This is a genomic window from Mariniluteicoccus flavus (assembly GCF_054776655.1).
The window spans coordinates 1-113,646 of record NZ_BAAHBN010000004.1 but is presented as its reverse complement, the minus strand read 5'-3'; the positions used below and the strand labels follow the sequence as shown (position 1 = coordinate 113,646).

Here is a 113,646-nt window from a genome sequence, read left to right as displayed (position 1 = left end):
GTTGGGGAGAAGGTCGACCAGGGGGGTGCCGCCGGGCAGCGCGAGGTCGATGCGCCGCGTCGGAGAGATCACCGTCACGCGCGCGAGGTCTTCGCCCGTCCCCTGGTCCACACCTGTGCTCACGAGCGGTGAGCCTAGTGCCTGGGGGTGCACCCCCGGCCCCGTCGCCCAGTGGCACGCCCGCGCACTAGTGTGACCGGCCGTGGGGACCATCACCTTCAACCGGCCCAAGCGGGCGTCCGGGCCGAGCATGCCCCGGGGCGACCTGCTGCTGGAGGCGCCCCCCGAGATCCCGCCCCCGGTCAAGAGCAACGGCTTCCGCAGCATCCTGATGATGCTGCCGATGTTGGCCGGCGCCGGCGCCATGGCCATGATGATGACGTCGTCGGCCGGCACCCGTGGCCCGCTCGGCGCGGTGATGGGCGGCATGTACGGCGTCTCGATGCTCGGCATGATGATGACGCAGGTCGGCCGCGGCAACGACGACCAGGCCCAGGAGCTCGACGCGGCCCGCCGCGACTATTTCCGCTATCTCGGCCAGATGCGCCGCCGTGTGCGCGACACCGCCGACGACCAGCGGCGCGCGATGCTGTGGATCCACCCCGACCCCAAGGACCTGTGGCCCATCGCCGGCAACCGGCGCATGTGGGAGCGTCGCAGCGACAACGACGACTTCGGGTCGATCCGCGTCGGGCTCGGCCTGCAGAACTTCGCCCAGCGCATCACGCCACCGGAGTCGAAGCCCGTCGAGGACCTCGAGCCGCTCACCGTCGGCGCGCTGCGACGGTTCATGAACACCCACCGCCGCGTGGCGTCGATGCCGATCTCGGTGGACGTGCCCGCGTACCGGCTGGTGCAGATCCTCGGCGACAACGATCCCGCGCGCAGGCTGGCGTACGCGATGGTCGCGCAGATGGCGGCGTGGCACGCGCCGAGCGAGTTCCGCATCATGTTCTGCGTCGCGCCCGACCGCGTCCACCTGTGGGACTGGGCCAAGTGGCTGCCGCACGCGCAGCACCCGGGCCGCACCGACGGCGTGGGCGCGACGCGCCTGTTCGCGACCAGCGCGGTCGAGCTGGCGCAGGTGGCCGAGGGCGCGGTGGGCTCGCTGGAGAACGACACCCTCCGGCACATCGTGGTCGTGACCGACGGCGTCGACGGTGTCAGCGCCGCCCCGTTCGCGGCGCCCGGCACGACGGCGACGACACTCGAGGTGTCGCGCCTGACCGAGGCCCCGCGGCGCCTCGAGCCGGGCACGGTCGCGATGGAGGTACGCCCGCAGGCCGACGACCCCGAGGCCCCCGGGAACCTCGTGGTCCACCTGCGGCGTGGTCCCCAGGTGCAGGCCTCGGAGATCGGCCCGGCCGATGCGCTGCCGATGGTGATGGCGGAGATGCTGGCCCGGGGGATGGCGGCGTACCGCATGCCCTCCGGCGCGGGACCGGTCGAGGTCGAGGAGGCCACGGAGGCGCCGGTGTTCGAGGCGCCGAAGGACTATCCGTCGATGGTCGGCGTCGGCGACCCGACCACCATGGACACCTCGCGCGCGTGGAAGCTGCGCCCGCTCCACCAGCGCCTGCGCGTGCCCGTCGGCAACGGCACCAACGGCCAGCCCGTCGAGCTCGACATCAAGGAGTCGGCGATGGCCGGCATGGGCCCCCATGGCCTGTGCATCGGCGCGACGGGCTCCGGCAAGTCGGAGTTCCTGCGTACGCTCGTGCTCGGCCTCGCGATGACCCACGGGCCCGACCAGCTGAACTATGTGCTCGTCGACTTCAAGGGCGGCGCGACGTTCGCGGGCCTCGAAGAGCTGCCGCACGTGTCGGCCGTTATCACCAACCTCGAGGGCGAGCTCACGCTGGTCGACCGCATGCAGGACGCCATCGGCGGCGAGCTCGACCGCCGCATGGAGGTCCTTTCGGCGACCAACGCCGAGCTGAAGACGCGCGACATCAAGAACCGAGAGGAATATGAGGCGGCGCGCCAGGACGGCGCCGACATCGCCCCGATGCCGTCGCTGTTCATCGTCGTCGACGAGTTCTCTGAGCTGCTGACCGCGCGGCCGGAGTTCATCGACCTGTTCATCCAGATCGGTCGCATCGGCCGCTCGATCGGCGTCCACCTGCTGCTGGCGTCACAGCGCCTCGAGGAGGGCAAGCTCCGCGGCCTCGACACGTTCCTGTCCTATCGCATCGCCCTGCGTACGTTCTCGCCGCAGGAGTCGCGCGTGGTCATCGGCGTGCCGGACGCGTACGAGCTGCCGAGCGCGCCGGGCAATGGCTACCTGAAATACGACACGACGAACATGGTGCAGTTCAAGGCCGCGTACGTGTCGGGGCCGTGGAAGGGCTCGACCGCGCCGGTGCAGCGCAGCAACGACGGCCTGGCCGACGCCTCCGACCTCGAGGACCACACCGAGGTCTGGGTGCCGCCGGTGCTGCCCTTCGTGCCGGGGTTCGTCGCGCCCGAACTGCCGCCCGCACCCGAGCCCAAGGCGGTCGAGGCGCCGGCCCAGGACAAGCCCGCCAAGCGCGCCGTCCCTGACGACGAGGACGACGAGACGCTGCTGAACATCGTCGTCGGCCGCCTGCGCGGGCAGGGGCAGTGGCCGGCCCACAAGGTCTGGCTGCCGCCGCTCGACGTCCCCCCGACCGTGGCGGAACTGCTCGCGTCGTCGCTGGGCGACCAGGGAGCGCTGGCCGAACTGCCCGGCCGCGGCCTCACGACCAGCGATCCGCGGGCCCACGGGCGGCTGCAGGCGCCGGTCGCGCTCGTGGACCGCCCGCGCCAGCAGCGCCGCGACCCGATGTGGCTCGACTTCGCGGGCTCGGCCGGTCACCTCGGCATCGCCGGCGGACCGCAGGCCGGCAAGTCGACCGCGCTGCGCGCGACCATCATGAGCCTCGCGCTGCTGAACACGCCGGCGGAGGTCGGCTTCTACATCCTCGACTTCGGCGGCGGCGCGATGTCGTCGCTGCGCGGGCTGCCCCACGTCGGCTCGGTCTGCGGCCGCCTCGACACCGACCGGGTGAAGCGGACGATCGCCGAGCTCACCTCGCTGCTGTCGGCCCGCGAGCGCCAGTTCGCCGAGCTCGGTGTCGAGTCGATGCAGGCCTACCGGCGTGGGCGGGCGAACGGGTCGATCCCCGCCGACCGCTTCGCGGCCGACGTGTTCCTCGTCGTCGACGGCTGGATGACGCTGCGCCAGGACTTCGACGACTTCGAGGACACCCTGACCCAGCTGGCCCAGCGCGGCCTGAGCTTCGGCATCCACCTCATGGCGGCGTCGGGCAAGTGGTCGGAGTTCCGCGCGGCCATCCGCGACCTGTTCCAGTCACGCATCGAGCTCAAGCTCGGCGACCCCTATGAGTCGGAGATCAACCGCAAGGTCGCCCAGCTCGTGCCGGCCGGCCGGCCTGGCCGCGGCCTGTCGAACGACGAGCTGCAGATGTTGGTCGCGCTCCCGCGGGTCGACGCCGACAACGATCCCGAGACGCTGTCGGACGGCGTGCGCGACACCGTCGCGCGCATCGCGGCGGCGTGGAAGGGTCCGAAGGCCGCGGCCGTACGCATGCTTCCCGACGACCTCGCGCCCGACCAGTTGCCCGGCGTCACCGAGGGCCGGGGGCGCGCGTTCCCCATCGGCGTCGACGAGCTCGAGCTGGCGCCGGTGTGGTTCGACCCCGAGGTCGAGAACCACTTCTACTTCTACGGCGCCCCGGAGTCGGGCAAGTCGACGCTGATCCGCACGTTCCTCGAGGGCATCGTCGCGAACTATTCGCCCGAGGACGCGAAGATCCTGCTCATCGACTACCGCCGGTCCCACCTCGGGCTGGTGCCCGACGAATACCTGGCGGCGTACTGCGCCTCGTCGCAGGCCGCTACCGAGATGGGCCAGGGGCTGGCCGAGGCCGTCGCCACGCGCCTGCCCGGCCCCGACGTCAGCCAGGAGGAGCTGCGCAACCGGTCGTGGTGGGACGGCGCGGAGGTGTTCGTCGTGATCGACGACTACGACCTCGTGGCCACCAGCATGGAGAACCCCCTGCGCGACTTCGCGCGGCTCGTGCAGCAGGCGAGCGACATCGGCCTGCACATCATCATCGGCCGCGGCATGGGCGGCGCCGGCCGCGCCGCGTTCTCCGACCAGATCCTCGCCCGCATGAAGGACGCCCAGTCGCCCGCGCTGGTCATGTCGGGACCCAAGGACGAGGGTGCGCTCGTCGGCGACGTGAAGCCGACGGCCCTGCCGCCGGGCCGCGGCACGCTGGTGACGCGGTCGGGCAAGGTGCTGGTGCAGACGGTGCACACGCCGGAGAAGGAGTTCTAACCCTTCGACTCGGCCGCGGGGCGGCCTCGCTCAGGGAACGTGGGGCGGGGCGGCCTCGCTCAGGGAACGTGGGGGCGGGGCGGCCTCGCTCAGGGAACGTGAGGGGGGGCGGCCTCGCTCAGGGAACGTGGTTCACGGGCGCCAGTTGCGGCGCTTCCCGAACGGGTACGCCGCGTACAGCGCCGCGGCCAGGCCCATGCCGAGGACCGCGACCAGACCCACGACGAGCGCGATGTCGTCGCCCGGGCCGCTCGTCAGCGGGCGGTCGTTCGGCATCGGGGCGCGACCCGCGGGGGGCTTCGGGGTGGCCCGCGGCGTACGCGCGCTCGCGGGCAGGGAGGTGAGGGCCGCGTACGGGTTCACGATGCCGTGGCCCAGCTGCCGGTCGGGCGACCCGGCCGTGGGCGGGTCGGCCGAGTCCTCGAGGCGGCGCTTCACCTCGGCGGGCGTGAGGTCGGGCTGGAGCTCGAGCATCAGCGCGACCACGCCGGTGACCTGCGGGGCGGCGAAGCTCGTGCCGGTGTCGGTCTGCCAGGCCGGTGCGCCGGCGGTGCCCGGGTTCGGGACGAGCAACTCGACGCCCGGGGCGCCGACGCTGACCCTGAGGCGCTCGTTGGACTGGGACTTCTCGTGGGGCTTGTCGTTGATGTCGCTCATGCCGACCGCGATGACGCCGGGGTAACCCGCCGGATAGGTCAGCCGCGACACGGCGCCGGAGTTGCCGGCCGCGGCGACGACGACGATGCCGGCGTCGATGGCGTCGGCGATCGCCCGCTCGTATTCGGGGGAGCCCGTGCCGGACGACGAGATGTTGATGACCTTGACCTTCAGCTCGATCGCGCGGCGGATCGCCCGGATCGTCGGCTCGAGCGGCTCCGGCCTGTTGGCCTTCTCCTCGTCGAGGCGCACGGCGGCCTGGAGCGTACGCATGCCGATCACGTCGGCGTCGGGCGCGACCCCCGCGAAGTTCGTGCCGCCGCCCTCCGGCGCGTGGCCGGCGATGAGGGCCGCGACCTTCGTGCCGTGGGTGCAGTCGGTGCGGCGCTCGTTGTTGTTGGTGCGGATCGCGTCATAGCCCGCGAAGTTGTAGCTCGCCCGCACGACCTGGCGCCCGTCGGCGCGCTGCAGCGCCGCCACGCCGGAGGTGTCGATGCCGGTGTCGAGGACCGCCACCGTGACCCCCTTGCCGGTCGCCAGCGGCCACGCCTTCTCGGCCTTCAGCCGGTCGGTCGCCCACGCCATGATGGGCGCCTGGCGCGGGTAGTCGATGCAGGTGGTGGCGTCGAACGGCTCGCCCTCGCCGTCCACCGCGTACGCGGGGTGGGCCCACGCCTGCGTGAGCGCGACGCCGACGGCGAGCGCTGCGAGGCGGCGTACGGGGGTGGGCACGGGGTCACGATAGCGGGGGGAGGGGTGATCTCCGCCGGGCGGATGACTGTGTCCACGGCGCGCGGAGGGCGCCGGATGGTTGGGGCGTGCGGGAACAATGGACGGGGTGGGTGCCGGGGACAGGGCGTCCCACCGGGAGAGCGGGAACGGCGGCGGAAGGGCGGGCGGGACTGTGCGCGTGGTGCTCGTGGCGGTCGGCAGCAGGGGTGATCTCGACCCGTTCCTGGCCCTCGCCGAACGGCTGGTCGCCGAGGGTCACGAGGCCGTGCTGGTCTCCCACCGCTCGCTGCTGTCCCGCGACGTGGGCGGGGTGGAGGTCGAACCCGTCGACAGCGACCCGGCCACGCTGTTGAGCGGGCCGGCCGCTCGGGCCCTGAGGCGGGGGGACCTGCGGGGCCTCAACCGCGCCCGCGACGTCTTCGCCGACTTCATCTCCTCGGTCGGCGCCCCGACCGCCGCGGTGCTGGACGGGGCCGATGTCGTCGTCGCCTCGACCTTCGCCATGGCGGCCGTGACCGCCGCGCGAAAGCGGGGCGTCCCGGTCGTCCGGGCGCACCTGTGGCCGGAGGGCGCCGGGCTCGACGGACCCATGCCCGTCCTGCCGTACGCGTGGTCGCTCCCGAGCCCGGTGCGCCGGACGGCCCGGTGGGCCCTGCGCCGCGCCGAGCCCCTGCTCGCGGGCTTCGACGGATGGTGGTCGGGGGGCAGGCTGCACATCGTCGCCCACCATCGCTCGGGGTTCACGACCCACGACCTGGGGTCGCTGCACGCGTACTCCCCGGCGCTGGCCGCGCCGGCGGCGTCGCCGGCCACGCCCGGGGACGCGGTGACGGGCTGGTGGGTCGCGCCCGACCCCGGTCGGCTGTCGGCCGACACCGCGGCGTTGCTGGATCGGCCGGGCCCACCGTGGGTGTTCGTGGGATTCGGGTCGATGCCGCAGCGCCACCCGGACCGGCTGCTCGATCTCGTCGAGCGCGTCTGCCGCCGGCTCGGGGTCCGCGCGGCGGTCCAGGTCCCCGGGGCCGCCCAGACCCCACCCGGCTCGCGGGTGCACCTGCTGGGACCCGAGCCCCACGCCGCGCTGATGCCACGGATGGCGGCCGTCGTCCATCACGGCGGGGCGGGCACGACGGGCGCTGTGGTCCGCGCCGGGGTCCCGTCCGTCGTCGTCCCCCATGTGGCCGACCAGTTCTTCTGGGCCCATCGGCTCCACGAGGTCGGGGTCGCCCCGCGCGGGCTGCCGCGTCCGCTGCTGACGGCCTCGCGCCTCGAGCGGCTGCTGCACGTGGCGCTCGACCCGCACGTCGCGGCACGGGCGCGCGCCCTCGGCGAGCGTGTCCGCGAGGAGGACGGGACGGGTGCGGCGGTGCGGCGGCTCGAGTCGCTGGTGGGGCGCGGTGTCTGACGCCCGTCCGCGTCGACTCGAGTCCGGCCTTCTCGTGCTGGGCGTGCTGGCCTTCGTCGCGGGATGCGTCGGGGCCCTGGCCGGTGCGACCCCGTCGTTCTCCTGGGACCACAGCATGCTCAGCGACCTCGGGTCGGGCGCGTGCGTCGAGCGTTCCGGGCATCGGCTCTGTTCCCCGCACGCGGCACGGTTCAACGCGGGACTGGTCGTCGCGGGGGTCTGCGTCCTGGTCGCCGGCGTCCGGCTGGCGCGGAGCTGGGGCCGCGTCCTGACGGTCGCGGTGGCGTCCCTGGCCATCGGCCTCGTCCTCCTGGCGCTGGTCCCGTCGGACGCGGACGCCGCGGTGCACATGGGGGGTGCGGTCCTCGCCCTGCCCGTTCCTGCGGCCGGTCTGCTGGTCGCGGGGGTTCGATCCGCCCGGGGCGGGCCCGCCGCGGCCGCCGGCGTGGGGCGGGCCCGCGCGGTGCTGGGGGCCGCGGCGCTCGTGCCGTGTCTGGACCACCTGGCGGGCGATGAGGCCGCCCCGGTCCCGCGCGGGGTGGCGGAGCTGGTCTCCGTGGCCGTCCTCCTCGGGTTCCTGCTGTGGGAGGCGGGGCGGCACTGGCGCGTCGGCCGGCCACCCGTGCGTGCCGGGATCAGGCCCCCAGATGGCGGAAGCCGGGCCACACCTGCGCCCATCCCCCGATCGGGCCGCGGCAGCGCAGCATCGGCGATCCGGCCACGCCGAAGGGATCGCTCCGGGTGACCTCGAGCGCGCCGGCCGCGGTGCACTCGGTGAACCGGGCCCGGTGCTCCACGGCCCGTGCCCCCACCAGCAGGACGGCGTCGGTCGCGGGCGGTCCCAGGTTCCACAGGGCGTTGTGGCCCGAGGCGACCAGGCGGGGATCGATGCCGTACGCCGGCCCGTAGTGGGACGCCGCGCCGGCCAGGGCGTACGCGTCGGTGACCACGGCGGTGTCCGCCGAGCCGCGGGCGGCCGCCAACTGCTGGACGTAGCCCCGCCAGCCCGCCTGGTCGCGCTGGACCGGATTGACCGCGGAGACCGCGCGGTAGACGGCGGAGGAGGTGGGCAGGAGCGGCAGGGAGAGCACCAGCGCGACCGCCGAGTTCGCGGCCACCACCACCCGTCGGTGGCGCCAGGCCCAGGCATCGGCCTCGCGGGCGGCGCCCCACCCGATCGCCAGGGCCGGGAGCACGGCCGCCACGGGGTAGTAGGGCTGGGCGGGGAACAGGAGCGTCCACCCCGTGATGAGGGCGACGGCGACGGCCAGGACGGGCGGGGTCCGGGCGCCCGTGGGGCGCCAGCCCAGCCCGCGCCACCAGACGCCGAGGAACGGGGGCCCGACGAACGCGACCAGCAGGGGCAGGACGAGCCACCGGTTGGTGCCGCCGTTGAGGGCGATGAGGTCGCCCGACACCTGCGACATCGGGAGCCCGTGGGCGAGCTGGGCCACCACCTGGGCCCCGCCCAGGACCACGAGCGACGCGAGCCCCAGCGCCGCCCACCGCGTACGCAGGAGGCGGCGGTCGGCGACCAGCAGGCCCGCCACCAGCGCGGCCGCCAGGAACAGCACCAGCAGTTTGTTCCAGCACCCCAGCCCCACCAGTACGCCGGCCCAGGCCAGGGCGACGGGTCGCCCCCGCAGGGCCGCGAGGACCAGGACGATCACGCCCTGCCACACCACGAGGTCGATGCTCGAGGTGAGGAAGACGTGGCCGACGATCAGCGGATAGACGGTGCCCGCGTGGGCCCACGCCGCGACGCGCTGGACGCCGACGCCGTGACCCAACAGCCGCGGGGCGTACGCCGCCAGGACCACGCCGGCCGCGGCCGCGATGATCGCGGGCAGGCGTTGCACCCACGCGGCGTCGCTCACCGCGGCGGCCAACCGGCTGAGCCAGACGGTCAGGGGTGGCTGGTCCTCGTACCACCACGCGACCGGCAGCATCCGGAAATAGAGCTCGTCGCCGTGGAGGTCGTAGCGGGTGGAGGTCGCGAGCAGCAGCACCGCCATCGCCACCGCGGGCAGCGCGGCGACCCGGAACAGGGGCGGCTGGGCGGCCGGGGCCGCCTGCGGCGTGCGGGTCCGAGACACCTGGCCGCGGTTCAGTCCCGAGCGATCGGACAGCTCATGCACCGAGGCCCACCGCGGCCCGAGCCGAGCTCCGAGCCCGAGATCGCGATGACCTCGATGCCGGCGGCCTCGAGGCGCGCGTTGGTCTCGGTGTTGCGCTCGTAGGCGACGGCGACCCGCGGCGAGATCGCCAGGGTGTTGTTGCCGTCGTCCCACTGCTCGCGCTCGGCGGTCACGGGGTCGAGGCCGGTGTCGATGAGCTCGATGGGGTGGCCGATGGCGTCGGCGGCGGCCTCGAGGAACGGGCTCTGGTCGCTGACCACCAGGTCGCTGCCGTCGAGCTTCACCGAGAGGGCCATCAGGCGGTCGGCGACGTTGGGATACATGACCATCTTGTCGGTGTCGACCATGGTGCAGATGGTGTCCAGGTGCATGGTCGCGCGCTCCTGGTCGATCGGCACCGCGAGGATCGTGTGGGCCAGGTCGAGGCCGAGCACGGTGCGGGCCAACTGTTCGACGCCCGCCGGGGTGGTGCGCTCGCCGACGCCGATGGCCAGCACGCCCGGCGCCAGAGCCAGGATGTCGCCGCCCTCGATGTGCTCTGCGCCCCAGCCGTGGAGCGGCGTACGCCCGGTCTCGGCCAGGTCGCGGAACCGCGGGTGGAACGTGTAGATCAGCTCGGTCAGCTGGGTCTCGCGTTCGCGCGCCGGCATGGCGAGCGAGGTGATGGTCGGGCGGTCGCCGATCCAGACCGACGAGTCGCGGGTGAACAGGAGGTTGGGCAGGGGCGCGATGAGGAAGTCCTCGTGGGCCTTCATCGAGGTCACGAGGGTGCGCGGGCCGGTGTGCTCGTCGTTGCGCAGCCCCGACATGAGGACCTCGGCGAGGTCTGCCGGGTGGAGCTCGGGCAGTCGCGCGCTCAGCTGGCGGCGCAGCGTCTCACCCATGTGGAGGTCGTCGCAGGTGAGGTCGATCGCATGGGCGCGCGCGGTCTCGTCGGCCAGCGTCTCGACCAGCAGGTCGGCCAGGAGCAGCACCTCGACGCCGCGCGAGCGCAGGGTGTCGGCGAACGCGTCGTGCTCGTCCTGGGCGCGGTCGACCCACGGGATGCCGTCGAACAGGAGGTCGTCGTTGTTACGCGGCGTGAGGCGCCGCAGTTCGTTGCCGGGACGGTGGAGCAGCACGGTACGCAGTGCTCCGACCTCGGTGTGGACACCGGGCGCGGGGGTCTCCCTGCCCGGACGGGGGGTTTCGGTCACCATGGGCCGCACACTAGCGAGTTGGCGGGGGGACCGCCCGTTCGCCGGTTCCGGGGTCGCGACGGGCCTTCGGGAACGGGGGTCTCGCGGAAAAGGCAGTAGCCTGTCTGCGACCAACCGTCCGCGCGCGCCCGCATGTCGACCTGCACGCGCCAGATCGAGGCAGTGATGTGACCACAGTGACCGAGCCCCGCCACGACGCGCCGGGATCCGACGGCGAAGACCTGATCGTGGCGCCGGCGGGCACTCCCTGGCACCGTTCGCCGAAGGTCGCGATCGGGCTCATGGTGGTCTTCACGGCACTGAGCGTCTTCATCGGCGCCCGCGGCCCCTCGGTCATGACGCTGACGCTCGGGCCGCGTGACGGATCACTGCTGCCGCCCTACTATCTGCCGGCCGGGCTCCCTCGCCCGAACGACTGGGTCATCGCGATCCTCGGGTGGGGCCTGGTGATCATCGGCGCCCTCGCCACCTGGGTGAGCTGGCGCGCGGTGGCCGCCGGGTGGCGGCCCGACAACCGCAAACTGTTCGGCCTCGGCGCGGCCATGAACATCCTGATCGCGCTCGTCCCGCCGATGACCTCGGCCGACGTCCTCATGTACGCCGCGTACGGGCGCCTGTCCGCCCTGGGCATCGACCCCTACACCGTGACCCCGGCCGAGGTGCTCCGCGGCCAGTGGGACCCCGTCCTTCGCTGGATGGAAGACCCCTGGCAGGACACGGTGAACGTGTACGGGCCCATGCTCACCCTCGTCATGTGGCTGGCCAACGTGCTCGGCCGCGAGAACGTCCACGACATCGTCATGTGGTTCCAGCTGGTGTTCACCGGGGCGCTGCTGGCGGCCGGCGCCGCCACCGCGTGGCTCGCGCGGCACGACTCCGCCCTGCAGACGCGCGCGATCCTGATGACCGTCGCCTGCCCGGTGATGATCTGGGGCGTCACGGCGGGCGCCCACAACGAGTCGCTCGGGCTCGCGTTCGCGATCGCCGGGTTCATGTTCCTACGGAGCAACCCGCTGGTCGCCGGACTGCTCATCGGCACCGGCATGACCTCCAAGGCCACGGTCGGCATCTACGGGCTGGCGATGGCCTGGGCCTATCGGCGGGAGCTCAAGAAGTTCATCCTGGCCGGCATCGGCGGCGCGATCCCCAACATCATCGCCTACGTGCTCATCTATCCGGACGCGCTGAAGACGGCCTCGAAGAACGCCAGCTATGTCGCGTCGACCTCGTGGGCCTTCCCGATCCGGCGGTTCCTCGAGCCCTTCCTCGACGGCGACATGATCCAGTCGATGATGAGCGCGTCGGCCTGGGGCATGACCCTGGTGCTCGGCTGGATGTTGTCGCGCGTCCTGCCGTGGCGGGCCGTGCCGGGGCTGGCCCCCGGCAAGAACCCCGAGCACGACCCGCTGACGATCGCGGTGAGGTCGTCGGTGGTGATCTCGGGCGCATGGCTGGCGACCTCGGCGTACACCCTGCCCTGGTATGACCTCATGTGCTTCATGCCCATGGCGCTGCTCGGCGCGACGCGGCTCGACCTGATCGAGCTGTTCCGCGTGACCGCCCTGAACCTCGGCTATGTCCTGGGCCGCATCATCCCGATGTCACCGAGCCTGGGGGCCGTGGCCTTCCGCGGCCGCGAGATCTTCTCGTCGACGGTGGCCATCGGCATCGTGGTTGCCATCGTGTTGTGGTGGCACGAGCACGGCATCAAGGTGGGGTCGCACCGGAAGGCCCCCCGCGCGGGCGACGAGACCGACGAGCCGGCGCGGGCGGTCAGCTAGCGGCGTCGCCCGTCTTCTTGCTCCACCAGGCGGCCGAGGCCCGGGCGACGACCTCCTTGGCAGTGAGGCCGAGTGCGCGGGCCGCGGCGGCGCAGTGATCGAACTCGGGCTGGGCGTTGACCGGCTCCCCGGCGATCAGGCCGACCTTCACGTCGATGGTGTGACCGTCGACGTCGACGCGGTCGGTGCGGCGGTCGAGCACGTGCTTGGTCACGGGGCGCTCGCGCACGCCGAGGGTGGTGGTGTGGCGGGCGATGACGGCGACGAGGCGCGCCGAGTCCTCGGGCGCACACAGCACCGCGAGCGTGTGGGCCGGCCGGCCCTTCTTCATCAGGATCGGGGTGAGCCAGGCGTCGTGGGCGCCGGCGGCGAGGAGTGCGTCGAGGGCCTCGGGCCACAGTCGCGGATCGAGGTCGTCGACGTTGGCCTCGAGGATGACGGCGGGCTCGACGGGGGTGGTCGGGGTGTGGGTGGTCTTCGTGGGTTCGCCGAGGACGACCCGGACGAGGTTCGCCACACCCTGCGGGTCCCGCGTACCGGCGCCGAGGCCGACGCGGTCGATGACCATCGGCGGCAGGGGCGCGTACGCGGTGGCCCAGGCCGCGAGCAGCGCCGCGCCCGTCGGCGTGGTCATCTCCATCGCGACGGGGCCGCCGGTGATCGGCATGCGGGCGGCGCGGGCGAGATGGGTGACGGCGGGGCCGGGGATGGGGATGCGGCCGTGCTCACCGAAGGCCTGCTCGCCGTGGCCGACGGTGACGGTGGAGGCGGTGACGGCGTCGGGTTCGAGCCCGAGGTCGACGAAGGCGGCGGCGCAGCCGACCACGTCGCCGATGGCGTCGAGCGCGCCGACCTCGTGGAAGTGGACGTCGTCGGGGTCGACACCGTGGACCGCTCCCTCGGCCCGGGCGAGGGCGGCGAAGGTGGCGTGGGCGTGGGCGCGTACGCGAGGGGCGAGGTCGGCGGCGTCGAGGAGGGCGCGGACCTCGCGGTAGGAGCGGTGGTGGCTCCTCGACTCGCTGGCGCTCGCTCGGAGATCGTGGGAGTGGGGAGCGCTCGCTCGGAGATCGTGGGAGTGGGGAGCGCTCGCTCGGAGATCGTGGGAGTGGGGAGCGCTCGCTCGGAGATCGTGGGAGTGGGGAGCGCTCGCTCGGAGATCGTGGGAGTGGGCGGGGGCGTCCGCCGCGGCGCCCGTTGACGTGTCCACCACCGTCGCCTTCGCGCAGTCGAGCTGGTGGCGCTGAGTGCGCTCGACGGTGACGTCGAGGCGGTCGTCGACGGCGCGTACGGCGCTGCGTACGGCCTCGAGCGAGGCGCCCGCGTCGAGCAGCGCGCCGAGCAGCATGTCGCCCGCAATGCCTGCGGAGCAGTCGATCCAGGCGATCATCGGACGCGCCCCCGCGCGATGCGTGCGGCGTGGACGCCCGCCGAGAAGCCGTTGTCGATGTTGACGACGACGACGCCGGGGGCGCACGAGTTGAGCATGCCGAGCAGCGCGGCGACGCCCTGGAAGCTCGCGCCGTAGCCGACCGACGTCGGCACCGCGACCAGCGGGACGCCGACCAGGCCGCCGACGACCGAGGGCAGCGCGCCCTCCATGCCGGCGACGACGATCAGCGCATCGGCGTCGGCGAACTCGGCCCGCGCGTCGAGGATGCGGTGGAGGCCGGCGACGCCGACGTCGTCGATGCGGCGCACGCCGGCGCCGAACGCGCGCGCGGTGACGGCGGCCTCGGCGGCGACGGGGGCGTCGGAGGTGCCGGCGGCGATGATCGCGACGGTGCCGGCGGGCTGGGGGAGGGGGCCGAGGGTGACGGTGCGGGCGGCGTCGTCGAGGTCGGCATCGGGGAGTTCGGCGCGGACGGCGGCGACGTGGTCGGGGGAGAGGCGGGTGGCCAGGACGGCGCGGTCGGGGTGGGCGGCGTGGAGCGTACGCAGCAGCGCGACGACCTGCTCGGGTGACTTCCCGGCGGCGTACACGACCTCAGGATCGCCGGTGCGGGCGAGGCGGTCGAGGTCGGGCCGGGCCCAGGAATCGCTCACCGGGAGGACTCTACCGGGGGGAATGCCCGCTCCTCGTCTCGCTGGCGCTCGCTCGGAGAACGTCACTTGCGTGGCTTCTACTCCTTCGTCGCTCAGCCAACGTGGGTGCTGCGCTCGCTCGGAGAACGTCACTTGCGTGGCTTCGACTCCTTCGTCGCTCAGCCAACGTGGGTGCTGGCGCTCGCTCGGAGAGCGTCACTTGCGTGGCTTCGACTCCTTCGTCGCTCAGCCAACGTGGGTGCTGGCGCTCGCTCGCCGCTAACGCTTCGGCAGCATCAACCGCAGTGCCCCCGGCATGACCTCCGCCACCAGCTTCTCGCAGCGCCCCTCCGTGTCGCCGTCCAGCTGGTAGGCGTCCGACCGGTCCGCCACGATCTCGACCCGCTTCGCCCGGATCAGGTCGATGCGGTCGTCGTCGGCCGCCCCGCGGCGGGTCAGCACCTTCGTCGTCAGCCGCGCCCAGTCCACCGGCGTACGCGGGGACGCGACCAGCAGGTCGAGCTCGCCGTCGTCGGCGCGCGCGCCCGGGATGATCTGGATGCCGCCCTGGAGGATGCCGACGTTGCCGACGAGCAGCACCGCGGCCTTGCGGCGGAAGGGTTCGCCGCCGTCGACGGTGATCGTGACGGGCAGCGGTGGGTGGTTGGCGTTCTGGGCGGCCGCGACGAAGTACGCCGCCGACCCCACGACCTTCTTCAGGTCGGAGTCGGTCTTCTCCATGATCGCCGCGTCGATGCCGATGCCGGCCATGACGGCGCAGGCCTCGCCCTCGTCCTCGTCGTCGACCGTGATCTTCACGAGGTCGGTCGGCGTGGCGACGCCGTCGAACGCGACGCGGAGCGCCGAAAGCTCGTCGAGCGGGATGCCGAGGTTCCGGGCCAGCAGGTTGCCGGTGCCGGCGGGGATGATCCCGAAGGGGATGCCCGTGTCGGCCAGCCCGTCGCAGACCACGCGGATCGTCCCGTCGCCGCCCGCCCCCAGCACGAGGTCGACCTGCTTGCGGACGGCGACCTCGGTCATCTGGTGGCCAGGGTCGTGGCGGGTCGTCTCGAGCCAGATCGGCCGGTCCCAGCCGCGCGACTCCAGCTCATATTCGACATGGCGCTGGAACGTCGCCCGGTCGAGCACCTTCGTCGGGTTGTAGACGATCGCACACCGCTTCAGCTTCGCGCCGGGCTCGGGCTCGGGCGGCGGGGTGCGGCGTACGACCTGTTCGATCGCCTGCAGCGGGTCCTGCGGGAGGACGCGTACGCGGCCCACGACCAGCGCCAGCGACGTCGCGGCCGCACCCCACAGCACGCCGCCGACGATGTCGGACAGCCAGTGGGCGTTCATGATCCAGCGGTCGGCCGCGACCAGGGCGACCGCGAGCAGGCCGACGCCGCGGGCCCACCACTGCGCGGTGCGCGACTGGCGCGTCACGGTCGTCGTGGCGGCGATCATGGTCGCCGCGATGGTCGCGGCGACCAGGTGGCCGGAGGGGTACGCGTACCCGACGTGGGTGATGACGTCGAGCGGGGTGGCGGGACGTTCGCGGCGCAGGAGGATCTTCAGCAGCAGATAGCCCGCCCACCCGAACGCGATGGCCAGCGTCAGGGCGATAGCGAGGTTGCGCATGCGGCGCTGGTTGGCCCAGACGGCGATGCCGCCGAGGATCAGGAACAGGACCCACGGGTGGAACGTCAGCGCGAACGCCGACGCGAGCTGGGCCAGCGCCGAATCGGGGGCCAGCCCGGCGTACGCGGTGGCGCGGTCGACCCCGTCGAACGTCCCGACCGCCACGAGGACGGTCCACAGCACCGCGGCCCCGAGGGAGGCTGCGGTGATGCCGATCGCGTAGGTGCTGGGTCGTCGGGCCACCGTCCGATCCTAGGGCCTGCCGACCGGCCCGCTCAGCCGCTTCGGCCGACCTTCAACCAGACCGCGGTGTCCACGGGGAGCGCGCCGTCGTCGAGGTCTCCCGAGGCGAGGATGACCTCGTCGCCGGGCGGCAGTTCCGTCGGGCCGGATCCCAGGTTCACCAGACACCGGAACGACTCAACGCGCGTGAACGCCAGCACGCCGTCGGTCGCGTCGTCGTCCCACGCGAACGGGCCGTCGCCCAGCGCCGGGTTGGCGCGACGCTCGGCGAGCGCGGCGCGATAGAGCGTCAGGTGGGAGTCGGGGTCGCCGTCCTGGTCCGCGACCGTACGCCCGGCCCAGCGCGCCGGCTGCGGCAGCCACGGCTGGCCAGCCCCCGGCCCGAACCCGAATGGCGGCGCCTCGCCCGACCACGGCAGCGGCACGCGGCAGCCGTCGCGGCCGGTCAGCGCGTGGTCGGTGCGGAACCACGTCGGGTCCTGCCGCGCGTCGTCGGGCAGGTCCTCGACCTCGTCGAGGCCGAGCTCGTCGCCCTGATAGACGTAAGCGGACCCCGGCAGTGCCAGCTCGAGCAGCGCGGCGGCGCGGGCCCGTCGGCGGCCGAGCTCGAGGTCGGTCTCGAGGTGGAGCATCGCCTCCCAGCCGCCCGGCCCGACCGACGCGTCGGACACGACGCCGTCGGCGTTGAACGTGCGGCCGGTCTTCGACTTCCCATAGCGGCTTGCCACCCGGGGCGCGTCGTGGTTCGACAGGACCCAGCTGCACGGGGCGCCGACCTCGACGTACGCCCGCACGTTGTGGTCGATCACCGAGCGCAGGGACGCGTACGCCCACTCGCAGTTGAGCTGGTCGAAGTTGAACGTGCTGTGGAGCCGGCCGGGCGCGACATATTTCGCGAGGCGCGGCGCCGGCGTCAGCCAGGCCTCCGAGACGAACATGCGCGGCGGGTCGTACGCGTCGGCGACCGCGCGCCAGCGGCGGTGGAGGTGCTCGACCTCGGGCCGGTCGCGCACCGGGCCGCCGATGATCTTCTGCAGCGTCGCGACGCCGGTGTTCGGGTCGATCGGGAGGTCCGGCATGGCCGCGTCCTTGACCATCGAGTCGGCGACGTCGATGCGGAAGCCGTCGACGCCCCTGTCGAACCAGAACCGCAGGATCGCGTCGAACTCGTCGGCGACGTCGGGGTTCTCCCAGTTCCAGTCGGGCTGCTCGGGGGCGAAGAGGTGGAGATACCAGGGGCCGGGCGTGCCGTCGGGCTCGGTGATGCGGGTCCAGGCGGGCCCGCCGAACATGGCCGCCCAGTTGTTCGGCGGCTCGAAGCCGTCGCCGCGGCCCTCGCGGAAGTGGAACAGCGCGCGCTCGGGGGCGTCCGGGCCGCCGGCGACCGCCGCGGCGAAGGCGGGGTGCTCGATGCTGGTGTGGTTCGGCACGAGGTCGAGCAGGATGCGCAGGCCGGCCGCGTGGGCCTTCGCGATCAGCTCGTCGGCGTCGGCCAGCGTGCCGAAGTCGGGGTGGATGCCGCGATAGTCCGACACGTCATAGCCACCGTCGGCCAGGGGCGAGGGATACCAGGGGCTGATCCACAGGGCGTCGACGCCCAGGCCTGCGAGGTGGGGGAGGCGGTCGATGATGCCGCGGACGTCGCCCGTGCCGTCGCCGTCGGCGTCGGCGAACGAGCGGGGATAGATCTGGTAGACGACGGCGCCGCGCCACCAGTCGTGGTCGGCGTTCGGCGGGGGAGCGGTCGCGGCATCGGGCGCGGGCGTCGTGGTCATGCGGGCCTCCTCGTCGGCATCACTCCACCCAACCGCGTGGAAGGTTTCGGCGACAGTCCCGTCCCGCATGGTGGAGATCTTGTCCCGCATGATGGAGATCACAGGGACACGCCGTTGGCTCTTTGTCTACATTGAGGCTCCGTCAATTTCCCGGACGAAGGAGTCCTCACATGATCCGTGGTTCACGATCCGCACGCCTCGCCTCGGGGCTCCTCGCGACAGGACTGGTCCTGTCGCTCGCCGCCTGCGGCGGCTCGAAGCCCGCCGGTCAGGCGTCGGTGCCCGCCGAGGACGAGAACGCCCGCGGCCCCATCACCTATGTGATCGGCAAGGACACCACCGGCAACATGCAGAAGGAGCTCGACGCCTGGAACGCGGCCCACCCCAACGAGAAGGCGACCCTGATCGAGCTGCCCGACTCGGCCGACCAGCAGCGCCTGCAGATGGTCAGGAGCTTCCAGACCAAGGGCTCCGACTACACCGTGCTCGGCGCCGACATCGTCTGGACGGCCGAGTTCGCCGCGAACGGCTGGGTGCAGGAACTCAGCGCCGGCGACTACGACCTCGACAAGTTCGTGCCGGGCGCCGTCGACTCGGCGAAATATCGCAACAAGCTCTACGGCGTCCCGCAGGTGACGAACGCCGCGTTCCTCTACTATCGCAAGGACCTCCTCGAGAAGGTGGGCGCCAAGCCGCCGACCACCGTCGAGGAGATGAAGGCGGCCTGCGCGAAGATCAGGGCGCTGCCCGAGGCCGCGTCGATGTCGTGCTTCGCGCCGCAGTTCAACAAGTACGAGGGCCTGACGGTCAACTTCTCCGAGGCGATCATGTCGGCCGGCGGCCAGGTCGTCGACGCGTCCGGCGCCCCCAAGGTCAACACCCCCGAGTCCCAGAAGGGCCTGGAGTGGATGGTCGAGGCCGTCAAGGACGGCACCATCCCCAAGGAGGCGCTGACCTGGAAGGAGGAGGAGTCGCGACGCGCCTTCCAGGAGGGGAAGGCGATCTTCCACCGCAACTGGCCCCACGTCTATTCGCAGGCGTCGAAGACCGACGGCTCGTCGCAGGTCGCCGGCAAGTTCGGCATCGCCCCCATCCCCGGCGTCGGCGGCCCCGGCGTCTCGAGCCTCGGCGGCTCGAACCTCATGGTGAACAGGTTCGGCAAGAACAAGGCCACGGCCCGCGACTTCATCAAATACATGACGTCGGAGGACGTGATGCGTACGCGGACCCTCGCCACCTCGCGCGCGGCGGCGCGTACGGCGACCTACACCGACCCGAAGGTGACCGAGAAGCTCGACTACATGCCGATCCTGCTCGACGCGCTGAAGGTTGCGAAGCCGCGCCCGCAGGTCGTGAAGTACGGCGACGTGACCGCCGCCGTGCAGGACTCGACGTACGCGGCCCTGCAGGGCCAGAAGCTGCCGGCCGAGGCGCTCGCCGACCTGCAGAAGCGGCTGGAGACGATCATCAAGTGACCGTCCGCGCGGGAAACCGCGTGGGGGCCACCTGTCGGCCCCGATAGGCTGGCGGGGTGATCGATCCCAAGCTGCTGCGCACTGATCCTGACCGTGTTCGCGCCTCGCTCGAGGCCCGCGGCGAGTCGTCGGCCGTCGTCGACGACCTGCTCGCCCTCGAGGAGGCGCGGCGCGCGTCCATCGCGCGGTTCGAGGAACTGCGCGCGGAACAGAAGGGCATGGGCAAGCAGGTCGCGAAGGCCCAGGGCGAACAGAAGCAGGAGCTGTTGGCCCGCACCAAGGAGCTGTCGGCGCAGGTGAAGGAGGCCGAGGCCGCGTCGAACGAGACCGATGCGCGCTTCACCGACCAGCTGCGCGCCCTGCCCAACCTGGTGTTCGACGAGGTGCCGCGCGGTGGCGAGGACGACTTCGTCGTGCTCGAGGAGATCGGGCAGCCGCGCGACTTCGCGGCCGAGGGCTTCACTCCGCGCGACCACCTCGAGCTCGGCGAGATGCTCGCCGCGATCGACATGGAACGCGGCGCGAAGGTGTCGGGCTCGCGGTTCTATTTCCTGACCGGCCAGGGCGCCCAGCTCGAGCTGGCGCTGCTCAACCACGCGATGGCGAAGGCCACCGAGTGGGGGTTCACGCCGATCATCCCGCCGGCGCTGGTGCGGCCGTCGTCGATGGACGGCACGGGCTATCTGGGCCAGGGGTCGGGCGACGACGTCTATCACCTGCCCGCCGACGACCTCTATCTCGTCGGCACGTCGGAGGTCGCGCTCGCGGCCTACCACGCCGGCGAGATCCTCGAGGGCGAGTCGCTTCCGCGGCAATACGTGGGCTATTCGCCGTGCTTCCGCCGCGAGGCCGGGTCGTACGGCAAGGACACCCGTGGCATCTTCCGCGTCCACTGGTTCGACAAGGTCGAGATGTTCGTCCACTGCGCGCCCGAGGACGCCGAGGCGATGCACCAGAAGCTGCTCGGGTTCGAGAAGGAGTTCATCGCCTCGCTCGAGATCCCGTTCCGCGTCATCGACGTGGCCTCGGGCGACCTCGGCCTGTCGGCGGCCCGCAAGTTCGACTGCGAGGCCTGGCTGCCGACGCAGGAGAAATATCGCGAGATCACGTCGACCTCGAACACGACCGACTTCCAGGCGCGTCGGCTCGCCATCCGCGGCCGCTTCGCCGACGGTGTACGCCCGGTCGCGACCCTCAACGGCACCCTGTGCGCCATGACGCGCATGATCATCATGATCCTCGAGAACCACCAGCAGGCCGACGGGTCCGTACGCATCCCCGCGGCGTTGCGGCCCTATCTCGGCGGGCGCGAGGCGCTGGTGCCGCAGGCGCGGTGAGTCGTCGTGTTCGCGGCGCGGCCGGTGGCCCCGTGACCGCTAGGTTGGCAGCGTGACGTTCCGCCCCCGCCTCGTGGCCCTCGACATCGACGGCACTGTCGTCGACCATGCGGGGGTCCTCCCCGAAGCCATCCACGCGGCGGTCCGCAGCGTGGTCGACGCCGGCGTACCGGTGGTGCTGTCGACCGGACGCGGCTGGCACGCGACGCGGCCCATCTTCGACGCGCTCGGCCTCCCGCCCGGGTTCGGCATCTCGTCGAACGGCGCCGTCGTGGTCACCTATGACCCGGCCTCGGGGCAGCCGGCCGAGGTCGTGCGGCAGGTGACGTTCGATCCCGCGCCGGTGATCGACCGCGTCGCCGCGGAGGCGCCCCACGCGCTCATCGCGACCGAGGTCGTGGGGGAGGGCTATCGGGTGTCGGGGGCGTTCCCTGACGGCGACCTGCACGGCGACGTGTGGCACGAGACGCTCGACGAGCTGCGGTCCGAGCCCGTCACGCGCGTGATCGTGCGCGACCCGGAGTCGAGCGACGAGGACTTCATCGCCCTGGCGGAGGGGCTCGGCCTCCATGGCGTCAGCTACTTCATCGGCTATTCCGCCTGGCTCGACATCGCGCCCGAGGGCGTCCACAAGGCGACCGGGCTGGCGTACGTGTGTGAGGAGCTGGGCGTGGCGCAGGCCGACGTGCTGGCGCTCGGCGACGGCCGCAACGACATCGAGATGTTGCGATGGGCCGGGCGCGGTGTGGCGCTCGGTGATGCGCCCGAGGAGGTCAGGGCCGCGGCCGATGCGGTGACCGGCCTGTTCGCCGAAGGTGGCACGCCGGCCGAGTTGGCGCGCTGGTTCGGTCCCGCACGCTGAATCCCTGCATCGGGCGTGTTGAGACTTCAACAGCCCGCTACTGGGGCGTACGTGGCTGTGGCGCGGGGCAGTAGGACGGGTGTCCGCCTACGGCACCGATGAGCTGAGTACGCGTACCTAGATTTGCGCATGTTAATACCTACGCCAAGTCGGGTAGCGATCCCTACCTCGATGGCTGTTCTCACTTCTTTGTGTTTGCGAACCTAGGGATGTCGGAAAAAACGCCGACATCGGGGGCGGTTCAGGGGAACCACTGAGGCCCATAAGGGCGTCGGAGCAGCCAGGAACCGAGATAGAAGATGGGGGAACGACATGTTCAGCACCGCTCGTGCCGACCGCACCGAGACCACCACCGTCGTCCGCGGCTGCGTGGAGAACGCCTCGCTGTTCCAGCACCCGCTGCTGGAGGAGCCGCCGACGGCCTCCGCGCCGGCTGACGACCGCCGCGAGCACATGATGCTCGCCCGCAAGGCCGAGAACCTCTGCCTCGAGTGCCCGCTGATGCAGCAGTGCCTCTACAACGCGGTCGTGAACTACGACGTCGCCGGGTTCGTGGCCGGCACCACGGCCCGCCAGCGCCAGGAGATGCGCAACCGTCTCCGCATCACGGTCCAGGCCGAAGACCTCGACACCCTCGCCGGTGTCACCGCGCGCCACCGCCAGGTCGACCACGACGAGGTCGTGCGCCTGCGCAACGCGAACCCCCACGAGAGCCTCGAGATGTTGGCCCACCGCCTGGGGTGCTCGCTCTCGACGGTCAAGCGCCACCTGCGCAAGCACCGCAACGAGTCCCACCAGCCGAAGCCGGTGAAGAAGTTCGTGCCGTCGATGGCGCAGGTCATGCAGGCCTACGGCGACGTGCTGCGCCAGCGGCCGGTGCGCCGCGCGGCCTGAGCGGGCCCCTCCTCCAACGGTCGCTGAGCGAGCGAAGCGAGTCGAAGCCCAGGAACCACTCAGAGATACATGCCGGAGCGGCCGCCCTCGCCGTCGGGACGCTGCTGCTGGTCCGGCCCCTGAGCCTGCGGGTGGCCGGGCGGCAGCGCCCGGTGCATCTGCTCGAGCTGGGCGCGCGCGGCCATCTGCTGAGCGACGAGCGCGGTCTGGATTCCCTGGAACAGCCCCTCGAGCCAGCCGACGAGCTGGGCCTGGGCGATGCGGAGCTCGGCGTCGGACGGGGTGGCGTCCTCGGCGAACGGCTGGGCGATCCGCTCCAGTTCGGCCGCCAGCTCGGGGTCGAGCCCGTCCTTCAGCTCCGCGACCGAGGCGGCGTACACCTCGCGCAGTCGCTTGCGGGACGCGTCGTCGAGCGGCGCCGACTTGATCTCCTCGAGCAGCGTGCGGGTCATGTGGCCGATGCGCATCACTTTCGCCGGCTCCTCGACCATCGATCCGACCGGGTTGCCGCCGCGATCCTCGACCGCCATCGATCGGGGGCCGACCACGTAGGTTCGGCCGTCCTCGGCCTGGCCCACGATCGTCGGCTGGGCCTGGTTGGCGTCCTGCTCCGGCTGGGTCTGGTTCTCCTCGGTCATGCGCGCCAGTCTAGGCGGGCGCCGCGGCCACCCGCGTACGCCGCCTCCGCCGGATGAGCACCGCGCCGACCAGGGCGACCAGCGCGCCGGTGGCGCCGCCGGCGACGAAGCCGCCCTGCCAGCCGTACGCGTCGATCGCGATGCCGATCGCGGGCGAGCCGACGGCCGAGCCGACCGTCATCATCGAGCCGTGCCAGCCGAACGCCTCGCCGCGGGCGCGCGGCGGGACGAGGACCGACAGCGCCTCGGTCGCCGCAGCGATCGACGGGGCGCAGAACACGCCCGCCACTACCAGCAGGAGGGCCATGGCGACGTCGGAGCGGGCGTACGCGACCGGGATGGTGAAGGCGCCCAGGCCGAACAGGATCACCCACGGCGGGATCGACCTCTGCATCGCGCCGAACGCGAAGCCGCCGATCGCCGAGCCGAGGCCCCACAGGGCGAGTACCCAGCCGATGGACGTGGGGTGGCCGAGCGCGCGGAGGCCGGCGACGACGCCGAGGTCGGTGGCGCCCAGCACGAGCGTGGTCGCGACCGCCATGACCATCAGCCAGGCGACGCCGGGGGTGACCCACTCGCGCAGCGCGGGGCGCGCCTGGCCGGAATCTTCGGCGTCGGCGTGGGTCATGCGGGGGTTCACGAGGAAGATCACGCCGGCGGCCGCGATCGAGCACATCTCGAAGGTGAGCAGCGCCCACGACGTGTCCCAGACCGTGGCGACCCACACGGCGAGGGCCGGGCCGGCCATGAACGAGATCTCGACGAGCACCGAGTCGAACGCGATGGCGGTCTTGCGCTGCTGGTCGGAGACCGCGCTGAGGAGGGCCTGGCGGATGATCGAGAACGTCGGCACGTTGAACAGTCCGGCGACGACGACGAGCGCCATCAGCACCCAGTAGGACGAGAACGGCGCGACGGCCCAGCAGATCGGCAGCACGACGAGCGACGGCGCGATGGTGCGCCGCAGGCCCAGGCGGTCGAGCATGCGTCCGCGCCAGGGTCCGGCGGCGGCGACCGCGACGGTGCCGGCGGTGGAGACGAGGCCGGCGGCCGCGTACGACGTCCCGAGCTTGTCGACGACGTGGACGGTGAGCAGCACCATGCCGCCGAACAGGGGGGCGCGGACCAGCAGGCCGAGCAGCAGGATCGACCGTGCGGCGGGCACGGCCCACACGTCGCGATAGATCGAGAGCCTCACTGGCCCAAGCCTAGTGAGCGGGACCGACAAGAACCATTCGTTATCGGGGCGTCGGCTGTCCCCCGGGGGCGACGGCCTCGAGCGTGGCCAGCGCGCCGGCGTACGGGTCGGACGGCCGGGGCCAGTGGGTCACGACGTCGGTGAACCCCGCCTCGCCGGCGCGGCCGACCTGGTCGCGGAAGAACTCCGCCGACGCGAGGCTGAACGTGGGGGCGGTGTCGAGGCTGAGCAGGCGGCGACCGGTTCCGCCGGCGTCGGCGTACTGCTCGGCGAGATCGCGGTTGTGGCGCCACCACGCGTCGAGGTCGTGGCCCCCCGCGCCCTGGGTGATCCACCCGTCGCCCACCTCGGCCGCCAGCCGCACGCCGCGCGGCCCGCTCGCGGCGACGAGCAGGGGTACGCGGGCCACGCCGGCGGCGGCCACGTTGCGATAGCCGCGCACGGTGTAGTGGTCGCCCTCGTGGTCGAGGGTCGGCTCGTCGAGGGCGCGCCGCAGCACGCGCACGAACTCGTGGAAGCGTCGCGTACGCCCCCGCACGTCGAGGTCGTCGCCGAGGAGTTCCGCGTCGGGGGACCCGCCCGAGCCGACCCCGCACAGCAGGCGGCCGCCCGACAGTTCCTGCAGGCTGACGAGGTCGCGCGCCCACGTGACGGGGTGGCGGAAGTTCGGCGAGGACACCCACGTGCCGAGCGGGAGCGTGGAGGTGGCGAGCGCGGCGCCCGCGAGGGTGACGGTCGTCGAGTGCCACGGCGCGTCGGGCAGGCCGCGCCACACCAGGTGGTCGTAGGTCCAGCCGTGGTCGAAGCCCAGCTCCTCGACGTGGGCGAACGCGCGGGCGGTCTCGCGGAGGGGATGTTCGGGGAGTACGCAGACCCCGACCTGCACGTCGCCCGTCACCCCCGGCCCCCGACCATGTCGGTGCGGGGAGCCGGCAACGGCATGAGCGGGCGGACGGGCTCGGGACCACACAGCGAGGTGAGGGCGGGCAGGGCGACGGTGATGGGGGTCTCCCAGTGTTCGGGCGCCCGCAGGGTGACGCGCGTGGACGAGGTCGCCCCGGGGCGGACCGAAATGGGGTGGGGCACGCCGCCGGTGATCGGGCGCCTCGGCACGAGCTGGGCGAGCGGGTCGTCGACGGGCAGGGCAGCCGCCAACAGCCACCACGACCCGGGCGGGACGTCGGTGAGGACCAGCGTCGGGCCGCCGGGCTCGAGGAGGGAGCCCGCCACCGGGAGGCCGCGGGCGGCGCGGGCGGGGAACAGGCCCGCGTACACGCAGTGGTTGGTCGCGTGGCTGGCCGACGGGGCCCAGTCGACGACCGCCTCGACGCGGCCGCCGCGCAGGTCGACGCCGGGCAGGTGGCCGGTGCGGGGCGGCGCGTCGGCAAGCCGATCAGGGAGCGACCGGAACGCCGACGGGGTCACGCCGACCTCGTCGGTGAAGCGTCGCGTGAAGGTGCCGAGGGAGGAGAATCCCACCTCCATGCAGATGTCGACGACCTTCGCGTCGCACTCGACGAGCATCCGGCGTGCGGTCAGGAAGCGCCGCGCGGCCAGGTAGGCCATGGGCGCCACCCCGACGGTCGCGCTGAACGCGCGCGCGAGATGGAAGCGGCTGTAGCCGACCTCGTCGGCCACGTCGGCGAGCGTCGTCGGCTCGGCCACGCGGGTCTCGAGGAAGCGCAGGGCCGCAAGCACCTCGGGTCTGATCTCGGTCATGGTCGCGCGGGGGTGGGCGTCGCGCTCAGAACCGCAGCACGAGCTTGCCCCGGTGGTCGCCGGAGTCGAAGTAGGTGTGGGCCGCGGCCACGTCGGCGGCGTCGAACACCTTCGTGGGGGCCGTCCGGATCGTGCCGTCGGCGATCTTCGGCCAGACCCGTTCGGCGACGGCGGCGCAGATCGCGGCCTTCTGGTCGGCGGGGCGGGAGCGGAGGCTGGTCGAGATGACCGAGCCACGCTTCTGGAGCAGCACGTTCAGGTCGAGCTCGGCCTTGCGGCCGCCCATCAGGCCGATGATGAGCAGTCGGCCGTCCTCGGCGAGCGCCTGGACGTTCGGCATCAGATATTTCGCGCCCATGTTGTCGAGGATCACGTCGGCTCCGCCGAGATCGGCGATCGCCGCCTGCCAGTCGTCGTGGTAGTCGATCGCGTGGTCGGCGCCCAACTCGCGGCAGAAGTCGAGCTTCTCGGCCGACCCCGCCGTCGTGGCCACCGTGGCGCCGATCGACTTCGCGTACGGGATCGCGAACGAGCCGATGCCCCCCGCGCCGCCGTGGACGAGGAAGAGGTCGCCCTCGCCGAGCCTGGCGAGGCCGAGGTTCGAGACCACGGTGGCGGCCACCTCGAGCACGCCGGCGGCGGTGACGAGGTCGACGCCGGGCGGCGGGGGGAGGACCTGCCGGGCGTCGACGGCGACCAGCTCCGCGTACCCACCGCCCGCCAGCAGCGCCACGCACTCGTCCCCCTCGGACCAGCCGTCGCAGCCGTTGGCGTCGGCCATGGTGCCGGACACCTCCAGGCCGAGGATGTCGGACTCGCCGGGCGGCGGGGGATAGAAGCCATTGCGCTGCATCACGTCGGCGCGATTGACGCCCGCGGCGGCCACGCGGATGAGCACCTGGCCCGCAGCGGGGCGGGGGGCGTCGGCCTGACCGAGGGCGAGGACCTCCGGCCCACCGTCGCCGGAGCGTTCGACTGCGCGCATCTGTTCCATGCCTGCAGCCTAGATCGACCGACTGACACGGACGGGAGTGGGCCGGGCAGGTGGGCTAGGATGGGCTGCCGCCCGGTCCGCAGGACGGGCACGGCGAGATCGCATAGTGGACTAGTGCAGCCGCCTTGAAAGCGGCCGAGCGGGCGACCGTTCCGTGGGTTCGAATCCCACTCTCGCCGCCGACGACCGAAAGGCCCCCGATGACCGAGAGCTCCACGACCGCCGGGGCCATCACCGCCCCCGACGTCACCGTCCACCTGCTGCGTCCCGCGCCGCCGGTCCGGGCGTTCCTGATCGCCGCCGTGCTCAGCGTGCTGGGCGCCGTGGTCCTCGTCGCCTCGAGCCGCAACGGCTGGCCCCTCGTGGTGCTGGTCCTGGGCGGCGTCCTCGCCGCCGCGGGGGTCGCCCTGCTCGCGGTCGCGGTGGCCACCATGGTGCGCATGCGGGTGCGGGCCGAACTGACCCCCACCGGCTATTCCTTCCGCACGCCGGCCGGCGTACGCCAAGGCACGTGGGCCGAGACCGTGAAGGTCACCGCGTCCGACACGGGCCACCGGCTGAGCTTCGTCCACCGTGACGAGTCGGTCGACCACGTCATGACGCCGCTGGGCCACGACGACCCCGAGATGGGTGAGCTCGTCGCCGACCTCACGCGGCGGCTCGAGGCCAGTCGCCGGGGCTGAGGCTCACATCTCCCAGGGCGGGCGCGGCGGCTGCGCGGCCGCGATCTCCGGCTTGAACTCGCACGAGAAGGACAGGTCCTCGGGCGGGGGGCCGGCGGGAGGGGGAGTGGGAGCGGGGGGCGCGGTGCCGGCAGGGGCGCTGGGCGCCGGCGGCTGGCTCGTCGCCCCCCGGGTGGGGGCCGTCGTCGGAGCCTGCGAGGTCGGCGCCTGGGTCGGCTGCTGCGGGCCTTCCTTGCTCGGCTGCTGGGGCTGCGGCGCCTGGCTCGGGGCGGCCGGCGCCTTCGGCGCCACGGCCGCCAGCGAGCGGGCGCGGACGAGGTTCCAGTCGACGTTGCCGGAGAAGAAGCCGTCGACGCCGTGCTTGAACACCAGCGACTTGGACTTCCCGTTCTTCACCCGCATCGACAGGTCCACCATCGCCGGCAGGATCTCCGACGGCATGTCGGTCTTCACCAGGTCACGCGACGAGCGCGCGATCTCCTCGTAGTGGGTGAGCATCTGGGCGGGGTTCGCCTGCTTGATCACGGCGTCGATGACGCAGCGCTGGCGGTCCATGCGCTGGAAGTCGTCCGCGCCATAGCGGCCACGGGCGAACCACATCGCCTGCGAGCCGTTGAGCTTCTGGTTCGGGCCGGGGCGCAGGGCGCCGGCGGGCTTGATGCCGAGCGAGGTGTCGCCGCCGATCGCGACCCAGGTGTTGATGTTGACCGTCACACCTCCCAGCGCGTCGAGCAGCTTGTGGAACCCCTGCAGCTCCAGCAGCACGTAGTAGTCGAGCTTCAGCCCCGTCGCCTCGCCGACCGCGAGCTTCAGCGCGTCGGCACCCAGGTTGTCGGTCGGTCCCAGCACGTCGGCCGGCACGTTCTCGGGGACGCTCTCATAGACCTCGTTGAGGAGGTTCTGCTCGCTGTCGTTGAAACCGTCGGGATAGTACTGGTGCAGCGGCGAGTCGGCCGGGAACGGAACCCGGGTCGCGTTGCGGGGCAGCGAGATCAGCACGGTGTCGCCGGTCTTCGTGTCGATGCTCGCCACGATGACCGTGTCCGTACGCGTGCCCGTGCGGTCCTTGTCGTAGTCGCCGCCCAGCAGCAGGATGTTGACCCGCGCCTTGTTCTTCCAGGGGTCCCGACCGTCCATCTTCGGGGCGGTGCCCGAACGGATGTCGCTGCCGCGCCTGAAGATCGACGACAGCAGGGAGGCCTGGTCGAAGGAATAGCGCGCCGCGACCGCGAGGGGGGCGGTGATCGAGAAACACAGCAGCCCGACCAGGGCCGCCCCGATGCCGCGCTGGGCCTGGGTGATCCGCTCGGGCCGCAGCCGGAGATGGCTCACCACCACGAGCGCGGCCCAGGCCAGCGCGACCAGGGGCAGCACCACGACCAGGGCCCAGAGGAAGTCGGCGTTGACGCCGAGCTTCAGCAGCGAGTTGCGGTCCACCAGGGCCCACCCGACGAGCAGCAGCACGAGTCCGGCGAAGACCCCGAGCGGCACGGCGCCGAGCCGTCGCAGTCCGGCGCGGATCAACCCGAGGCCCGGCAGGTAGGTCCCGAGCGCGGTCCAGCCGGCAGCCTCACGGAACGTGCGCTGACGCCCGACCCGGCCGGCCACCCGGCGGGGTCGTGTTGGCTGTTGGCTCATGGGGCTCCTCTTCAGTGCTGCGCAGATCCTACCCCCGGGGTGGTCGCGCGACCGACTGCTGCGCGACCGGCGGAGCCCCGCGTACGCGGGTTGCGCGGTGGCGAGGGTCCGCCCGAATGGCTAGACTCTGCTCTCGGGCTTCGGCCCCGGGGAGGCGTCGCCTAGTCCGGTCTATGGCGCCCGCCTGCTAAGTGGGTTTGGGTTTATCGCCCATCGCGGGTTCAAATCCCGCCGCCTCCGCGGACATCGCCGGTCCAGCTCGTCTGGGCCGGCGATCGTCGTTCCCGCACCCCGTCGGGAACTTCCCCACCTCACAGGGAGATCGAAACCATGACCAACCCACCCATGCGCGCCCGCCTCTGGGCGGAGTTCCTCGGCACCTTCTGGCTGGTGTTCGGCGGCTGCGGTTCCGCCGTCCTCGCCGCCAAGGTGCTGACCGATGACGCCAACAAGACCCAACTCGGCATCGGCTTCGTCGGTGTCGCCCTCGCCTTCGGCCTGTCGGTGCTGACCGCGGCGTACGCCGTCGGCCACATCTCCGGCGGCCACTTCAACCCGGCGGTGACCCTCGGCCTGTTCGCGGCAAAGCGGGTCGAGGCGAAGGCCGTGCTGCCCTACATCGTGACCCAGCTCGTCGCCGGCGTCGCCGCCGGTGCGGTGCTCTATCTCGTGGCGTCGGGCAAGGACGGCTTCGCGATCGACGGGTCGGCCGGATCGTTCGCGACCAACGGCTACGGCACGCTGTCGCCCGGCGGTTACAGCCTCTTGGCATGCCTGGTGCTCGAGGTCGTGCTGACGGCGATCTTCCTCTACGTCATCCTCGGCTCGACCGATGACCGCGCGTGGCAGGGTTTCGCGCCGATCGCCATCGGCCTGGCGCTGACGCTGATCCACCTGGTGTCCATCCCGGTCACCAACACGTCGGTCAACCCGGCCCGCTCGCTGGGCGTCGCGGTGTTCAACCCGGCGGCGCTCGGCCAGGTCTGGCTGTTCTTCGTCGCTCCGATCGTCGGTGCTGTCCTCGCGGGGGCGTCGTACGCATGGCTCCACGCGGCTGACCCCGCCCCGGAGGGCGAGGACGAGGTGGCACTGCAGAACGCGAACGCCTGAGTTTCGCCACGCAGAAGGGGCCCGGTCGCCACGACCGGGCCCCTTTTCGTGCGCTGACCGGGTGGGTGGCGACCTGGTGCCGCGTACTCCCGCAGGCTCGGCCACGAAGGTGATGGGGCGTTCCGCGACGCTCGGCGCGAGAACGCCAACGCCGCCGACGGCCTGTTGTCCCTGCGCTATGGCTGGGTCGATTCGGTCGGCCGCGCCTGCGCGACGTCCCGACAGGTCGCGAAGGTGCTGCGTACGCGGGGCTGGGAGGGCGTACGCCTGCTCTGTCCGCGTTGCTGACCGGGCGGGTGGCGACCTGGTGCGGCGTACTCCCGGCATCTGCTCGCCATCCGCGCGGTCAGGACAGCAGAAGGGGCCCTGATCCGACGATCGGGGCCCCTTCGCGCGTCACATCAGGCCTGCAGGCCCTTCTTCAGCGTCTCGAGCTCATCGGCGAGCGAGGTCGGGAGCTTGTCGCCGAACTTCGCGAACCACTCCTCGATGAGCGGCACCTCCTGCCTCCACTCCTCCTTGTCGACCTTCGTCGCGGCCTCGTAGTCGGCCTCGGAGATCGACAGGCCGTCGAGGTCGAGCCCGCCCTCGGTCGGCACCAGGCCGGCGACGGTCTCGACGGCGTCGACCTTGCCCTCGAGGCGATCGCAGATCCATTTGAGTACGCGGCTGTTGTCGCCGAAGCCCGGCCACAGGAAGTCGCCCTCGTCGGACTTGCGGAACCAGTTCACGTAGAAGACGCCGGGCATCTTGTCGCCGCCCTTCTCGCCGACGTTGACCCAGTGCTGCAGGTAGTCACCGGCGTTGTAGCCGATGAAGGGCAGCATGGCCATCGGGTCGCGGCGTACGACGCCGACAGCACCCGTCGCGGCGGCGGTGGTCTCCGAGGAGACCGTCGCGCCCATGAACGTGCCGTGCTTCCAGTCGCGGGCCTGGGCAACCAGCGGGACCGTGGTCGCGCGACGCCCGCCGAACAGGATCGCGTCGACGGGGACGCCCTTGGGGTTGTTGAAGTCCTCCGACAGGATCGGGCACTGGTCGATCGGCGTGGTGAAACGCGAGTTCGGGTGGGCGGCCTTGGTGCCGTCCTCCGGCGTCCACGAGTTGCCGTGCCAGTCGGTGAGGTGCTTGGGCTTGACCTCGGTCATGCCCTCCCACCACACGTCGCCATGATCGGTCAGGGCGACGTTGGTGAAGATCGAGTTGCCCTTCTCGATGGTGCGCATCGCGTTGGGGTTGGTGCCGTAGCCCGTGCCGGGCGCGACGCCGAAGAAGCCGTTCTCCGGGTTCACCGCGTACAGGCGGCCGTCCTCGCCGAACCGCATCCACGAGATGTCGTCGCCGAGGGTCTCGACCTTCCAGCCGGGAATGGTCGGCTCCAGCATCGCGAGGTTCGTCTTGCCGCACGCCGAGGGGAACGCGGCGCAGATGACGAAGCTGCGGCCCTCGGGATTCGTGAGCTTGAGGATCAGCATGTGTTCGGCGAGCCAGCCCTCGTCGTGGGCCATGGCCGAGGCGATGCGCAGCGCGTAGCACTTCTTGCCGAGCAGCGCGTTGCCGCCGTAGCCGGAGCCGAAGGACCAGACCTCGCGCGTCTCGGGGAAGTGGGAGATGTACTTGGTGTCGTTGCAGGGCCACGGGACGTCCTGCTCGCCCTCGGCCAGCGGGGCGCCGACCGAGTGGAGGCACTTCACGAAGGGCTTGTCGTCACCCATCGCCGCGAGGGCGTCGGCACCCATGCGCGTCATGATCTTCATGTTGAGGACGACATATTCCGAGTCGGAGATCTCGACGCCGAACTTCGGGTCGTCGGCGTCCAGGGGTCCCATGCAGAAGGGCATGACATACATCGTCCGGCCGCGCATGCAGCCGTCGAACAGCTCGGTCATCGTCGACTTCATCTCGGCGGGGTCGCGCCAGTTGTTGGTGGGGCCAGCGCCTTCCTCGGTCTCGGTGCAGATGAAGGTCTGGTCCTCGACGCGCGCGACGTCGGACGGGGAGCTCTTGGTGTAGAAGGAGTTCGGCTTGGCGCGCTCGTCGAGGCGGACGAGGGTGCCGGCCGCCACCATCTGGTCGGTCAGCTCCTTCCACTCGGCCTCGGAGCCGTCGCTCCAGCGGACGGCCTCGGGCTTGGTCAGGGACGCGACCTCCTCCACCCAGGCCAACAGCTCCTTGTGGGTGGTGGGCGCGTTCGATGCAACGGTGGCAGTCACGACGGTGTACTCCTGCGGGTAGACCAGTGGATGAGTGGTCTGAATGTAGCCCACTGGGGGCAGTGGTATTAACCCAAACGGGATACTCAGCGAGTGATCCTCCTCACGGAACTGACCCGGGGTCACGTCCGGTCCCAGCTCGGCGGGGAAGTGATTTGGCGAGACGGGGGAGGGTGGTCTAGAGTTATCTCTCGGTCAACCCGCGGGTTCGACCAGGCGCTCGTAGCTTAACGGATAGAGCATCTGACTACGGATCAGAAGGTTGGGGGTTCGAATCCCTCCGAGCGCGCAGATCGCACCACACCAGCAGGCCCCGGTTCACGCCGGGGCCTGCTGGCGTTCCGCGCTCAGAACACAGGCGGCGTACGCGGCGTCGCCACCGCCCGGCGCGCAGTGCCATGCTGGCTCCATGCGAGCCGTCGTCTATGACGCGCCCAGGGCGATGCCCGAGGTGCGCGAGGTGCCCGAACCCCGCTGCCCCGACCACGGAGTGGTCGTCGAGGTGGCCGCCACCGGCCTGTGCCGGTCCGACTGGCACGCCTGGCAGGGCCGCGAGGACGTGCCGCTGCCGCACATCCCGGGCCACGAGTTCGCCGGGGTTGTCGTCGAGGTCGGCCCGGCCGTCACCGGTCACCGACCCGGCCAACGCGTCACCGCGCCGTTCGTGTGCGGCTGCGGCGGCTGCTCCTACTGCCGTGGGGGAGACCCGCAGGTCTGCCCCGATCAGACCCAACCCGGGTTCACCGGCCCGGGCTCGTTCGCCGAGCGGGTGGTCGTCCACCACGCCGACGCCAATCTCGTCCCCCTCCCCGACACCATCGACTTCGCCACCGCCGCGTCGCTCGGCTGCCGGTTCGCCACGGCGTACCGCGGTCTGGTGGGCCACCACCCCGTCGGCGCGGGCGACTGGGTCGCCGTCTTCGGCGCCGGCGGCGTCGGACTCTCGGCCGTGCTGATCGGCCGGGCGTTGGGCGCCCGGGCGATCGCGGTCGACGTCGCCGACGAGGCGCTGGACCGCGCCGCCGAGTTCGGCGCGATCCCCCTGCGCTGGGGCGACGACACCGTGGCCGAGATCCGCGAGCTGTCCGGCGGCGGCGTCCACCTCGGCATGGATGCCCTCGGCCGCCCCGAGCTCGCCGCCGCGTCCATCCGCAGCCTGCGCCGCCGCGGCACGCATGTGCAGGCCGGGCTGCTGCTGGCCGGGGACGCGTCGCCCGCGCTGCCGATGGACATCGTCATCGCCCACGAGTTGTCCATCCACGGCACGCACGGCCTCGCGGCCAAGGACTATCCGGCGATGCTCGCGCTCGTGGAGGAGCGGGCGATCCCCCTGGACCGCCTGGTCGGGCGGCGGATCAGGCTCGACGAGGCGCCCGCGGCCCTCGCCGCGCTGGGGGAGCAGCGGCAGGGCGGGGTGACGGTGATCGAACCGGGCTAGCCCCGACTCACTTCACGTCCGCGGGAACTGCCGCCCACGTGTTGCAGCCCTGGTAGGCCGTCGCCGAACCCGTCGAGGCCTTCGTCCAGCGTGCCTGCGCCGCGCCCGTGCCGTGCGTACGCTGCCACTCCGGCGGAATGCTGTCGTCCATCGAGTCGAGGAACTGGTTCCACTGGGCCTTCGGGATCTTCAGCGGGCTCCACGCACCGGCCAGCATGGCGCCCGACATGCAGGTGGCCTGCAGCTCGATGCGGCGCTCGAGGAGGAGGTTGGCCTCCTCGTCCCCGTCGCGCTGCTCGTAGGGGCTGACGATGCCGGCCTCGCGCTGCAGGTGATGGGAGAACTCGTGGGTCATCACGAGCTGGTGCTCCAGCGCGGAATATTTCGCGGTGTCCTTGCGGTAATAGATGGTGTTGTCGCTGGCGCAATAGAGGCCGGCCCAGCTGTCCATCTCCTCGTCCTGCCGGCACGTGCTGCGCCCGAGGTCGTCCTCCGACCGGAGTGCGGGGCGCCGCACCTCGATGCCCCTGGCCTTCAGCGGTTCGCCGTGGATCGTCATGAGGCACGTCAGCATGCCGTCCAGATAGCCGTGCAGCTCGGTGCTCTTCAGCGTCCCGGTCTTCGCCCTGAACCCGTCGCAGGTCGTCTTCGGCGGCATCGTGACGGCGTACAGGGGGTTGGTCTTGCCGAGGTCGTCCACCTCGGGTCGCGCGGCCTGCGGGGCCTGCGGGCCGGTGGGCGTGGGGGAGGGGGTCGGCGTCGGGGAGGCGGACGCGCCCGGTGCGGGGGTGGCGGGATCGGGGTCGAGGCCGAGCGCCGGCTGCTGGATGAGCGCCTGCGTCGCCACGGCCGCGGCGACGACGGTCGGCACGAGGAACCCAAGAACCGTGGCCCCGGCCCCGCCCCGTTTCGGCGCCGGACGCGGCCGGGCGTACGGGTCGGTCTCATAGGGGCGATAGGGGTCGTACGCGGGACCCTGCTGGAAGGCCGTCACAGGCGGGTACGCGACCGGAGGGGGCGCGGCATGGCCGCGCACGGGCTCCCGCGGCTCGTAGAGGCCGCGGGGTCGTTCGGAGAGGCCGCCGGGCGGCGTACGGGGGTGGTCGAACGGTGCGTGCGGATCGCTCATGGCTTCTCCTTCAACGCCAGTATTGTGCGCCTCCAGAGGTCCCGCCAAGGCGATCCCACGATTTCTCCACCCGAGGTCGAGACTCGGCCCGAGGGTGGCGCGAAGAGTGTCGGAGCGGCGCGGCAGGATGGTCCCATGAAACACGTACGCGTCGGCGCGAGCGGTCTCGAGGTCTCGGCCATCACCCTGGGCTGCATGAGCTTCGGGGTCTCCGAGCGGGGTGCCCACCCCTGGTCCATGCCGGAGGACGACGCGCGCCCCTTCTTCGAACGGGCGCTCGAGCTCGGCATCACCACCTTCGACACCGCCGACATCTATTCCGACGGCACGAGTGAGGAGTTCGTGGGCCGCGCCCTCGCCGACCTGGCCTCGCGCGACGACGTGGTCATCTGCACCAAGGTGAACGGCCGCATGTGGGCGGGCCCCAACGGTGCCGGGCTCTCGCGCCGCCACATCATGACGGCGATCGACGACTCGCTGCGACGCCTGCAGACCGACCACGTCGACCTCTATCAGATCCATCGCTTCGACCCCCACACGCCGATCGAGGAGACCATGGAGGCGCTCCATGACGTCGTGAAGGCCGGCAAGGCGCGCTACATCGGCGCCTCGTCGATGTGGACGTGGCAGTTCGCCCAGATGCAACACGCGGCCGACCTCGGCGGGTGGACCCGGTTCGTGTCGATGCAGGACCAATACTCGCTCCTGTCGCGCGAGGAGGAGCGCGAGATGCACCCCTACTGCCTCGCCACGGGCGTCGGCGTGCTCCCGTGGTCCCCGCTGGCCCGCGGCCGGCTCACCCGCGACTGGCACGAGACCACCGAGCGCCAGCACACCGACGCGTTCGGCCAGGGCCTGTTCACCCAGCGCGAGGACAGTGACCGGGCGATCGTGGAGGCGGTGCGCGACATCGCCGAGGAGCGTGGGGTGTCCCGGGCGCAGGTCGCGCTCGCGTGGGTACGCCAGGCCGAGGCGGTCACGTCGCCCATCGTGGGCGTGACGAAGATGCACCACCTGACCGACGCGGTCGACTCGCTGGCCCTCACCCTCACCGAGGCCGAGCTGTCGCGGCTCGAGGACCCCTACGTGGCCCGCGACCCCGAGGGGTTCTGATGGCGGTCAGCCGCGCGCGTGCGCCGGTTGGCGGGACAGGGCAGACTGGGGCCTCGTGCTGCCCCTCGAACTGACCCACCCGCAGTGGGACCCCGTCGCCCTGCGGCTGGGCCCCATCCAGATCCACTGGTATGCGCTGATGTATCTCGTGGGGTTCGCCCTCGGCTACTACCTGCTCGTTCGACGCCTGCGCCACCAGCCGTACGCCCGCATCACAGAGCCGGCCCGGTGGACCCGCCAGAACGTCGAGGACATCCTCCTGGCGGCCATCGTGGGCGTGATCGTCGGTGGCCGCGTGGGCTACTGCCTGTTCTACAAGCCCGGCTACTACGCCACCCACCCGCTGGAGATCCTGTTCGTCTGGCAGGGCGGCATGAGCTTCCACGGCGGCGCGATCGGCGTGGCCGTCGCCCTGCTGGTGTACGCCTGGCGCGCGAGGCGGCCGTTCCTCGAGGTCACCGACCTGCTCGTGCCGGCCGTCCCGACGGGGCTGGCCGCTGGCCGCATCGGCAACTTCATCAATGGCGAGCTGTGGGGGCGGCCGGCGCCGGCGTCGCTGCCGTGGGCCATGGTCTTCCCGCAGGCCGGCAACGAGCCGCGCCACCCCTCGCAGCTGTATCAGTTCCTGATGGAGGGCCTGCTCCTCGCGGGCCTGCTGTGGTGGTACGCCCGGCGCGAGCGTGCCCGCGGCCAGGTCAGCGGGGCCTTCGTCTTCGGCTATGGCGTGTTCCGGTTCATCGCCGAGTGGTTCCGCGAACCCGACGCCCACCTGGGCGTGCTGGGTCTGGGGCTCTCGATGGGCCAGTGGCTCTGCGTACCCATGATCATCGGTGGCGCCCTGCTGTGGTGGCTCGCGAAGCGGGCGGACAGGCACGCGCCGACGCCGGTGTCGGGCGACGACGCCATCGAGGCGGCGCTGGCCGACGACGACCCACTGGAGGCGAGGGACGAGCCGGAGCCTGTGCCGGCGGACAAGTCCGACGAGACGAAGGACGCCCCCGAGCCCGAGCCCGTGGACCCGTTGCCCGAGCCCGTGGACTCGTTGCCTGAGCGAGCGCCCGTGGACTCGTTGCCTGAGCGAGCGGAGCGAGTCGAAGGCCCCGACCCCGACCCCGACCCCGTTGTCCCCGACGCCCCGAAGCCCCGCGGCTCCACCGCCGCCGACGCCTGACCGATCCCCCTGCCCCCTGATCGCCTTCTGACACCATGGGAACCATGCATCCTGACCTTCTCGCCGGCCGCTACGAGCTGACCGAACGCCTCGCCGGGGGCGGCATGGGTCAGGTCTGGAAGGCCCGCGACCGCACGCTGGAGCGCATCGTCGCGATCAAGACGGTCGACCTGTCCAGCCCCGACGCGACCCTCAGCGAGCGGTTCCGCCGCGAGGCCGTCGCCACCGCGGGGCTGAATCACCCCAACATCGTCCACGTCTACGACGCCGGCACCGACGGGTCGATGGCCTTCCTCGTGATGGAACTGCTGTCTGGTCCGAGCCTCCACCAGTTGATCCGCGAGCAGGGGCCGCTCTCGATCGACGAGGGCCTCCGCCTTGCCCGCGAGATCACGCGCGGCCTGATGGCCGCCCACGCCATCGGTGTCGTCCACCGCGACATCAAGCCGGGCAACGTGATGTATGACCAGGACCGCATCAAGCTGGTCGACTTCGGCATCGCCCAGCTCTCGGAGCGCATGGGGGCCACCCTCACGGCCCCGGCGACCGCGCTGGGGACGGCCGCGTACATGTCTCCGGAGCAGGCCACCGGCACCGGCGCGACGCAGGCGTCGGACTGGTATGCCCTGGGCTGCCTCCTCACCACGGTGTTCACCGGCGAGCCGCCGTTCCGCGGCGACGCCGTCCACGTCGCGACCCAGCAGGTCGACGCCACGCCGCCACGGCTGAGCGAGCGCCGCCCCGACGTGCCGCCGGCGCTCGACGACCTCGTCGACCGCCTGCTGGCGAAGGCTCCTGCCGACCGGCCGTCGGGCCAGCAGGTCCTCGACCAGGTACGCGCCCTCGAGGGCGACCCGAACGCCCCGACGATGCTGATGGCCGCTGCGCCGCCCGCGGCGACCCGGGCCGCGACCGCCGTCCTCCCCGTGACGCCGACCGAGCCCCCGCTTCCCGCGGCGGCCCCGCCCTCGCGGCTCGCCGAACTCGACGACGACGAGCGGCGTCGGTCCCCGTGGCCACTCGTGCTGGTCGGGCTGCTGGTGCTCGCGGCCCTCGGCGCGGCGGCCTACTGGGCCTTCGGTCGACAGGTGCCGCCCGCAGCCCCGCCGAGCGCGATCCCGTCGGCCCCGAGCCAGCCCTCGGTGCCGCCGACGAACCGCCCGCCGGCGACGACGAAGCCGACGCAGGTGCCGACGACCTCGAAGGCCCCCACGACGGCCAGGTCGAGCGCGCCGGCCACGACCGCGCCGCCGACGTCCGCCGCGCCGAGCCAGACGAGGTCGTCCTCCGCCCCGACCTCGACCCGCAGCCCCGGCACCGGTGACCCGCTGCAGCAGGCCATCGACATGGTGGCGAACGAGGATGCCCGCGCCGAGATCCAGGCGGTCGCGCTGAAGAACCGCACCAAGGACCAGGCCAAACAACTCGACAAGACGATGGACAAGCTCCTGAAGGCGGGCTCGCTCACCGAGAGCGAGGCCGAACGGATCCGCGAGGCCACCCAGCTCGAGGAATAATCGGGGGCGCCGCGCGGTTCCATCGGCTAGCTTCGATCACGCTGGCTCGACGACGAGCGCCATCCCACCCTCGAACAGAGCCACTGGAGCCTTCCATGCACGTGCCCGAAACCGCGGCGGCCTCGTCACAGACCGTCGATCCCACCACCCCCGTCAAGATCCGCTGGGACGTGATCGGCCTGCTGCTGGGCGCCGCGTTCGTCGTCATCCTCAACGAGACCACCATGGCCGTCGCGCTGCCGGCCCTCATGTCTGACCTCCATGTCGACGCCAAGATGGCCCAGTGGCTGACGACCGGCTTCATGTTGACCATGGCCGTCGTGATCCCGGTGTCCGGCTTCATCATGGATCGGCTCACCACCCGCCAGGTGTTCCTGACCGCCATGGGCCTGTTCTCGGTCGGCACGCTCATGGCCGGCTTCGCCCCGAGCTTCTGGCCCCTGCTGCTGGCCCGCGTCGTCCAGGCCTCCGGCACCGCGATCATGATGCCGCTGTTGATGACCACGATCCTCGTCCTCGTCCCGATCGACCGCCGCGGCCAGGTCATGGGCCTGGTCTCGGTGGCCATGTCGATGGCCCCGGCCATGGGCCCGACCCTGTCGGGCGCCATCCTCCAGTTCGCCTCGTGGCGCATGATCTTCCTCGTCGTCCTGCCGATCGCGCTCGTCATGTGGGGGCTCGGATTCGCCCGCATGACCAACGTTGGCGAGACGAAGCCGACCCCGGTCGACCCCGTGTCGATCGTCCTGTCCGCCCTCGGCTTCGGCGGCCTCGTGTACGCGCTCTCCCGCATCGGCGAGGGCGGCGGACACGGCGGCCCCGCCATCCTGATCGGCGCGTTCGCGGTCTCCGCGATCGCCCTGGCGCTGTTCGTGTGGCGCCAGGTCGTGCTGCAGCGCGACGACCGCCCCCTGCTCGACCTGCGGACCTTCCGCCACCGCAGCTTCACCCTCGGTATCGCCATCATGATGATCGCCTTCATGTCGCTGATGGGTGTCGTCCTTCTGTGGCCCATCTACCTCCAGCAGGTGCGCGGGCTGTCGACGATGGTGACCGGCCTGCTGCTGCTCCCCGGCGGGCTGTCCATGGGCCTCCTCGGCCCGCTGATCGGCCGCCTGTTCGACCGCTTCGGCGCCCGCCCGCTGGTGGTCCCCGCGACCATCGTGCTGGCGCTGTCGGTGGCCTCGTTCACCCGCGTCGGCCCGACCACGCCGATCTGGATCCTCCTCGCCCAGCACATCATCCTGTCGCTGGCCCTGTCGTTCATCTTCACGCCGGTGTTCACCTCGTCGCTGAACGCCCTGCCTCCCCACCAGTACGGCCACGGGTCGGCCCTGCTCGGCACGCTGCAGCAGGTCGCGGGTGCCGCCGGAGCCGCCATGCTCATCACGGTGATGGCCGAGGGCGCCAAGGGCGCGGCGACGCGCGGGCTGCCCGCCATGGCCGCCGAGCTGGAGGGCCTGCACCTGGCCTTCGGTCTCGGCGCGCTGATGGCCTCGGCGGCCATCGTGATCGCGCTGTTCCTGCGTACGCCGAAGCCGGTGGGCGCGGAGCCCGAGCGCGAACTCGTGGGCGCGGGCGTCTGACGCCAGCGGGCTAGGCCAGGTGGAGCGCCGGGTCGTCGGCGGAGAACGTACGCACCGGTCCCGGCCCGGTCTCGGCGGTCTCGAACCGCACCGTGACCCGGCCCAGCCCCTGGCCCCACACCCAGCCGCGGCCGTGCTGGTCGTGCTCGACGTCGACACCCGGCAGCCACGTGGTCGGACGGCGCCGCTCGCGGGTGTCGGCGACGACCTCCTCGACGTCGGCGCCGTCCGGGGCGCTCGCATCCGCGCCCTCCGGGTCGAGGCTGAACAGCTCCTCCTGGGCCACCGTCGTCAGCCCGGCCACGCCCACGCCGAGCAGGCGTACGCCCTCGCGCACGTCCACCGCCGCCAGGAGTTCGCGCGCGACCCGGGCGATCACCTCGGGGGAGTCGGTCGCGCCGTCCAGCGTCCGCGAGCGCGTGTGGGTCGTGAAGTCCGGGAGCCGCACCTTCAGGGTGATGGTGCGCGCGAACAGATCGCCCGCGCGGATGCGTGAGGCCACCTCGCGTGCGTCGCGTCCCACCAGCGCCTCCAGCTTCGCCCGGTCGCGCTCGTCGTGCTCGAACGTGTCCTCGACCGAGATCGACTTCGCCTCGCGCTCGGGCTGGACCGGACGGTCGTCCTGGGCGCGCGCCAGCGCGTGCAGGTTGGCCCCCGCGGCCTTCCCGAGCTCGCGGCTGAGCTCGGCGTGGCCCATGCGCTGCAGGTCGGCGATGGTGCGTACGCCGAGGCGCTGCAGCCGCTCCATCGTGACCGGCCCGACGCCCGGGATCGCCCGCACGGACATCGGGGCGATGAGCTCCACCTCGGTGCCGGGGGCGACGACGTGGCAGCCGTCGGGCTTGCCGAGCTCGGTGGCGAGCTTGGCCATGAACTTCGACGTGCCGATGCCGACGGAGGCCGTGAGACCGCCGGTCTCCTCGGTGAGGTCCTCCTTGATGCGCGCCACGAGCGCGCGCAGCCCGGCCTCGCTGAAGTCGACGGGTGCGTGCGCGGCCTCGAGGTCGACGAAGGCCTCGTCGAGGCTCAACGGCTCGACCAGCGGTGATACCGCGCGCAGGATGGCCATCACCTGAGAGCTGGCCTCGCGATAGGCGGGAAACCGGCCGGCGAGGAACGCGGCGTGGGGGCAGCGGCGGCGGGCCTCGTGGCTCGGCATGGCGCTGCGTACGCCGAACACCCGCGCCTCATAGGAGCACGTCGAGACCACGCCGCGCTGGCCGATCCCGCCGACGACGACGGGCTTGCCGCGCAGGCTGGGCTTGTCGCGCTGCTCGACCGACGCGAAGAACGCGTCGAGGTCGAGGTGGAGGATCGAGGGCCGGGACCGCACCGCACCATTGTGCCGTCCGGAACCCGCGAGCGCGGAATGCGGCGATCCCCGCCGCGGTGCGCGACGGGGATCGACGGGGGGTACGCCGGTTCAGTCCTCGGGAGCCGGCGGCGGGGGCGGCGGGCGATGACCCTCGGGGGCGTCGGGGTGCTCCGGGGACCGCGGCCCCTCAGGGCGCTCCGGTCCACGGGCCTCGGGCCCACAGTCCTCGTGGCCCCAGCCGCCTCGCCGGCCGCGACGGCCCCGGCGCTCGGAGCCCTCGTCGGTCTCGAAGCCCTCAGGGCGAGGTCCCCGGCGTCCGCCGCGGCGGCGCCCCGGGCCGAATCCGGGACCGAAGCCCGGACCGCCCGGGCCGAACCCGGGTCCGCCGGGTCCGAAGCCGGGCCCGCCCGGACCGAAGCCCGGGCCGGTCCCGCGCCGCTGCACACGCGCGATGCGGACCATGGCGGCGTGCGTGAGCCAGGCATTGGCCGACAGTCCGTCGGCGGCGGCGAGTTCGTCGATCTTGGCCTTGACCGACTGGGGCAGGCGCAGCGACACCCGCGCCAGCTCCTCATCGGCGTCGGCGTCGAAGGCGGCCGTGACGTCGTCATCCGACTCGTCGGTGGCGGCCTCGGTGACGGTGAACCGGGGGGTGAGGCCGTCCATGCGGACCTCCACCCCTCCGGGGATGACGTCGCCGATCTCGGCGGCCGCGTCGGCGACCGCTTCGATCAGCGCGAGGCGAAGGGCGGGCTCGAGCGCGGAGCCCAGCTTCTTCGCCACCTGTTGGCTGTTGTCGTCGGCGAGAGCGGTGGCGTTGGCCAGATGCTCATCGACGGCGGTGAGGTACTTGGAAAGGTCCATGGCGTCAACGTTACGCCGCGATGGCGTCACAAACAAGAGTGGTGGCGTCATTCATGACGTCGTTCTCATCCAGAGGCCATTCCCCTGTTCCCGGGAGCCCGCGTACGCTGTGGCCAGACCCATCCGAGGAGGCGTTCCATGTTCCCCACCGACAGGCCCGGCGGCCGCCCGCAGCCCCCCGCGCCGGAGCGCGAGCAGCACACGTCCGGCGACCTCAGCCATCCCGAGGACGCCCCCGAGCCCGGCCAGCCACCGACGGCCGACACGGCCGGCCCCCAGGTCGACGAGAGCCTCCCGGCCGACGCGGCCGAGGAGTCGCGCGAGAAGTGGTGGGAGTCCGAGGCCGACGCCGACGAGGCGTGACGGACACCGGCGGTATCGTGCAGCGGTGACCTTCAACCCCGAACTCTGGGAGCCCGTCGCCGGCTTCGACCTCACCGACATCACCTACCACCGCGCCAGGCACGTGCCGGCCGTCCGCATCGCGTTCGACCGCCCCGACGTCCGCAACGCCTTCCGCCCCCACACCGTCGACGAGCTCTATCGCGTGCTCGACCACGCCCGCATGAGCTCCGACATCGGCTGCGTGCTGCTCACCGGCAACGGGCCGTCACCCCGCGACGGCGGCTGGGCGTTCTGTTCCGGCGGTGACCAGCGCATCCGCGGTCGCTCGGGCTACCAGTACGCCGACGGCGACACCGCCGACACGGTGGACCCGGCGCGGGCCGGCCGGCTGCACATCCTCGAGGTGCAGCGCCTGATCCGGTTCATGCCGAAGGTCGTCATCGCCATGGTCAACGGCTGGGCCGCCGGCGGCGGACACTCGCTCCACGTCGTCTGTGACATGACGATCGCCTCGCGCGAGCACGCCCGGTTCAAGCAGACCGATGCCGACGTGGGCTCGTTCGACGGCGGGTTCGGGTCGGCGTACCTCGCCCGGCAGGTCGGCCAGAAGGTCGCCCGCGAGATCTTCTTCCTGGGCGAGACCTACGACGCCCAGCGGGCCTACGAGATGGGGACGGTCAACCGCGTGGCCGACCACGACGCCCTCGAAGACCTCGGCCTCGAGATGGCGGCGGCGATCTGCCAGAAGTCGCCGACGGCGCAGCGCATGCTCAAATACGCGTTCAACGCCATCGACGACGGGCTGGTCGGCCAGCAGGTGTTCGCCGGTGAGACGACGCGACTGGCCTACATGACCGACGAGGCGGTCGAAGGCCGCGACAGCTTCCTGGAGAAGCGCGACCCGGACTGGTCGGCGTTCCCCTATTACTACTGAGGGCGGAGGGCGTACGCCTCAGTGCGCCAGCCCATACAGGCGGTCGCCCGCGTCGCCGAGGCCCGGGACGATGTAGCCGACCTCGTTCAGCTTCTCGTCGATGGCCGCCACCACGAGCGTGCACGGCACCTCGAGGTCCTCGAGCAGCTGCTTGACCCGCGCGATGCCCTCGGGCGCCGCCAGCAGGCAGATACAGGTGATGTGGTCGGCGCCGCGGCCGACGAGGAACTTGATGGTGCCCGCGAGCGAGCCGCCGGTGGCCAACATCGGGTCGAGCACATAGCACTGGCGGCCCGACAGGTCGGCGGGGAGCCGCTCGGCGTACGTGAACGGCTCAAGGGTCTCCTCGTCGCGCACCATGCCGACGAAGCCGACCTCGGCGCTCGGGATGAGACGCGTCATGCCTTCGAGCATGCCGAGGCCCGCGCGCAGGATCGGCACGACCAGCGGCGGCGGCGAGGTGAGGTGGACACCCTTCGCCGAGGTGACCGGCGTCTCCACGGTGTGCTCGCGGACGCGGATCTCACGCGTCGCCTCATAGCCGAGCAGCGTCACGAGCTCCTCGGTCAGCCTCCGGAACGTGGCGGAGTCGGTCCGCCTGTCCCGCAGCAGCGTGAGCTTGTGCTCCACGAGCGGGTGGGACACGTCGATGACGTCCATGGGGGCCTCCTCGGGGTCGTTGCCTCGGGCCGCGAGCCTACCGCTCCAGGTTGGCGCTTGCGTGCTCGCTCTCCTGCGGGGTCGGGCGCCCGGTGCCGTGGGCCGTGTGGTCGTGGGGGACCTCTTCGCCCGCGGCCACGGGGCCCGGGGGCGTGCCGTCGCCGAACGGGCGGCCGCCCAGTTCCTCGCGACGGTGGGGGGTCAGCCAGTCGGCCAGGTCCGGTCCCGCGGGCACGATGCGCGTGGGGTTCACGTCGCCGTGGGTCACGTAGTAGTGCTGCTTGATCTGCACGAAGTCGGTCGTGTCGCCGAAGCCGGGGGTCTGATAGAGGTCCCGCGCGTACGCCCACAGCGCGTCGAACTCCGACAGCCGCGAGCGGTTGCACTTGAAGTGGCCGTGATAGACGGGGTCGAAGCGCGCGAGCGTCGTGAACAGCCGGATGTCGGCCTCCGTGATCGTCTCGCCCATGAGGAACCGACGCGTGGTCAGTCGCTCCTCCAGCGTGTCCAGCGCCGTGAACAGCCGGTCGTACGCCGCCTCGTACGCCTTCTGCGTGCTCGCGAAGCCGCAGCGGTAGACGCCGTTGTTGACCTCGGTGAAGACCAGCTGCATGACCTCCTCCATCTCGTCCCGCACCGCGTCGGGCCACAGGTCGGGGGCGCCGTCGCGGTGCAGCGCGGTCCACTCGAGCGAGAGGTCCTGCATGATCTGCGGGTGGTCGTTGGTCACCAGTTTCCCGCTGGCGACCTCGACGATCGCCGGGACCGTGATCCCGCGCGGATAGTCCGGGATGCGGGCGTCGTACGCGTCCTTCAGCCGCGGGATGCGCAGGACGGGGTCGAGGCCGTCCGGGTCGAGGTCGAACGTCCACGACCGCGCGTCGTGGGTCGGTCCGGGCATGCCGAGGGACAGCGCGGACTCGAGACCGAGCAGGCGGCGCGCGATGACGGTGCGGTTGGCCCAGGGGCACGCGCGGGCGGCGACCAGCCGATAGCGACCGGCCTCGACGGGCCACAGGTGGCGGCCCTCGGCGTCCTGGCCGGGCGAGGCGTCGGCCACCACGCGGTCGGCCACATAGTTCATGTCGCGCGTGAAGTCCCCGCGCTCGTCGACATACACGCCCTGCTTGCGCTCGCCCTGATCGGTCATGTTGACAAGTCAACCATGTGCGCCCCGCCCTGGGGTCGTGCCCCCGCCCGGAATCTGCGACGATGAGCGTCGAGACCGACCCTGGAGGCAGCGATGACCGACTTCACCAGTGACGACGACTACGAGTCGTTCGATCTGCGCGGCCGCACGCCCGTGGGCGGCGCGCCGGCGAGCGACGCGCGGGTGACGGCGAAGCCCGCCGATCCCGTGGACGTCGACGACGACGACCTCGAGGACGACTTCGACGACGATGATGACGACGACGACCTCGAGGACGCGACCGACGAGGACATCGACCTCGTCATCGCGATCCACCGCGAGGACGGCCAGCCCGTCGGCACGGCCCTGACGAAGGACCTCGCCAACGACCTCGACGAGCTCATCGCCCAGCTCCGCCGCCTGCCGGCCGACGCCGGCGCGCTCGGCATGGTCTCGCTGGCCGACGAGGTCTTCGTGCTCTGCCGCGTCCGGGGCGCCAACGTCCAGGCGCTGCTCTCCGACGCCGCGGCGGCCAACGACTGGCCCATCGCCCGCGACGTGGCCGACTTCCTCGGCGAGGACATCCCCGACCCGGACGACGACGACACCGGCGCGATGGGTGACCTCGGCATCCTCGTCGACGTGGGCGTGAGCGAGTTCGAGATGGAGTCGCTGTGCGACGACCTCGACTCCGACACCGACGAGCTGCTCGCCACGATCGCCGACCGCATGGCGGCCGGCACCGCCTTCCGTCGGGCGCTCGACGCGTTCGACGACTGACCCGGGCGCCCACGGACCCGAGCCAGCCGTGCGCCTCCACGACGCCATGGGCCTCGCCCTCGACGAGGCCCGCACCGCCGCCGACCATGGCGACGTGCCCATCGGCGCGGTCGTCCTCGACCCCCAGGGCCTGCCCGTGGCGTACGCCGGGAACGAGCGCGAGCTGACCGGTGACCCGACCGCGCACGCCGAGGTGCTGGCGCTGCGCCGGGCGGCCGAGGCCGCGGGGGAGTGGCGGCTCGAGGGCCACACGCTCGTGGTCACGCTCGAGCCCTGCACGATGTGCGCGGGTGCCCTGGTCCTGGCCCGGGTGGCGCGGGTGGTCTTCGGCGCCTACGACCCGAAGGGCGGCGCGATCGCCTCCCTGTTCGACGTGGTCAGGGACCCGCGGCTCAACCACCGCCCCGACGTCGTGGGCGGATTCCGGGCCGACGACTGCGGGGCCCTGCTGCGAGACTTCTTCGCGGGTCATCGGAACTGATCTGCGCCCGCTCGCCGAGCGGGCGTCAGCGAGACGAGGAGCTGGTACGCGGGCCGCGGCCGCGCCGAATGATGCGAGGATTGCCCCATGAGCATCCTGAGCAGCGTCGAGCGCGCCCCTCGTGACCCGATCCTCGGCCTCACCGAGGCCTTCAACGGCGATTCCCGTCCCGACAAGGTGAACCTCGGTGTCGGCGTCTACACCGACGAGTCCGGCAAGGTCCCGCTGCTCGAGGTCGTCAAGGTCGCCCAGGAACGGCTCGCCGAGGACCGCAAGCCGTACGGCTATCTCCCCATCGACGGGCTGAAGGCGTACGACGACGCCGTCGCCGACCTCGTGTTCGGCGACTCCGTCCCGCGCGATCGCGTCGCGGTCGTGCAGGCGCTGGGCGGCACCGGTGCGCTCAAGGTCGCCGCCGACTTCCTGAAGTCGGTCAACGGCAACGCGCAGGTCTACATCTCCGACCCCAGCTGGGAGAACCACCGCGCCCTGTTCGCCCGCGCGGGCTTCGACGTCGAGACCTATCCCTACTACGACGCCGCGGCGCGCGCCATCGACGTCGACGGCCTGCTCGCCACCCTGCGCGAACTCGACGAGCGCACGGTCGTCGTCCTGCACGCCTGCTGCCACAACCCCACCGGCTATGACCTGACGCCCGACCAGTGGGGCCAGGTCCTCGAGGTCGTCCAGGAGCGCAACCTCGTGCCGATCCTCGACATGGCCTACCAGGGCTTCGCGACGGGCATCGACGAGGACGGCGCCGTCGTACGCCGGTTCGCCGAGGCCGGCGTGACCACGTTCGTGACCAACTCGTTCTCGAAGACCTTCTCGCTCTACGGCGAGCGCATCGGTGCGCTGTCGGTCGTCTGCGCCGACGCCGACGAGGCCGCCCGCGTGATGTCGCAGCTCAAGATCATCGTGCGCACCACCTACTCCAACCCGCCCACCCACGGAGCCCAGATCGTCGCGGCCGTGCTGACCGACGCGGGCCTGCGTACGCAGTGGGAGGCCGAGCTGGCCGCCATGCGCGGCCGCATCAAGGCGATGCGCCAGGGCCTCCGTGACGGGTTGAGCGCCGCGCGGCCCGACATGGACGTGGACTACATCACGACCCAGAACGGCATGTTCTCCTATTCGGGCCTGACCGCCGAGCAGATGCAGGCGCTGCGCGCCGACCACGGCGTCTACGGCCTCGACTCGGGTCGCATCTGCGTCGCCGCGCTCAACGAGGGCAACCTCGCGCGCGTGGTCGCGGCGGTGGCCGCGGTCTGAGCGCGAGCCGCCACTTCACGTTCGCTGAGCGAGCGCAGCGAGTCGAAGCGTTGGCTGAGCGAGCGCAGCGAGTCGAAGCGTTGGCTGAGCGAGCGCAGCGAGTCGAAGCGCGGATTGGCGTCGCCGACCCGAACCCGGTAATGTCTTTCGACGGTGACGTGTCTGAGCGGCCGAAGGAGCTCGCCTCGAAAGCGAGTGTAGGGAAACCTACCGCGGGTTCAAATCCCGCCGTCACCGCCAGGCGGAGGGGCCGGATCCATCAGGGTCCGGCCCCTCGTCATTTCTCCCCGCGTCACGAGATCCTTCGCGTAACCCCTTGTGGGCCCGCCGTCTGTGGGTTAGTTTCCCCAACAAGCCAGTTCGGCGGAAATGGTTAACGTATCAACCACCCGCCGGGCTTCCCCCGGACGATGGAGTCTCGCCATGGACGTCTCGCTTTCCCTCAGCCGCCGCTCCCTGCTCGCGGGGCTCGGCGCCAGCGCGCTGGTCGGCACCGGCCTCACCTGCGCCCCCCGCGCGTACGCCGGGCCGCCCGTCACCAACCCGAACGCCATCAACGGCTGGGTCAACTCGACGCTCGACCACATGACGCGCGCCCAGAAGATCGGCCAGCTGTTCGTCCAGGAGGTCTTCGGTTCCGACCCGACGACGCCCGACAGGCGCAACCTCGCGAACTTCGGCGAGGCCGTCCCGGCGAAGATCGTCGAGAAGTTCCACCTCGGCGGCGTGATCTATTTCGCCTGGACCGACAGCTTCAAGAACCCCGAGCAGGTCGCCCGCCTGTCCAACGGGCTGCAGTCGGCGGCGCTGGCCTCCGGTGGACACAAGAAGGTACGCATCCCCCTCCAGATCGCCACGGACCAGGAGCAGGGCGTCGTGACCCGCTTCGGGCCCCCCGCCACGCAGTTCCCGGGCTCGATGGCGCTCGGCGCGGGCCGCAGCGCCGCCGACGCCCGCACGGCCGCCGCGATCACCGGCAAGGAGTTGCGCGCCGTCGGCATCAACGTCGACTTCGCGCCGGTGTCCGACGTCAATGTCAACGCCCTCAACCCGGTCATCGGCGTCCGCGCCTTCGGGTCCGATCCCGCGCTGGTCGCCGAGATGGTCGCGGCCCAGGTCGACGGCTACCAGAACGACGGGCGGGTCTCCTCGTCCACCAAGCACTTCCCGGGCCACGGCGACACGGCGACCGACTCCCACACGGGCCTGCCGGTGATCACCCACACCAAGGAGGAGTGGCTCCGCATCGACGCGCCCCCCTTCAAAGCCGCCATCGCCCGCGGCGTCGACATGGTGATGACCGCCCACCTCGTCATGACCGCGTTCGACCCGTCGGGCGACCCGGCGACCCTGAGCCGGCCCGTCATCACGGGTCTGCTCCGCGAGGAGCTCGGCTATGACGGCGTCGTCATCACCGACGGCCTGATGATGAAGGGCGTCCGCGAGAAGTACGGCGACGCCGAGGTGGCCGTGAAGGCGCTCGAGGCGGGCTGTGACCAGCTGCTGATGTGCCCCGACATCCAGCCGGCGATCGCGGCGATCAACGCGGCGCTCGACTCGGGCCGCCTCACCGAGGACGACCTGAACGCCAAGGTGCGCCGCATCCTGCGGATGAAGTATCGCCGCGGCATGGTCGCCGAGCCCCTTGCCGAGGTGGCCCAGATCCCTGCCGTGGTGGGGATCCCGGCTCACCAGGCCCAGGCCGCCGCGATCTCGGACCGCACCGTGACCATCGTCAAGAACGACGCGGGGGCCCTCCCGCTGAAGCCGGCGGGGAAGAAGATCCTCGTCACCGGCTACGGACTCACGACGACCCAGCTCGTCGCCGACCAGCTCACCGCCCGCGGGGCCACCGCGACCGCGAAACAGACCGGCACGGCTCCGAACGACGCGACGATCGCGGCCACGCTGACGGCCGCGCAGGCCGTCGACACGGTCATCGTCCTCACCAACAAGGCCTGGGACACCGCGATCACCGACAAGGCGGCCGGCCAGCAGAAACTCGTCAAGGCCCTGCTCGCCACGGGGAAGCAGGTCATCGTCGTGGCGGTCCGCGATCCGTACGACATCGCGTACTTCACCGCCGCGCCGACCTACGTCGCGACCTACTCCTACAGCCCCGTCACGCCGCCGTCGCTCGTCCGGGTCCTGACCGGCGAGTCGAAGCCTCTCGGCAAGCTGCCCGTCGACATCCCGGTCGCCGGCGACCCGAAGACCGTCCTCTATCCGTTCGGCCACGGCCTCACCTACTGAGCCCCACACCTCTGATCAGCGAAGGAACACCACCATGTCTCTCGATCGTCGTCACCTCCTCGCGGCCGCCGGACTCACCGCCGCCGCCGTCCCCCTCACCCAGGCGAGCAAAGCGTTCGGCGCCCCGCCGGAGGACAAGAAGCCGAAGAAGGACAAGAAGTCGAAGGTCACCACCGCCGCCCAGCTCCAGTCGGAGCAGGGGTGGGCCGTGCTGAAGGGCCAGAAGGTCGGCGTCGTCACCAACCCGACCGGCGTGCTGCACGACCTCACCTCGATCGTCGACGACATGCACGCCAAGGGCGTGAACATCGTCGGGGTCTTCGGGCCGGAGCACGGCTTCCGCGGCACGGCCCAGGCCGGCTCGTCGGAGGGGACCTCCACCGACCCCCGCACGGGCCTGACGGTCTATGACACCTACGGCGCGAACCGGGCCAAGGTGGCCGGCATGTTCGCCACCGCGGGCGTCGAGACCGTCGTGTTCGACATCCAGGACGTGGGCGCGCGCTTCTACACCTACATCTGGACGATGTACACGACGATGCTCGCCGCCATCGACGCCAACGCCCGCTTCGTCGTGCTCGATCGCCCCAACCCCGTCGGCGGCGAGGCCAACGGTCCGATGATGACCGACGGCAACACGTCCGGTGTCGGCGCCGAGAAGATCATCCAGCAGCACGGCATGTCGGTCGGCGAGCTCGCCCGCATGTTCAACGAGCGCTACCTGCCGCTCGACGCCGACGGCAGGCGCCTGCGCGAGCTGACGGTCGTCGAGATGAAGGGTTGGAAGCGCGACATGCTGTTCGAGGACACGGGCCTCCACTGGGTGATGCCGAGCCCGAACATGCCGACGCCCGACACCGCCCTGCTCTATCCCGGGACGTGTTGGTTCGAGGCGACGAACCTGTCGGAGGGCCGCGGCACCACGCGTCCGTTCGAGATCATCGGCGCCCCCTACGTCGACCACCGGTGGGCGGAGCGCCTCAACTCCCGCGACCTGCCGGGCGTGCTGTTCCGCGAGATGTATTTCAATCCGACCATGAGCAAGAACATGGGCAAGGTCTGCGGTGGTGTCCAGGTCCACATCACCGACAGCCACGCCGTCGACGCGATCCGCACGGCCACCGAGATGATCGTCGCGCTGAAGGCGCTCTATCCCGGCTTCGCCTGGCGCGTCGGCGACACGTACGCGGGTCGCTGGATGGACCTGCTGTCCGGCTCCGCCCGCTTCCGCACCCAGGTCGACTCGGGCGCCGACGCGGCGACCATCATCGGCTCCTGGCAGGCCGAACTGGCGCAGTGGAACGCCGACCGCGCCCCGTTCCTGATCTACCGATGAGGTTGACATGACCCACCGCTCCGCGCTCATCGCCGCCGCCTCCGCACTCGTCCTCGCGCTCGGGGCCGCATACGCCCCACCGGCCGCCGCGCGCGACTTCGACCGCCCCTATGCGGGCTACGCCTCGCCCAACACCCGCCTGAAGACCGGTACGCCGGCGTCGGTGGGCCTCGAGTCCGGCCCGATCGAGGCGGCGAAGGCGAAGATCCGTGCCTACCAGTCCGCGACGCCGAACCCGCTGTTCCCCGGCGCGGTCGGCATCATGGGGCACGACGGCACCATCGTGGAGACCGACGCCAGCGGGTACGCCCGCCTGTACGCCGACGCGACCACGAAGCTGCCCGAGGCCGAGCGCGTCCCTATGCGCGAGGACACGGTCTTCGACCTGGCCTCCGTGTCGAAGCTGTTCACCTCGCTGGCCGTGGTGCAGCTGATCGAGCAGGGCAAGGTCGAACTCGACGCCCCCGTGGCGCGCTATCTGCCGGAGTTCGGCGGCCAGGGCAAGGACGCGCTCACGGTCCGCCACCTGCTCACCCACACCTCGGCGCTGCCCGCGTGGCTGCCGCTGTGGTCGCGCTATCCCGACAAGCCGGCCCGCATCGCCGCGGTCATGAACGCGACGCCGACGAACCCGCCCGACACGATCTATCGCTATTCCGACCTCAACCTGATCACGCTGGGGGTGCTGGTCGAGCGGCTCACGGGCAAGACCCTCGACCGGGCGGTCGCCGACGGCATCACCCGACCGCTCGGCATGACCGACACGGGCTACAACCCGACCGACCGGCGGCGCACGGCGGCCACGGAGTTCCAGACGGCCCCCGCCCGCGGGATGGTCTGGGGCGAGGTCCACGACGAGAACGCGTGGTCGCTGGGCGGGGTCGCCGGCCACGCCGGGGTGTTCTCCACGGCCAAGGACCTCGCCATCCTCTGCCAGACGCTGATCAACGGTGGCGCGTACGACCACCGCCGCATCCTCGCGCCCGAGTCCGTCGACCTCCTGACCCACAACTTCAACACGAAGTTCCCCGGCAACGACCACGGGCTCGGCTTCGAGTTGAACCAGCGTTGGTATGCCGAGGGTCTGTCGCACCCCACCGAGGCGGGCCACACGGGCTACACCGGCACGTCGCTCGTGATCGACTTCGCCTCGCGGTCGTTCGCGGTGCTGTTGACCAACCGCGTGCACCCGTCGCGCAACTGGGGATCGATCAACCCCGCCCGCCGCGACTGGGCCCAGGGTCTCGCCCTCGCCATCCCCGTGCGCCCCGACAAGGGGCGCGACGCGTGGTTCACCGGCGCCTCCAACGCGACCGTGGCCACGCTCGACCTTCCCCTGGCCGTACGCCCCGGAGGTGCGTCGCTGCGGTTCGACGCGATGGTCGACACGGAGGAGACCGACCCGCTCGTGCTCGAGCGTTCCGCCGACGGGGGAGCGACGTGGGCGAAGGTCCCGTTCACCGTCACGGTGCCCGACGCCGCGCCGGTCGCGACCGACGGCGCGTGGGCGACGTCGGGCGTACGCCGGTGGGTGCGGGTGGACGCCCAGCTGCCGGCCGGCGACCAGACCCTGCGCTGGCGCCACACGACCGACGCGCTCTATCTGGGGCGCGGCGTCTATGTCGACGACATCCAGGTGCGCGGCGGGGCGAAGGTGGACGGCGAGAAGGATGCGTCCCGCTTCGTCGCGTCGAACTGGGTGCTGACAGATCGCTGACTACATTTGTCCTATGAATGAAACTGCTGACGCGGGGACCGCGACCGCACCCGTCCTGGTGCGGTTGCGGGCGCTGCGCCCCGGCCTCACGCCCGCCGAGGAGCGCGTGGCCGCGCTGGCCCTCGATGATCCGCGTGCCGCGTCGGCGCTGACCATCACCCAACTCGCCGACGCCGCGCTCACGTCGGAGACCTCGGTGCTCCGGTTCGCCCGCCGGCTGGGGTTCAAGGGTTATCCGGGTCTGCGGCTCGCGCTCGCCGAGGCCGGGGCCCGTTCCGCGAAGCCGGCCCATCCGGGCGGCGACATCACCCCGGACGACTCCATCGACGACATCATCGAGAAGGTGGCGGGCGCGGGCGCCCGCACCGTCCAGGAGACCGGCGAGCAGCTCGATCGGGCGACGCTCGGAAAGGTCGCGGAGTTGGTGGCCCAGGCCCACCGCATCGACATCTACGGTGTCGGCGCGAGCGCGTTGGTCGGCGGTGACCTCCAGGCCAAGCTCCATCGCATCGGGGCCATCGCGTACGCCTGGTCCGACGCCCATGCCGCCCTCGCGAGCGTGACCCTGCTCGATTCCGACGACGTCGCGATCGCGATCAGCCACACCGGCACGACGGCCGAGGCGATCGAGGTCCTCGAGGCCGCCCGGGCGCGCGGCGCGACGACGGTGGCAATCACGAACTTCCCCAACTCGCCGCTGGCGCGCGTGGCCGAGCACGTGCTCACGACGGCGGCCGAGGAGACCCCGCTGCGGTCCGGTGCCATGGCCTCCCGCATCGCCGCCCTCATCGTCGTGGACTGCCTGTTCCTGGCGACGGCCCAACACCGCTATGACCAGGCGATCAGCGCGGTGGCGACGACCCGCGAGGCGGTCCGCAAACACCACCGTTCGGCCCGCTGAGGCGTCGCCCAGAACGCCCGCCCCCAGAACGCAACGTGTGCACACGCGTGCTCAGGTTGCGTCGACACGCCGGGCGCAAAACCCAACCCCTGCACACGCGCCGTCCGCCCGGGCGGCGCGTGTGCTGCTCCACCCGCCTCGCCTGACCCACATGCATCCCCATCACCCCTCCCGTCAACCCCTCACCCAGATGGAAATTTCAGTTCCACCTTCCTGCCCGAGAACCGTTCCTGAGAGAACTCTCATCACATAGGTTCCTTCACAACCCACCACCACGGCCCGCCGCCCGCGGGTCCGATCGAAGGAACCCCATGAGCCGAAACCACGCCCGCGTGGCGTCGGTGGCGGCCGGAACGCTCATTGCGTCCGGCCTCGTCGCCCCCGTCGCAGCCCACGCCGCTCCGCCGAGCCACTCCGAGCCCCAGGTCGCCGACCTGGTGTCTCGCGAGCTGCGCAACCAGAAGCTCGACTGGCACACCTGCCAGTTCCCCGACGTCCCCGAGGCGACGGCGAAGAAGCTCCTCGCGGTCCCCGGTGTCCAGTGCGCCACCATCACGGTTCCCCGCGACTGGTATCGCGCCCGCGACGGCCAGACCATCAAGGTCGAGATCTCGAAGGTCCCCGCGAAGAACCCGGCCAAGCGCCGCGGCATCATGCTGCTCAACCCCGGTGGTCCCGGCGGTTCCGGCCTCGGCTGGGGTCCCGCCATCCAGCTCCGCTCGCCCGACGTGGCCGAGGCGTACGACACCATCGGCTTCGACCCGCGCGGCGTCGGCCAGTCCACCAAGCTGGTCTGCACCTACGACTCGAACGCGAAGACGCAGGCCGAGGCCGCCAAGAAGTACGCGGACGGCTGCCTGCAGAACCCCCTGACGCCGTTCATCACCACGCGCCAGACCACGCTCGACATGGACTTCGTGCGCCACCTGCTGGGTGAGAGGAAGATGAGCTACATCGGCTACTCCTACGGCACCTGGCTGGGCGGCTCGTACGCCACCACGTTCCCGTCGCGCACCGACCGCTTCATCCTCGACTCGTCGGTCGACATGTCGAAGGGCACGCTCGAGGCGACCTGGGACCTCCAGCCGGCCACGCGCGATCGTCAGTTCCAGGACATGATGCTGCCGTTCATCTCGCGCCACGACGACGTCTACGGGCTCGGCACCGACCCGATGGCGATCCGCAAGCGCTTCGAGGAGACTGGCGGTTTCGACAACTACGTGAACCTGATCGTCGGTGTGAACACCGTGATCAGCGCGATGTATGACACGTCGCAGTACGAGAAGGCCGCCGCCGTCATCTCGGTGCTCGCCAAGCGCAACCCGACCAACGACCGCATGGACTTCCGCGATCCCTACGGCATCGAGGCCCAGAAGCGCATGCCCCAGGTGATGGAGGAGGTGCGCTCCGAGGTCGCGAAGCTGAAGATCTCCGAGAAGTCGAAGAACGAGGTGTCGCGTTCCCTCGACGAGGGCCTGGCCGAATACCGTGAGGCCGCCGCGCCAGCTCCGCAAGCGCCCAAGCTGAAGCAGGACGACGGAGCGTTCGAGGCGATCCGCTGCCAGGACGGCCAGTGGACCACCGACCTGAACGTCTGGGCCACCAAGCTCGACGAGGGCTTCAAGAAGGCCCCGCTGACCTCGATGCTGCAGTCGATCCCGGCGTGCGCCTTCTGGCCCGCCAAGGAGAAGGGCTTCCCCGAGCTCAAGGACCAGAAGATCCCGGGCGTGCTGTTCCTGCAGTCCGAGTTCGACGCGGCCACCGCGTACGAGGGGGCGAAGGGCTCCATCACGAAGTTCAAGGCATCGAAGGCCCTCCTGGTCGACAACGAGGGTTCCCACGGCCTGTTCCCCTACGGCACCGAGTGTGTCGACGCACCGGCGTTGAACTGGCTGCTGGCCGGCAAGCTGCCGAAGAACAAGTGGAGCTCCTGCGTCGGCAGCCCGCTGCCCGGCGAGATCTACACCTACAACGTGGGTGGCACGGTCAACAAGAATGGCCAGCTGAAGGGCTTCAAGATGGAGACCGAGGCCGTCAAGGAGGCCAACGCCATCGTCGCCGAGCTCCGCAAGAAGGCCGGCATCCCCGACACCCCGGGCGATGACGCCGGCCTCGCCGAGGTCTCGCGCTCGCTGCTCCCGACGCGCTGACCCACCCACCCCGTCGGCGCCGGTCGAACGAGCATCCTCCGCTCGTTCGGCCGGCGCCTTCACGTCGCAGGGAGTTCCCATGACCCGAGGTTCCGCTCTCGCCGGCCTCACCGACGCCGCGGTCGCCAACGCCCTCGGTGCCGTTGTCTTCCACCGCACCACCGAGGAGCTGGCCGTCGTCCTCGAGCTCGAGAACGGTGTACGCGTGGTCGTCACCGACCTGACCGGCCTCGGCGACCCGGAGGAGACGTACGCCCTGCTCCGCTCCACCCATGCCGCCACGGGTCACGCCCGAGCCGCGGACATCGCCGGGGGAGAGGGGTTCCTCGCCGACGGGCCCCTGCGCGGCGCGGTCGACTGCACGGTCCTGGCCCAGGAGCGCGTCCACACCGTGTCGGTCGTCGGGGGCGACGACCCCGCCGGCGCCGCCGTGACACTGGCGGGGGCGTTGCTCAACCTGTGAAAAACTGTCCCCGACGTCGAGGAGAGGGGCCCGGATGGATCTGGATCAGCTGCTCCTCGTCGGGTCCGGAGTCGTCCTCGTCGCCATCATCTCGTCGCGCATCGGCGCCCGGCTCGGGCTGCCGTCGCTGTTGCTCTTCCTCGGTCTCGGCATGGCGCTGGGCGACGCGGGTGCCGGCATCCAGTTCTCCGACGCCGAGCTCGCCCACTCGCTGGGGTTCGCCGCGCTGGTCCTGATCCTGGCCGAGGGCGGCCTGACGACCCGCTGGGTGGAGATCCGCGGTGCCCTCCCCGTCGCCGGGCTTCTCGCGACGGTCGGCATCGCCGTCAGTGTCGGGGCGTGTTTCGTGTTCGCCCACTACGTGCTGGGCCTCGACCCGTGGATCGCCGTGCTGCTCGGCGCGGTCTGCTCGCCGACCGACTCCGCCGCGGTGTTCTCCGTCCTGCGGCGCGTCCCGCTCCCGGCCCGCGTCCGCTCGACGCTGGAGGCCGAGTCGGGTCTCAACGACGCCCCCACGGTCCTGTTGGTCACCGCCGCCAGCGCGTACGCCGCGGGGCACGGCGGCGAGGGCCCGGTCGGATTCCTGGCGATGGTGGGTTTCGAGCTCGCCGGGGGCCTGTTCGTCGGCGTCGTGCTGGGCTGGTTCGGCGTCAAGGTGCTGCGCAACATGGCACTTCCGAGCTCGGGCCTCTATCCCCTGGCCGCGCTGGTCTGGGCCGTCCTGGCGTACGCGGTGGGCGACTTCGTCCACACCTCCGGGTTCGCGGCGGTCTATGTGTGCGCCGTGATGCTCGGCAACGGCCAGCTGCCCCACCGGCAGGCGACGCGCTCGTTCGTGGAGGGCATCGGCTGGATCGCCCAGATCGGCCTGTTCGTGATGCTCGGCCTGCTGGCCTCGCCCGGACGGATCAGCGTACGCGTGGTCGTCATCGCGCTCCTGTTCGGCGTGTTCCTGACCCTGGTGGCCCGGCCGCTGTCGGTGTGGGTGGCGTCCGCGCCGTTCCGGGTGCCGTGGCGCGAGCAGGTGTTCCTGTCGTGGGCGGGCCTGCGTGGTGCGGTGCCGATCATCCTCGCCACGGTGCCGCTCGTCGACAAGGTGCCCCAGGCCGAGACGGTGTTCGACATCGTCGTGGTGTTCGTCGTGGTGTTCACGGTCCTGCAGGGTCCGACGCTGCCCGCGCTGGCCCGGCGGCTCGGCATCGTCGACGACGCCCCGGCGGACGTCGAGGTGGAGGTCGCGCCGATGGAGCGCATCCGCGCCGAGCTCGTCCAGGTCCGCATCCCGCCGACCTCCCAACTCGCCAACGTCGAGGTGGGCGAGCTGCGCCTGCCCAAGGACGCGGTGGTGTCGCTGGTGATCCGCGGTGCGGAGCCGTTCGCGCCCGACGACCGCACGGTGCTGCGGACCGGGGACGAGCTGTTGATCGTGACGCCGGCCAAGGAGAGGGAGGCGGTCGAGGCCCGGCTGCGCGAAGTCGCCCAGGGCGGGCGCCTGGCGCGCTGGCGCCGCGGGCTGGAGGCGCCGGCCGAGGACGTGGACTAGACGTTCTCCGAGCGAGCGCGCGTCTTCACGTTCTCCGAGCGAGCGGGCGACTTCACGTTCTCCGAGCGAGCGCGCGTCTTCACGTTCTCCGAGCGAGCGCGCGACTTCACGTTCTCCGAGCGAGCGCCAGCGAGACGAGGAGTCACTCGATCGTCGTCGGCGGCTCGGGCAGGCACAGCGTGGGCGTCGACACGGGGACGTTCACCGGCGCCTGCTTCTGCATGCCGTTGTAGTCGTTGCCGATGATGACCTCGACCGAGTGGTCGGCCCGCTGGTCACCGGCCTTCTCGGCGTTGACGAACCAGCCGGCGACGAGCGCCACTTCGGGCGTGTCGGCGGAGAACCCGACGACCCTGGTCTTCTGGGACGGGTTCTCGGCGTTGCCGACCTTGGTCACGCGGAAGCCCGCCGACTTGAGCTGCTGGGCGACGTCGGCCGCCTTGCCGCGCAGCTTCGAGGCGTTGTGGACGCGTACGAGCACCTGGCCCGACTCGAGTTTGCCGCCCTGGATGGCCTGCGGCACGCAGGGCTTCACATATTTGGGGCCCAGCGGCGCGGTGACGCGGTCCATGCCCCAGTTGTAGGCGAAGAGCAGGAGGCCCAGCAGGAGGAGGAGCGTGACAGGGGTCTTGAGCATCCTCCAGTACCGACTGGCCACTGAGAACTCCGATCGATCCGTGCGGGCGAATGCGTGCTGGGGGGAGACTTTACTACTTCAGCTCCAGAACCCGGGCATGCATCGTCTGCCGCTGCTGCAGAGCGGCGCGGAGGGCGCGGTGCAGGCCGTCCTCCAGATAGAGCTCCCCGCGCCACGACACGACGTGGGCGAACAGGTCGCCATAGAACGTGGAGTCCTCCTCGAGCAGGGCCTCGAGGTCGAGGGTGCGTTTGGTGGTCACCAGCTGGTCGAGGCGCACCTGGTGCGGGGCGATGGCGGCCCATTGCTTCTGGACATAGCCATGGTCCGGGTAGGGGCGGGTGTCGCCGACGCGCTTGAAGATCACTCGGCCACTGTAATCAATGCACATCACGGCGACTTGTCGCTCAGGTCACGATTTGGTCGGGATGGTCACGATTTGGTTGCCCCGCGGGGGCGGGCGTACGCCGGGCTGGGCCGCACGCACGTCGGACCGATGTGCAATTCTGTGCCCATGAGCGAAACCCCCTCGTACGCCGAGACCATCACGCAGGGCTACACCTTCGACGAGCCCGCCATCGAGCTGGGCGTCCTGATGGAGAACGACGCGCCCGTCCCGGCGGCCGGCGTACGCATCCCCCTGTCGATGCTGAACCGCCACGGCCTGGTCGCGGGCGCGACCGGCACCGGCAAGACCAAGACGCTGCAGGGCCTGGCCGAGCAGATTTCCGCGGCGGGCGTGCCGGTGTTCGCGGCCGACATCAAGGGCGACCTGTCGGGCCTCGCGTCGCCGGGACAGGCGAACGAGAAGCTGACCAAGCGCACCGAGAAGATGGGCCAGCAGTGGACGCCGACGGCCTGCCCCGTCGAGTTCTATGCGCTCGGCGGTCAGGGCAACGGGGTGCCGGTGCGCGCCACCGTGTCGAGCTTCGGGCCGACGCTGCTGGCGAAGGTGCTGGGCCTCAACGACGTCCAGGAGAGCTCGCTGGGTCTGGTGTTCCACTACGCCGACCAGCAGGGCCTGCCGCTGCTCGATCTGACCGACCTCCGCGCGGTGTTGACCCACCTGACCTCCGACGAGGGCAAGCAGGAGCTGAAGACCATCGGCGGCCTGTCCGCCGCCACGGTGGGCGTCATCCTGCGCTCGCTGATCACGATGGCCGACCAGGGCGCCGACGCGTTCTTCGGCGAGCCCGAGTTCGACACCGCCGACCTGATGCGCGTGACGACCGACGGCCGCGGCATCATCTCGCTGCTCGAGCTGCCGAACGTCCAGGACCGCCCCCAGCTGTTCTCGACGTTCCTGATGTGGCTGCTGGCCGACCTGTTCCACGACCTGCCCGAGGTCGGTGACGTCGACCGGCCGAAGCTGGTCTTCTTCTTCGACGAGGCCCACCTGCTGTTCAACGACGCGTCGAAGGCGTTCCTCGACGCGATCGCCCAGACCGTCCGCCTGATCCGCTCGAAGGGTGTCGGCGTGTTCTTCGTGACCCAGACGCCGAAGGACGTGCCCGACGACGTGTTGGCCCAGCTGGGATCCCGCGTCCAACACCAGCTGCGGGCCCACACGCCCAACGACGCCAAGGCACTGAAGCAGACGGTCGCGACGTTCCCGAAGTCGAACTACGACCTCGCCGAGGTGCTCCAGCAGCTCGGCATCGGTGAGGCGGTCGTCACCGTGATGGACCCGGACGGCGCGCCGACGCCCGTCGCGTGGACCCGCATGCGGGCGCCGCAGTCGCTGATGGCGCCCACGCCGGAGGACCAGCTGAAGGCCGGCATCGCCGGGTCACCCCTGATGGCGAAATATGGCCAGGCGATCGACCGCGACTCCGCGCGCGAGATGCTCGGCCGCCGCCTCGAGGAGGGCGCGCGCGCCGCCGAGGCCGAGCGCGCGGCGGCCGACCAGGCGAAGACCGCGGCGGAACAGGCCAAGCAGGCCGAGGCCCAGGCCCGGGCCGACGAGAAGGCCAGGGCCGCGGCGGCGAAGGAGGCCGAGCGGGCGGCGCGCGAGGAGGAGAAGCGCCGCGCCAACGACAAGGGCCTGGTCGAGTCGGTCGTCGAGTCGACGGTGTTCCGCGACATCGCCCGCACCGCGGGCCGCGAGATCGTCCGCTCGCTGTTCGGCACGGCGCGCCGACGGCGCTGACGGTCTGGGGCCCTAGGATTCGGGCCATGAGGATCCTCAAGGCATTTCTGCTCGTGTGCGGGCTCGTCGGGCTGGGCCTGGCCGGCTATTACCTGTTCAACGCATGGGTCGACATCCGCAGCATGATGGCGATCGCCAACGCCAATCGCTCCGCCGAGTTCGTCAGCCCGTGGGGCAAGGTGTCGATCAGCTTCTGGGTCGCGGCGCTGGGCGGGCTCCTCCTGGGGGCGGGCCTCACGCTGCCGATGCGTACGGCTGGCGCCGTTCGCCGCAAGGCGCTGCAGGACGCCGCCGACGCGCGTGAGCTCCAGATCCGCGACCGCGCCGCCGCGGCGGCGGCGGAGCGCGGCGAGGGAGAGCGCTGATGGCGATCTCCGACGGCGACCACATCCTCGTCTCGACCTTCGAGCCCGACCTCGACACGGTCGAGCGCGTCGTGCCGGTCAGCGACCTGCGCATCGGCTGGTGGTCCCACGACTCCGAGGGGGTCGACCGGTTCCGTGGCGAGCCGATCGTCATGGTGCGGGCGTGCAGCCGCGGCGGGCGCCCCGACCTCGAGACGCCGCTGCTGGAGGGGCGCTCCGAGGTGGTGACCGAGGGCCCGCTGTTCGACGAGGTGAAGGCGGCGGTCCTGGCCAAATATGGGCTGGGCGCCAAGGTCGACTCTCTTCTCGATCGCGCACGCGAGGCGTTCGGCGAGAGGACGCCCGAGTCGGTCGTGCTCATCAACGTGACGGCTTAGGCCTTCGCGGGCCCAGACATGAGGAGCGCCCCCCGCGAGCAGGCTCGCGAGGGGCGTCGTCGGCGGAGGATGCGGGATTTGAACCCGCGAGGGCGTGAACCCAACCCGCGTTCCAAGCGAGCGCCATAGGCCTCTAGGCGAATCCTCCGCCGACGAGCGTACAACGAAACCCGTGGCGGACGCCAAACCGCGGTGATTGGTCCGGTCGCCCGCGACCGCGTACACTTCAGCAAGGTTCCCCGTGCGGCGGCATCTTGCCCAACTCCCCCAGGACCGGAAGGTAGCAAGGGTCAGCGAGCTCTGTCGGGTGCGCGGGGAGCCCCTTTTCTTTGGAACGGCAACGATCGCTGAGCGACGAAGGAGTCGAAGCGACCCTGACCTCCACGCTCGCTGAGCGACGACGGAGCTAAATCGCTCTCGCCGCCGTCACGTTCTCCGAGCGAGCGCCAGCGAGTCGAGGAGCCTAGTCTGGGCCCCGTGCTCCGCCGCATCCCCATCCTCGACGTCGTCCTCGCCGCCCTGTTCGCGGCGCTGGCTGTCGTGGAGTGCAGCTTCCTGGTCGACTTCGGCCCGCGATGGCCCTACGTCGCCAACGCGGCCATTCACCTCGCCCTCGTGCCCACCATGCTGGTGCGCCGCGTACGCCCGGTCGCCGCGTTCGTGGCCGCGTACGCGCTGCTCGCGGCGCTGGCCGCCCTGGTGTACGCGTCCCCGGTCAACCTCGGCGTCTCCCCGGCACTCTTCGCCGCGCCGCTGGCCCTGCTGGCCATCACGCGCCACGGACCCTCACCGCGGTGGGGTTGGGCCGCTCTGCTCCTGGGGGTCGCGGGGTCGTTCATCAGCCCGGTGACGCAGTGGGGGAGCCGCTGGCTGATCGGTGCCCACCTCGTGGTGCTGGTCGGCTGCTATCTGTGGGCGGCCCAACAGCGGAACCTCGTGGAACGCCACGACGCCGCGCTCGCCGCGCAGGCCCGCGAGCATGAGGGTGCTGCTGCCCGCGCAGCCGAGGCCGAGCGCACCATGATCGCCCGCGAGGTCCACGACATCGTCGCCCACAACCTCGCCGTGGTTCGGGTCCAGGCGGCGACGGGACTCGCGCTGGGTGGCGAGGACCGGCTGCGCGAGGCGCTGACCACGATCCGTGACGTCACGTCCGAGGCTCTGGCCGAGACGCGTGACCTGGTCGGCAGCCTGCGGATCGAGGGCGTGGAGGCGGGGCCGGGCGGTGACGTGACGGCGCTGCCGGTGGTCGTGGATCGGGCGCGCGAGGCTGGCGTCGGCCTTGCGGTTTCGCTGCCGGACAAGGACATTCTGGCCCAGTGGCAGGAGCGGTGGCCCGCCCGCGTACGCCTGACCGTGGTGCGCGTCGTGCAGGAGGCGATCACCAACCTCATCAAGCATCGGGGGCACGATCCGGCCGCGACCTGTGTGGTGATGGAAGATGGGGGCGATGTCGTCGTCGAGGTCACCAACGCCTCCCGCGCCGAGGGCGGCGAGCCGGGCCACGGCCTCACCGGTCTGCGTGAACGGGTCGAACTGGCGGGCGGGGAGTTCACCGCAGGTGCGATTGGAGACGGATTCCGTGTGTGGGCGAGGATTCCGATCGGGGAGTCGTCATGACGAAGGAAGCATTCGTGGACGGTAGGAGTTCCAGCATGATCACGGTGGGCGTCGTCGATGACCAACCGCTGTTGGTGTCGGCGTTCGTGGCGCTGATCGAGGCGCAGGCCGACATGCGCGTGGTGGCACGCGGCGCCGACGGCGAGGATGCCGTGGCGATCGTGGGGGAGCACGACCCCGACGTGCTGTTGATGGATCTGCGGATGCCCCGGCTCGACGGCGTCGAGGCCACCCGTCGCATCGCCGCGATGCCTGTCCACACACGCGTCCTCGTGCTCACCACGTTCAACGTCGGTGATCTCGTGACCGGTGCGCTGGCTGCGGGCGCCCGTGGATTCCTCCTCAAGGACGCGGAGCCCGACCAGGTGCTCGATGGCATCCGCGCGGTCCACCAGGGCCGGGCCGTGCTCGATCCGGCGGTGGCCGAGCACGTGGTGACGGCGCTGCGTGACCGAGCAGGCACAGACGGTGGCGGTACGCCGGAGCGTCCTGCGGCCGACGACCGGCTGACCCGCCGCGAGACTGACGTCCTCACCCTGATCGCCCGCGGGCTGACGAATGCGGAGATCGCGGGTGAGCTCGTGGTGGCCGAGACCACGGTGAAGACCCACGTCGGCAACCTGCTGACGAAACTCGATGCCCGTGACCGCGTCGCGCTGGTCGTGCTGGCGTACGCGATGGGCCTGGCAACGCCGGGAGCGATCCCGGAGACCCGTTGACCCACGTTCTCCGAGCGAGCGAAGCGAGACGAGGAGCCGAGCGAGCGAAGCGAGACGAGGAGCAGGGGCCAGCGCGGTCCCACGTTCGCTGAGCGAGGCCGCCTGCGGCCGAGTCGAAGCGACTCCTCCCACAGAAGGAGTCGGCCATGCCCCGCCGTGCCGAAAGTTCCTTCTCCCGCAGGAAGATCCGCCGCGCGATTCGCGGAACGCTGGTCCCATGAGCGATCAACCCACCCTGACCTGCCGCGGGCTCACGAAGGCCTACGGCGACCACCGCGTCCTCGACGGGCTTGACCTGACGGTCCTCCCCGGTCGCGTCTACGCCCTGCTGGGCCGCAACGGAGCCGGCAAGTCGACGACGTTCAAGATCCTGCTGGGGCTCATCGAGGCCGACGCCGGAACGGTCGAGGTCCTCGGCCGCCCCTGGACACGCTCCAGCCTCGAGTCCATCGGCGCCAGCGTCGACGGCCCCGCGCTCTATCCCCACCTCACCGCCTCGGAGAACGTCCTCGTGCACGCGCGCCTCACCGGCACGCCGCGCGACCGGATCGCCCCGATGCTCGCCACCGTGGGACTGCAGGCCGCCGGGCGCAAGAAGGCGCGCGACTTCTCCACCGGCATGAAGGCGCGCCTCGCCCTCGCGATCGCGCTGCTGACCGACCCCGCGGTGCTGCTCCTCGACGAGCCCCAGAACGGGCTCGACCCGGAGGGCATCATCGAGCTGCGCCGGCTCATCCGTGACCTGGCCGAGCGCGGGCACACCGTCCTCATCTCCAGCCATCAGCTCGGCGAGGTCACCCACCTGGCCGACGACATCGGAGTCCTCGCCTCGGGCCGCATGGTCTACGAGGGCCCGCTCGAGGCCTTCGCCGAGGGCGACCTCGAGGCCGCGTACCTCCGTGCCACGACGGGGGTGCCCGCATGAGCAATTTCGCCCCCGTCCTCGCCGCCGAGCGCGTCCGCACCCGCCGGACGACCGGCGCCCGCCTGTGGATCATCGGTCTCGTCATCGCCGTCCTGCAATGCCTTGGCTGGTTCACGATCGCGAGCAGCGCGCTGAGCGATTGGGACCAGCTGCTGGGCTGGCAGACGCTGTACGCCACTGTCCTGTGTACACCCATCGCCGCGCTGGTTTCCTGCCTGGCGGTGCGTCGCGAGGGTGCGGCGCGGTCGGGCGGCACGCCGTGGCGCCGCCCCGACGCCGGCATGACGAGGGCCGCGCGTCTGCTCGTTCTCGCCGGCCAACAGCTCGCGCTGCAGGTCACGATCGTCATCCCGATGCTCGCGTTCGGTGTGCTGGTAGGGATTCCCGACGCCCCGGTCGGGCGGTTCGCCGCGCTGCTCGGCGTGCTCTGGGTGGCCAGCCTGCCCTGGGTGGCACTCGGCCTGCTGCTCGCCGAACGCCTCGGCCTGTACGCCACCACCGCCCTCGCGATCATCTGGCAGGTCGCCGGCACCCTCCGCGCCGAAGGCTCCACCTGGTGGCTCGAGCCCTGGACCTGGGGCGTACGCCCGACGTTGCCCCTGCTGCACGTCCACGCCAACGGCATGGGGGCCGGACCGGGTGAGGCCGTACGCGACCTCGCGATCTTGCCGCCCGTGGCCCTGGCCGCGGCCCTGTTCGGCGTACTCGCCGCTGTCGTCGTCCTCGCCCCGGCCCCGGGGGAGCGGCGTACGGGTGGGGGAGCGGGCGCAAGCGCCCAAGCAGCGGCGGCTCCGACCGTCGGCGGGCCCATCGTTCGCGGACGCCGCCGCACCGTGCTGGCGGCGATGCGTGCTCTGCCCCTGCGCGCCGCGACAGGACTGTCGATCGCGGCAATCGTTTCGATCGTTGCCACGCGGGCCCTCTGGACCCCGGCGTACGTCCACGGCCTTGTGGGGCTGGTCCTTATCCCCGGTCTTGCCTGTCTGCTGGCCTGCCTCACGGCTCACGCCCTTGCCCCGGGCCTTCGCCTGGCCCTGACGCGCGTGCGCGCGTCGACGCTCGCCGCGTCCGCGGGATCTGTGCTCGTCGCGGTCCTCGTCCCGGTGGTCGTCGGCGGGGCGGCGCTGGCCGGTCGCTGGGCGGGTTCCCTGCTGGTGGTCGGGATCGCGTCCGGTGTCGCGCTGCTGATGCTGGACCTGTGGCTGGCCACCCGGTTCGGCCCGGGAGCCGCGCTCGGGGTCACGCTGGTGGGCGTCGCCTGGTCGGCCATCTTCGGCGGTTCACAACTGGCGGCCGGACCCACGTGGATCCTCGGACCCTGGGCGTACGCCTATTCGGCGACGACGGGGGACCGGCTGCTCGTGGCCGCCGCGGGATCGCTCGTGGTCGCGTTCCCCGCGGCGTACGCCTGGACCCGCGCACTGCGTCGGGCGGCGGCGTACGCCTGAGGCGGAGGGCCTCGGGATCAGGCGCGGACGGTGTCCTCGTCGATCTCGAGGACCTCGCGCGCGACGTCGGCCTCGACGACGACGTCCTCGCGGATCTTCTCGCGGGTCACCCGCACCCGCTCGTACGCCACCGTCTCCACGGCGACGCGCTCTTCGTGGAGGGTGATCTCGCGGGGCTTGCGGAGGCCCTTGGCGCCGGTGAGCGTCTCGGGGTCGTCATCGAGCTCGATGATCTCCAGCACCTCGCGGCGCAGCGGCACCGTGACGGTGGTCTCCTCCGTGATGACCTTCACCCGCAGGCGTACGGCCTTGGCGCGGACCTTCTCGGTGTCGGCGACGACGCGCTCCTCGTGGAGGACGATCGCCTCGCCATCGGCGTGACGCATGCTGGTCTCGCCGTGGGCAGTCGTGCGGTCGTGCTGGTCGCGCGCGCCGAAGCTCGCCTCGGTCTTGTCGTGGGCCATCGCCGTCTCCTTCGAAGTGGACGAGTCGACATTAGCCTGACGCCCGCCCACGGCGGCCCCCGCCCCGACGTTCTCGGGGCTGTGGGAATTGTCAGAGGCGCCCACTAGGGTTCAGGGCGTGGACGAGTCCGACGATCTGAGTGAGCTGGACGAGCTGGGCCACGGCTTCGAGCCGTTCGACCAGGGCGGTGCGTCGCTGCTGGGCGGCGACGAGCCAGAGCCTGCCCCGGCGCCTGTCGGCGAGTCGATCCCCGGGCCCGTGAACGACCCCGCACCGCGGGGCTCCGAAGCCCCTGCGGCCCCGCTCGCGCTCTATCGCCGCTATCGCCCCGACACCTTCGCCGACGTGATCGGCCAGGAACACGTCACCGAGCCGCTGATGCGCGCGCTGACGAACAACCGGGTGAACCACGCCTACCTGTTCTCCGGCCCCCGCGGCTGCGGCAAGACGACCTCGGCGCGCATTCTGGCGCGCGCCCTCAACTGCGAGAAGGGCCCCCGACCCGACCCGTGCGGCGAGTGCCGCTCCTGCCAGGACCTCGCGCGCGGTGGCCCCGGCTCCATCGACGTCATCGAGATCGACGCGGCCTCCCACGGCGGCGTCGACGATGCGCGCGACCTGCGCGAGCGGGCGTTCTTCGCGCCGGTCCACAGCCGCTACAAGATCTACATCGTCGACGAGGCCCACATGGTCACGACGGCCGGCTTCAACGCGTTGCTGAAGCTGGTCGAGGAGCCGCCGCCCCACGTGAAGTTCGTGTTCGCGACGACGGAGCCCGAGAAGGTCATCGGCACCATCCGGTCCCGCACCCACCACTATCCCTTCCGGCTCGTGCCGCCGAAGGTGCTGCAGGCCTACCTCGGCACCCTCTGCGACGCCGAAGGCATCGCGGTCGAACAGACCGTCCTGCCCCTGGTCGTACGCGCGGGCCAGGGCTCGGTCCGTGACTCCCTGTCGGTGCTCGACCAGCTGCTCGGCGGCGCGGCCGAGTCCGGGGTGTCGTACGCCCAGGCCACCGCCCTGCTGGGCTACACGCCCGAGTCGTTGCTCGACGAGATCCTCGACGCGTTCGCCGCTGGCGACGCGAAGGGGGTGTTCCAGGCCATCGACAAGGTGATCGAGGTCGGCCAGGACCCGCGCCGGTTCGGCGAAGACCTCCTGCGCCGCCTCCGTGACCTGGTCATCGTCGCCGCCGTTCCCGACGCCCTCAGCTCGGGGCTCATCGACGCCGCCGACGACCAGGGCGAACGGCTCGCCTCCCAGGCCGCCGCGCTCGGCGCCGGCGAGCTGACCCGCGCCGCCGAGGTGATCGCCAACGGGCTCACCGAGATGCGTGGCACCACGGCGCCCCGCCTCCACCTCGAGTTGATGTGCTCGCGCGTGCTGCTGCCGGGAGCCGATGTCGACGACCGTGGCGTCCACGCCCGCCTCGACCGCCTCGAGCGCCGCATCGGCATGGCCTCGATCGACGGCGGTCATGTCACCGCAGCTCCCGCCCTCCCTCCGGCCCAGACCCAGCAGCCCGGGTCCCCGCAGGAGCCGGGCTCGGCCCAGCCCGCGTCCACGCCGGCCGGTCCGTCCGCGCCCCCATCGGGCCGCCCGGACCCGTCCGCACCCGCGTCCGCGACGGCCGAGCCCGGTCGTTCCGAGCCGCCGCAGCCCACCCCCGACCGCGGACCCCAGCCGCCCGCTCGTCCCGAGCCCCAGGCTCCTGCCGCGACGCCCGCGCCCGCGGCCGTGGTCCAGACGCCGAACCCGCCGACCCCGTCGGCGGATGTCCCGTCCGCGCCCGGCGGGGGTCTCACCACCGCAGACGTGCGCCGGCTCTGGCCCGACGTGCTGGAGGAGGTCAAGGGGCGACGGCGTTTCACCTGGGTGCTGATCAGCCAGAACGCGCAGGTCCACGACGTGACCAACGGTGTCCTCACGCTGGCCCTCAAGAACGCCGGGGCGCGCGACGGGTTCGCTCGCGGCGGCAGCGAAGACGTTGTGCGCGACGCGCTGGTGCAGGTGTTGGGCGCCGATCTCAAGATCCAGACCATGGTGGACGGCGGCGCCGTCCCCCCGCCGGGTGGTGCCCCCGCCGGTCGCCCCCCGGCCCAGACGAGGCCGGTCCAGCAGTCCCAGGCCGCCCAACCCCAAACCCGGCCGGCCCAGCAGCAGCCGGCCCAGCAGCAATCGGACGCCGCCGCTTCCGCGCCGCCGTCTGCCGCGGCCCCGCCGGCGTCCTCCCGACCCTCGGGCCAGGCGCCGGGCGGCGCGCGGGGGCCGGCCGCCCCCAGCGACTGGCGCGAACCCGATCCCGAGCCCGACGAGGACGGCCCGCCCGACGACGCCCATCTCGCGGCGGCCCGACCCGAGGGCGACGCCCGACCCCCCTCGTCGTCACCACCCTCGTCGTCACCGCCCCTGTCGTCACCGTCCGCGCAGGAGCGGCCGCACGATCCCGCCCCGACCGACACCCGGGCCTCGGCGCCTCCAGCCACCCCGGTTCCGGATCCGGCCCCCGCCGCACCCCCGGAACGCCCCGGCCCCTCGTTGTCGGCCCGGGCCCGCCAAGGCATCCGCCCGACCCGCAGGGGCCCGGCCACCGACAGCGGCGTCGCCACCGAGGACGACTTCGACGAGGCCGACTTCACCGACGTCCCCGACGCCGATGCCCCGTCGACCAGTGAGCTCCTCACCCGCCACCTGGGCGCCGAACTCATCGCCGAGGAAGACTCGGCTCCGTAGGCGCACTGACCCGCCACATAGGCTGGACCCCGTCGGCGATCCAGCACGATCCCACCGCAACGCCGACCCCGACGAGAGGACGCTCACCGATGATGCCCGAAGGCATGGACATGAACGCCCTGCTGGCCCAGGCCCAGCAGATGCAGGCCGAGATGGCGAAGGCCCAGGAAGAGCTGGCCGCGACCGAGTTCGAGGGCTCCGCCGGCGGCGGCCTCGTCGAGGCGAAGATGACCGGCGCGGGTGAGCTCGTCGCGCTGACGATCAAGCCCGAGGCCTGCGACCCCGACGACACCGAGTCGCTGTCCGACCTCGTCATCGCGGCCATCCGCGATGCGTCCCACAAGGCCCAGGCCATGACCGAGGCGAAGTTCGGCGGCATGACCCAGGGGCTCGGGTTCTGACGTGTACGAGGGCCCGGTCCAGGACCTGATCGACGAGCTGGGGCAGCTCCCCGGCATCGGGCCCAAGAGCGCCCAGCGCATCGCGTTCCACATCCTCAGCGCCGACGCCGAGGGTGTGGAACGCCTCGCTGACACGCTGCGCCGGGTCAAGGCCACGGTGAAGTTCTGCGACGTCTGCTTCAACGTCGCCGAGCAGGACCGCTGCCGTGTCTGCCGTGACCCCCGCCGCGACCAGACGACGATCTGTGTGGTGGAGGAGCCCAAGGACGTCGTCGCGATCGAGCGCACCCGCGAGTTCCGCGGCACCTACCACGTGCTGGGCGGCGCCATCAGCCCCATCGACGGCATCGGGCCGGGCGACCTCCGCGTACGCGAGCTCTGCCAGCGCCTCGGCGACGGCACCGTCACCGAGGTCATCGTGGCGACCGACCCGAACCTCGAGGGCGAGGCGACCGCCACCTACCTCAGCCGCCTGCTGCTCCCGATGGGGGTCAAGGTCGCCCGCCTCGCGTCGGGCCTGCCGGTCGGCGGCGACCTCGAATACGCCGACGAGGTCACCCTCGGCCGCGCCTTCTCGGGCCGCCGCTACGTGGAGGCCTGACCGTGCTGTTCGACCACCCGGAATACGCGGGCCACGAGGACGTCCACTTCTGCCACGACGAGGCGACCGGACTGCGCGCGATCATCGCGATCCACGACCGTACGCTCGGCCCCGCCGCCGGCGGGTGTCGCATGCGGGCGTACGCCTCCGACGACGAGGCCGTCACCGACGTGCTGCGCCTTTCGAAGGCCATGACGTGGAAGAACGCGCTGGCCGGCCTCCCGCTCGGCGGCGGCAAATCGGTGATCATCGCCGATCCCCACACCGACAAGAACCCCGCGCTGCTGCGCGCGTTCGCGGCCCACGTCCAGCGCCTGGCCGGCAGCTACTGGACCGCCGAGGACATCGGCGTCGGCCCGGCCGACGTCGACGTGCTGGCCTCGGCGTCCGACTACATCTTCGGCGTCACCCGCGGCACCGGCGACCCGTCGGCCTTCACCGCCGGTGGCTGCTTCCAGGGCCTGGTCGCCTGCCTCGACCACCGCTTCGGCGGCGCTGACCTCGCCGGACGCCACGTCGCGATCCAGGGGGTCGGCAACGTGGGCTTCGAGCTGGCCCGCATGGTCCACGAGGCCGGCGGCCGCCTGACCGTCGCCGACGTCACCCCCGGGGCGGTCCAGCGCTGCGTCGACGCGTTCGGCGCCGCGACCGCCGACATCGACGAGATCCACGCCATCGAGTGCGACGTGTTCGCCCCGTGCGCGATCGGTGCGACCGTCAACGAGGCCACCATCGCGGCGATGCGGGCGCCCATCGTCTGCGGCGTCGCCAACAACCAGCTCGCGACGCCCGCCGACGGCCGGCGGCTGCGCGACGCCGGAATCCTGTACGCCCCCGACTATGTCGTGAACGCGGGCGGCATGATGCACGCCTCGGGCGACATCTTCGGTGCCTACGACCCGGCGGCGGTCGGCGATCGCATCGCCGGCATCCGCGCCACCATGGCCGACATCGCCCGCCGCGCCGACGCCGAGGACGCCCCGACGAGCGACGTCGCCGACGCGATGGCCCGGGCGCGCGTGGCCGCGGGCGCGGCCTGACCCCCTCCGCCGGGAACAATCGGGCTCCAGGCCCCCTCCGACGGGTCAGCAACGTCCACCGATGGAGGAAGACGATGACCACCAACGCCAGGCTCGCCCTCGCCGCGATCGCGCTGCCCGCGCTCCTGACCGCGTGTGGCGGCGGAGCGCCGACCGCGGCCACGCCGCCGCCCGCACCCGCGCCGAGCGCATCCGCGACCAGCCCCGGCGCTCCGCCCAGCGCGACGGCCACTGAGACGGCCAGCCCGTCCGCCTCGGCGCGCCCCACGACCAGCTCCACCCCCACGCGCACGCCGTCGCCCACGCGCAAGCCCTCCGGCACGCCTGCGCCCGACTCCGGGTCCTGCAACGAGAAGTCGGTCAAGGTGACGGTCGGCCGGCCCGACAGCGGTATGAGCAAGACCACCTACCCGTTGACGATCACCAACACCTCCGACCGCACGTGCATCCTCGACGGCGCCCCGACGGTGTACGCCCAGGACGAGAACAACGAGAACATCGCGACCGGCGTCTCGCCGGATGCGCCGGGAACCGAACTCGAGCTGCCTCCCGGCAAGACCGGGACGTCGTCCATCACGATCACCAACGCCGAGGTGATCGACAACTGCCGGAAGGACCAGGCGGAGCGTCTCATCGTCCGCGTGTCCCGCACCGACACGAAGCACACCGAGATCCTTCGTGACTTCGCGGTGTGTCTGGACGGGAAGTCGAACATCCGGGTGGCCGCGTACGACCGGAAATGACACAATGGGCCGCGTCGCAAGGCATCGATGGGGCCATCACCCCGGAGCTGCCGGAAGAACGGCCCGTACGCGGGCTCACTAGACCCGGCCGCGGCGTGAACGAAGTGGGTCGGCCCCCGGGTCGGTCAATGAGGGTGGTACCGCGGGCTTCGGCTCGTCCCTCGTCAGCCGACCGACCAGCCGACGAGGACGCGCATGACCACCGACGCCGCGAACACCCCCACCTACCGCGCCGTGCCCCCGCAGGTGAACCTGCCCGAGGTCGAGCACGCGATCCTCGACCTGTGGCGCGAACGCGACATCTTCGCCAAGTCGCTGGCCCAGACCGCCGACGGCGATCCCTGGACGTTCTACGAGGGCCCGCCCACGGCCAACGGCAGGCCGGGCACCCACCACATCGAGGCCCGCGTCTTCAAGGACGTCTTCCCGCGCTTCCGCACCATGCAGGGCCGCCGGGTCGACCGCAAGGCCGGCTGGGACTGCCACGGTCTGCCCGTCGAGCTCGCCGTCGAGAAGGAGCTCGGCATCAACGGCAAGCCCGAGATCGAGGCCTACGGCGTCGAGGCGTTCAACGCGAAGTGCCGCGAGTCCGTCATGCGCCACGTCGACGCGTTCTCCGAGCTCACGACCCGCATGGGCTATTGGGTCAACATGGACGAGGCCTACTGGACGATGGACTCGAGCTATGTCGAGTCGGAGTGGTGGGCCCTCAAGCAGATCTTCGACAGGGGCTGGCTCTCGGAGGACCAGCGCGTCGCGCCCTACTGCCCGCGCTGCGGCACCACGCTGTCCGACCACGAGCTGGCCCAGGGCTATGAGGACGTCACCGACACCACCGCGTACGTCCGGTTCCCGCTGACGTCAGGCCCGTACGCGGGGGCCGCCGACCTCGTCATCTGGACCACGACGCCGTGGACGCTGTTCTCCAACGCCCTCGTCGCCGTGGGCGCCGACATCACCTACGTGACCGCGACCGACGGCGAGTCGACCGTCGTGGTGGCCGAGGAGAACCTCCCCGCCGCCCTCGGCGAGGGCTGGACGATCCAGGACCGGTTCACCGGCGCCGAAATGGTCGGCTGGGAATACCAGCGCCCCTTCGACGCCGTCGAGCAGCCCGGACGCGCGTGGTTCGTCGTGACCGAGGACTATGTGGCGATCGGCGAGGGCACGGGCCTGGTCCACCAGGCCATGGCGTTCGGCGAGGACGACTACCAGTCGTGCCGCCGCAACGGCGTCGAGTTCGTGAACCCCATCGGCCCCGACGGGAAGTTCCTGGACGCCGTCGGCCTCGTGGGCGGGCTGTTCTTCAAGGACGCCGACGCGGTCGCGCTCGACGACCTGCGTACGCGCGGTCTGCTGTTCCGCGCCGTCAAGCACGAGCACGCCTACCCGCACTGCTGGCGCTGCCACACGCCGCTGATGTACTACGCGCAGCCGTCCTGGTACATCCGCACCACCCAGTTCAAGGACGCACTGCTGCGCGAGAACGAGGGCACGAACTGGCACCCGGAGACGATCCAGTGGGGCCGCTACGGCGACTGGCTCAAGAACAACGTCGACTGGGCGCTGTCGCGCAGCCGCTACTGGGGCACGCCGCTGCCGATCTGGCGCAACGACGCCGACCCGTCGAAGATGGTCTGCGTCGGCTCGCTCGCCGAGCTCGGATCCCTTGTGGGCAAGGATCTTGGCGACCTCGACCCCCACCGACCCTACATCGACGACGTCACGTTCACCGTCGACGGCGAGCCCGGCACCTACCGCCGCGTGCCCGAGGTCATCGACGCCTGGTTCGACTCGGGCTCGATGCCGTTCGCCCAGTGGGGCTACCCGTGGGCCGAGGGCTCCGAGGACCAGTTCGCGTCCCACTTCCCGGGCGACTTCATCTGCGAGGCCACCGACCAGACCCGCGGCTGGTTCTATTCGCTGATGGCGGTCAGCACCGCGGTCTTCGACCAGAACTCCTACAAGAACGTGCTCTGCCTCGGCCACATCCTCGCCGAGGACGGCCGCAAGATGTCGAAGCACCTCGGCAACATCCTGGAGCCCATCCCGCTGATGGACCAGCACGGCGCCGACGCCGTGCGCTGGTTCATGGCCGCGGGCGGCTCGCCGTGGATGGCGCGACGCGTGGGTCACAACACGATCCAGGAGACCGTACGCAAGGTCCTGCTGACCTACTGGAACACCGTCGCCTTCCACGCCCTGTACGCCGGCACCAACGGCTGGGCCCCGTCGACCGCGCCGGCCGCCCCGCCGGTGGCCGACCGCCCGGTGCTCGACCGCTGGCTGGTGTCGATGACCCACGTCCTCACCCGCGACGTCACCGCCGCGCTGGAGGAGTTCGACACCCAGCGCGCCGGCGCGCTGATCCAGGCCTTCGTCGACGGGCTGTCGAACTGGTATGTCCGCCGCTCGCGCCGCCGCTTCTGGGACGGCGACAACAGCGCGCTGTGGACGCTGCACGAGTCGCTCCACGTGCTGACCCGCCTGATGGCGCCGATGACGCCGTTCCTCACCGAGCGTGTCTGGCAGGATCTCTTCCTGGCCAGCGATCCCGAGGGTCCCGAGTCGGTCCACCTCGCGTCGTGGCCGGTCGCCGATCCTGCCCTGATCGACGACGAGCTCGACGCGGCGGTCGACCTGACCGAGCGCCTGGTCGAGCTGGGTCGCTCGGCCCGCAGCGAGGCCAAGGTGAAGATCCGCCAGCCGCTGCGGCGCGCGCTGATCCCGACCGCCGCGTACGCACGCCTCACCGACGAGCTGCGCGCCGAGATCGCCGCCGAGCTGAACCTCGGGGCCGTCGAGTCGTTCGCCGGCGCCGGTGACCTCGTCGACCATTCGGCGAAGGGCAACTTCCGCAACCTCGGCAGGCGGTTCGGCAAGCAGACCCCGGTCGTCGCCGCCGCCATCGCCGCGGCCGACGCGTCGGCCCTCGCGGAATCGCTGCGGGACAAGGGATCCGCGACGGTCGCCTGCCCCGACGTCGACCCCGCCGGGGTCGAGGTCGGGCCCGACGACGTGCTGATCTCCGAGCGCCCGCGCGAGGGCTGGTCGGTCATCAACGACCAGGGCGAGACCATCGCGCTCGACCTCGAGCTGACGCCCGAGCTCGTGGCGGCGGGCCTGGCCCGTGAGGTCATCCGCTTCGTGCAGGAGACGCGCAAGACCAGCGGGTTCGAGGTGTCCGATCGCATCGCGCTGGTGTGGTCGGCCGACGGCGAACTCGCCGACGCGATCGGGGTCCACGCTGACCTCATCGCGGGTGAGGTGCTGGCGACGTCGATGGAGCGCGGTGACACCGAGGGCGACGGCTGGGCGCGCGACACCGACCTGGGGCTGGCGGTGAAGGTGACGCGGCAGCCCTGAGGCGAGGAGTCACTCCTCTCGTCGGCGCCGCTCGACGATGCGTGGGTTCATGAGAACCATCATCCCTCAGTGCGCCGCACGCCTCTTCTGGCGCACGCGATGGACCACGATCCACGCCACGGTTCCGGCGACCACGAGCAGCCACAGCAGCGGCCACGCGTGGAATCCGTCGTGCATCGGCGCCATCTCGGGGCCGCCCCGACCGCGCCGGCCGTGGCGGCCGGCCTCCATCGCGGGGTGATGGGCGAGGTGGAACAGCCAGTTCATGAGCCCCATCACGCCCAGCGCCGCGGCGCCCGCGAATGCCCACGGCCGCCAGTCGGCGCGCTTCTCGGCGACCACCGGCAGCGGGGGAGCGTGCGTCGCGAGCTCGCCGGGACGGCGTCCGGGCAGGTCGGAGAACAACCCCGCGAGCTGCGACTGGTGCGTCGCGACCAGGGCGCCCTCCATGCGCGTCGAGAACTCCTCGTGGTCGAGTCGTCCGGCCGTCAGGTGTTCCTGGAGGAGCCGTGCCGCGTCGTCGCGCTCCACGTCTCCGATGCGCATGTCTGGGGTCGCCATGGGCCCAGTATGTTCCCGCGATCCGTGCGTCCCAAGCGGATCGCGCGATCTCACAGGTGACTCATAACTTGAGCGCCAGCGCCATGCCGTCGGGCAGCAGCGGCGGCACCACGCGGCGCATCGTCGCCACGATCTCGTCCTCGCGCGCCGGCGTCAGCGAGGCCGCCATCGTCGTCACCGAGATCGCCGCGATCGGGCGCCCGCCCTGGAGCACGGCGGTCCCGAGGCACGCGACCCCCGGCTCGTTCTCCTCGTATTCGGACGCATACCCGCGTACGCGTGCTCGCTCCACGATCTCGACCAGCCGCTCGCAGGTCACGCGGCGCTCAGGGGCCTGTCGCGCGAGGTACGCGGCCAACTGGGCGTCGGTCAGGTCCCGCGCCGCCAGCAGCGCGCGCCCGAGCGACGTCCCGGCCACCGGCATCGAGCGGCCCACCGCCGACCACACGCGGATCGCCCGGTCGGGCTCGACCTTGTCGAGATAGACCACCGAGTCACCCTCCATGGCGCCCAGGTGCACGAGCTCGTGCGTGGCGGAGGACAGCGCCATCAGCGCGGGGTGGAGGTCCTGCGCGAGCGCCTGCGGACCGTACGCCTGCTCGCCCAGCGCCATGGCCGCCGGGCCCAGCGCGTACGCACCGTCGTCCCCCTGGATCGCGAAGCCCCGCTGTCGGAACGTCGAGAGCGCGCGGTAGGCCGTGGCCTTGTTCAGGCCGGCCTCCTCGGCGAGCGTCGCGAGGCTGGCGCCGGCGGCGCCGTGGCGCGACAGCACGGTGAGCAGGCCCAGCGCCCGGTCGATCGCCTCGACCTTGGGGAGCTCGGTCACGTGATTCCTTCCTTCGGGTGGCGGCATCATCCCACTGCGTGGGCACCCCTTGCGGTGATGTCGGGCGCCAGTGCACTATCGTTTCTGTGAACAAACCATAGCGTTTCACACAGAAAAACGGAGCAATGATGCTGACCCAGGAGATGTTCCCCCAGCGCGTCGTGCCGGTCGTCGTCTGCGGCGACGTCGCCCGCGCGGACGGCCTCGCACGCGCCCTCGTCGACGGCGGCCTCCCGGTCGCCGAGGTGACGTTCCGCACCGCCGGTGCCGAGAAGGTCATCGAAGCCATGGCCCGCCACGACGACCTGCTCGTGGGCGCCGGCACGGTCGTCACCCCCGACCAGGTCGACCTCGCCGTGGCTGCCGGGGCCCGCTTCCTGGTCTCGCCCGGCCTCAACCCCGAGGTGGTCCACGCCGCCCGCGCCGCGAACCTGCCGATCTTCCCCGGCGTCGTCACCCCGAGCGAGATCATGGCCGCGCTGGCACTCGGCCTCACCGAGCTGAAGTTCTTCCCCGCGGGCAACTACGGCGGGGCCGCCACGTTGAAGTCGTTCGCCTCGCCCTTCGGCCAGGTGTCGTTCATCCCGACCGGCGGCGTCACCACCGAGAACCTCGGCGACTACCTGTCGCTGCCCAACGTCCGCGCCGTCGGCGGCTCGTGGATGGTCGCGCCCAAGCTCATTGCCGCCGGCGACTTCGCCGCCGTCCAGCGCCTCGCCGCCGAGGCCGTCGCTGCGGCCGCCCAGCACACCTCCGCCCGCTGAACCCTGATCAAGGAATGACCGTGACCACGAAACTCGACATCCGCCCCGCCTCCGACTGCCGTTGGGACGCCGCCTCGCTCGGCGAGGTCATGCTGCGCCTCGATCCCGGCGACCTCCGCATCCGCACCGCCCGCCAGTTCGCCGCCTGGGAGGGCGGCGGAGAATACAACGTCGTACGCGGCCTCGCGCGCGTCTTCGGCCTCCGCTCCACCGCCCTCACCGCGCTCGTCGACGACGAGGTCGGCCACCTCGTCGAGGGGCTGATGCAGGCGGGCGGCGTCGACGTCTCCCACGTCCGCTGGGTCCCGTCCGACGGGGTGGGGCGCACGGTCCGCAACGGCCTCAACTTCACCGAGCGCGGGTTCGGCGTACGCGCTGCCAAGGGCGTCTCCGACCGCGGCCACACCGCGGTGTCGCAGGTCGCCCCGGCCGAGCTCGACCTCGACACGGTATTCGGCTCCGAGGGCGTGCGCTGGCTGCACACCGGCGGCATCTTCGCCGCGCTGTCCGACCAGGCCGCCGACACCGCTATCGCGACCCTGAAGGCCGCGAAGGAGAACGGCACGATGGTGTCCTACGACCTCAACTACCGCCCGTCGCTGTGGAAGTCGATCGGCGGCCAGGGTCGCGCCCAGGAGGTCAACCGCGAACTCGCGAAGCACGTCGACGTCATGATCGGCAACGAGGAGGACTTCACCGCCGCGCTCGGGTTCGAGATCGAGGGCGTGGACGAGAACCTCACCAACCTCGAGGTCGACCACTTCGGCGCGATGATCGAGCAGGTGGCGGAGGCCTACCCGAACTTCCAGGTCATCGCGACCACCATGCGCGGCGTCCACAGTGCCTCCGACAACGACTGGCGCGCCATCGCCTGGTCGCGCGCCGAGAGGCTCGTCGAGTCGGCGAACCGCCCCCACCTCGAGATCTTCGACCGCGTCGGCGGCGGCGACTCGTTCGCGTCGGGCCTCGTGTTCGGCCTCCTCGAGGGCGAGGACCTGCAGACGTGCGTCGACTACGGCGCGGCCCACGGGGCGTACGCCATGACCACGCCCGGCGACACCTCCATGGCCACGAAGGCCGACGTCCTCAAGCTCGCCGGCGGTGGCTCGGCGCGCGTGGATCGCTGACAGGGAGGGAGATCCCGATGTCCGACACCATCGCCAACGTCGAGGTGCTCGTCTCGAGCCCGACCCGCAACTACGTGACCATCCGCATCACGACCACCGACGGCATCGTCGGCCTGGGCGACGCCACCCTCAACGGACGCGAGCTCGCCGTCGCCAGCTATCTGCGGGACCACCTCGCGCCCCTGTTGCTCGGACGCGATCCCGGCCGCATCGAGGACACCTGGCAGTACTTCTACCGAGGTGTGTACTGGCGCCGCGGTCCGGTCGCGATGGCCGCGATCGGCGGCATCGACATGGCCCTGTGGGACATCCTCGGCAAGCGCACCGGCCAGCCGGTCTACCAGCTGCTCGGCGGGCGGGTGCGCGATCACCTCAACACCTACAGCCACGCGTTCGGCTGGGAGGTGCCGCAGGTCCTCGAGGCGGTCGACGCCAAGCGGGAGGCGGGGTGGACCCACATCCGCGTCCAGTCCGGTGTGCCGGGGCTGGACAAGGTGTATGGCGTCTCGCAGAACCCCGCGTACGAGCCTGCGGGCCGGGCCCCGCGGCCGAGCGAGGAGCGCTTCGAGCCGACGGCCTACCTGCGTCACGTGCCCAGGGTGTTCGAGGCCGTGCGCGACCATGTCGGCGACGAGGTGCAGCTGCTCCACGACGCCCACCATCGGCTGACGCCCACCCAGGCGGCCCAGCTGGGACGCAGCCTCGAGCCCTACCACCTCTATTGGCTCGAGGACGTCACCCCGGCGGAGGACCAGGAGGCCCTGCGCTTCGTCCGCCAGCAGACCACCACGCCGCTGGCGATCGGCGAGGTCTTCAACACGGTCTTCGACTGCCAATACCTCATCGAGAACCGCCTCATCGACTTCATCCGGTGCGCCGTCGTCCACGTCGGCGGCATCAGCCACGCCCGCAAGATCTTCTCCCTGGCAGAGATCCACGGTGTGCAGGCCGGTCCGCACGGCCCCTCCGACATCTCTCCGATCGCCATGGCCGCGGGCATCCACATGGGGATCGCGACCCACAACTTCGGACTGCACGAATACATGGGCTATCCCGACCTCGTGCACGAGGCCTTCCCCCACGCGTGGAGCTTCGCCGACGGCGTCCTCCAGCCCGGCGACGAGCCCGGTCTCGGCGTCGAACTCAACGAGGACCTGCTGATGTCGCAGGCTTACGAGACGGCCTACCTGCCGGTGGCCCGTCGCCTCGACGGCACGATGACGGACTGGTGATCCCATGACGAACCTGACTCGGGGCACGGCCCCGTCCGACCGCCTGATCGGCGCTCCGGCGCCGAGCGCGACCGGCATCGTCCACCTCGGCATCGGCAACTTCCACCGGCCGATGTATGTGGCCATCTGCGCGCTGCTGATGGTGCTGCCCTACCCGGCCTTCATGATGCTGGAGACGCGGAACGTCTGGATCGTCGGCACCGTGGTGGTCCTGGGCTTCATCCTGGCCGTCGAGGGGACCGTCGGTGTGCAGTCGGCGTTCTTCCCGGAGCTCTTCGGCTCGCGCTACCGGTACGCCGGTGTCGCGCTCGGCCGCGAACTCTCGGCCGCCGTCGGCGGTTTCGGGCCCCTGCTGGCCCAGTGGCTGTACGCGAGCACCCGGCAGACGTGGCCCGTGGCGGTCTTCCTCACGGTCATGATCGGCATCGGGCGCGTCACCGCCCTGCTCACCCCGGAGACCCGGGGGCGCGACCTGCTGGTCGAGGAGGACGCCCACCGGGGCGAACCCCGGCCTGCGGTCTGAGCGACAGGTGCCGGCCCCGGCCCGAACGAGAGTTCGGGCCGGGGCCGGCGCGCGTCAGCGGACGATGTTGCGCAGCGGACGACCCTCGGCCAGCGCCTCGACGTTGGCCACGACGTCGCGCAGGCGTCCCTCGAAGGTGCTGGCGGCCACCCCGGAGACGTGGGGCGTCATCAGGGCGTTCGGCAGGGCGCCGAAGTCGAACCGCGACGGCGCGGTGGCGACACCGGGAGAGGGCGGGTAGTCGTACCACACGTCGATGGCCGCGGCGCCCAGCCGGCCGTCGCGCAGCGCGGTGAAGAGGGCCTCCTCGTCGGCGACCGGCCCCCGGGCGAGCTGGATGAGGACGCCGTCGGGTCCGACCGCGGCCAGTTGGTCCGCGCCGAGTGACCCGCGGGTCTGCTCGGTGAGGGGGGCGCCCACGATCAGCACGTCCGACTCGGCGCACAGTCGGTCGAGGTCGTCCGGGCCGCCGGCCCATTCCAGCCCGTGCGCGCCGGTGTCGAGACGGCCCGACCCCGTCACCGCGGCGCCGACAGCACTGAAGTGACCGAGCGCGCGCCAGACGCGTTCGCCCACATGGCCGAAGCCGAACAACCCGACCCGGGCCCCGGCCAGCCCGCGGGGGAGGGGACGTCCGAGTTCTGGGCGGGGGAGAGCCAGGTGCCCTGGCGGAGCGCACGGTCGGTCCGCTCCAGGCCCCGCCGCAGCCCGACGCTCGCCCACACGGCGTACTCAGCCATGGCGTCCTCGTGGTGGAACGTGTTCGCCAGCACGACTCCGGGCCGCAACGCCGCGCGGTCGACGCCGTCCACGCCGGCGCCGACGACCTGCATCAACCGCAACCCGGGAGCCGCCTCGGCCATCTCGGCGGTCAGCACGGGCCCGGCCAACACGTCGGCGTCCGCCAGGCCCGCGAGGAGTTCGTCACCGCTCGCGCCGTTCAGCCAGCGCACGCGGGTCCCCGGCGGCATCGCAGCGTCGAGCTCTTCGGCCAGGTGAGGCAGGTTGATGTCGGTCACGGCGACGGTGAGCGGTCCGGTCATGGCGTCATTATGCCGGGGGCGACCCGCCCGGCGGCGATGCCGTTCACGGGTTGGGCCGCCCTCGGGCCTGCCTCACAACAGCGAGTCGTCCTCGGCGTACGTCACTCCCAGCTGCCGGCAGCCCTCGTCCAGGATCCGCATGACTGCCAACGTGTCCGACAGCGGCATGACTTCCGACTCCGACCGCCCCTCGCGCAGGCACGTGTTCACCTCGACGATCTCGTGGGTGTAGCCCTTGCCCGTCGGCGGCAGGGCGACCTCGCGGGGGTCCTCGCCGCGGCGGTGCACGACCAGGCGCGAGGCGTGGTGGAAGCGGGGGAGGACGTCGACCCAGCCGTCGGTGCCGACGACGACGGCGCGTCCGGCCGAGTCGGACCGCAGCCCGCCCGCGAGCGCCGCCGAGCGGCCGCCCGAGAAGCCGAGCAACATCGAGAAGTCCGCGTCGGCGCCGTTGGGGAACAGCGATCCGTGCGTGTGCACGACCTCCGGGTCACCGAGGAAGTGCTGCGCGAACGACACCGGATAGACCCCGAGGTCGAGCAGCGCCCCGCCGCCCAGGGCCGTGTCGAACAGCCGGTCCGAGGCGTCGAACTCGCGGAACGCCCCGAGGTCGGCCTCGACCCGGCGCACCTCGCCCAGCTCGCCGTCGGCGACCATGCGCCGGATCTCGACGATGGCGGGCTGGAACCGGGTCCACATGGCCTCCATGCAGAACACGCCGGTCTCCCGCGCGACTGCCACGACCTCCTCGGCACCGGCGAGCGTGGCGGTGAACGCCTTCTCCACCAGCACGGCCTTGCCCGCGCGCAGCGCGGCCACCGCGAGCTGGCGGTGCTGCGGGTGTGGCGTGGCCAGATAGATCGCGTCGACCTCGTCATCGGCGATGAGGTCCGCGTACGCCAGCCCGCGCCCCCCGCCGAACCGCGCCGCGAACTCCTGGGCGCGGCCGGGGTCGCGCGAACCGACGGCGACCAGTTCGGTGCCGGGGACGGTGACGAGGTCGGTGGCGACCGTGTCGGCGATGCGTCCGGTTCCGGCGATTCCCCAGCGAATGGTGTCCATGCGGCCCACCCTAGACCGCCCCCAGCCGGGGGAACCGCGGCGGCCGTGGAACCTCGCCCTCGCCCCCGCGTCGCCCACTAAGGTGGAGGCGAACTTGAGCAGAGGAGAATCGTGACCCGCGTCGTACAGAAATTCGGTGGCTCGTCGGTGGCCGATGCCGACAGCATCAAGCGCGTCGCCAAGCGAGTCGCGGCCGCCAAGCAGGGCGGCAGTGAGGTCGTCGTCGTCATCTCCGCGATGGGCGACACGACCGACGAGCTGATGGACCTCGCCCTGCAGGTGTCGCCCATCCCCAAGCCCCGCGAGCTCGACATGCTGCTGACCACGGGCGAGCGCCAGTCGGCGGCGCTGCTCGCCATGGCACTGGCCGACCTCGGCGTCGAGGCCCGCTCCTACACCGGCTCGCAGGCCGGCGTCATCACCACCGGCAAACACGGCGACGCCCGCATCATCGACATCACCCCGGGCCGCATCGAGTCGGCCCTCGGCGAGGGCGACATCGTCATCGTGGCGGGCTTCCAGGGCGTCTCGCAGGACACCAAGGACATCACGACGCTCGGCCGCGGCGCGTCCGACACCACGGCCGTCGCCCTCGCGGCGGCGCTGAAGGCCGACCATTGCGAGATCTACACCGACGTCGACGGCGTCTACACCGCCGATCCGCGCATCTGCCCCGCGGCCAAGCAGATCCCCGAGATCTCCTACGAGGAGATGCTCGAGATGGCCGCCTGTGGCGCGAAGATCCTCCACCTGCGCTGCGTCGAATACGCGCGCCGCTACGACGTGCCCGTGCACGTCCGCTCCTCGTTCTCCGAGCGTCCCGGAACCTGGGTCAAGGACCTCGCCCACATCTCCACGACCGACAAGGAAGGCAATCCGATGGAACAGGCACTCATCTCCGGCGTCGCGCACGACCGCAACGAGGCCAAGGTCACGATCGTCGGCGTCCCCGACCGTGTCGGCGAGGCCGCGAAGCTCTTCGACGTGATCGCGGCCAAGGAGATCAACATCGACATGATCGTCCAGAACGTCTCCCGCGTCTCCGATTCCAAGACCGACATCTCGTTCACCCTCCCCAAGTCGGAGGGCCGCGTCGCCATGCAGGCCCTCAACGGGGTCAAGGAATCCGTCGGTTTCGACGAGCTCCTCTATGACGACCAGATCGGCAAGGTCTCCATCGTCGGGGTCGGCATGAAGACCCACCCCGGCGTGACCGCGAAGTTCTTCCACGCGCTGGCCGATGCCGAGGTCAACCTCGACATGATCTCCACCTCCGAGATCCGCATCTCGGTCGTCGTCGACGGTGACTCCATCGACCGCGCCGTGCGCGCGGCCCACACGGCGTTCGGGCTGGACGGCGACAACGAGGCGGTCGTGTACGCCGGCACAGGCCGCTGACATGGTGGCCCTGGGCGCGATCTTCCTCCTGCTGGTCGCGCTCGTCGTCGTCGTGGTGCTGGTGGCGCTCGTGATCGTCGTCGTCCTGTGGGCCACGAGGAAGAAGGCTGGTCCGCCCGTGCCGGGGCCGCGCGGCCCGCAACCCCCCGTCGGGTGGAGCTACGACTCACATCGCCGCTGAACGAGAAGAGCGGGCCGGACACCATCAGGTGTCCGGCCCGTTTCCGTGTCAGCGAACGGATTCAGAGCTTCGAGGTGAACGACGGGCCCGTCTTCTCCCGCACCTCGTCCTCGGTCACGCCCGGCGCCAGCTCGGTGAGCTGCAGCCCGTCCTCGGCCACGTCGAACACGCACAGGTCGGTGATGATGCGCTGCACGACTCCCTTGCCCGTCAGGGGAAGCGAGCACTCGTCGACGACCTTGTGGGAGCCGTCCTTGGCGACGTGCTCCATCAGCACGACGACCTTCTTCGCGCCGTGCACGAGGTCCATCGCGCCGCCCATGCCCTTGACCATCTTGCCGGGGATCATCCAGTTGGCGATGTCGCCGGAGGCCGAGACCTGCATCGCGCCGAGGATCGCCGCGTCGATCTTCCCCCCGCGGATCATGCCGAACGAGGTCGACGAGTCGAACACCGAGGCACCCTTGCGGAGCGTCACCGTCTCCTTGCCCGCGTTGATGAGGTCGGGGTCCTCCTCGCCCTCGGACGGATAGGCGCCGAAGCCCAGCAATCCGTTCTCCGACTGGAGGACCAGCTCGACGTCGTCGTCGACATAGTTCGGCACCAGGGTCGGCAGGCCGATGCCGAGGTTCACATAGGAGCCGTCGGTCAGTTCCGACGCGGCGCGCGCCGCCATCTGCTCACGGGTCCACGCCATGTCAGGCCTCCCTGGTCTCGTTGTCGGTGCGGTCACCGGCGGCCGTACGCGGCCGCGTGGTCACCTTCTCGATGCGCTTGTCGGCGGCCTGCTCGGGGGTGAGGGCTACGACGCGGTGGACGAAGACGCCCGGCAGGTGGATCTCGTTCGGCTCGAGTTCACCGGGCTCCACGAGCTCCTCGGCCTCGGCGATCGTCACCCGCCCGGCCATGGCGCAGACGGGGTTGAAGTTCTGGGCGGAGTCGCGGAACACCAGGTTGCCGTGGCGGTCGCCCTTCCAGGCCCGCACGAGGCCGAAGTCGGTCACGATCGCCTGCTCCAGCACGAATTCCTTCGGCCCCTCGGCCGTCTCGAACTCGCGGGTCTCCTTGGGCGGCGAGGCCACGGCGACGCCGCCGTCGGTGTCGTAGCGCCACGGCAGGCCGCCCTCGGCGATCTGGGTTCCGACTCCGGTGGCCGTGAAGAACGCCGGGATGCCGACGCCGCCGGCGCGCAGCCGCTCCGCGAGCGTGCCCTGCGGCGTCAGCTCGACCTCGAGCTCGCCCGCCAGGTATTGCCGCGCGAACTCCTTGTTCTCGCCCACGTAACTCGCGACGACGCGGCTGATGCGCCGGTCGCTCAGCAGGATGCCGAGGCCCCAGTCGTCGACGCCGCAGTTGTTCGAGAACACCTCGAGGTCGTCGGCGCCCTGGTCGTGCAGGGCCTGGATCAACACGCTCGGGATGCCGCACAGTCCGAAGCCGCCCACGCTGAGCTTCGATCCGCGGGCGATGTCGGCGACGGCTTCCTCCGCAGAGGGGACGACCTTGTCCATGGCACTCCTTCACACGATCGGGTTCGCCTCGAACCCTAGTCCCTACTGGGAAGTAGGGAGAGGCGGGGACGGATGCGGCCCTCACCCGCCGGTCGAGGGTCGTGCTTGGCACTGGTCACGACCGCGTCGTACTGTCCCCATGCGGATCGGGGGACCGTGCCACCCGTCGTCCGTCGCGAGGATCCCATGCGTACGCTCACCTGTCTGCTGGCCGTCGGCCTCACCCTCTCCGCCGCGCCGCCGGCGTACGCCGCCCCCACACCCACTCCGACCCCGAGGCCCACGTCCACCGCCACGCCCACCCGCAGCGCCACGCCACGCGCCCTCAGCCCGATCGACCAGCGCTGGTCCGAGCTCGGAGGTCAGTCCGGCTGGGTCGGGGCCCCGACGTCGGGCGAATACAGCCAGAACGGTGGCCGCGTACGCACGTTCGTGGGCGCCGACATCGGGTGGACCGAGCAGACCGGCGCGAAGTTCGTGATGGGCGCGATCCGCGAGCGCCATCGTGAACTGGGCGGCATGGGCAGCTTCCTCGGCCAGCCGCGGACCGACGAGATCGATGGCTGGCTTCCCGGCACGCGGCGCAACGACTTCGTCGGCGGCACGCTGTACTACACCTTCCCCCGCGCCTTCACCCTCTATGGCCTGGTCGGTGAGCGCTATCGGACGCTGACGGACCACGAACGGCGCGAGGTCGGGTTGCCGACGAGCGACGAGGTCGACGGACCGCTCGCGGGCTCGCGGCGCAATCGGTTCGAGCGCGGCGAGGTGTCCTGGCACCCGGCCCACGGTGCCCACGCGGTCTATGGCGCCATCTTTCAGCGCTACGACCAGATCCGGTCGACCCTCGGGTCACCGACCTCTGGCGAGGTGGGCGGCGCCATCCCCGGCGTACGCCTCAACCGGTTCGAGCGCGGGACGCTCTATTGGTCGCCCACGACCGGCGCCCACGAGGTCTTCGGCGCGATCGGCGCCCACTATGCCCACGGAGGAGCGGAGCGCTCGGAACTCGGCCTGCCCACGACGGGGGAGTACGGGGTCTCCGGCGGCCTCGCGCAGGACTACCAGTATGGCCGCATCGTGTTCCTGTTCAACGGATTCGTGACGCGGACCGAGCTGCACCGCAACCCCGAGGCCTCCCCCCTGTGGGCTGACTGCACCCTCACCCTGAACGGCGCCCCGGTGACCTGGCGTGCGGGCCAGCGCACGCTGACCGTGGTCAACGGCACGGGCGGGTCGTACGCGAACCTCAAGCATTTCGTCCGCCGCAACTCGAGCTGTGGCTATGACCAGGCGGTGAACGCGACCGCGCGGGTGGGCTACAACGGCATCGCCGATGGGGTCACGCGGGTGCAGGGGTCGGGCACGACACCGGCTGGCACCTACACGATGACCGAGTCCTATGGGTCGCGGCCGAACCCCGGCAGTGGGTTGCCGTATGTCACCTACAACAGCACCGACCGGTGGGTGATGGACTCGAATTCCCTGTACTACAACAACTTCCGCAACCCGAGCCAGGGCGGCTTCTCGACGGTCGACAACGAGCCCCTGGCGGATTCGCCCGTGGAGTTCGAATATTTCATCCCCGTGAACTTCAACCGGGCGCCCGACTTCGTCCGCAAGGACCGCGGCGCGGGGGTGTTCCTGCACGTCCACGGCCCGGGGGCGACGGCGGCGTGCATCTCGGTGACGCGCGAGGAGATCCTCACCGTCCTGCGGAACGTACGCAGCGGCGACACGATCACGATCGTCGCCTGAGCGCAGGGCGGCGGAAATGACGATCGGCCCTGACCGCCAAAGCGGTCAGGGCCGATCTGTGTGTCGGGGTGACAGGATTTGAACCTGCGACCTCGTCGTCCCGAACGACGCGCGCTACCAAGCTGCGCCACACCCCGAGCGCCCCTGCCGGGGCACCGGGAGAGTCTAGCGCCCCCCGCGTTCTGGCACCAACTCAGACGCCGCGCACGTCGGCGTCGCGTGCGGTGAGCGTCAGCAGCGTCGCCTCCGGCGGGCACGCGAAGCGATAGGGCGCGAACGGTGACATGCCGAGCCCGCCCGAGACGTGCAGCGCCGCCGTGTGACCGCCCGCGGTGTGGGTCGACAGGCCCTTCACACGCGCGCGCTCGATGTCGCAGTTGGTCACCAGCGCGCCATACCCCGGTACGCAGACCTGCCCGCCGTGGGTGTGGCCCGCGAAGATCGCGTCCACTCCATCGACAGCCATGGCGTCGAGCACGCGGAGGTAGGGCGCATGGGTCACGCCGACCGACACGTCCGCGCCGGGCGCCGCGGGGCCGGCGACCTCGGCGTACCGGTCCCGCTTGATGTGGGCGTCGTCGGTGCCGCGGAACTCGAACCGCAGCCCGTTCACCTCGAGCTGGGCGCGGCGGTGAGTGAGGTCGTGCCAGCCCCGTTCGGTGAACGCGGCCCCGAGCTCGCGCCAGGGGAGCTCGACGGTGGGCGGCTCGTCGCCGGCCGACTCGGACTTCTTCGCGCTGCTCGGCCCGGCGAAATATGTGAGCGGGTTGCGGAAGTGGGGACCGTGGTAGTCGTTCGACCCCCACACGAACACGCCCGGCGCGTCGAGCAGGCCGCCGTAGGTCTCCAGCACCGCCGACACCGCGCCCGCCGAGGCGTGGTTGTCGCCGGTGTTGACGACCAGGTCGGGGCGCAGCGCCGCGAGCGAGCCGACGAACTCCCGCTTCGCCGTCTGGCTCGGCAGCAGGTGCAGGTCGGACACGTGGAGCACGCGTACGGGGTCGGCACCGGCGGGCAGCACCGGTGCGGTGAACCGGCGCAGCGTGAACCGTCGGGCCTCGACGGCGACCCCATAGCCGACACAGGCGGCGCCGAGGCCCGCCGCCGAGGCGATCAGGCGTCCGAGCACGTCAGGGCTTCTTGGTCTGGCCGGGGGGCTGCGGCGCCTGGGTCGGGGCAGGCGCCGGGGCGGGTGCCGGTGCAGGTGCCGGCGCGGGGGCCGGCGCAGGTGCCGGGGCGGGAGCCGACGTGGGTGCCTTCGACGGGGCGGGGGCGGTCGTCTGCTTCGGCTCCGGCTTGGGGGCCGGGCCCGACGAGATCAGGAACGTGATCGTGCTGCCCTTGGGGGCCGAACCACCGGACGGCGTCGTGCCGATCCACGTGCCGGGACGCGCCGCGTTCGGCACGCGTGAGGTGAGGACGCTGAAGCCGGCGTCCTGCAGCGTGGCCTTGGCCTGCTCCATCGTCATGTTGCGGATGGACGGGATCGGCACCTGCTTGCCCTCGAGGACTTCCTTGCCGACGTCGGTGAACTTGGTCTTCGGACGCCCCTGCAGCGCCGCGGTCATCGCGGGCTTGTAGATGTCCTGACCGGCGTCGCCGCCGCCCGAGCCCGCCATGTTGTAGCCCGAGGAGGGGAGCTTGACGCCCTTGAGGGTCGGCTTCGCGTTCTTGCCGCGCTTGTTCGTCCAGTCCGACGACTTCCAGTAGGGGTGGGTCTTGTCGATCGCGATCATGGCGACGCCCGCGACCTCCGGGGTGTAGCCCGCGAACCACACGGCCTGGTTGGCATCGATCGTGCCGGTCTTGCCGGCCTGGTCATAGCCGCCGGGGATGGTGGCCGGGGCACCCGTGCCGGACATGACCCGCTTGAGCAGGTTGTTCATGCCGTCGGCCACCTTCGCGTCGATGACCTGGCGGCAGTTGGCCGAGGGCACGGGGATCTCCTTGCCCTCCTTCGAGGTCACGCGCTTGATCACGATGGGGTCGCAGTGCTTGCCGCGGGCGGCGAACGTCGCGTACGCCTCGGTCACCGACAGGGGCGTCACCTCGGCCGAGCCGAGGGTGAAGGCCGGGATGGAGTTGAACTGCTCGACGATGTCGCCGCGCGAGCCCAGCTTCACGCCGAGGTCCTTCGCCATCTTCGTGGTCTCGCAGCCGCCGACGTCGGCGATCAGCTGGACGTAGTAGGTGTTCACCGACATCGAGGCCGCGCGATACATGTCCATCGTGCCGTTGGCGCCGGTCGAGTTCTTCACCGTCCAGTCGCCATACTGCTTGAACTTGCCCTGGCAGTTCTTGAACTGCTTGCCCTTGAAGTCCATGCTCGGTTCGGCGTTGTAGGTCTTGGTCAGCGGGATGCCCTGGGCGAGCGCCGCGGCCGAGGTGAACGCCTTGAAGGTGGAGCCGGCCTGATAGCCCTCGGCGCCGCCCATGTCGTCGTCCGACATCGAGCCGCCGACGGCGTAGTTGTAGTAGGTCTCGCCGGCCGCCAGGTTGTTGCCCATGCGGGGCCGGTTCTGGGCCATGCCGAGGATCAGTCCGGTGCCGGGCTGGATCATGGTCATCGTCGAGATGACGGGGTCCTGCGGGTTGAGCTCCTTGTCGATGGCGCGCTCGGCCGCGTCCTGGCTCTTCGGGTCGATCTCGGTCTCGATGGTGAGGCCGCCGCGCTTGAGCGTGTTCTCGCGCTCGGCGGGGGTCGCGCCCAGGGCCGGCATCTTCTTCAGGGAGCGCGAGACGTAGTCGCAGAGGAAGGGATAGCGGGTGCCGACGCAGCCGTTGACCGTGGGCCGGATCTTCGACCGGTCGAACGGCGTCGCGGCGGCGGCCTTGGCGTCCTCGTTGTTGATCAGGTTCAGCGTCGCCATGCGGCCGAGCACGACCTTGCGGCGATCGAGCGCGACGCGCTCGTAGTTGACCGGGTCGGTCTGGACGGGGTTCTGCACGAGGCCCGCCAGCAGCGAGGCCTGGGCGAGGTTGAGGTCCTTGGCCGAGACCGAGAAGTATTTCTGCGCGGCGGCCTCGACGCCGTAGGCGCCGTAGCCGTAGTAGGCGATGTTCAGGTAACGCTCGAGGATGACGTCCTTGGGGAACTTCTTCTCCAGCGCGATCGCGTAGCGCAGCTCCTCGATCTTGCGCGACATCGAGCGCGCCTGGGCGGCCTGCTTCGCGCCGTCGTCGCCCGCGAGGTGGGCGGCCTCGACGCGGACCATCTTGACGTACTGCTGCGTCAGCGACGAGCCACCCTGCGTACCGCCGCCCGACGACGAGCTGTTGCGCACCAGCGCGCGGAGGGTGGCCTTGACGTCGAGGGCACCATGCTCATAGAAGCGATGGTCCTCGATGGCGACCTGGGCCTGGCGCATCACCGGGGCGATCTGGTCGAGCGGGACATAGACCCGGTTCTCCTCCCAGAACCGCGCCAGCTCCTCACCGTTGGCCATCTTCACCACGGAGCGCTCCGACTGGGGCGGGATCTCCATGTCGGCGGGCAGGTTCTCCAGCGAGCCCGCGACCGACTTGGTGGCGGCGCCCGCCATGCCGGCGAAGGGGATGAACAGCCCGGCGACGAGGACGCCGGCGAAGACGCTCACGACGACGAACATGATGGCGCGATACAGCAGGGTGCCGGCGCGCGCAGAGTTGGTGGCCATGGGCGCCAGCCTACGTGAGCGTGCCAGCGCGCCGAAACGAACGAGGGTGCGAGTCTGGGCCCGTCGGATCGGACCGTGGTCGTACCCCCGAACGGGGGGAATCTTCTCGCGGGTAGCGTGACATGGGTCTCATACCAGTGTGCCGACTGGCATTTTCGCGACGTTCGTTCCTACCCTGTACCGCAACGTGCCGATCCTGACAGTCGGTCACGAAACGGCATGTGCCAGTCGGCACAGGCGCGCTGGACGCACGAGGGGGCGGCAATGACGCTGGTTCACGACGATTGGACCCTGATGGCCAAATGCCAGGGGAGCACCGACGCGCTGTTCGTCGAGGGGGCCGAGCAGAAGCAGGCCCGCACCATCTGTCGTGACTGTTCCGTGCGTCCCCACTGCCTCGCCGAGGCCCTCGACAACCGCATCGAGTGGGGCGTGTGGGGCGGCATGACCGAGCGCGAGCGCCGTCACCTCCTGCGGGTGCGCACCGACGTGTCGTCGTGGGCGTCAGTGCTGCTCGGCGAGAAGCCGTCCGACGGCGCGTAGCGCCTCGAGGTCGCTGACCTCGCCATCGAGCGCGGCCACCTGCGCGAGGGGTACGCCGGGCCGCTCGGCCATGAACTCAGCCACCTGCGCGCGTTCCGCATCGATGGTCCTGCGCCGGGCGGCGTGCCGCTCCAGCGCGACGCGGGCCACGCGTACGCCGGGCTCGTCCCCCAGGTCGCGGGCGAGCCGTGCGGCCTCGTCGGCCGACAGGTCCGACTCGCTGTGGTGGACGCGGTTCACCACGACCCCGGCCAGCGGCATGTTCTCGGTGGCCAACCGGTCGGTGAAGAAGCGTGCCTCGCGCAGGGCGGCGTGGGCGGGTGAGGCGACGACGACGAATCGCGTGTCGGGGGACGACAGGGTCGCCAGCGTCGCCTCCGCTCGCTGACGGAACCCCCCGAAGAGGGTGTCGAAGGCCGCGACGAAGGCCTGGACGTCGGTCAACACCTGCGCGCCGAGGATCTTGCCCATCGCCCCCAGCACGAGGTTGACGCCGACACTCATGAGCCGCAGCGGCCCGCGGGCCGGGGCCAGCAGCAGGCGCAGCATCTTGCCGTCCAGCAGTGCGGCGAGGTGTTCGGGCGCGTCGAGGAAGTCGAGGGCCGAGCGGCTCGGCGGGGTGTCGACGACGATGAGGTCCCAGGTGTCGGACGCGTCGGCCTCCGCGTGGAGCTGGCCCAGCTTCTCCATCGCCATGTATTCCTGCGTGCCCGAGAACGACGTCGACAACGCCTCGTAGAACGGGTTGTCGAGGATCTGGCGCGCGGCCGCCGGCGACGCGTGGCCGGTCACCACGTCGTCGAACGTGCGCTTCATGTCGAGCATCATCGCGTCGAGCGAGCCGCCCGCGTCGGTGTCGAGGACACGGCGCGGTGCGTTGTCGAGCTCGGTCAGGCCGAGGCTCTGGGCCAGGCGCCGGGCGGGGTCGATGGTGAGCACGACCACGCGTCGGCCGCGCTCGGCGGCGCGCAGCGCGAGCGCCGCGGCGGTCGTGGTCTTGCCGACGCCGCCGGCGCCGCAGCACAGGACGATGCGTACGCCCGGGTCGTCGAGCAGGGCGTCGACGTCGAGCCGGCTCACCGGTCGCCCCCCACGGGACCGGCCTCGTCGAGCAGGCCGGCCTGATCCAACAGCGTGGCGAGCGTACGCAGCCCCGCGTCGTCGACGCCGCCGCCGAGGCGGGGGAGGTCGACCATCGGCAGCCCGGCCGCGGCGAGCTCGGCGCGCTCCTCGGCCTCGGCGGTGACCTGGCCGGCCTCGCGGGCCAGCGTCGTGGCCAGGGCGGGAGCGATCGCCGGGTCGACCCCCGTCACCGCCAGGTCTCCGCCGGCGGCGCGGGCGGCCTCGTCCGCGGTGAGGCCCCCGCCCGTCGGCCCGGCGGAGGTCAGCGCGGGAGTCACCATCGTGCACACCACCGACCCCAGCGGGATCTGGGTGGCGGCGAGCTCGCGCACGGCCTCGAGGGTCTCGGTCACCGGCAGGTCCTCCAGCAGCGTGGTCAGGTGGATGACGGTGGCGTCGGAGCGGAACAGTTCCATGATCGAACGCGCCTGGGCGTGGATCGGGCCGACGCGCGCGAGGCCGGACACGGCCTCGTGGACGTTGAGGAACTGCGCGATGCGCCCGGTCGGCGGCGCGTCCAGGACCACGACGTCGTACGCGTCCTCGCGCCCCTTCTGGCCCCGGCGGACCGCCTCGTAGACCTTGCCGGTGAGGAGCACGTCGCCGAGTCCGGGGGCGATGGAGGTCGCGAACTCGAGCGCGCCGAAGCGCTCGAGCGCCTTGCCGGCGAGACCGAGGTGATAGTTCAGGTCGAGGTATTCCATGAGCGCGGCGCGCGCCTCCACCGACAGCCCGACGACCTCGCCGCCCGCGGGCGTGGTGGCCATCAGCTCCTCGCGCCCCGGCGTGAGCACGACGCCGAACAGGTCGCCGAGCGTGGGGCGACCCTCGACCTCGCAGACCAGCACGCGCCGGCCGCGCGCCGCGTGCGCGTACGCCAGCGCCGCCGCCACCGTGGACTTGCCGGTGCCGCCCTTGCCGGTGACGATCTGCAGCTCGCGGGACATGACCACCAGCCTAGGGGCACCCCGGTGACGGCGCCCCGGAGCGGGGGAGCAGGATCGGATCGGGCGTCCACGAAGCGCCCACCCCGGGTCCGTCGGCCGATCGTCGACGGGCGGACAACGACGTCCCACAAGGAGCACCGATGAAGACCGACCTCGAGATCGCCGCCGAGGCCACCCTGCGCCCGATCTCCGACGTCGCCGACGAGCTGGGCCTCGACGACGACCTGCTGGAGCCCTACGGCCGCCACGTGATGAAGGTCGACCCGGCCGCCGCGATGGAGCGGCTGGCCGACCGTCCCCGAGGGAAATATGTGGTCGTCACCGCGATCACGCCCACGCCGCTGGGCGAGGGCAAGACGGCGACGACGGTCGGCCTCGGCCAGGCCTTCGCCCACCTCGGGAAGCGCGGGCTCATCGCGATCCGCCAGCCGTCCATGGGCCCGACATTCGGCATCAAGGGCGGCGCCGCCGGTGGCGGCTATTCCCAGGTCGTCCCCATGGACGTGATGAACCTCCACCTCACGGGCGACTTCCACGCGGTGACCGCGGCGCACAACCTGCTGGCCGCCATGGTCGACAACCACCTGTTCCACGGCAACGAGCTCGGGCTCGAGCCCTCGGCGATCACCTGGCGCCGCGTGCTCGACGTCAACGACCGCGCCCTGCGCAACATCGTGCTGGGGCTGGGCGCGAGGCTCGACGGCGTGCCGCGCCAGTCGGGCTTCGACATCACCGCGGCCTCGGAGGTGATGGCGCTGCTGGCCCTCGCGCGCGACCTCGGCGACCTGCGCGCCCGGCTCGGGCGCATCGTCGTGGGCACCGACCGGGGTGGCTCCCCGGTCACCGCCGAGCAGCTCGGCGCGGCCGGCGCGATGGCGGTGATCATGAAGGAGGCCATCAAGCCGAACCTCATGCAGACGTTGGAGGGTACGCCGGCCCTCGTCCACGCGGGACCGTTCGGCAACATCGCGACGGGCAACTCGTCGGTCGTCGCCGACCTGATCGGGCTGCGGTGCGCCGACTACGTCGTGACCGAGGCCGGGTTCGGCGCCGACATGGGCGCCGAGCGCTTCTTCAACATCAAGTGCCGCGTCTCGGGGGAGTCGCCCGACGCCGCCGTCGTGGTCGCCACGGTCCGCGGGCTCAAGTTCGCCTCGGGCGGTTTCAGGATCGTCACCGGCAAGCCGCTGCCGCCCGAGCTGCTGGCCGAGGACCCGGGCGCGGTCGAGGCGGGGGCGGCCAACCTGGTCAAGCAGATCGAGAACGTCCGCCTGCACGGCGTCTCCCCGGTGGTGGCCATCAACCGCTTCCCGACCGACCACGACTCCGAGGTCGACGCGATCCGGCGCATCGCCGAGGGAGCCGGCGCGCGGGCGGCGGTCTACGAGGGGGTGGCCCGGGGCGGCGAGGGCGGCGTGGAACTGGCCCGCGCGGTCGTCGAGGCCTGCGAGGAGCCGACGTCCTTCGCGCCGCTCTATGACCTCGACCAGCCGCTGACGGCGAAGATCGAGGCGATCGCGACCCAGGTCTACGGGGCCGACGGCGTCGACTACGCGCCGGCGGCGGCCAAGCAGCTGGCCGCGTACGAGGCGCAGGGCTTCGGGGCCCTGCCCATCTGCATGGCGAAGACCCACCTCTCCATCTCGTCCGATCCGACGCTCAAGGGGGCGCCGACGGGGTGGCGCCTCCCGGTCCGCGAGGTGCGGGCGTCGGTGGGCGCCGGGTTCATCTATCCCATCTGCGGCGACATGAGGACCATGCCGGGACTGGCGAGCTCGCCGGCCGCCCATCGCATCGACCTGGACGAGTCGGGGAACGTGGTGGGGCTGAGCTGAGCGTCGGTCACTAGGCTGCCCCCATGACCAAATGGGAATACGTGACCGTGCCGGTGCTCGTCCACGCGACGAAGCAGATCCTCGACAACTGGGGTTCCGACGGGTGGGAGCTCGTGCAGATGGTGCCGGGCATGAACCCGGAGAACCTCGTGGCCTACATGAAGCGACCGATCCCCGCGAAGGACGGCGACCAGTGACGGCGTCGGAGAAGCTCGCCGAGCTCGGCATCGAGCTGCCCGCGGTCGCCAGGCCGGTGGCCGCGTACATCCCGGCGACGCGCGTCGGCAACCAGGTCTGGACCTCGGGCCAGGTGCCGTTCGTCAACGGCGAGCTGCAGATCACGGGCAAGGTGGGTGCCGAGGTGACGCCCGAGCAGGCGGCCCAGCAGGCCCGCATCTGCGCGCTCAACGGCCTGGCCGCCATCGCGGCCGAGTGCGGCGGCATCGACAGGATCACCCGCATCGTCAAGATGGTGATCTTCGTGGCGTCGGCACCCGACTTCACCGGACAGCCGGCCGTCGGCAACGGCGCGAGCGAGCTCGTGGCCGAGGTCTTCGGCGAGGCGGGCGCCCACGTCCGCAGCGCCGTGGGCGTGGCCGCGCTGCCGATGAACTGCTGCGTCGAGGTCGAGATGGTGGCGGAGGTCGCCTGATGTCCCATGGTGCCTCGTCGTGACCCTGGCCGCGTGATGGAGCCGTACGCGGGCGTCCACTCCTGGGAGGTGTTCGAGCACGTGCCGAACGCCGACCTCGGGCGGATGCCCGCGGCCATCGCGGGCCAGCTCAGCGCCGGGGCCGGGCGTACGCCGGTGGAGCCGCGACCGTCCGCGACGGTCGTGCCGCTGCGCCGCGGGCCCGGTGGTGCCGCCGAGGCGTGGCTGATGCGGCGCCGCGACACCATGAGGTTCGGCGGCCTGTGGGCCTTCCCCGGCGGGAAGCTGGAGCCGGGCGACGAGGCGCACGCCGACCCCCTGCGTGAGTGCGCCGTGCGCGAGCTCGCGGAGGAGACCGGCTGCGTCGCGGCGCCCGACGACCTCGTGACGTGGGCGCGGTGGATCACCCCGGAGCCGCTGGCCTACCGGTTCGACACCTGGTTCTTCCTGTGGGTCGTTCCCGCCGGGGTCGACGTGGTGCCCGGGGCGCAGGAGGCGATCGAGGGCCGCTGGGTGACGGGGCTCGACGACCTCGAGTCCGGGCGCGGGGCCGATCCGGGGGAGGCGGCCATGATGCCGCCGACGCGGGCCGCGCTCCTCGAGCTCGGGTTGCTCGGCTCGCTCGACCGCGTCCTCGAGGCCGCCCGCGGGCGCGTCGTCGAGTCGGTGACACCCCGCTGGGTGAGCGACGGCCAGGCCTGGCGATCGAGCTATCCGCTCCGATCGGGGGAGTGGCAGTGATCGACCACCTGCTCGCCCCGAACCCCGGCGCCATGACGCTCGAGGGCACGAACACCTGGATCCTCGCCCCCACAGGGGAAGCCGCGGTCGTGATCGATCCGGGACCGGCCGATCCCGACCACATCCTGGCCATCCGATCGCTGTGCAGCCACGGGATCCGGGAGGTCTGGCTCACCCATCACCACCACGACCACAGCGAGTCGGCCCAGGGATTGGCCGATTCCCACGGCGCCGACGTGCGGGCGTTCGACCGCGCCCTGTCGTCGGGAAAGCCCTTCTCCGACGACGAACGCGTGCGGTTCGGCGAGTTCGAGGTCACCGTCCACCACCTCCCCGGGCACACGCGCGATTCCGTGGGCTTCGTCGTGTCGGGGGGCGGCGTCGACGACGGGCCCGTGCTGCTCACCGGCGACTCGGTGCTCGGCCGCGGCACGACGGTGATCGCCCACCCCGACGGCGACCTGGCCGCCTATCTCGCTTCCCTGCAACGGATGCAGCGCATCGTGGCCGATCGCGGCGTACGCCGGATCCTGCCCGGTCACGGACCGGTCATCGACGATCCCCGGGGCGTGCTCTCCGACTATGTGCAGCATCGCCACGACCGCCTCGACCAGGTGCGCCGGGCCGTGCGGGACGGGGCGCGGTCGGCCGATGACGTCGTCGACGCGGTGTATGGCGACCTGTCGCCCACGCTGCGCGCGGCGGCGCTGAAATCGGCGCAGGCCCAGCTGGCGGACCTGCGCGACGAGGACTGAGGGCGGGCGAGATGGCCATCCCGAAGGTCCTGCTCTACTACGCGTTCGCGCCGCTGTCCGACCCCGAGGCGGTGCGCCTGTGGCAGCACGCGCTGGCCGAGGGTCTGGGCCTCACCGGGCGCATCATCGTGTCGCCGCACGGCATCAACGGCACGGTCGCGGGCGACGTGACGGCCTGCAAGCAGTATGTGAAGCGCACCCGGGCGTACGCGCCGTTCGCGACCCTGGACGTGAAGTGGAGCGAAGGCACCGGTGACGACTTCCCACGGTTGAGCGTGAAGGCCCGCGACGAGATCGTCGCATTCGGCGTGCCCGACGAGGTCGTGGTCGACGCGTCCGGCGTCGTGGGCGGCGGACGTCATCTCACCCCCGACGAGGTGCACGCCCTGGTCGCCGACCGCGGCGACGAGGTGGCCTTCTTCGACGGCCGCAACGCGTGGGAGGCCGAGATCGGGCGCTTCCGCGGCGCGGTGGTGCCCGACGTCGCGACCACCCGCGATTTCGTTGCGGAGCTGGAATCGGGGAAATACGACGAGCTGAAGGACCGGCCTGTCGTCACCTACTGCACCGGCGGGATCCGCTGCGAGGTGTTGTCGGCGCTCATGGTCAACCGTGGCTTCCGCGAGGTCTATCAGCTCGACGGCGGCATCGTCCGCTATGGCGAGCGCTTCGGTGATGGAGGCCTGTGGGAGGGGACGCTGCGGGTCTTCGACGGGCGCGAGCGAGTGCGGTTCTCCGGCGACGCGGCGGTCATCGGCCAGTGTGAGATCTGCGGGGCGGCGACCGATCACCACCGCGACTGTGTCGCCCGTGGCTGCAAGGGGCGCGCCCTGCTGTGCGACGACCACGCGTACGCCCCGCTCTGCCCGCCCCACCGGCGTATTAGCGACCCGTAAACACACTCCGCACGCCGTACACGACGTGCGGAGTGTGTTTTCGGGTCGCTAATACAGTCCTTCGGGCTGACGCTCAGCGCGCCCGGCGCTCCACGCGCTCGTGGTCGACGATCGTGACCGAGCGGGGCTCGAGCCTGATCCAGCCGCGGGCGGCGAAGTCGGCGAGCGCCTTGTTCACGGTCTCCCGCGACGCGCCCACCAACTGGGCGAGCTCTTCCTGGGTGAGCTCGTGGTGGACGACCAGACCCGCGTCGGTGCGCTCGCCGAAGCGCGACGCGAGGTCGAGCAGCGCCTTGGCCACGCGGCCCGGGACGTCGGAGAAGACGAGGTCGGAGACGACGTCGTTGGAACGGCGCAGGCGGCCGGCCAACTGGCCCAGCAGGCCGAGCGCCACCTCGGGGCGACCGGCGAGCCAGGTGTCGAGCTCGGAGTGTTCCAGCACGCGCAGCTCACACTTGGTGACCGCGGTCGCCGTGGTGGAGCGGGGGCCGGGGTCGAACGCCGACAGCTCGCCGAACATCTGGCCGGGACCCAACACCGCGAGGAGGTTCTCGCGGCCCGTCGTGCCGTGGCGTCCGAGCTTGATCTTGCCGTTGACGACGACATAGAGCTGGTCGCCCGAATCGCCTTCGTGGAAGAGGATCGCCCCCCGGTTGAGCGTGATCGAGCCCATGGCCGACGACAGCGACCGCGCGGCCTCGTCGTCGAGACCCTTGAACAGCGGCGCCTGCCGAACGACATCCTGCGCTTCCACGATCACACCCCTAGCGTGTCTACCTACCACGTGTTTGAACTGTGCCCCGAGGCTACCTGTTCGCGTGAAGTGCGTCACGTCCCTCCCTCGGCACGTCGTAGTCTGGGTCCCATGCCCGCCGCGCCCGCCCGACCCGACACCGCGCTCGTACGCCGGGCCCGGCGCACCAACCGCGTGCTCGCGGAGACCTATCCCGACGCGCACTGCGAGCTCGACTTCGCCGACCCGCTGCAGCTGCTGGTGGCGACGGTGTTGTCGGCCCAGTCCACCGACAAGCGCGTGAACCTCGTGACGCCCGTGCTGTTCTCGCGCTTCCCCGACGCGGCGGCGCTGGCCGGCGCCGACCGCGCCGAGCTCGAGGAGCTGATCCGACCGACGGGCTTCTTCCGCGCGAAGAGCGATTCGCTGCTGCGCCTGAGCCGGGCGCTGCTCGACGACCACGGCGGCGAGGTGCCGCGGACGCTGGCCGAGCTCGTGAAGCTGCCCGGAGTCGGCCGCAAGACCGCCAATGTCGTTCTGGGCAACGCGTTCGGCGTGCCCGGGATCACGGTCGACACGCACGTCAAGCGACTCGCGACCCGCTTCGGCTGGACCACCCAGACCGATCCTGACCGCATCGAGGCCGAGATCGGCGCCCTGTTCCCTGCTCGCGACTGGGTCCAGCTGTGCCACACCGTGATCTGGCACGGGCGCAGGCGCTGCCACGCCCGCAACCCCGCGTGCGGCGCGTGCCCGGTCGCGAGCCTGTGCCCCGCGTACGGCGAGGGCGAGACCGATCCCGTCAAGGCCGCGAAGCTCGTGCGGGAGCCGCGCGGATGAGGCGTACGCGTCCCGCCCGCCTCGTCGCCGTCCTCGCCCTGCTCGGCCTCACGGCCTGCGGCGGGTCGTCGGGGCCGGTCACGCCCGGCCCCCGTTCGAGCGCGCCCGTCGTGGTCGACCGCGGCGCGCCCTCCACGGCTCACCTGCTCGAGCGGCGCCGTGCGGCGGGGATCGCCGACTGTCCCGTCTCCGATCCCGCGGTCCCGGCGCGCCCCGACGGGCTGCCCGATATCACGCTCGACTGCCTCGGTGCCGACTCCCGCGTACGCCTGGCCGGCCTGCGCGGGAAGCCGATCGTGGCCAACGTGTGGGCCCAGTGGTGTGGACCCTGTCGCCACGAAGCGCCCATGCTGAAGGAGGTCCAGGACCGGCTCGGTGACCGCGTCCTCGTCCTGGGCGTCGACCACGCCGACCCGCGACCCGACCTCGCGATCGAGTTCGCCGAGGCCGCCGGGTGGCGCTATCCGCAGGTCGTCGACGCGGGCAAGGCCCTGGCCGGACCCCTGCGCATCGTCGGCCCGCCCATGACGGTCCTCGTCGACGCCGACGGCCGCATCGTCCACCGCCACGTCGGCCCGTTCACCTCGACCGAGCAGGCGCTCGGCCTGATCGCCGACCACCTGGGCGTACGCCCGTGACAGGAACCCGCCCGTGATCCCCGATCTCCCCGAATCCCTTGCCGCGTTGGCGTCCGGGCTCGCCGACCGCACCTCGTCGGCCCGGTTGGTCTCCGCCCGAGCGCCCCAGGGGGCGCGTCCGGCGGCCGTGCTCGCGCTGTTCGCCACCGACGGACCGTCGCCCGACCTGACCTTCGTCGAGCGCGCCCACACCCTGCGTACGCACGCCGGCCAGATGGCCTTCCCCGGCGGTGCGATCGACGACACCGACGACGATGCGGCCGATGCCGCCCTCCGCGAGGCCACCGAGGAGGTCGGCCTCGACCGGGGGAGCGCCGAGGTCGTCGGCTGCCTGCCCGCGGCCCACGTCGCCGCCTCGGGTTTCGACGTCACCACGGTGGTCGCGTGGTGGCGTACGCCCCACCCGATCGACGCGCGCGACCCCGCCGAGGTGGCCTCGGTCCATCGCATCGGTCTCGACCGCCTCGCCGACGCCGACCTGCGGTGGACCGCCGTCCATCCCGCGGGCTATCGCGGCCCCGCCTTCGTGATCGATGACCTGTTCATCTGGGGGCTCACCGCCCACCTCGTCGACGCGCTGCTCGAACTCGGCGGCTGGCAGGCGCCGTGGGACCGCACGCGCAGCCGTGAGGTGCCCGAACGGTTCCTGCGCGGGTCGCCGAGGCGGTCGGGTGGCGGCGACGACGCCCACTGACCGACCGGTGAGGCGCGGTGGCACCATGGGGGGCATGAGCGAGACGCCCCGCGACCGTGCCCGCGCCAACCGCCCCGCCGGGTGGTGGCGCACCGCGACGGTCTATCAGGTCTATCCGCGCTCGTTCTGCGACTCCGATGGCGACGGCGTCGGCGACATCCCCGGCATCACCGCCCGCCTCGACCACCTCGAGGCCCTCGGGGTCGACGTGGTCTGGCTCAGCCCGGTCTATCGCTCGCCGATGGACGACAACGGCTATGACATCAGCGACTACACCGACGTCGACCCGACGTTCGGCACCCTCGCCGACCTCGACGCGCTGATCGCGGGCCTCCACGAGCGCGGGATGAAGCTCGTCATGGACCTCGTGGTGAACCACACCTCCGACGAACACCCGTGGTTCCAGGAGTCGCGTGACCCCGACAGCCCCAAGCGCGACTGGTATTGGTGGCGTCCCGGTCGCGACGGCGACGTCCCCGAGCCCACGAACTGGGAGGCCGCGTTCTCCGGCCCCACGTGGCACCGCGACGAGCGCAGCGGTGAGTACTACCTCCACCTGTTCTCCCGCAAGCAGCCCGACCTCAACTGGGAGAACCCCGAGGTCCGCGAGGCCGTGCACGCGATGATGCGCTGGTGGGTCGATCGCGGCGTCGACGGGTTCCGCATGGACGTCATCAACTTCATCTCCAAGACGCTCCCGCTCACCGACGGGCCGCCGCGCCCGGGAGGCGTGCTGTCGCCGGCGTTCGCCCATGTCGCGGACGGACCCCGCATGCACGAGTTCCTCGCCGAGATGCACCGCGAGGTCATGGCGGGGGAGAATCTGATCACGGTCGGCGAGATGCCGGGCGTGACGGTCGAGGAGGCCCGGCGCTACACCGCCCCCGACCGGGGCGAGGTCGACATGGTGTTCCAGTTCGAGCACGTGGGGTTGGACATCCAGCCCGAGGGGGCGAAGTGGGACCTCAAGGCACTCGAACTCCCGGCGCTCAAGGAGAACTTCGCGCGGTGGCAGGACGGGCTGGCCGAGCAGGGGTGGAACTCCCTGTATTGGAACAACCACGACCAGCCGCGCATCGTCTCCCGCTGGGGCGACGACTCGGACGAGCACCGCGTACGCAGCGCCAAGACCCTCGGCACCGTGCTGCACCTCCACCGCGGCACGCCGTATGTCTATCAGGGCGAGGAACTCGGCATGACGAACGCCGACTTCGACGACATCGCGCGCTATCGAGACATCGAGTCGATCAACCATCACGCGGAGGCACTCGGCCTCGGCCGCGACGAGACCGAGATCCTCACCGCGCTGCGCGTGAAGAGCCGCGACAACGCGCGAACGCCCATGCAGTGGGACGCGACCCCCGGTGCGGGCTTCACCACCGGTGAACCGTGGATCGACCTGAACCCCAACCACACAACGATCAACGCCGAGGCCGCCCGCCTCGACCCCGACTCGGTGTTCCACCACTATCGCCGGCTGATCGCGCTGCGCAAGGAGAACGAGGTCGTCGTCGACGGACGGTTCGCCCTCCGACTCGCCGACCATCCGCACCTGTGGGTGTTCACGCGGACGCTCGGCGAACAGACCATGACGGTCGTGGCCAACTGCTCGTCGGGCGAGGTGGCCTGGCCCGCAGAGGTCGGCGACCTCACCGGCCGCCGCGTGCTGATCACGACCGAGGAGACGGTCGGGGACGCGTTCGTCCCACCATCCGTCCTGGGTCCGTGGGAGTCGTGGGTCGTCCAGTAATGTCGAATCCGAACCCCGCTTAGGAGACCGCCATGTCCACCTCCCGGCTGACCGCCGAGCACCGCCGCGCCTCGCTGGCCGCCATGTCCGACGACGAAGGTCTCGACGTCCTGGTGATCGGGGGAGGGGTGACGGGCGCGGGCATCGCGCTCGACGCCGCGACCCGCGGGCTGCGCACCGGCGTGGTCGAGATGCAGGACTGGGCCGCCGGCACGTCGTCGCGCTCGTCGAAGCTGATCCACGGCGGTCTGCGCTACCTCTACAACTTCGACTTCGCGCTCGTCGCCGAGGCCCTGCGCGAGCGGGGGCGGCTGCTCACGACCATCGCACCGCACCTGGTGAAGGCCCAGCCCTTCCTGTGGCCGTTGAAGATGCCGTTGATCGAGCGGACCTATTCGGCGGTGGGCGTCGGCCTCTACGACACCCTCTCGTTCGCGGCGTCGGGCGGTGCGACCGTGCCGCCCCAGAAGCACCTGACCAAGAAGCAGGCGCTCGAGCTGTTCCCCGACATCAGGCACGACAAGGTGATCGGGGCGATCCGCTTCTTCGACGCGCGCGTCGACGACGCACGCCTCGTCATCGACCTCGTCCGCACCGCCATCGACTACGGGGCGTACGCGGCCTCGCGTACGCAGGTCGTGGAGCTCACACGCTCGGCCACCGGGCGCGTGAACGGCGCCGTCGTCGAAGACCTCGAGACCGGGGAGCGCCACACCCTTCGCGCGTCCCGCGTGATCAACGCGACGGGCGTGTGGACCGAGGACACCCAGGCCATGGCGTTCGCCGAGCCCGACCAGGAGGTGGCCGAGGGGAAGGGCCTGCAGGTCCTTGCCAGCAAGGGGATCCACATCGTCGTCCCGAAGGAGCGCATCCGCGGCGACGCCGGCCTGTTCCTTCGCACCGAGAAGTCGGTGCTGTTCATCATCCCGTGGCAGCGCTATTGGATCATCGGCACCACCGACACGGCGTGGCACGAGGCGCGCCAACACCCGGTCGCCACGAGCGAGGACATCGACTACATCCTCGACCACGCGAACGAGGTGCTCTCCTCCGACCTGACGCGCGACGACATCCAGGGCACGTACGCCGGCCTCCGCCCCCTCCTGCAGCCGAAGAAGACCGACGAATCCCAGTCGACCAAGGTGTCGCGCGAGCACACGGTCACCGAGCTCGCGCCCGGCCTGGTCGTCATCGCCGGGGGCAAATACACGACCTACCGCGCGATGGCGGAGGACGCGGTCGACTTCGCGCTGGGGGAGCGCATGTCCCGCGACCTACCGTCGGTGACGGCGACCACGCCGCTGGTGGGGGCGTCGGGCCTCACCGCCGCCACGCGCCAGTTCGAGCGCGAGGCCCGTGCGCTGGGCTTCGACGCCGCCCGCGTCGAGCACCTGCTGGGACGCTACGGCTCGGAGGTCGAGGACCTGCAGGCCATGATCGCCGCCGACCCGTCGCTGGCCGAGCCGATCCCGAGCGCGCCGGCCTACCTGAAGGCCGAGGCGGCGTTCGCCGTCACCCACGAGGGCGCGCTCCACCTCGAGGACGTGCTGGAACACCGCGTACGCCTGTCCTATGAGACCCGCGACCGCGGCGTCTCCGCCATGGCCGACATCTGCGCCGTCATCGCCCCGCTGCTGGGCTGGGACGAGGCCGTCGTGGCGCGCGAGCAGGAGTCCTACCGCGCGCGCGCCCAGGCCCAGCGTGAGGCCGAGGAGAAGGCGACCGATGCGGACGCCGAGGCCGTGCGGCTGACGGTGGCCGACCTGGTGCCGGTGCGCTGACTGGACGCAACTTTCCTGCGCCTGACGCATGACAGATGGGCCCGATCGGGCGAGGGTGGAGGAGTCGTCCACCCCCGACACATCGGCGTTCCCACATGTCCCGCTCGCTCACCCCGCTCTCCCGGCGCACGACCGTTGCCCTCGCCGCCACGGCGCTGGTCGCCACGTCAGGCACCGCGCCTGTCCTGACGACCACCACCGCCAACGCCTCCGACGCCTGCACCTCGGTCGGTAAACGTGGACAGGCCACCGCGTACGGCTGCCCCATCTGGCTGCCGACCGACGAGCGCCGCGTCCCCGTCTATGCGGAGCCCGGTTCGGACGCCGAGGTGGACCACCTCCACTCCGGCGGGCGCGCGAACTGGTTCTGGTGCAAGTCGTCGGGCCCGACGTCCACCGACTACGGCCACCGGTCGAGCTCGTGGGCGAAGACCATGGGCGACGGCGGACGGGTCGGCTGGGTGCCGGCCAACTACCTCGCGTCGCAGGCCGACACCTGGACAGGCCTGCCCGACTGTGGGGGCTCCACGGCCCCGAAGCCGCCCGCTCCGAAGCCCCCGGCACCCCGGCCCCCGGCGCCCGGCGAGCCCGAGCCCGCGGGCCCCCTCGATGGCCCGGCCACGGCGAAGGTGCTGCTCGGCCGCTGGGGCAAGCAGCTGGGCGGCGACCCCGCGGTGCGCGCCGACCTCCAGGCCGCGGCGGAGGGCCGCACCATCAACAACGGCGACACCTGCGGAAAGACGGTCACGCTCGACCCGCGCATGTTGGAGCTGCTCCGCCAGACCACCGACGTCTACACGATCCAGTTGTCGACCATCGTCACGGGCCACGGGTGCGACACCGCCCGCCACCCCAAGGGCAAGGCGTACGACGTCAAGCGGATCACCAAGGACGGCCGCACCTCGAACCTCATCGACGGCAACGGCGGCAACAACGCGGCGCTGAACGGCGAGTTCGCGGCGTGGACCGCCGGGCGGCTGCCCGCCGACGGTCTGTCGGGTCTGGGTCAGCTCGGCTGCTCGGGCCGCGCCACGATCCCCGCGCCCAGGGGCGTCAACGTCTTCCCCGACACCTGCCACCACCAGCACGTCCATGTGGGCGAGAGCGACAAGCCGCTGCCGCACCAGCCGAAGGCCCCGGCGCCGAAGCCCTCGGCCCCCGCACCCAAGCCGTCAGAGCCGGCGCCCAAGCCCTCTGAGTAGCCCACGCAGGCCCCGGCCCCGAAGCCGCCGGCCAGCGATGCGTACAAGAAACATTCGAAGGAGCAGATCGACAACGCCCACACGATCATCGCGGTCGGCAAGGGCACCGGAATGCCGAAGCGGGCCTATGAGATCGCCATCGCGACCGCGATCCAGGAGTCGACGCTCAAAAACCTGAACCACGGCGACCGCGACTCCCTCGGCCTGTTCCAGCAGCGCCCCGGAACCGGGTGGGGTACGCCGGCCCAGGTCACCAACCCGGTCCTCGCGGCGAAGGCGTTCTATGGCTTCGCCGACCACACCCCGAATCCGGGCCTCAAGCAGGTGCCGGGCTGGGAGAACAGGCGGCTCACTGAGGCCGCCCAGGCCGTGCAGCGCTCGGGATTCCCCGAGGCCTATCAGCAGTGGGAGGGCATCGCGAAGGAGATCGTGGCCCAGAACATCGACGTGGCCCCGATCGCCTGAGGGATCTTTTCGGGTCGCTCTCTTCCGGGTGGTACGGGGTCAGTGACCGCGGCAGCGAGGGAGGCTGCGGTCAGGCCTGCAGGGCGAGCGCGAACGGCAACACCGCCGGCGCGCCCGCCCTGCGCAGCTCCCGGCCGGCGACGGTCAGGGTCCACCGCGAGTCGACGCGGTCGTCGACGAGCAACACTGGACCGGGCAGGGCGCTCAGCCGCTCGGTGAGGGCTGGCGGCACGACGAACCGGTCCCACACCGACGCGAGCCGGTAGGCGCTGTTGCCGGGGCCGGTGCTCGGCACTCCCTCCCGCAGGGCGAGTTCGCCGAGGTCGTCGAGCCGGCCCACGCGGGCGAGTCCCTCGGCGACCGAGCGCACCAGCCGCGGGCGGCTCAGCGACGGCACGTTGACGACGGCGACGGGGCGCTCGGACCACCCCCACCCCTTCAACACCTCGACGCAGGCCTGGGCGAGTTCGGGCGTGATCTCGCCGTCGACGGGCTCGCCCTCGGGCCCCGGAGCGAAGAGGGCCCGCAGGGCCCCGCCGTGGCCGAGGTCGGTGAGGCGGGCGATGGCGCGCCCCTCGAGCACGCCCTCGTCGGCCGAGATCTTGCCCTTCACGGGCACCGACAGCCGGTCCATGCCGGACGGCCACTGGCCGCGCGGCTCGATGGGTACGCCGACCTGCGCGAGCTGGGCGTCGGCCCGCTCCGTCCAGTCGGTGGGGACGTCGGTGGGGAACCAGACCGGGGCCTCGGAAGCCTGCAGGCAGGTGTCGCAGCGGCCGCACGGGGCCGCGGTCTCGTCGTCGAGCTGGCGGGCGAGGAACTCCATGCGGCAGCCGTCGGTGTGGGCATAGTCCTTCATCGCCTTCTGCTCGGCCTCACGCGACGCCGCGATGCGCTCGTAGCGCTCGGTGTCATAGGCCCACGGCCTGCCGGTCAGCTGCCAGCCACCGCCGACCTTCTCGACGGCCCCGTCGACGGCCAGGACCTTGAGCAGCATCTCGAGGGGGGAGCGCTTCAGGTCGACGCGGGCCTCGAGGGCCGGCACGCTGAGCGGCTTGTCGGAGGCGGACAGCGCCTCGAGCACCGATCCGGCCTTCCGCTCGGTCGGCATCGACGACGTCGCGAAATAGCGCCAGATATCGCTGTCCTCGGTTCCCGGCAGGAGGAGCACGTCGGCGTTGTCGGTGGCGCGCCCCGCACGGCCCACCTGCTGGTAGTAGGCGACCGGGGACGACGGGGCGCCCAGGTGGATGACGAAGCCGAGGTCGGGCTTGTCGAACCCCATGCCGAGCGCGCTGGTGGCGACCAGCGCCTTGACCTCGTTGGCCTTCAGCGCCTGTTCGGCCCGTTCGCGGTCGGCGTTGTCGGTGCGCCCCGTGTAGGCGATGACCCGGTGGCCGTTGTCGGCCAGCAGCCGGGCAGTGTCCTCGGCGGCTGACACGGTGAGGGCGTAGATGATGCCGGAACCCGGGAGTTCCTCGAGATGGGCCAGGAGCCAGCCCAGTCGCTGGCGCGACGATTGGAGTTCGAGGACCCCGAGGCGCAGGCTCGCGCGTGCCAGCGAGCCGCGGACGGTGAAGACCTCTTCGGCCGCGCCGTCCAGGCGTACGCCCAGCTGCTCCTCGACGTCGGTGACCACCCGGGAGTTGGCGGTCGCCGTGGTCGCCAGCACCGGGATCCCGGCCGGGAGCTCGGCGATCAGGTCGCGGATGCGGCGATAGTCGGGCCGGAAGTCGTGGCCCCAGTCGGAGATGCAGTGGGCCTCGTCGACGACGAGCAGGCCCAGGCGATCGATGAGCCGCGGCAGCACGTTGGCGCGGAACCCCGGGTTGGTCAGGCGCTCGGGGGAGATCAGCAGCAGGTCGACCTCGTCGGTCTGGACCTGGCCGATCACCTCGTCCCACTCCTCGGCGTTGGCCGAGTTGATCGCGGCCGCGCGTACGCCCGCCCGCTCGGCCGCCGCCAACTGGTCGCGCATCAGGGCCAGGAGCGGCGACACGATCAGCGTCGGCCCATGGCCCTGGCGGCGGCGCAGGAGGCAGGCCACGAAATAGACCGCCGACTTGCCCCAGCCGGTGCGCTGCACCACGAGCGCGCGCCGCCGGTCGGCGACCAGCGCCTCGATCGCCTCGAGCTGGCCGTCGCGGAAGTCGGCATCGGGACGACCCGTCAGGTCACGCAGGATCTGGAGGGCGTCGTGGGCGAGGGCGGCGCGGTCGGGGGTGTGGCTCGTCGTCATGCACCCAGTCAACCGGAAGGCTCCGACATTTCCCGATGGCCCCGATTTCACGGCGGCCCTGTGGGAGCATGCCGACATGAGTGGAGCCGTGATCCGTCAGGCCGGCGCGGGCGATGCCCTGCTGGTGGCCGCGCTGGTGATCCAGGCGGCGCGGGCCGAGGGCCTCACCCCCGAGCCCGGCTTCATGGACCGCTTCGCCGACGCGTGGGGCGAATATCGCGACCAACACCCGGCGTGGTGGGCCGAGCTGGAAGGCAGGCATGCCGGCCTGCTGCTCGGCGACCGCGTACGCCCCCTCCCGTGGCCGGGTCGCACCGGCGGCGGCTCGCTCACGGTGGCGCGCGTCTTCGTGTGCGACGGTCTCGACGGGCGCGGCGTGGACACGTCGTTGCGGGCCGCCGCCCGGGAATGGGCGACGACCCGCGGCATGGCGTTCGAGGGCTGAGGTCAGCGGTCGAGCACGACCGGAGCCTTCGGCAGCCCGCGCATCGCGACGAGTCCGGCGAGGAGGAACAGGCCGCCGGCGGCCAGCCAGAAGAAGCGGCCCTCGGCGGCGATCCCGAAGATCTGGCAAGGGATCATGGCGACGTGGAAGCCCGCGTGGATGCCGACGGCCGGCCACACCGACCGCAGCCGCACGGCCAGCGCCGCGGCCAGGAGACCGAAGCCGAGGGGGACGGCCAGGTAGGCCACGCGGTCGACGGCGTTCTGCTGGCCGCCGTTCGACAGCAGGTGGATCACGGCGAACAGGGCGGCGGACGCCCAGCAGGCGACCACGGGGCGGCGGGCCAGCACCTGCATCAGATAGCCGCGGAAGAGGAACTCCTCCGGCATGCCCTGCAGCAGGAACGCGCGCACGAGGCCGACCACGATCACCAGGGCCACCGATTGGACGGTGACCAGTCCGGGCGGGACGTCGACCGTCCGCACCTGGCCCAGCGCGAGGCCTGCGCCGATGGCGATCCAGGCGAGCACCGCCGCCGCAGCCAGGCCGAGCAGCAGGCCGGGGAGGCTGTGGCGCGTCCAGACCAGACCGGCGCGGCGGAAGGGGGCGCGGTCGATGAACCGCATCAGGAGGGCGATGAGGCCCACGGTGATGGCGAGGGCCAGGACCGAGAGGATGGTGACGGCCGCGGCGCCGACCCACCCCTCCGTCTGGGTCATTGCGTGGAGACCGGGGATGAGCATGACCACGACCTGCATCGCCATCAGGGCGGCGATGAAGAGGATCGGGGTGAGGACCGCCCGCAGCCAGGCGGGGAGTCTGGGGCGTGCGGGATCGCGTACGTCTTGGTGGGCGTCTTCGGGGGTGGGGGTTTCGATGATCGTGTCCATGCCTCAAGTCTTGGCGTTCTGAGGGCGTTGAGCCCGTGCCCGGCGTCAGCGGTTGTGACCGTCAACCGTGACCGTGGTCATGGGTCGGGCGGGCCCACGGTCCCTAAGGTGGGACACATGGCCCTCTCCCGCCGCATGTATGTGCTCCTCGACATCCTGGTCGGCGTCCTCGCCGTGGTGAACGCGCTGTCCGGGATCGCGAGCCATCTGCCGGTGGGCGGATCGGAGTTCCTGGCCGGTGCCGGTGTCGTGGGCAGTCTGGGGGTGCTCGCGTGCTGGGCCGGCTGGCGCCTGACGGGCAACAGGGCCTTCCTCCTGGCGTTCATGGGCGCGAGCGTCGTCGCGGCCTGGGGCGGCGGGGGCGCGCTGCCGCTGCTGCTGATGGTGTTGGGCGTGAGCCTGGTGGTGGCGAGTCATGGGCTCCTGTTCGGTGTCGTCGGGCTGTTGCTCTTCACGCTGAGCGGTGTGGTGGTGATGGCGGCATGGCACAAGGAGCCGCTGACCATCCTGCTGGATTCCCTTGCCGGGCTGCTGTTGGCGGGACTGGGACTCGTGCTCGGGCTCGGCCTGCGCGAGCTCGCCGACGAGCGACGCGCCAACCTTCGCCTGGTGGAGGAGTTGCGCGCGACCCACCAGATCGAGAAGGAACTGATGCTGTCCGACGAGCGGGCGAGGTCGGCCCGCGAGCTGCACGACGGGCTCGGACACCGGCTGACGCTGATCGGAATGTCGCTGGACTATGCGGGCCGCATGCGGGAAAGCCATCCGGACAAGGCGTACGCGGAGGTCGAGCACGCCCGTGACCAGGCGTTGGAGGCGCTGACCCACATGCGCCGTTGGGTCCGCGCGCTGAATCCACCCAGGGATTCCGCGCTGACGGGGATCGCCGCGTTCGAGGCGATCGCCGAGAGCTTCCGTGGGACCGGGCTCGACGTCCGCGTCCACCAGACCGGGCAGGAACACGAGCTGAGCAGGGAGGCATCGTTGTTCGCGTACCGGCTCGTGCAGGAGGGTCTGACCAACGTGTTGCGCCATTCCGACGCCGACGAGGTCGACATCACGGTGCACTGGCGCGACGGAGGGGTGGAGGTGGAGCTGGCGGACAACGGGGGTGTCCGGGGTTCTCGTCCGCCGGCGGACGTCGAGGCGGGTTTCGGGCTGAGGTCGCTGGCCGAGCGGGCCGCCGAGTTGGGCGGCGCCTTCGCCGCCCGCACCGACGAACGCGGCGTGGTGCTGACGGGGTCGGTCCGGGAGGCGTCGTGATCCGCGTACTCATCGTCGACGACCAGCAGTTGCTGCGCCGGGGACTGCGCATGTTGCTGGAGACGGCGGACGGTATCGAGGTGGTCGGGGAGGCTGCCGACGGGCGGGAGGCTCTCGCGGTGTTCCCGCGATGCACACCTGATGTCGTGCTGACCGATGCCCGCATGCCCGGCATGGACGGCCTCGAGCTCGTTGCCGGGCTGGCGGGCCGACACCCGGGGGTGCCGGCGCTGGTGCTCACCACCTTCGACGACGAGGCCGTGGTGCGGGGCGCGATCGCGGCTGGCGCTGCGGGTTTCCTGCTGAAGGACGTGTCGACCGACCGGCTGGCTGAAGCCGTACGCGAGGTGGCCGCCGGGGGGCTGGTGATCGACCCACGGGTCGCGCGGATCGCCTTGTCCGATGGGGAACCCGGCGCCGACGACCCGCTGGCGGTGCTCACGCGCACCGAGCGGGCCGTGGCGGAGCTGGTGGCGACGGGCATGACCAACGCGGAGATCGCGGGGGAGCTGGTGCTCGCGGAGGGCACGGTGAAGAACCACGTGTCGACGCTGCTGCGCAAGCTGGGGCAGCGCGACCGAACGGGTCTGGCACTGGTGCTGTATCGGGCTTTTCGGGGCTAGCGGGCGGTTGAGCCGCGCGGTTGGGGTGTGGGTCGGGCTCCGCGAGCTTCGTCTTGCGGCTGGGACGCCGAGCCGATCGCTCTTCGGTCCCGTGGGCTCGCGGCGTCTTTACGCCGCTTCGCCGAACTCGCGAGACGCCTGACCCACACCCCAACCGCGGCCCCACGCTGGCTGAGCGACGAAGGAGTCGAAGCCAAGGAACCCCCACGTTCTCCGAGCGAGCGCCAGCGAGACGAGGAGCAGGTGACCGATCCGAGGACTCGCGGTCACGCTGGCTGAGCGAGGAACGAGTCGAAGCCGCGGAACCCCACGTTGGCTGAGCGAGGAACGAGTCGAAGCCGCCTCCAGACTCACGCTGGCTGAGCGAGGAACGAGTCGAAGCCACCCCGTGTCGTCACCACGCTCTCCGAGCGAGCACCAGCGAGACGAGAAGCAGGCCACCGATCCGAGGACTCGCGGTCACGTTGGCTGAGCGAGGAACGAGTCGAAGCCACCAGCCCGCGATCACCTTCCCCACAAGAAAAAAATAGTTCGAGATTCTTTTCGCAGAACCCTGTTCTGGACCCGAGATTGTCAGACCCCCTTC

102 protein-coding genes, 6 tRNA genes and 1 other RNA gene (1 of these 109 only partly in view) are annotated in these 113,646 nt (G+C 71.5%); 70 read left to right on the top strand and 39 right to left on the bottom strand.

Annotated elements, in window-relative coordinates:
* Window positions 1-123: the beginning of a type VII secretion integral membrane protein EccD gene (gene eccD / locus ACYVAG_RS08705; protein ID WP_460768873.1), read on the bottom strand. It extends 1,284 nt beyond the left edge of the window; the window shows 123 of its 1,407 coding nt (coding positions 1-123); the start codon lies at window positions 121-123; its stop codon lies off the left edge, out of view.
* Window positions 124-202: 79 nt separating this feature from the next.
* Between eccD and eccCa the strand changes: the two genes are divergently transcribed.
* A complete protein-coding gene (eccCa, locus tag ACYVAG_RS08700; RefSeq protein WP_460768871.1) occupies window positions 203-4,327 on the top strand; it encodes a type VII secretion protein EccCa in 4,125 nt (1,374 codons plus the stop codon).
* 132 nt (window positions 4,328-4,459) lie between these two features.
* Here eccCa and ACYVAG_RS08695 read toward each other — a convergent pair whose 3' ends face one another.
* The gene (locus tag ACYVAG_RS08695) at window positions 4,460-5,716 is read right to left on the bottom strand and encodes a S8 family peptidase (protein WP_460768870.1); all 1,257 of its coding nucleotides are present in this window, start codon (window positions 5,714-5,716) and stop codon (window positions 4,460-4,462) included.
* Between the two features lie 178 nt (window positions 5,717-5,894).
* Between ACYVAG_RS08695 and ACYVAG_RS08690 the strand changes: the two genes are divergently transcribed.
* Together ACYVAG_RS08690 and ACYVAG_RS08685 are read left to right on the top strand one after the other, a co-directional pair.
* The gene (locus ACYVAG_RS08690; protein ID WP_460768869.1) at window positions 5,895-7,121 is read left to right on the top strand and encodes a glycosyltransferase; all 1,227 of its coding nucleotides are present in this window, start codon (window positions 5,895-5,897) and stop codon (window positions 7,119-7,121) included.
* The gene (locus ACYVAG_RS08685) at window positions 7,114-7,866 is read left to right on the top strand and encodes a DUF998 domain-containing protein (protein WP_460768867.1); all 753 of its coding nucleotides are present in this window, start codon (window positions 7,114-7,116) and stop codon (window positions 7,864-7,866) included. Before ACYVAG_RS08690 ends, ACYVAG_RS08685 begins: the two co-directional genes overlap by 8 nt.
* On the opposite strand, the gene ACYVAG_RS08680 is transcribed toward ACYVAG_RS08685, so the two are convergent.
* Together ACYVAG_RS08680 and ACYVAG_RS08675 are read right to left on the bottom strand one after the other, a co-directional pair.
* Complete coding sequence (locus ACYVAG_RS08680; protein ID WP_460768866.1) at window positions 7,757-9,259, bottom strand: hypothetical protein; 1,503 nt, start codon at window positions 9,257-9,259, stop codon at window positions 7,757-7,759. The genes ACYVAG_RS08685 and ACYVAG_RS08680 overlap by 110 nt on opposite strands.
* Window positions 9,229-10,458, bottom strand: a complete 1,230-nt coding sequence (locus ACYVAG_RS08675; protein WP_460768865.1) for an arginine deiminase — start codon at window positions 10,456-10,458, stop codon at window positions 9,229-9,231. Before ACYVAG_RS08675 ends, ACYVAG_RS08680 begins: the two co-directional genes overlap by 31 nt.
* Before the next feature lie 176 nt (window positions 10,459-10,634).
* Between ACYVAG_RS08675 and mptB the strand changes: the two genes are divergently transcribed.
* Entirely contained in the window at window positions 10,635-12,239 is a 1,605-nt protein-coding gene (mptB, locus tag ACYVAG_RS08670) for a polyprenol phosphomannose-dependent alpha 1,6 mannosyltransferase MptB (protein WP_460768863.1), read from the top strand.
* On the opposite strand, the gene larC is transcribed toward mptB, so the two are convergent.
* From larC to ACYVAG_RS08650, 4 genes are all read right to left on the bottom strand, one after another.
* A complete protein-coding gene (larC, locus tag ACYVAG_RS08665) occupies window positions 12,232-13,626 on the bottom strand; it encodes a nickel pincer cofactor biosynthesis protein LarC (protein ID WP_460768862.1) in 1,395 nt (464 codons plus the stop codon). The genes mptB and larC overlap by 8 nt on opposite strands.
* Window positions 13,623-14,282: a nickel pincer cofactor biosynthesis protein LarB gene (gene larB, locus ACYVAG_RS08660; RefSeq protein ID WP_460768860.1), complete on the bottom strand. Its 660-nt coding sequence runs from the start codon at window positions 14,280-14,282 to the stop codon at window positions 13,623-13,625. The genes larC and larB overlap by 4 nt, the downstream gene beginning before the upstream one ends.
* A 258-nt stretch (window positions 14,283-14,540) precedes the next feature.
* Entirely contained in the window at window positions 14,541-16,142 is a 1,602-nt protein-coding gene (locus ACYVAG_RS08655) for a bifunctional phosphatase PAP2/diacylglycerol kinase family protein (RefSeq protein ID WP_460768859.1), read from the bottom strand.
* A 32-nt stretch (window positions 16,143-16,174) separates the two neighbouring features.
* Window positions 16,175-17,917 (bottom strand): glycoside hydrolase family 13 protein, encoded by a 1,743-nt coding sequence (locus ACYVAG_RS08650; RefSeq protein ID WP_460768857.1) that lies wholly within the window; start codon window positions 17,915-17,917, stop codon window positions 16,175-16,177.
* 170 nt (window positions 17,918-18,087) lie between these two features.
* On the opposite strand from ACYVAG_RS08650, the gene ACYVAG_RS08645 reads away from it, so the two are divergent.
* From ACYVAG_RS08645 to ACYVAG_RS08630, 4 genes are all read left to right on the top strand, one after another.
* Complete coding sequence (locus tag ACYVAG_RS08645) at window positions 18,088-19,392, top strand: ABC transporter substrate-binding protein (RefSeq protein WP_460768855.1); 1,305 nt, start codon at window positions 18,088-18,090, stop codon at window positions 19,390-19,392.
* A gap of 56 nt (window positions 19,393-19,448) precedes the next feature.
* Window positions 19,449-20,729, top strand: coding sequence for a serine--tRNA ligase (serS, locus tag ACYVAG_RS08640; RefSeq protein ID WP_460768852.1), 1,281 nt, complete (start codon window positions 19,449-19,451; stop codon window positions 20,727-20,729).
* A 52-nt stretch (window positions 20,730-20,781) separates the two neighbouring features.
* On the top strand, window positions 20,782-21,591 hold the full coding sequence (locus tag ACYVAG_RS08635) for an HAD family hydrolase (RefSeq protein WP_460768849.1): 810 nt from the start codon (window positions 20,782-20,784) through the stop codon (window positions 21,589-21,591).
* Window positions 21,592-21,903: 312 nt separating this feature from the next.
* Window positions 21,904-22,485, top strand: coding sequence for a WhiB family transcriptional regulator (locus tag ACYVAG_RS08630; RefSeq protein WP_460768847.1), 582 nt, complete (start codon window positions 21,904-21,906; stop codon window positions 22,483-22,485).
* 59 nt (window positions 22,486-22,544) lie between these two features.
* Here ACYVAG_RS08630 and ACYVAG_RS08625 read toward each other — a convergent pair whose 3' ends face one another.
* From ACYVAG_RS08625 to ACYVAG_RS08605, 5 genes are read right to left on the bottom strand one after another with little or no spacing between them, the layout of a single operon-like run.
* On the bottom strand, window positions 22,545-23,123 hold the full coding sequence (locus tag ACYVAG_RS08625; RefSeq protein WP_460768845.1) for a bacterial proteasome activator family protein: 579 nt from the start codon (window positions 23,121-23,123) through the stop codon (window positions 22,545-22,547).
* A gap of 10 nt (window positions 23,124-23,133) precedes the next feature.
* Window positions 23,134-24,321: an MFS transporter gene (locus ACYVAG_RS08620; protein WP_460768842.1), complete on the bottom strand. Its 1,188-nt coding sequence runs from the start codon at window positions 24,319-24,321 to the stop codon at window positions 23,134-23,136.
* 40 nt (window positions 24,322-24,361) lie between these two features.
* Complete coding sequence (locus ACYVAG_RS08615; protein ID WP_460768840.1) at window positions 24,362-25,219, bottom strand: LLM class flavin-dependent oxidoreductase; 858 nt, start codon at window positions 25,217-25,219, stop codon at window positions 24,362-24,364.
* Entirely contained in the window at window positions 25,216-26,040 is an 825-nt protein-coding gene (locus ACYVAG_RS08610) for a helix-turn-helix domain-containing protein (RefSeq protein WP_460768838.1), read from the bottom strand. The genes ACYVAG_RS08615 and ACYVAG_RS08610 overlap by 4 nt, the downstream gene beginning before the upstream one ends.
* A 25-nt stretch (window positions 26,041-26,065) precedes the next feature.
* The gene (locus ACYVAG_RS08605) at window positions 26,066-27,025 is read right to left on the bottom strand and encodes an NAD(P)H-quinone oxidoreductase (protein ID WP_460769188.1); all 960 of its coding nucleotides are present in this window, start codon (window positions 27,023-27,025) and stop codon (window positions 26,066-26,068) included.
* Between the two features lie 101 nt (window positions 27,026-27,126).
* Between ACYVAG_RS08605 and ACYVAG_RS08600 the strand changes: the two genes are divergently transcribed.
* Together ACYVAG_RS08600 and ACYVAG_RS08595 are read left to right on the top strand one after the other, a co-directional pair.
* Window positions 27,127-27,213, top strand: a tRNA-Ser gene (locus ACYVAG_RS08600).
* Between the two features lie 21 nt (window positions 27,214-27,234).
* Window positions 27,235-27,717: a hypothetical protein gene (locus tag ACYVAG_RS08595; RefSeq protein WP_460768836.1), complete on the top strand. Its 483-nt coding sequence runs from the start codon at window positions 27,235-27,237 to the stop codon at window positions 27,715-27,717.
* Between the two features lie 3 nt (window positions 27,718-27,720).
* On the opposite strand, the gene ACYVAG_RS08590 is transcribed toward ACYVAG_RS08595, so the two are convergent.
* A complete protein-coding gene (locus ACYVAG_RS08590) occupies window positions 27,721-29,355 on the bottom strand; it encodes an LCP family protein (RefSeq protein WP_460768835.1) in 1,635 nt (544 codons plus the stop codon).
* Window positions 29,356-29,505: 150 nt separating this feature from the next.
* On the opposite strand from ACYVAG_RS08590, the gene ACYVAG_RS08585 reads away from it, so the two are divergent.
* From ACYVAG_RS08585 to ACYVAG_RS08575, 3 genes are all read left to right on the top strand, one after another.
* A tRNA-Ser gene (locus tag ACYVAG_RS08585) sits at window positions 29,506-29,595 on the top strand.
* Window positions 29,596-29,685: 90 nt separating this feature from the next.
* A complete protein-coding gene (gene aqpZ / locus ACYVAG_RS08580) occupies window positions 29,686-30,465 on the top strand; it encodes an aquaporin Z (protein ID WP_460768832.1) in 780 nt (259 codons plus the stop codon).
* Window positions 30,466-30,630: 165 nt separating this feature from the next.
* Entirely contained in the window at window positions 30,631-30,753 is a 123-nt protein-coding gene (locus ACYVAG_RS08575; RefSeq protein WP_460768829.1) for a hypothetical protein, read from the top strand.
* 113 nt (window positions 30,754-30,866) lie between these two features.
* On the opposite strand, the gene ACYVAG_RS08570 is transcribed toward ACYVAG_RS08575, so the two are convergent.
* Window positions 30,867-32,678 (bottom strand): phosphoenolpyruvate carboxykinase (GTP), encoded by a 1,812-nt coding sequence (locus tag ACYVAG_RS08570; protein WP_460768827.1) that lies wholly within the window; start codon window positions 32,676-32,678, stop codon window positions 30,867-30,869.
* Between the two features lie 216 nt (window positions 32,679-32,894).
* On the opposite strand from ACYVAG_RS08570, the gene ACYVAG_RS08565 reads away from it, so the two are divergent.
* Together ACYVAG_RS08565 and ACYVAG_RS08560 are read left to right on the top strand one after the other, a co-directional pair.
* A tRNA-Arg gene (locus tag ACYVAG_RS08565) sits at window positions 32,895-32,967 on the top strand.
* 120 nt (window positions 32,968-33,087) lie between these two features.
* On the top strand, window positions 33,088-34,116 hold the full coding sequence (locus ACYVAG_RS08560; RefSeq protein ID WP_460768824.1) for a zinc-dependent alcohol dehydrogenase family protein: 1,029 nt from the start codon (window positions 33,088-33,090) through the stop codon (window positions 34,114-34,116).
* Window positions 34,117-34,123: 7 nt separating this feature from the next.
* Here the strand turns inward: ACYVAG_RS08560 and ACYVAG_RS08555 are convergent, their stop codons facing one another.
* Window positions 34,124-35,245, bottom strand: a complete 1,122-nt coding sequence (locus ACYVAG_RS08555; protein ID WP_460768822.1) for a neutral zinc metallopeptidase — start codon at window positions 35,243-35,245, stop codon at window positions 34,124-34,126.
* A gap of 135 nt (window positions 35,246-35,380) precedes the next feature.
* Here ACYVAG_RS08555 and ACYVAG_RS08550 point away from each other — a divergent pair, with 135 nt between their 5' ends.
* The 4 genes from ACYVAG_RS08550 to ACYVAG_RS08535 all read left to right on the top strand — a co-directional run bounded on the left by ACYVAG_RS08550 (window position 35,381) and on the right by ACYVAG_RS08535 (window position 40,632).
* Window positions 35,381-36,358, top strand: coding sequence for an aldo/keto reductase (locus tag ACYVAG_RS08550; protein WP_460768820.1), 978 nt, complete (start codon window positions 35,381-35,383; stop codon window positions 36,356-36,358).
* A 55-nt stretch (window positions 36,359-36,413) separates the two neighbouring features.
* The gene (gene lgt / locus ACYVAG_RS08545) at window positions 36,414-37,529 is read left to right on the top strand and encodes a prolipoprotein diacylglyceryl transferase (RefSeq protein WP_460768818.1); all 1,116 of its coding nucleotides are present in this window, start codon (window positions 36,414-36,416) and stop codon (window positions 37,527-37,529) included.
* A gap of 44 nt (window positions 37,530-37,573) precedes the next feature.
* Complete coding sequence (locus tag ACYVAG_RS08540; RefSeq protein WP_460768816.1) at window positions 37,574-39,046, top strand: serine/threonine-protein kinase; 1,473 nt, start codon at window positions 37,574-37,576, stop codon at window positions 39,044-39,046.
* Between the two features lie 95 nt (window positions 39,047-39,141).
* Window positions 39,142-40,632, top strand: a complete 1,491-nt coding sequence (locus ACYVAG_RS08535) for an MDR family MFS transporter (protein ID WP_460768815.1) — start codon at window positions 39,142-39,144, stop codon at window positions 40,630-40,632.
* 10 nt (window positions 40,633-40,642) lie between these two features.
* Here the strand turns inward: ACYVAG_RS08535 and ACYVAG_RS08530 are convergent, their stop codons facing one another.
* Both ACYVAG_RS08530 and ACYVAG_RS08525 read right to left on the bottom strand, forming a co-directional pair.
* The gene (locus ACYVAG_RS08530; RefSeq protein WP_460768812.1) at window positions 40,643-41,965 is read right to left on the bottom strand and encodes a DNA polymerase IV; all 1,323 of its coding nucleotides are present in this window, start codon (window positions 41,963-41,965) and stop codon (window positions 40,643-40,645) included.
* A gap of 90 nt (window positions 41,966-42,055) precedes the next feature.
* Window positions 42,056-42,811 (bottom strand): hypothetical protein, encoded by a 756-nt coding sequence (locus ACYVAG_RS08525; protein ID WP_460768809.1) that lies wholly within the window; start codon window positions 42,809-42,811, stop codon window positions 42,056-42,058.
* A 138-nt stretch (window positions 42,812-42,949) separates the two neighbouring features.
* Here ACYVAG_RS08525 and ACYVAG_RS08520 point away from each other — a divergent pair, with 138 nt between their 5' ends.
* Complete coding sequence (locus ACYVAG_RS08520) at window positions 42,950-43,174, top strand: hypothetical protein (protein WP_460768808.1); 225 nt, start codon at window positions 42,950-42,952, stop codon at window positions 43,172-43,174.
* 25 nt (window positions 43,175-43,199) lie between these two features.
* A complete protein-coding gene (locus ACYVAG_RS08515) occupies window positions 43,200-44,090 on the top strand; it encodes a 1,4-dihydroxy-2-naphthoyl-CoA synthase (RefSeq protein ID WP_460768806.1) in 891 nt (296 codons plus the stop codon).
* A gap of 18 nt (window positions 44,091-44,108) precedes the next feature.
* Here the strand turns inward: ACYVAG_RS08515 and upp are convergent, their stop codons facing one another.
* Entirely contained in the window at window positions 44,109-44,750 is a 642-nt protein-coding gene (gene upp / locus ACYVAG_RS08510) for a uracil phosphoribosyltransferase (RefSeq protein ID WP_460768803.1), read from the bottom strand.
* A 37-nt stretch (window positions 44,751-44,787) separates the two neighbouring features.
* A complete protein-coding gene (locus tag ACYVAG_RS08505; RefSeq protein WP_460768800.1) occupies window positions 44,788-45,900 on the bottom strand; it encodes a glutathione S-transferase family protein in 1,113 nt (370 codons plus the stop codon).
* Between the two features lie 93 nt (window positions 45,901-45,993).
* Here ACYVAG_RS08505 and ACYVAG_RS08500 point away from each other — a divergent pair, with 93 nt between their 5' ends.
* The 11 genes from ACYVAG_RS08500 to ACYVAG_RS08450 all read left to right on the top strand — a co-directional run bounded on the left by ACYVAG_RS08500 (window position 45,994) and on the right by ACYVAG_RS08450 (window position 58,775).
* Window positions 45,994-46,659: a tRNA adenosine deaminase-associated protein gene (locus ACYVAG_RS08500; protein WP_460768798.1), complete on the top strand. Its 666-nt coding sequence runs from the start codon at window positions 45,994-45,996 to the stop codon at window positions 46,657-46,659.
* 46 nt (window positions 46,660-46,705) lie between these two features.
* The gene (locus tag ACYVAG_RS08495) at window positions 46,706-47,140 is read left to right on the top strand and encodes a nucleoside deaminase (RefSeq protein WP_460769186.1); all 435 of its coding nucleotides are present in this window, start codon (window positions 46,706-46,708) and stop codon (window positions 47,138-47,140) included.
* An 87-nt stretch (window positions 47,141-47,227) separates the two neighbouring features.
* Entirely contained in the window at window positions 47,228-48,412 is a 1,185-nt protein-coding gene (locus ACYVAG_RS08490) for an amino acid aminotransferase (RefSeq protein ID WP_460768796.1), read from the top strand.
* A 152-nt stretch (window positions 48,413-48,564) separates the two neighbouring features.
* Window positions 48,565-48,652 (top strand) — tRNA-Ser (locus ACYVAG_RS08485).
* 183 nt (window positions 48,653-48,835) lie between these two features.
* Window positions 48,836-50,665 (top strand): glycoside hydrolase family 3 protein, encoded by a 1,830-nt coding sequence (locus ACYVAG_RS08480; RefSeq protein ID WP_460768794.1) that lies wholly within the window; start codon window positions 48,836-48,838, stop codon window positions 50,663-50,665.
* Between the two features lie 34 nt (window positions 50,666-50,699).
* On the top strand, window positions 50,700-52,001 hold the full coding sequence (locus ACYVAG_RS08475; RefSeq protein WP_460768793.1) for an exo-beta-N-acetylmuramidase NamZ family protein: 1,302 nt from the start codon (window positions 50,700-50,702) through the stop codon (window positions 51,999-52,001).
* 7 nt (window positions 52,002-52,008) lie between these two features.
* Window positions 52,009-53,718, top strand: a complete 1,710-nt coding sequence (locus ACYVAG_RS08470; RefSeq protein ID WP_460768791.1) for a serine hydrolase domain-containing protein — start codon at window positions 52,009-52,011, stop codon at window positions 53,716-53,718.
* A gap of 13 nt (window positions 53,719-53,731) precedes the next feature.
* On the top strand, window positions 53,732-54,619 hold the full coding sequence (locus ACYVAG_RS08465; RefSeq protein WP_460768790.1) for a MurR/RpiR family transcriptional regulator: 888 nt from the start codon (window positions 53,732-53,734) through the stop codon (window positions 54,617-54,619).
* A gap of 311 nt (window positions 54,620-54,930) precedes the next feature.
* Entirely contained in the window at window positions 54,931-56,769 is a 1,839-nt protein-coding gene (locus ACYVAG_RS08460; RefSeq protein ID WP_460768787.1) for an alpha/beta fold hydrolase, read from the top strand.
* 79 nt (window positions 56,770-56,848) lie between these two features.
* Window positions 56,849-57,232: a hypothetical protein gene (locus ACYVAG_RS08455; protein ID WP_460768786.1), complete on the top strand. Its 384-nt coding sequence runs from the start codon at window positions 56,849-56,851 to the stop codon at window positions 57,230-57,232.
* A gap of 34 nt (window positions 57,233-57,266) precedes the next feature.
* Window positions 57,267-58,775 (top strand): potassium/proton antiporter, encoded by a 1,509-nt coding sequence (locus ACYVAG_RS08450; protein WP_460768784.1) that lies wholly within the window; start codon window positions 57,267-57,269, stop codon window positions 58,773-58,775.
* 142 nt (window positions 58,776-58,917) lie between these two features.
* Here ACYVAG_RS08450 and ACYVAG_RS08445 read toward each other — a convergent pair whose 3' ends face one another.
* Window positions 58,918-59,412, bottom strand: coding sequence for a LytR C-terminal domain-containing protein (locus tag ACYVAG_RS08445; RefSeq protein ID WP_460768782.1), 495 nt, complete (start codon window positions 59,410-59,412; stop codon window positions 58,918-58,920).
* A gap of 73 nt (window positions 59,413-59,485) precedes the next feature.
* Window positions 59,486-59,779: a type II toxin-antitoxin system VapB family antitoxin gene (locus ACYVAG_RS08440; protein WP_094356383.1), complete on the bottom strand. Its 294-nt coding sequence runs from the start codon at window positions 59,777-59,779 to the stop codon at window positions 59,486-59,488.
* A 147-nt stretch (window positions 59,780-59,926) separates the two neighbouring features.
* Here ACYVAG_RS08440 and ACYVAG_RS08435 point away from each other — a divergent pair, with 147 nt between their 5' ends.
* From ACYVAG_RS08435 to ACYVAG_RS08425, 3 genes are read left to right on the top strand one after another with little or no spacing between them, the layout of a single operon-like run.
* Window positions 59,927-61,561 (top strand): helicase HerA-like domain-containing protein, encoded by a 1,635-nt coding sequence (locus tag ACYVAG_RS08435; RefSeq protein WP_460768779.1) that lies wholly within the window; start codon window positions 59,927-59,929, stop codon window positions 61,559-61,561.
* 26 nt (window positions 61,562-61,587) lie between these two features.
* A complete protein-coding gene (locus tag ACYVAG_RS08430) occupies window positions 61,588-61,926 on the top strand; it encodes a hypothetical protein (protein ID WP_460768776.1) in 339 nt (112 codons plus the stop codon).
* Window positions 61,926-62,303, top strand: coding sequence for a hypothetical protein (locus ACYVAG_RS08425; RefSeq protein WP_460768773.1), 378 nt, complete (start codon window positions 61,926-61,928; stop codon window positions 62,301-62,303). Before ACYVAG_RS08430 ends, ACYVAG_RS08425 begins: the two co-directional genes overlap by 1 nt.
* Before the next feature lie 63 nt (window positions 62,304-62,366).
* Here ACYVAG_RS08425 and ACYVAG_RS08420 read toward each other — a convergent pair.
* Window positions 62,367-62,451: transfer RNA gene (locus ACYVAG_RS08420), tRNA-Ser, on the bottom strand.
* 82 nt (window positions 62,452-62,533) lie between these two features.
* Between ACYVAG_RS08420 and ffs the strand changes: the two genes are divergently transcribed.
* From ffs to ACYVAG_RS08395, 5 genes are all read left to right on the top strand, one after another.
* Window positions 62,534-62,630: signal recognition particle sRNA small type (ffs, locus tag ACYVAG_RS08415), an RNA gene on the top strand.
* Window positions 62,631-62,780: 150 nt separating this feature from the next.
* Window positions 62,781-63,923, top strand: coding sequence for a sensor histidine kinase (locus ACYVAG_RS08410; RefSeq protein ID WP_460768771.1), 1,143 nt, complete (start codon window positions 62,781-62,783; stop codon window positions 63,921-63,923).
* A 35-nt stretch (window positions 63,924-63,958) separates the two neighbouring features.
* On the top strand, window positions 63,959-64,642 hold the full coding sequence (locus ACYVAG_RS08405) for a response regulator (RefSeq protein WP_460768768.1): 684 nt from the start codon (window positions 63,959-63,961) through the stop codon (window positions 64,640-64,642).
* 217 nt (window positions 64,643-64,859) lie between these two features.
* The gene (locus ACYVAG_RS08400) at window positions 64,860-65,567 is read left to right on the top strand and encodes an ATP-binding cassette domain-containing protein (protein WP_460768766.1); all 708 of its coding nucleotides are present in this window, start codon (window positions 64,860-64,862) and stop codon (window positions 65,565-65,567) included.
* Entirely contained in the window at window positions 65,564-67,015 is a 1,452-nt protein-coding gene (locus ACYVAG_RS08395; RefSeq protein WP_460768765.1) for a lantibiotic immunity ABC transporter MutE/EpiE family permease subunit, read from the top strand. The genes ACYVAG_RS08400 and ACYVAG_RS08395 overlap by 4 nt, the downstream gene beginning before the upstream one ends.
* A gap of 17 nt (window positions 67,016-67,032) precedes the next feature.
* On the opposite strand, the gene ACYVAG_RS08390 is transcribed toward ACYVAG_RS08395, so the two are convergent.
* A complete protein-coding gene (locus ACYVAG_RS08390; protein WP_460768762.1) occupies window positions 67,033-67,479 on the bottom strand; it encodes a DUF2382 domain-containing protein in 447 nt (148 codons plus the stop codon).
* Window positions 67,480-67,633: 154 nt separating this feature from the next.
* Between ACYVAG_RS08390 and ACYVAG_RS08385 the strand changes: the two genes are divergently transcribed.
* From ACYVAG_RS08385 to ileS, 6 genes are all read left to right on the top strand, one after another.
* A complete protein-coding gene (locus ACYVAG_RS08385; protein ID WP_460769184.1) occupies window positions 67,634-70,213 on the top strand; it encodes a DNA polymerase III subunit gamma and tau in 2,580 nt (859 codons plus the stop codon).
* Between the two features lie 92 nt (window positions 70,214-70,305).
* The gene (locus ACYVAG_RS08380; protein ID WP_460768760.1) at window positions 70,306-70,614 is read left to right on the top strand and encodes a YbaB/EbfC family nucleoid-associated protein; all 309 of its coding nucleotides are present in this window, start codon (window positions 70,306-70,308) and stop codon (window positions 70,612-70,614) included.
* 1 nt (window position 70,615) lies between these two features.
* Window positions 70,616-71,215, top strand: coding sequence for a recombination mediator RecR (gene recR, locus ACYVAG_RS08375; RefSeq protein WP_460768759.1), 600 nt, complete (start codon window positions 70,616-70,618; stop codon window positions 71,213-71,215).
* A gap of 2 nt (window positions 71,216-71,217) precedes the next feature.
* Window positions 71,218-72,255, top strand: coding sequence for a Glu/Leu/Phe/Val dehydrogenase dimerization domain-containing protein (locus ACYVAG_RS08370; RefSeq protein ID WP_460768757.1), 1,038 nt, complete (start codon window positions 71,218-71,220; stop codon window positions 72,253-72,255).
* Window positions 72,256-72,329: 74 nt separating this feature from the next.
* Window positions 72,330-72,998, top strand: coding sequence for a DUF4232 domain-containing protein (locus ACYVAG_RS08365; RefSeq protein WP_460768754.1), 669 nt, complete (start codon window positions 72,330-72,332; stop codon window positions 72,996-72,998).
* A gap of 195 nt (window positions 72,999-73,193) precedes the next feature.
* Entirely contained in the window at window positions 73,194-76,364 is a 3,171-nt protein-coding gene (gene ileS / locus ACYVAG_RS08360; RefSeq protein WP_460768752.1) for an isoleucine--tRNA ligase, read from the top strand.
* 66 nt (window positions 76,365-76,430) lie between these two features.
* On the opposite strand, the gene ACYVAG_RS08355 is transcribed toward ileS, so the two are convergent.
* Window positions 76,431-76,925: a DUF1707 SHOCT-like domain-containing protein gene (locus ACYVAG_RS08355; protein ID WP_460768750.1), complete on the bottom strand. Its 495-nt coding sequence runs from the start codon at window positions 76,923-76,925 to the stop codon at window positions 76,431-76,433.
* A 61-nt stretch (window positions 76,926-76,986) separates the two neighbouring features.
* Window positions 76,987-77,751, bottom strand: a complete 765-nt coding sequence (locus ACYVAG_RS08350) for an IclR family transcriptional regulator (protein WP_460768748.1) — start codon at window positions 77,749-77,751, stop codon at window positions 76,987-76,989.
* A 125-nt stretch (window positions 77,752-77,876) separates the two neighbouring features.
* On the opposite strand from ACYVAG_RS08350, the gene ACYVAG_RS08345 reads away from it, so the two are divergent.
* Genes ACYVAG_RS08345 through ACYVAG_RS08330 form a run of 4 tightly spaced genes read left to right on the top strand, consistent with a single transcriptional unit; the run spans window position 77,877 to window position 81,397 of the window.
* Window positions 77,877-78,515, top strand: a complete 639-nt coding sequence (locus ACYVAG_RS08345) for a bifunctional 4-hydroxy-2-oxoglutarate aldolase/2-dehydro-3-deoxy-phosphogluconate aldolase (RefSeq protein WP_460768746.1) — start codon at window positions 77,877-77,879, stop codon at window positions 78,513-78,515.
* Window positions 78,516-78,535: 20 nt separating this feature from the next.
* The gene (locus ACYVAG_RS08340) at window positions 78,536-79,642 is read left to right on the top strand and encodes a sugar kinase (RefSeq protein WP_460768743.1); all 1,107 of its coding nucleotides are present in this window, start codon (window positions 78,536-78,538) and stop codon (window positions 79,640-79,642) included.
* A 17-nt stretch (window positions 79,643-79,659) separates the two neighbouring features.
* Window positions 79,660-80,874 carry a D-mannonate dehydratase ManD gene (gene manD / locus ACYVAG_RS08335; RefSeq protein WP_460768741.1) on the top strand — a complete coding sequence of 405 codons (1,215 nt, stop codon included), beginning with the start codon at window positions 79,660-79,662 and terminating at the stop codon, window positions 80,872-80,874.
* Window positions 80,875-80,878: 4 nt separating this feature from the next.
* Window positions 80,879-81,397: an MFS transporter gene (locus ACYVAG_RS08330; protein WP_460768740.1), complete on the top strand. Its 519-nt coding sequence runs from the start codon at window positions 80,879-80,881 to the stop codon at window positions 81,395-81,397.
* A 54-nt stretch (window positions 81,398-81,451) separates the two neighbouring features.
* Here ACYVAG_RS08330 and ACYVAG_RS08325 read toward each other — a convergent pair whose 3' ends face one another.
* The 3 genes from ACYVAG_RS08325 to ACYVAG_RS08315 all read right to left on the bottom strand — a co-directional run bounded on the left by ACYVAG_RS08325 (window position 81,452) and on the right by ACYVAG_RS08315 (window position 83,502).
* Window positions 81,452-81,973, bottom strand: a complete 522-nt coding sequence (locus tag ACYVAG_RS08325) for an NAD(P)-dependent oxidoreductase (protein ID WP_460768737.1) — start codon at window positions 81,971-81,973, stop codon at window positions 81,452-81,454.
* Window positions 81,916-82,440 (bottom strand): Rossmann-fold NAD(P)-binding domain-containing protein, encoded by a 525-nt coding sequence (locus ACYVAG_RS08320; protein ID WP_460768734.1) that lies wholly within the window; start codon window positions 82,438-82,440, stop codon window positions 81,916-81,918. The genes ACYVAG_RS08325 and ACYVAG_RS08320 overlap by 58 nt, the downstream gene beginning before the upstream one ends.
* A 72-nt stretch (window positions 82,441-82,512) precedes the next feature.
* Window positions 82,513-83,502, bottom strand: a complete 990-nt coding sequence (locus ACYVAG_RS08315; RefSeq protein ID WP_460768732.1) for a Gfo/Idh/MocA family protein — start codon at window positions 83,500-83,502, stop codon at window positions 82,513-82,515.
* Between the two features lie 111 nt (window positions 83,503-83,613).
* Between ACYVAG_RS08315 and ACYVAG_RS08310 the strand changes: the two genes are divergently transcribed.
* A complete protein-coding gene (locus tag ACYVAG_RS08310) occupies window positions 83,614-84,900 on the top strand; it encodes an aspartate kinase (RefSeq protein WP_460768730.1) in 1,287 nt (428 codons plus the stop codon).
* A gap of 1 nt (window position 84,901) precedes the next feature.
* Window positions 84,902-85,081 carry a hypothetical protein gene (locus tag ACYVAG_RS08305; RefSeq protein ID WP_460768728.1) on the top strand — a complete coding sequence of 60 codons (180 nt, stop codon included), beginning with the start codon at window positions 84,902-84,904 and terminating at the stop codon, window positions 85,079-85,081.
* 61 nt (window positions 85,082-85,142) lie between these two features.
* On the opposite strand, the gene ACYVAG_RS08300 is transcribed toward ACYVAG_RS08305, so the two are convergent.
* Together ACYVAG_RS08300 and ACYVAG_RS08295 are read right to left on the bottom strand one after the other, a co-directional pair.
* The gene (locus ACYVAG_RS08300) at window positions 85,143-85,778 is read right to left on the bottom strand and encodes a CoA transferase subunit B (protein WP_460768725.1); all 636 of its coding nucleotides are present in this window, start codon (window positions 85,776-85,778) and stop codon (window positions 85,143-85,145) included.
* A gap of 1 nt (window position 85,779) precedes the next feature.
* Complete coding sequence (locus ACYVAG_RS08295) at window positions 85,780-86,592, bottom strand: CoA transferase subunit A (protein ID WP_460768723.1); 813 nt, start codon at window positions 86,590-86,592, stop codon at window positions 85,780-85,782.
* A gap of 186 nt (window positions 86,593-86,778) precedes the next feature.
* On the opposite strand from ACYVAG_RS08295, the gene ACYVAG_RS08290 reads away from it, so the two are divergent.
* Window positions 86,779-88,350 carry a L,D-transpeptidase family protein gene (locus tag ACYVAG_RS08290; RefSeq protein ID WP_460768721.1) on the top strand — a complete coding sequence of 524 codons (1,572 nt, stop codon included), beginning with the start codon at window positions 86,779-86,781 and terminating at the stop codon, window positions 88,348-88,350.
* A gap of 63 nt (window positions 88,351-88,413) precedes the next feature.
* On the opposite strand, the gene ACYVAG_RS08285 is transcribed toward ACYVAG_RS08290, so the two are convergent.
* The 3 genes from ACYVAG_RS08285 to ACYVAG_RS08275 all read right to left on the bottom strand — a co-directional run bounded on the left by ACYVAG_RS08285 (window position 88,414) and on the right by ACYVAG_RS08275 (window position 92,006).
* A tRNA-Pro gene (locus ACYVAG_RS08285) sits at window positions 88,414-88,487 on the bottom strand.
* 56 nt (window positions 88,488-88,543) lie between these two features.
* Entirely contained in the window at window positions 88,544-89,479 is a 936-nt protein-coding gene (locus ACYVAG_RS08280; protein ID WP_460768719.1) for a metallophosphoesterase, read from the bottom strand.
* Window position 89,480: 1 nt separating this feature from the next.
* Window positions 89,481-92,006, bottom strand: coding sequence for a transglycosylase domain-containing protein (locus ACYVAG_RS08275; RefSeq protein WP_460768717.1), 2,526 nt, complete (start codon window positions 92,004-92,006; stop codon window positions 89,481-89,483).
* A gap of 264 nt (window positions 92,007-92,270) precedes the next feature.
* Between ACYVAG_RS08275 and ACYVAG_RS08270 the strand changes: the two genes are divergently transcribed.
* Window positions 92,271-92,549 (top strand): WhiB family transcriptional regulator, encoded by a 279-nt coding sequence (locus ACYVAG_RS08270; protein ID WP_460768715.1) that lies wholly within the window; start codon window positions 92,271-92,273, stop codon window positions 92,547-92,549.
* Here ACYVAG_RS08270 and ACYVAG_RS08265 read toward each other — a convergent pair.
* On the bottom strand, window positions 92,511-93,629 hold the full coding sequence (locus ACYVAG_RS08265; RefSeq protein ID WP_460768712.1) for an ArsA family ATPase: 1,119 nt from the start codon (window positions 93,627-93,629) through the stop codon (window positions 92,511-92,513). The two genes, ACYVAG_RS08270 and ACYVAG_RS08265, sit on opposite strands and share 39 nt — an antisense overlap.
* Entirely contained in the window at window positions 93,626-94,618 is a 993-nt protein-coding gene (locus ACYVAG_RS08260; RefSeq protein ID WP_460768710.1) for an ArsA-related P-loop ATPase, read from the bottom strand. The genes ACYVAG_RS08265 and ACYVAG_RS08260 overlap by 4 nt, the downstream gene beginning before the upstream one ends.
* Before the next feature lie 140 nt (window positions 94,619-94,758).
* On the opposite strand from ACYVAG_RS08260, the gene ACYVAG_RS08255 reads away from it, so the two are divergent.
* From ACYVAG_RS08255 to trhO, 6 genes are read left to right on the top strand one after another with little or no spacing between them, the layout of a single operon-like run.
* Window positions 94,759-96,453, top strand: coding sequence for a formate--tetrahydrofolate ligase (locus ACYVAG_RS08255; protein ID WP_460768707.1), 1,695 nt, complete (start codon window positions 94,759-94,761; stop codon window positions 96,451-96,453).
* A gap of 23 nt (window positions 96,454-96,476) precedes the next feature.
* The gene (locus ACYVAG_RS08250) at window positions 96,477-96,650 is read left to right on the top strand and encodes a DUF4177 domain-containing protein (RefSeq protein ID WP_460768705.1); all 174 of its coding nucleotides are present in this window, start codon (window positions 96,477-96,479) and stop codon (window positions 96,648-96,650) included.
* The gene (locus tag ACYVAG_RS08245) at window positions 96,647-97,105 is read left to right on the top strand and encodes a RidA family protein (protein ID WP_460768703.1); all 459 of its coding nucleotides are present in this window, start codon (window positions 96,647-96,649) and stop codon (window positions 97,103-97,105) included. Before ACYVAG_RS08250 ends, ACYVAG_RS08245 begins: the two co-directional genes overlap by 4 nt.
* Window positions 97,106-97,141: 36 nt before the next feature.
* On the top strand, window positions 97,142-97,846 hold the full coding sequence (locus tag ACYVAG_RS08240) for an NUDIX hydrolase (protein WP_460769181.1): 705 nt from the start codon (window positions 97,142-97,144) through the stop codon (window positions 97,844-97,846).
* Window positions 97,837-98,601 (top strand): MBL fold metallo-hydrolase, encoded by a 765-nt coding sequence (locus tag ACYVAG_RS08235; RefSeq protein ID WP_460768700.1) that lies wholly within the window; start codon window positions 97,837-97,839, stop codon window positions 98,599-98,601. Before ACYVAG_RS08240 ends, ACYVAG_RS08235 begins: the two co-directional genes overlap by 10 nt.
* An 11-nt stretch (window positions 98,602-98,612) precedes the next feature.
* Window positions 98,613-99,497: an oxygen-dependent tRNA uridine(34) hydroxylase TrhO gene (trhO, locus tag ACYVAG_RS08230; protein ID WP_460768698.1), complete on the top strand. Its 885-nt coding sequence runs from the start codon at window positions 98,613-98,615 to the stop codon at window positions 99,495-99,497.
* A 73-nt stretch (window positions 99,498-99,570) separates the two neighbouring features.
* Here the strand turns inward: trhO and ACYVAG_RS08225 are convergent, their stop codons facing one another.
* A complete protein-coding gene (locus ACYVAG_RS08225) occupies window positions 99,571-100,251 on the bottom strand; it encodes a Crp/Fnr family transcriptional regulator (protein ID WP_460768697.1) in 681 nt (226 codons plus the stop codon).
* A gap of 111 nt (window positions 100,252-100,362) precedes the next feature.
* Here ACYVAG_RS08225 and nth point away from each other — a divergent pair, with 111 nt between their 5' ends.
* The 7 genes from nth (at window position 100,363) to ACYVAG_RS08190 (ending at window position 107,600) form a co-directional block, all read left to right on the top strand.
* Window positions 100,363-101,070, top strand: coding sequence for an endonuclease III (gene nth / locus ACYVAG_RS08220; RefSeq protein WP_460768695.1), 708 nt, complete (start codon window positions 100,363-100,365; stop codon window positions 101,068-101,070).
* Entirely contained in the window at window positions 101,067-101,708 is a 642-nt protein-coding gene (locus ACYVAG_RS08215; RefSeq protein WP_460768692.1) for a TlpA family protein disulfide reductase, read from the top strand. Before nth ends, ACYVAG_RS08215 begins: the two co-directional genes overlap by 4 nt.
* Before the next feature lie 13 nt (window positions 101,709-101,721).
* Entirely contained in the window at window positions 101,722-102,402 is a 681-nt protein-coding gene (locus tag ACYVAG_RS08210; protein WP_460768690.1) for an NUDIX hydrolase, read from the top strand.
* 34 nt (window positions 102,403-102,436) lie between these two features.
* On the top strand, window positions 102,437-104,152 hold the full coding sequence (locus ACYVAG_RS08205; RefSeq protein ID WP_460768688.1) for a glycoside hydrolase family 13 protein: 1,716 nt from the start codon (window positions 102,437-102,439) through the stop codon (window positions 104,150-104,152).
* A 32-nt stretch (window positions 104,153-104,184) separates the two neighbouring features.
* Window positions 104,185-105,933 (top strand): glycerol-3-phosphate dehydrogenase/oxidase, encoded by a 1,749-nt coding sequence (locus tag ACYVAG_RS08200; protein ID WP_460768686.1) that lies wholly within the window; start codon window positions 104,185-104,187, stop codon window positions 105,931-105,933.
* A 95-nt stretch (window positions 105,934-106,028) separates the two neighbouring features.
* On the top strand, window positions 106,029-107,135 hold the full coding sequence (locus tag ACYVAG_RS08195) for a hypothetical protein (RefSeq protein WP_460768685.1): 1,107 nt from the start codon (window positions 106,029-106,031) through the stop codon (window positions 107,133-107,135).
* A gap of 111 nt (window positions 107,136-107,246) precedes the next feature.
* Window positions 107,247-107,600 carry a hypothetical protein gene (locus ACYVAG_RS08190; protein WP_460768684.1) on the top strand — a complete coding sequence of 118 codons (354 nt, stop codon included), beginning with the start codon at window positions 107,247-107,249 and terminating at the stop codon, window positions 107,598-107,600.
* A gap of 70 nt (window positions 107,601-107,670) precedes the next feature.
* On the opposite strand, the gene ACYVAG_RS08185 is transcribed toward ACYVAG_RS08190, so the two are convergent.
* Window positions 107,671-109,839, bottom strand: coding sequence for a RecQ family ATP-dependent DNA helicase (locus tag ACYVAG_RS08185; RefSeq protein WP_460768682.1), 2,169 nt, complete (start codon window positions 109,837-109,839; stop codon window positions 107,671-107,673).
* A 76-nt stretch (window positions 109,840-109,915) separates the two neighbouring features.
* Here ACYVAG_RS08185 and ACYVAG_RS08180 point away from each other — a divergent pair, with 76 nt between their 5' ends.
* Complete coding sequence (locus tag ACYVAG_RS08180) at window positions 109,916-110,284, top strand: hypothetical protein (protein ID WP_460768680.1); 369 nt, start codon at window positions 109,916-109,918, stop codon at window positions 110,282-110,284.
* Between the two features lie 2 nt (window positions 110,285-110,286).
* On the opposite strand, the gene ACYVAG_RS08175 is transcribed toward ACYVAG_RS08180, so the two are convergent.
* Window positions 110,287-111,174, bottom strand: coding sequence for a CPBP family intramembrane glutamic endopeptidase (locus ACYVAG_RS08175; RefSeq protein ID WP_460768679.1), 888 nt, complete (start codon window positions 111,172-111,174; stop codon window positions 110,287-110,289).
* Window positions 111,175-111,291: 117 nt separating this feature from the next.
* On the opposite strand from ACYVAG_RS08175, the gene ACYVAG_RS08170 reads away from it, so the two are divergent.
* Both ACYVAG_RS08170 and ACYVAG_RS08165 read left to right on the top strand, forming a co-directional pair.
* Window positions 111,292-112,437 carry a sensor histidine kinase gene (locus tag ACYVAG_RS08170; RefSeq protein ID WP_460768677.1) on the top strand — a complete coding sequence of 382 codons (1,146 nt, stop codon included), beginning with the start codon at window positions 111,292-111,294 and terminating at the stop codon, window positions 112,435-112,437.
* Entirely contained in the window at window positions 112,434-113,060 is a 627-nt protein-coding gene (locus ACYVAG_RS08165; RefSeq protein ID WP_460768675.1) for a response regulator, read from the top strand. Before ACYVAG_RS08170 ends, ACYVAG_RS08165 begins: the two co-directional genes overlap by 4 nt.
* The last annotated feature ends 586 nt before the right edge of the window (window positions 113,061-113,646 follow it).

Bases quoted from the DNA above. Each gene is read 5' to 3' on its own strand.
- ACYVAG_RS08675 (WP_460768865.1), bottom strand. From the start codon at position 10,458: ATGGTGACCGAAACCCCCCGTCCGGGCAGGGAGACCCCCGCGCCCGGT.
- larC (WP_460768862.1), bottom strand. From the start codon at position 13,626: ATGATCGCCTGGATCGACTGCTCCGCAGGCATTGCGGGCGACATGCTG.
- ACYVAG_RS08650 (WP_460768857.1), bottom strand. From the start codon at position 17,917: ATGACCACGACGCCCGCGCCCGATGCCGCGACCGCTCCCCCGCCGAAC.
- ACYVAG_RS08645 (WP_460768855.1), top strand. From the start codon at position 18,088: ATGATCCGTGGTTCACGATCCGCACGCCTCGCCTCGGGGCTCCTCGCG.
- ACYVAG_RS08630 (WP_460768847.1), top strand. From the start codon at position 21,904: ATGTTCAGCACCGCTCGTGCCGACCGCACCGAGACCACCACCGTCGTC.
- ACYVAG_RS08625 (WP_460768845.1), bottom strand. From the start codon at position 23,123: ATGACCGAGGAGAACCAGACCCAGCCGGAGCAGGACGCCAACCAGGCC.
- ACYVAG_RS08610 (WP_460768838.1), bottom strand. From the start codon at position 26,040: ATGACCGAGATCAGACCCGAGGTGCTTGCGGCCCTGCGCTTCCTCGAG.
- ACYVAG_RS08605 (WP_460769188.1), bottom strand. From the start codon at position 27,025: ATGCGCGCAGTCGAACGCTCCGGCGACGGTGGGCCGGAGGTCCTCGCC.
- ACYVAG_RS08595 (WP_460768836.1), top strand. From the start codon at position 27,235: ATGACCGAGAGCTCCACGACCGCCGGGGCCATCACCGCCCCCGACGTC.
- ACYVAG_RS08590 (WP_460768835.1), bottom strand. From the start codon at position 29,355: ATGAGCCAACAGCCAACACGACCCCGCCGGGTGGCCGGCCGGGTCGGG.
- aqpZ (WP_460768832.1), top strand. From the start codon at position 29,686: ATGACCAACCCACCCATGCGCGCCCGCCTCTGGGCGGAGTTCCTCGGC.
- ACYVAG_RS08560 (WP_460768824.1), top strand. From the start codon at position 33,088: ATGCGAGCCGTCGTCTATGACGCGCCCAGGGCGATGCCCGAGGTGCGC.
- ACYVAG_RS08555 (WP_460768822.1), bottom strand. From the start codon at position 35,245: ATGAGCGATCCGCACGCACCGTTCGACCACCCCCGTACGCCGCCCGGC.
- ACYVAG_RS08550 (WP_460768820.1), top strand. From the start codon at position 35,381: ATGAAACACGTACGCGTCGGCGCGAGCGGTCTCGAGGTCTCGGCCATC.
- ACYVAG_RS08540 (WP_460768816.1), top strand. From the start codon at position 37,574: ATGCATCCTGACCTTCTCGCCGGCCGCTACGAGCTGACCGAACGCCTC.
- ACYVAG_RS08535 (WP_460768815.1), top strand. From the start codon at position 39,142: ATGCACGTGCCCGAAACCGCGGCGGCCTCGTCACAGACCGTCGATCCC.
- ACYVAG_RS08525 (WP_460768809.1), bottom strand. From the start codon at position 42,811: ATGGACCTTTCCAAGTACCTCACCGCCGTCGATGAGCATCTGGCCAAC.
- ACYVAG_RS08520 (WP_460768808.1), top strand. From the start codon at position 42,950: ATGTTCCCCACCGACAGGCCCGGCGGCCGCCCGCAGCCCCCCGCGCCG.
- upp (WP_460768803.1), bottom strand. From the start codon at position 44,750: ATGGACGTCATCGACGTGTCCCACCCGCTCGTGGAGCACAAGCTCACG.
- ACYVAG_RS08505 (WP_460768800.1), bottom strand. From the start codon at position 45,900: ATGACCGATCAGGGCGAGCGCAAGCAGGGCGTGTATGTCGACGAGCGC.
- ACYVAG_RS08500 (WP_460768798.1), top strand. From the start codon at position 45,994: ATGACCGACTTCACCAGTGACGACGACTACGAGTCGTTCGATCTGCGC.
- ACYVAG_RS08495 (WP_460769186.1), top strand. From the start codon at position 46,706: ATGGGCCTCGCCCTCGACGAGGCCCGCACCGCCGCCGACCATGGCGAC.
- ACYVAG_RS08490 (WP_460768796.1), top strand. From the start codon at position 47,228: ATGAGCATCCTGAGCAGCGTCGAGCGCGCCCCTCGTGACCCGATCCTC.
- ACYVAG_RS08480 (WP_460768794.1), top strand. From the start codon at position 48,836: ATGGACGTCTCGCTTTCCCTCAGCCGCCGCTCCCTGCTCGCGGGGCTC.
- ACYVAG_RS08475 (WP_460768793.1), top strand. From the start codon at position 50,700: ATGTCTCTCGATCGTCGTCACCTCCTCGCGGCCGCCGGACTCACCGCC.
- ACYVAG_RS08470 (WP_460768791.1), top strand. From the start codon at position 52,009: ATGACCCACCGCTCCGCGCTCATCGCCGCCGCCTCCGCACTCGTCCTC.
- ACYVAG_RS08465 (WP_460768790.1), top strand. From the start codon at position 53,732: ATGAATGAAACTGCTGACGCGGGGACCGCGACCGCACCCGTCCTGGTG.
- ACYVAG_RS08460 (WP_460768787.1), top strand. From the start codon at position 54,931: ATGAGCCGAAACCACGCCCGCGTGGCGTCGGTGGCGGCCGGAACGCTC.
- ACYVAG_RS08455 (WP_460768786.1), top strand. From the start codon at position 56,849: ATGACCCGAGGTTCCGCTCTCGCCGGCCTCACCGACGCCGCGGTCGCC.
- ACYVAG_RS08450 (WP_460768784.1), top strand. From the start codon at position 57,267: ATGGATCTGGATCAGCTGCTCCTCGTCGGGTCCGGAGTCGTCCTCGTC.
- ACYVAG_RS08445 (WP_460768782.1), bottom strand. From the start codon at position 59,412: ATGCTCAAGACCCCTGTCACGCTCCTCCTCCTGCTGGGCCTCCTGCTC.
- ACYVAG_RS08435 (WP_460768779.1), top strand. From the start codon at position 59,927: ATGAGCGAAACCCCCTCGTACGCCGAGACCATCACGCAGGGCTACACC.
- ACYVAG_RS08430 (WP_460768776.1), top strand. From the start codon at position 61,588: ATGAGGATCCTCAAGGCATTTCTGCTCGTGTGCGGGCTCGTCGGGCTG.
- ACYVAG_RS08425 (WP_460768773.1), top strand. From the start codon at position 61,926: ATGGCGATCTCCGACGGCGACCACATCCTCGTCTCGACCTTCGAGCCC.
- ACYVAG_RS08405 (WP_460768768.1), top strand. From the start codon at position 63,959: ATGATCACGGTGGGCGTCGTCGATGACCAACCGCTGTTGGTGTCGGCG.
- ACYVAG_RS08400 (WP_460768766.1), top strand. From the start codon at position 64,860: ATGAGCGATCAACCCACCCTGACCTGCCGCGGGCTCACGAAGGCCTAC.
- ACYVAG_RS08395 (WP_460768765.1), top strand. From the start codon at position 65,564: ATGAGCAATTTCGCCCCCGTCCTCGCCGCCGAGCGCGTCCGCACCCGC.
- ACYVAG_RS08390 (WP_460768762.1), bottom strand. From the start codon at position 67,479: ATGGCCCACGACAAGACCGAGGCGAGCTTCGGCGCGCGCGACCAGCAC.
- ACYVAG_RS08380 (WP_460768760.1), top strand. From the start codon at position 70,306: ATGCCCGAAGGCATGGACATGAACGCCCTGCTGGCCCAGGCCCAGCAG.
- ACYVAG_RS08365 (WP_460768754.1), top strand. From the start codon at position 72,330: ATGACCACCAACGCCAGGCTCGCCCTCGCCGCGATCGCGCTGCCCGCG.
- ileS (WP_460768752.1), top strand. From the start codon at position 73,194: ATGACCACCGACGCCGCGAACACCCCCACCTACCGCGCCGTGCCCCCG.
- ACYVAG_RS08355 (WP_460768750.1), bottom strand. From the start codon at position 76,925: ATGGCGACCCCAGACATGCGCATCGGAGACGTGGAGCGCGACGACGCG.
- ACYVAG_RS08345 (WP_460768746.1), top strand. From the start codon at position 77,877: ATGATGCTGACCCAGGAGATGTTCCCCCAGCGCGTCGTGCCGGTCGTC.
- manD (WP_460768741.1), top strand. From the start codon at position 79,660: ATGTCCGACACCATCGCCAACGTCGAGGTGCTCGTCTCGAGCCCGACC.
- ACYVAG_RS08330 (WP_460768740.1), top strand. From the start codon at position 80,879: ATGACGAACCTGACTCGGGGCACGGCCCCGTCCGACCGCCTGATCGGC.
- ACYVAG_RS08320 (WP_460768734.1), bottom strand. From the start codon at position 82,440: ATGACCGGACCGCTCACCGTCGCCGTGACCGACATCAACCTGCCTCAC.
- ACYVAG_RS08315 (WP_460768732.1), bottom strand. From the start codon at position 83,502: ATGGACACCATTCGCTGGGGAATCGCCGGAACCGGACGCATCGCCGAC.
- ACYVAG_RS08305 (WP_460768728.1), top strand. From the start codon at position 84,902: ATGGTGGCCCTGGGCGCGATCTTCCTCCTGCTGGTCGCGCTCGTCGTC.
- ACYVAG_RS08300 (WP_460768725.1), bottom strand. From the start codon at position 85,778: ATGGCGTGGACCCGTGAGCAGATGGCGGCGCGCGCCGCGTCGGAACTG.
- ACYVAG_RS08295 (WP_460768723.1), bottom strand. From the start codon at position 86,592: ATGGACAAGGTCGTCCCCTCTGCGGAGGAAGCCGTCGCCGACATCGCC.
- ACYVAG_RS08290 (WP_460768721.1), top strand. From the start codon at position 86,779: ATGCGTACGCTCACCTGTCTGCTGGCCGTCGGCCTCACCCTCTCCGCC.
- ACYVAG_RS08275 (WP_460768717.1), bottom strand. From the start codon at position 92,006: ATGGCCACCAACTCTGCGCGCGCCGGCACCCTGCTGTATCGCGCCATC.
- ACYVAG_RS08270 (WP_460768715.1), top strand. From the start codon at position 92,271: ATGACGCTGGTTCACGACGATTGGACCCTGATGGCCAAATGCCAGGGG.
- ACYVAG_RS08260 (WP_460768710.1), bottom strand. From the start codon at position 94,618: ATGTCCCGCGAGCTGCAGATCGTCACCGGCAAGGGCGGCACCGGCAAG.
- ACYVAG_RS08255 (WP_460768707.1), top strand. From the start codon at position 94,759: ATGAAGACCGACCTCGAGATCGCCGCCGAGGCCACCCTGCGCCCGATC.
- ACYVAG_RS08250 (WP_460768705.1), top strand. From the start codon at position 96,477: ATGACCAAATGGGAATACGTGACCGTGCCGGTGCTCGTCCACGCGACG.
- ACYVAG_RS08240 (WP_460769181.1), top strand. From the start codon at position 97,142: ATGGAGCCGTACGCGGGCGTCCACTCCTGGGAGGTGTTCGAGCACGTG.
- trhO (WP_460768698.1), top strand. From the start codon at position 98,613: ATGGCCATCCCGAAGGTCCTGCTCTACTACGCGTTCGCGCCGCTGTCC.
- nth (WP_460768695.1), top strand. From the start codon at position 100,363: ATGCCCGCCGCGCCCGCCCGACCCGACACCGCGCTCGTACGCCGGGCC.
- ACYVAG_RS08215 (WP_460768692.1), top strand. From the start codon at position 101,067: ATGAGGCGTACGCGTCCCGCCCGCCTCGTCGCCGTCCTCGCCCTGCTC.
- ACYVAG_RS08205 (WP_460768688.1), top strand. From the start codon at position 102,437: ATGAGCGAGACGCCCCGCGACCGTGCCCGCGCCAACCGCCCCGCCGGG.
- ACYVAG_RS08200 (WP_460768686.1), top strand. From the start codon at position 104,185: ATGTCCACCTCCCGGCTGACCGCCGAGCACCGCCGCGCCTCGCTGGCC.
- ACYVAG_RS08195 (WP_460768685.1), top strand. From the start codon at position 106,029: ATGTCCCGCTCGCTCACCCCGCTCTCCCGGCGCACGACCGTTGCCCTC.
- ACYVAG_RS08190 (WP_460768684.1), top strand. From the start codon at position 107,247: ATGCCGAAGCGGGCCTATGAGATCGCCATCGCGACCGCGATCCAGGAG.
- ACYVAG_RS08185 (WP_460768682.1), bottom strand. From the start codon at position 109,839: ATGACGACGAGCCACACCCCCGACCGCGCCGCCCTCGCCCACGACGCC.
- ACYVAG_RS08180 (WP_460768680.1), top strand. From the start codon at position 109,916: ATGAGTGGAGCCGTGATCCGTCAGGCCGGCGCGGGCGATGCCCTGCTG.
- ACYVAG_RS08175 (WP_460768679.1), bottom strand. From the start codon at position 111,174: ATGGACACGATCATCGAAACCCCCACCCCCGAAGACGCCCACCAAGAC.
- ACYVAG_RS08170 (WP_460768677.1), top strand. From the start codon at position 111,292: ATGGCCCTCTCCCGCCGCATGTATGTGCTCCTCGACATCCTGGTCGGC.